The organism is Trichocoleus sp. ST-U1 (assembly GCF_039961835.1).
GTDB lineage: Bacteria > Cyanobacteriota > Cyanobacteriia > Cyanobacteriales > FACHB-T130 > FACHB-T130.
This window is the reverse complement of record NZ_JAMPJZ010000004.1, coordinates 1-115,343: the sequence shown is the minus strand read 5'-3', so window position 1 is coordinate 115,343 and position 115,343 is coordinate 1. Positions and strand designations below refer to the sequence as shown.

The following is a 115,343-nucleotide window of genomic DNA, read 5'->3' as shown; positions in this document are numbered from 1 at the left end:
CCGGTTCAGCGCCATCGAGCCAGAAGCATCGACGACGAAAACGACGAGCGCCCCGGCTTTGCGGACTAAGCGCTTAGAGCGAACATCCGCCTGCTCGACGAATACCCGCCGATCTCCTCTTTGTCCTCCCTGACCACCGCGGGATTGAGCGATCGCAGCGTCGTTTCGCTCCCGCCGAGCCTTTTGGTAGGGTGCAGCGGCTCTGAGCGTTGCATCAACGGCAATTCGCCGCACCTTGCCTTTCGGCAACATTGGCTTGACGTAGCGCCCTCGATCTTCTGAAATGATGAGACTGCGACTGCCCGACTTGCCGTGACGTTGCGCCATTTGAGCAAAGTAAAGCACGGTAGGGTCGAGGATGACACCCTCTGGATCGAAGACAAATTCTTCCGGAATACTCGACTGATCCTCCTGGGGTTCTTCCGGTTCCTCTTCATCCTTCTCATCCGGCTCATCTTGCTCTTGCTGAGATTCGTCTTGGGGCGGTGGCGGTGGGGGAGGCGGTGGAGGCGTTTCGTCTGGTGGCGTCTGCACGACTGTAGCGCGGGGCACAATCACCAATTCCACTGCACGGCGCAAGTCTTCCGCCGTCACATTAGTGCGTCCCTCTAAAGCAGCCGCAGCCTTGGCAACTCGCACTGCAAAGAGTTCGGCTCGATGTCCCTGCACTCCGCCTCGAATTGCTTCATCAACTAGATAAGCAATTTGCTCGCGGGTGATGCGAACATCCTTCAGCCATTCCCGCGCTAAGACGATCTGAGTTTTCAGGTTGTCGATGTCTTCGGTGTATTGTTCTAGAAATTTTTCTGGGGATTTAGCGTAGGCGAGAGCTTGTTCTACTGCTTGCACTCGTTCATCTAAGCCGAGTACACCATCAGCGGAAAGCGCGATCGCAATTCTATCGAGCAAATGTTCTCGCAGTGGCCCTTCTTCCGGGTTGTAAGTGGCAATAAATAAAGGCTTACAAGGATGCTGAAAGCTAATCCCTTCCCGCTCAATCTGGTTGCGTCCTTCAGATAAAACGGTCAACAGTTGGTTAGCAATTTGCTCATCAAGTAGATTAATTTCGTCTACATAGAGGACGCCCCGGTGTGCTGTCGCCAGTAACCCAGGCTGAAATATCGTGTCCCCCTGTTTAACAGATTGCTCGACATCCACAGAACCCAGCAGCCGATCCTCGGTGATTCCCAAAGGAATTTGTACAAATGGAGCCGGAATCACCTGCGCGTCAATCGGAGCATCCGGCTGGGCATTCGCTTCTGCCAATAATTTGTCATCCCACTCGCTGGGAGAATCAGGATCGCAATTGCTAATCGATCCTTTGACGACTTCTATGGGGGGCAGAAGGGAGTGCAAGGCGCGTGCCATGACCGATTTAGCAGTCCCGCGACGACCCGCGATCGCTACCCCTCCCAGTCCAGGATCAATTGCTGCTAATAGCAGCGCCATTTTTATTGCTTCTTGCCCCACAACAGCAGCGAGGGGAAAGGCGGGGTTAGCTACAGATGCAGGCATATTTTTAAAGCGATGCAAGTCCAACTTTTCAGCATAGCGCAATGTCTTACTGGCTGACTAAGAGATCGCCTTCAATTAGAACGAAGTCCTGCTCTGACCAATAAATCTGAAATGCCCTTGACACCGAAGCCTGACAATGCTAGTGTGCAAAAAGACAGCTAAAATATCCGCATTCAAAGGCGCGAAGTTTTGATTGCTGTCTCAGGTACAGGATTTTGTAGTCTTCTACTGAGCGTCTAGTCAACGAGTTGACTGAGCATTCAGTTCGATCTTTGTCAACGAGCCGACAAAGCATTTGGAAAGATGACAAAAATCTAGCAGAATGTCCGGTCAACTGGTTGATTGGACGCTTGGTAGGAGACTACAAAATCCTGCGCCTGAGACTGCCAACTCTAATCTTAGCAACAAAGAATTGCGTTCGGACTATGAGTTTGGTCATAGGGAATAATTATTTTTTATTCCTGAACCAAGCTTTGCTGACGCTAGATGCGTGATTTATCGATGCTGTCCAATCCAAAAAAAAAATTGGGCACATTAGCATGAAAAATATTGAGCTAGCATCCTGTAAACAGACAAAACAGCAGCAACAGTCGGTTTCAATTTATTGGGATTACCAAAATGTTCCAAAAGTAAAACTTGCGAACTATTTGTTGCGATTTGCTAGTTTACAAGGAGATGCTGTAGTCAACCGAAAGGCTTATAGTAATTGGTGTGGAGCAAACAAAACTAAAACAAGGCTAGAAAACCAGAAATTTGACTGTATTAATGTTCCTCGGAGATTCAAAAACGCTGTAGATATTAAATTGTGCATAGACTGTAGTAACGATAGCTCAGATATAATAATCCTTGTAACTGGGGATTGTTACGGTCAGATTTTACTCGATGAGTTACAAGGAAAGGGGAAAAAAGTCATATTCTTTGCTCAACAAGGTAGTGTAAGTAAAGAGCTTATTAAGATTGCTGATAAATTCTACTTTGTAGAGGAGTTGCTTAGTCTAGTTAGCAACAATACTTCGATTCAGACAGATGGCGTTCTGTCTTATATCAACTACGATGATGCTGTTGACTGTCTTATTGAAGCTATCAAAACTGCGGTCAATAAAGGTAAGCATACAACATATCGCATCATTGCCAGCCTGATGAGTCACAGTCAAGATTTCCCTAACTATCAAGGAGTTTCCTCTATTCGTAAACAGGACGGTACGAAATTTAGACGCTTCAAAAAATTTGTTGCTGCTGTTGAAAAAGAGGGGAAAATCAAATTGCAAAATGAAGAAATGTTGTTAGTATAGTTAAGCAGATTGCTAAAAGCTAGATAATCAAGCGATCGCTACTTATCAAAAACTCGGTTTGATATAGAAACTGGGTTTATCCAAAAACCGCTCAATAGCGGTTTTTTCGTGTTCACCTAGTTAATAGCCATCAATGACTTGTACTGATATTTCCATGCAATTAATTTACCCAAAACTAGGAGCAATCAAAATGGAATTTCCAAATTTTCAGAATGAAAAACTCTTGCTTCATGCGCTTACACACCGTTCTTATGCCAATGAAAATCCCGGAGAGTGCGAAAACAACGAACGTCTAGAATTTTTGGGTGACGCTTTGCTAACTTTCTTAAGTGGCGAATATCTCTATCGTCGTCACCCACAAATGGGAGAAGACCAAATGACTCGTAGGCGTTCCGCGCTGGTAGATGAAAAGCAGCTAGCAAAGTTCGCTACCGAGATAAATTTAAACTTCAAAATGCGGTTAGGTCAAGGTGCCATTCGTGAGGGAGGCTACTATAATCCAAATTTACTCAGCAGTACCTTTGAAGCCGTCGTCGGCGCTTATTATCTAGATAACAATTTAGATGTTGAGAAAGTCCGCGATTTTGTAGAACCACTATTTGATTCCGTTCCGGAGGATATTGTAGTGTCTCTCTCCAAGGTGGACTCGAAAAATCGGTTTCAACAATGGGTGCAAGCAAATCCTGACCTTGGCTCAACACCACCGAAATATGTCACCAAACAAGCAGGCGGAACACCCCACGCCCCAGAGTTCATCGCCACAGTGCTTGTGGGCGATAAAGCCTACGGGGAAGGTAAAGGACGCAGCAAAAAAGATGCTGAGAAAGCTGCTGCTGAAGATGCACTGTCCAAACTGAAAAAACGAGGGCTGATGTAAGCTGGAATTCTGGAGAAACTCTAACTTTCGGGTCTTTTAACTTCTTGACAAGGCGCTGCAAACTCAAAGAAGAGTGGTAGTGCAGGCTAGAAGTTAGTTATGAAGCCAAAAGATATAGTAGGACTGCTTAAAGACACATTTGCGGAGTGGCAAGAAGATAAGGCATCGCGGTTAGCGGCGGCGCTGGCGTATTACACCGTGTTTTCTTTGGCACCGCTAGTTATTATTGCGATCGCGATCGCGGCTTTGGTATTTGGACAAGAAGCCGCTGAGGGGGGAATTGTTACGCAACTTCGAGAATTGCTAGGCAAGCAGGGTGCTGAAGCTGTCCAAGAGATGATCCAAAATTCTCGCAAGGCAGAGGAAGGCACAATTGCCACTCTGATTAGCGTTGGTCTCCTCCTGTTCGGTGCCTCCGGCGTTTTTGGTCAGCTGCAAGATTCACTCAACACCATCTGGGAAGTCGCCCCCAAGCCTGGACGCGGCATCAAAGGCTTTATCAAAGACCGATTTTTGTCCTTTGCAATGGTACTGGGCATCGGCTTTTTGCTCTTAGTTTCGTTGATCTTGAGTGCCGGCTTGACATCAGTAGGCGACTATTTGGGCCACTTGATACCCGGTTTGCCCTTCCTGCAAGCCCTAAACTTTTTCATCTCCTTCGGCGTCGTGACGGTGCTGTTCGCGCTGATGTTTAGAATTTTGCCAGATGCGAAAATTGCCTGGGGTGACGTGTGGATCGGTGCCGCCATTACCTCTTTACTATTTACCATTGGTAAGTACTTACTGGGGTTGTATCTAGGCAATGGCAGTGTCGGCTCAACCTACGGCGCAGCTGGCTCATTTGTAGTGCTGCTGTTGTGGGTAAATTATTCCGCCCAGATTCTCTTTTTCGGTGCCGAATTTACTCAAGTCTACGCCAACAAGTACGGCTCTCGAATTGTCCCCTCTAAGAATGCCGTACCCCTTAGTGAAGAAGCGAGGGCAAAGCAGGGAATACCGCGCACTGACGACATCAAAGCCGCTGCCGCACAAGCTCAAAGCGATCGCTCCTCTGGAACCTCTACCAGCACCATACAACGGGTAGATCCGCCAAAGTCCAGGCACCCGATGGTAACAGTCCTCGCCTTAATGATTGGCGTTTACCAAGGCTTTGCATCTCTAGTGGGAGCCAAGGGGAAGAAAAACAAACAAAAATGATGTATTCTGAGGAACTTTGCAGAGATTTATTAGGTGAGTTTTCTTACGGCGCAGAGGCTATCAATATATGTTTTGGTTTGTTACAAGTTTCTCATAAGTATTGACTTTCTTAGGCAAGATAGCAGTAAAGGCAGAAACAACTTTAGCTTGCGCTTTGTCCACCCCTTATGGAAAGGGTAACGGAAGATGCAAAAGGCTAGCCTTCCGTTCTTTGCAATATAGATTTTTTTATACTTGTGGCAGTCCTTTTAGCCCTTGCATTTACTGACGCTGACCTTTAGGGTAAAGTCTTAATGTACGAAAAGCGAGGTTTTTGCGCTCTAGAAGACAACTCGATTTACTGGTTTGCCGCCATAAACCACTTCTTCCTTGCCTAAAAAACAAGAAGATAAGACAACAATAAGTCTCTTTGATAAAGGATTAAATTTATGAGTTCTTCGGAAGAAAATTACATCAATTATATAGAATTGGAATCCGCTCAAACAAATCCAATTCAGTCTAAAAGTGATTCCTCGCTTCCTAGTGTAAATGGGACAGAAAGTGGAAATCTCGATAAAGTCAGAGATATTCTTTTTGGGAATCAGACGCGAGAATACGAAAAAAGGTTTGCTCGTTTGGAAGAACGTTTAGTGAAAGAATCCACTAATTTACGCGATGACACGAGAAAACGTTTAGATAATATTGAAAACTACCTCCGAAAAGAACTTGAATCTATAACTGACCGATTAAAAACTGAGCAATCAGAACGAGACGAATCAGTAAAAGGGCTTTCTCAGGAATTAAAAAACTTGATTGGTTCTTTGGAAAAGAAGCTCGCGCAACTGGATGAACAAACTACAACGAAAGAGCGAGAGTTACGTCAGCAGATTCTAGAGCAATCTAAAAATTTGGACGATGAGATTAGGCAAAAATATGAAGAACTTTTGGCTGCGCTTGAACGAGAAGCCCAAGAACTTCGTAAGGATAAAACAGACCGTTCAACTCTGGCATCTCTGTTTGCAGAACTAGCAATGAGACTTAACACTCAACCGGGAATTTCTCGAAATGAATAATTTTTCTACAAAAGAGATTTTTAAGGGGGGAATCCAAAATTATCCGTCCATAGACTACTAAATCGCTCTAGCTCCCTCATCTGATGTCGGCATAATAATTTAGTTGTGAATAGGGGGATTTGAGCAATGGCTGACTCTTCTACCCATGATTTATCTAGCAATACTCCAGAAAATAATCTTTCAACGAACGAGGATCTCTCAGAACTTCGGAGTTTGCTTCTTGGTTTTGAGCAAAGCGAACTTGATAAACTGCATGAGCGACTAAAGAATCCCAATATTCATGCAGAGGATATCAGCCAACTGCTTCCAGAGGCGATTATCCTACGGACAATGCGAGATAAGCAGCTAAGCGAAGCAATCGTGCCAACGGTTGAAGAAGCGATTCATTTATCGGTCACAAAAGACCTGAATATCCTGTCAGAGGCGATTTTCCCCGTAATCGGCCCTGCCACGCGCAAAGCGATCGCTACAGCTCTGGAAACTACAGTCCAGTCCCTCAATCAAACTGTTGAACACAGCTTGTCTCCACAAGGCTTTAAGTGGAGATTGGAAGCTTTACAGACAGGAAAATCATTTGCCGAAGTTGTTCTTCTCCGCACTCTTCTCTATCGAGTTGAACAAGTTTTTTTGATTCATAAAAAAACTGGATTGTTACTTCAGCACGTAGTAGCGCCAAACGTAGCCGCTCAGGATGCAGACTTAGTTTCAGCGATGTTAACAGCGATCCGGGATTTTGTCCAAGACTCTTTTAGCGTACAAACCGGCGATTCCCTAGAAACGTTGCAGTTTGGCGAACTCACTATCTGGATTGAACCTGGTCCGCAGGCAATATTAGCAGGGATTATCCGGGGAAATGCACCCAAAGAATTTAAGTTAGTTTTCCAAGAAGTAATAGAAAAAATTCATCTCAAATACGACCAAAAATTTAATTCGTTTGAGGGAGATACTGCTCCCTTTGAAGGCAGCACGCTTTATCTTGAAGATTGCTTTCAGGCCCAGTATCAACCCAAAAAGACAAAACCTTCTCCTGTTCTATGGATTTTATTAAGCTCTATATTAATAGCTTTGGGTAGCTGGTTCTTTTTTGACTTCACAGAGAAACAGCGATGGACAGCGTATTTGGAAAAATTAAATGCCCAGCCAGGAATGACCGTAGTTACTTCCGAGAAACGTCGGGGAAAATATTTTATTTCCGGACTTCGAGATCCTTTGGCGGCAGATCCAATCAAGATCATGAAAGAATCAAATATTAATCCCAAAATAGTTATTAGCCGCTGGGAGCCTTACTTATCTTTTTATCCAAAATTTACTGAAATTAGAGCGAAAGACTTGCTTCAACCTCCGGCAACTGTATCTTTAATCGTTGATGAAAAGGGCACTCTTCGTGCTGAAGGTTCTGCTCCTTATCAATGGATTATTGAAGCCAGAAAACTGGTGCGAGCAATTCCCGGAATTAATAAATTTGACGAAAAAAACCTTATTGAGATGGAGCTTAAAGAACTTGAGCTTAGTGAAAACAAGATCGAAAAGCAGTTACTCTTTTTTACAGAGGGAAGTACACAACTTGAACCTGACCAGGAGATCATGATAGAAAACCTTATAAAAGAAGTTAAAAAACTTACAAATGCCGCGCCTTATTTAGGTAAAAATGTCCAAATTGAAATTTTAGGACACGCTAACAAAATAGGCTCAGAGCAGAGAAATATGATCCTAAGCCAAGGGCGTGCCGATGCCATCCTTTCTACTCTAGTTTCGCAAGGAATAAAGAAAACCAATCTTTCTGCGGTGGGTGTAGGCACAAAAGAAATTTTGGATAAAGAAACGACCCAACAGGATCGATCATTGAATCGCAGCGTCTCTTTCAAGGTAAAAATAACTGATACCTCCGGGAGAGAAATAACTCAGTAATGATCCAGAAAAAAATGTGTATGGTGGGTGCATTCGCCACCGGAAAAACGAGTTTAGTCTCACGTTTTGTTAAAAGTATTTACTCTGATACTTATCAAACAACTGTTGGAGTAAAAATTGATAAAAAATCACTCAATATTGGAGGGAAAGAATTAAATCTCATTCTTTGGGATCTTTATGGAGAAGACGAATTTCAAAAAGTTCGGATGTCCTACCTGCGGGGTTCGTCAGGCTATTTCCTGGTAGCTGATGGAACCCGCCGTACTACCTTAGATAAAGCTTTTACACTTCAAAAAAGAGTAGAAGATACGATTGGCACCCTTCCCTTCATTTTGGTACTCAACAAATGGGATTTGACGGAGGAATGGGATATTGATGATACGGCAATGGACGAAATAGTAGAAAGAGGTTGGCTAGTCGTTAAAAGCAGCGCAAAAACAGGTTTAGGTGTAGAAGAAGCTTTTCTAACGCTTGCGAAGAAAATGATAGAGGCATAGATGCTTGACCTCCCTTCGCCAATTCTGAATTATATTCACACTTTGGCTGTTGAAAATCGTTCTCCAGCCTATCTCCTGGTAGAAAAAGATGGTCGCTTGTCAGATTGGGGTGGGAAACTGGAAGCCTATGGAGTGAATGATTTGCAAAAAGGAGAATATATCGGGAAACAAGTCTTTTTTCTAGAAGGTCTTTTTCCCCTGAACGGTTCTCCTATCTGTATCCCTTGCATGAAAACGGAATATGGACTTTCCGCAGATGTCCATCTTGTACCTGGAGAAGAGAGAGACTGGGTATTGCTATTAGATGCAACTTTGGAAGAAAGCCAGCACCGTCTGATGCAACAACAAGGAAACGAATTGAACCTTTTGCGAGAGGAACACTGGAAAATATTAAATCAATATTTTGGAAAGGACATTACCCAATTGCCACAAGCAGTTCTAACCTTTCAAGACAGAGGAGAACGACGGGATGTTACTATTCTTTCCATCCATATTTGTGGACTCACTTCTTACAGTGAAAATAACCCTCCCGAAGTGGTTTTTAAAACATTAAATTTATGTATCCCTATTATGATACAGATACTTATTGATGAAGCTGGGATAGTCAATAAAATAACTGGAGATGTAATAACGGCTTTCTTCGGGGTTATTGCCTCAACGGGATGTCCTAAAAATCAGGCAATAAAAGCTGCACGAGACATAATTGAGGCCATTGCAGAGATAGGTGAAGCGAGGAAAGGCGAGCTTGGTTTAACTCTCGAAATCGCTATTGGTATCGCTTCGGGGCCCGTTACTTTCGGTATTTTGGGTAGCAAAGGTAGCAGAATGTTCACTGCTATTGGCTACTATGTTAATTTAGCAGCTTGCTTGGAAAGTCAGGCACGTCCCAGCGAGATTCTCATCGACGAAAATACATTTCAAGAGCTTGATGAGATGAAAAAATATTTTTTAGAAAATTTCCTTCTATTGAAAGGAATTGTTGAACCTATACGAACTTATTCTTGCCTGGTAAAATAATGAAAGAATCTATTACAAACGAGCTTTTTGCCGCCCTGAATATTGTAATTTTAGAACGCCTGGATAATGGATTTTTTACAATAGTTGGGACGATGCCGGATTGGTTTAATAATTTCTATGTAAATACTACGCAGGAACCGGATAGATTAAATTTGGGTCAGCAATTTCCTTTTCTAGACAATTTTCTCATTGATGCTGAAGATTTCTGGGCGACAAAGGGTACAGAACCTCTAAGATCGGGGCTTTGGACAGAGATAAATGTATTGGGAAACGAATGCCATCTAGAGGCATCAGCCGTTTGTCTGGAAGATAAGAAAATACTCTTGATTGAGTGTTTGGGATTTGCTTATGAAGAAAAACAGTCTCTGATCCAGAAAGCTAGACAAAATAATCTAACTTATCAACATCTTATTAAAGAAATACAAAAAAAAGAAATTTTACTTCACTGCTTTGTACACGACATAGCAGGACAACTAACGGGACTTAACTGCTGCTTTGCACTTCTTGCTTTAGACAATTTGACACCAAAAGGCAGAGAACGCCTAGAAATTGGGAGGAAGCAATGTACCAAGCAAGAGATGTTGATTCAGGAAATATTGAAGGCATTTTCTGCCGAGGTAAAATCACTAGAGGCTTTTTCACTCGATCCTGCTCACGCTCCAGATGCAATGATTTGTGCAGTGGAAGTGGTGGATGCTTTATTACCAACTTTTACATTCCATAAAATGCAGTTGCAATTGGCTGTTGACATTAATAGCTCGAAAGATTGGAAGGTAGTTGGGGAAAACTCGCGTTTGGAGAGAGTTCTTTTTAACTTAGTAGAAAATGCTCTTAGACATAGTCCATCTGGTTCTACTGTGACAGTTAATCTCCAAGAAGATGGAGAATTTATTTTGGTGAGTGTGGACGATGAGGGTTTTGGTGTACCGCCGGAGCTTTCAAAAAATTTGTTTCAAAAATTTTCTCAAGGTACAGAGAAAGCTGGCAAAGCCGGTTTAGGACTTTATTTTTGTCGGATTACGGTTGAACGCTGGGGTGGCAGTATTGGTTATTCACCCCGTAGTGAACGAGGTTCCCGATTTTGGTTTCGGCTCCCTAGACCCATTGTGCAATCATAGACTTGGATTTTAACTATCTACAAAATTTTTCGGGCGGAGAAGTTGGATGGTTCATTGCTATGAACCACGAACTATCAAAAGCCTACGTTGATTGACACGTACCTACGTAGTATTGGTTACGGTAAAAAGCGATCGCTCTTAGTTTTTTGCACTCAAAGTGATTTCAATCTGGCAGCAATATCATAAAATCTGAGTGAGCTCGTGCGGGAGAAAGCGTAAAATGGACAGTCGAGTGTACGAATTTGACCAGACGCAGAACCAGCTGATTCGGGATCTTGCTCAGAAAATGCGCTTTGTTAGCTACTTTCTGATCGCTTTAGGGGTGCTTCTGGTTATAGATGGGATTGTCAGTATCGCAAAAGGTGAAATTGGCGGCATTATCACTGGCGTTGTTCAAATCTTCATTGGTTTATGGACAAGTAAAGCAGCCTCTTCTTTCCAGCTTATTGTCGATACTCAGGGAAGCGATATGGAAAATTTGATTGGTGCCCTTGGGGAACTTAGAAAACTTTATACACTCCAATACTGGCTGATATTGATAGCGGTTTTCTTTGTTGCTGTTGCACTAATTATGACGGTGATTTTTGGGACATTCCAAGTCACTCGATGACAGACTGTTGAGCGTTATTTGGAATGGAAACGAGTTCAAGAATAGGCAATACATCGTTTCTTACACCTATTTTTGAATTTTTAATTCTTAATTCCTCGCTCCCCATAGCGCAGTAGCCTTTCCAAAGTTGCCAAACGGTTATCCCAAACTTGAACTTGGTAGGGCTGCTCTATACCTTCCTGTTTCATCCATTGATTGAACTGAAATTTAAAAGCTTGGAGTGAAATTTTCGCCTTTGCCAGATTATTCGCAGAAGGATTCGCAGCCAGCTGATTCAGTGTATTTGAGAGAGTCTCTGATTGTTTGCGCCATTCCGAGAGTGCTGGTTCCTTAATCCCAAACTGGTTAGTTTCTAAAAGAAAATCCCATTCTTTTTGGAGTGCCGCGTAACGAGTCGCAGCGGCTAGGAAAGGTTGGCGATAAGGCAATGGTTCTGTGGATGATTTTATTTCCCTCCCCTGAGTGCGGCGGAAGATTCCTTGCAGATTTTCGTTGAGATTTTCGGCGGCAAATAGAGCGTAACCGCTGGCAGGAAAATTCCGCAGCGCTTGTATTTGATCGATTGCCACAACATCTGGCAGATTCAGTAAACGAATCGAGGGCAAAACTAGAGTTGAACCCAGTAGAGCCTGAGTAAGTAAAGGCTGTGCCAAACTCTGGAGTTTGTTAGTATCTAAAGCGTAAGTCATCGGCACCAGCAAATCTACATCTCCGCGCTGCGCCCAGACTTCCCAATGTTGTTGTAGTTTTTGCAAGCGCTCAGTTTCAGGAAAAGGAAACACTGCCGCTGACACAATCAGGTTCGGTTTTAAGGCGCGTAGGCTTCTCGATGCATCTGCTACAAAACTGTTGATGGCATTGGTGCGAAATTGCGTCCACTTTTGCCATAAATTGCGGTCTTTCGGCGAAATCTTTGCCGGATCGACCCCGTGTAACTGCTGAAATTGCTGACGAGCCGCTGTACCGTAGCCAAAAGCATAACCCGCACGGGGATCTTGAAAAGGATAGCGAATGTAATCGAACTGAATGCCATCCACTTGATAGTTTGTGGCAATTTCCCCCAACATCTGTATTAAGTAGCGCCGTACCTCCGGATTCGCCGGATCGAGAAACGTTTTTCCCGAACCCAAGTGGAATAAACGCCCCCGGTTATCGTAGCCTGCCCAGGTGGGATGCAGATCGAGTACCGGGCCGGGATACTCTTTCGGAAGCTTGACTAAGGTGTTATGACGCTGGTTGCCGACGGCGAAAATCCACACCCAGGCGTGCAACTCCATGCCGCGCTCATGAGCGAGTTTGACTGCGCTAGCTAGGGGGTCCCAGCCGCGTACCAAGGGATTCTGAATCTGAGCGACGCGACTGGGATAAATGGGATATCCCGCATTGACTGTTTCAAAAAAAACCGTGTTAAACCCTGACGCTGCTAGTCGGTCGAAAATTTTTGCTAATTTTTGCTCCGAACCAGCGCTGACAATGGTACCCCGATCTAACCACATCGCCCGAATTTCTGACTGTCCTTGGGGTCGGTCGGTGGGATAGTTGTCCCAGAGAGTTCGTCGCGCCTGGAGCCATTGCTGTCGGGCAGCGCTGTAGTCTTTTTGGTCAACTAGCTGAAGAAATTGTTGCAACCCTGTCCGGGCAGTTTTGAGTGCTGATTCCTGATTAGAGCGTGAAGAAGTTTGAGCGATGAGCTTGGTTTGGGTTGAGGAATTATTTCCGTTTGCCGTTCCCACCTTATTCGTGGCGTTGGCAGTTAACATTGCACTCTCAAAGCGTCCGATGAGCGCTTCCAACTCCTGGCGCATGGCGGTTGCTTGTCCGCCTGTGATGAGCTGGGAGCTTGGTTTTACTTCGAGTCCAGGTGGAGCCACTAAACCATCGGCGTTGACGTCTGCGGCTTGGGTTGCTGGGGCAGGAGGGAAAAGGATAGGGGTTCCCGACTGGGTGCGGGAAGCGGCAGGCGTCCCACCTGCCGCAGTCCCTGGAGAAACGGAATTCGTTGAATTTGGCTGCCCGTTTGGCGGGCGTGGTGTGGCAGCCGCAGTGGTTCCGGCTGGGGAGGAACACTGCTGGGGCGCATTGGTTGGTGCATTTTTGGCTGTTCTCACTCCCCCGTAGCGATTCAGGGATGCCCGCAACCATGCACTATCCAGGTTTGGGCTAGAGGCAGTATCGACGCCCCAACGCCAGCCCAGAAAGACCGAGCGATCGGTGGTTACGACCGCCGGTGGATTCTCAACCGACTTCCAGACAGCAGCGGTTTGACTGGTCAATCCAGCGGGAATGATTACACCCCCCTGGGCGGTTCCGGCAAGTCCGTTCTGTTGCACCCAACCCTGATTTTTAGCGGGTGCGGGTGCCAAGGTGGAGGGGCTTTGTAAACCGAATCCCCAGTAAGCGCCAAAGAGCGATCGCAATTGCGATCGCACGTTCGCTTGGGAAAGGGTGCCCAAAGGCCCCGTGGCGATCGCTCGCCCGCCTTTACCCATCCATTCTTGGATTGCTTGTACCTGTACGGCACTTAGGGTTTCAACATTCGGTAAAAATAAAACCTGCGTCCCTGCTAAATCTGCCGCCTGCCGGACTTGTTGTAAATCCACCACACAGTAGGCAACACCACTTAGTCCCAGGCGGGTTGTAATCCCCTCCCATTGGTTAGCATTGTCCTGAGTTTTCACCACTCCCAGTACACCCGGTGCAGCACTGGCAGGAAAAGAACTAAAAAATAAACAGGAAAAATTTACAACTAAAAATACCCAATTCCAAGCCTGAGATTTTTCCTTTCCCTGGCATTCCCGCTTCAAACCAAAACCACTCCTCAACACAAGCTGCTCCTGAAATAGCTGTTAGCGATTAGCTTTTCATCCTTAGCCATCAGTTATCAGTCATTACCCACAAACTAACGACTCATGACGAATCACCAATGACTTCTTTTAACAGCCAAGGGCTAATCGCTCATTCTAAGCAACGACCTCAGTTAGTCGCAACAAACTAATGACGAATGGCTAAGGACAAATCACAATGACTTTTTGACAGCGAACCGCTGGTTCTAAGCAACGACTTCGTTAACTGGAAAGCGGTCAATTAGATGAATTGCCCGATAGGCATTGCGCTGTAACGAATCTGAAATGTGAGGCACATGAGGAATTTGAGATAAGAAATCCACCGTCCGTCGCAATACTCGGACGACATCCCCTTCATCTAAGCTGGTGTTAGAGCAGAGTTGATCCCATTGAACGCCCAACGCCCACTGTTCCACCAAACCTGTTAAGTCATACTCCATCCAGACTGGTAGCGCTACGCGATACCGTCGCTGTAGCTGGAAGAGGTTGCGCCGCAAGCCGCGCAAACCTCCCAAAGCTTCGTCCATCTCAGCCGGTGCATCGTAGTGCGTCCAGCTATCCGGTCGCATCGTTTCGGTCACAAAGGAGGCACAAGCAGCGGCTAAGTGGTGGGGATCTAACTCGTCGAGTTTACCCGACATCAGGGCTAAAGCCATCCACAGCTCGTTGTCACCCCGAATCGCAGCAGCGGCTTCTCCTAGGGGTGTCGGCATCACGCCCTCTAGACCGCCCATGCGTTGCAAAATTTCAATCAAGTCCATAAATTCTTCCCAGTGGCGTGCCAGGCTGTCTTGGAACAAGCTCTGAAGCTGGGAAATTTGGTCTAGTAATCCCTCTCGGCGCTGCTGGCGCTTGAGGAGGGCAGCGGGATTGCCCCATTGATGGGCAGGGTGATTTTGCAGTTGCGCTTCCACTGCGGCTACTTGCTGCTGTTGCGCGACCACTTCTGGGGCGGTATCTTCTTCGAGATCCGCGTCCGGACGACCGCAAGCGTCGTTCCGACAAGCCCAGCCAATTTGACGGGCAATGACCTCTGTGGATTCGGTGCCCTTTTTGCAATGACCGGGTTTTATCGGCATTTCCGGCGGGGGCTGTACGGATTTAACATTGGACACGCGGGGTAATTGGCTGCAAGCGACGACATCGGCAGCAGTGACTACATACCAGCGGTTATCTGCACCTAAGCAAATTAGATAGGGCGATTGACCGGAACCGCGTGTTTTGGTGACTAAGACAGCGGGTACAGGAGAAGACACCGGAATGTGTTTCCCTTTTAAACTCAACAACGTACCGGGTTCTACAGAAGCGATCGCCATCGCAATTTCTCGCGATCGCTCGGCTTCGGCTTGGGTTTGTAAAATTTTCAGTAATCGCCGTTCTTCTCTAAGACGTTCCTGAAGCTTTTCATACTGTTGCAGGCTCTTATCGTCTACTGATGCCAGATCCGCTTCGATTTTTGCCAGTTCCTCGGATAAGTCAGCGATCGCTTTCCGAGTGGGTTCGAGATGCACAGTCGCCAAATACTGCCCGAAGCTGCGTTCTACTAACTCTCTCGCTTCTTCCAGACTATGAGTTTGCAGCAAGTTCAAAACCATGCCGTAGCTGGGGGTAAACTGGCTCACCAGTGGGTCAGGCCCGTTGGTTGCCAAATAAGCCGCTTCCTTTGAGCCTTCAAAAGGCGTCTGCAAGGTCACTACATGACCCGTGGTGTCCATACCCCGACGTCCGGCGCGACCCGACATTTGCATAAATTCGCTGGGCGTCAGCAGTCGGTGTCCCCGGTCGGTACGTTTGGAAAGGCTAGAAACTACGGTTGTTCGCGCAGGCATATTAATCCCCGCAGCTAAGGTTTCGGTGGCAAATACCACTTTTACCAAGCCCTCTTGAAACAGTTCTTCGACCAAACCTTTCCATGCTGGCAAAATTCCGGCGTGGTGAGAGGAAATCCCGCGCAGCAACGGTTCAACCCCGCCGCTACGCGCTGCTTCTGGATTGTGGGCTAAAAATGCTTCAACTTTCTGTTTTAAAAGTTTTGCTTCTTGTTCGTTTACCAGCGTCACTTCCCGCAATTCATCCACCGCCTTGTCACAACCCCGGCGGCTGAAGATAAAGTAAATTGCTGGCAGCATATCCCGTTTCCAGAGATGGCTCAGGACATAAACTAAACTTGGGCTGTCTTGCTTTTTGCCTTTTTCTTTAGTTTGTGGGCGCTTGGGCTTGAGTCGCGGATTTATTTTTTTTTGCGAGTCATCAAGGAGGGGAAACAGTCCTTTGGGATTGCAGAAGTGAAACTGCAAGGGAACGGGACGAAAATCGGAGTAAATCAGCTTGGTGGGGCCATGAACCCGATTTAACCAGTCAGTGAGTTGATCGCTGTTGGCGACCGTTGCCGAAAGCGCCACCAACTGTATTTCGTGGGGACAATAAATAATGGATTCTTCCCAAACCGTGCCCCGCTGTCGGTCGTTCATGTAGTGGCATTCATCTAGCACCACGGCTTCTACACCCGTCAGGGAGGTACCGACTTCGCCGATGCGGGTGCCATAGAGCATATTCCGGAAAATTTCCGTGGTCATCACTAAGACTGGAGCATCCCGGTTGATGGACGTATCGCCGGTCAATAACCCTACCCGGTCCGCCCCAAAGCGATCGCGGAAGTCCCGTAATTTCTGGTTTGATAGCGCTTTCAGGGGTGTAGTGTAAAATACACGCTTGCCGCGACTCAGGGCGCGGTAAATGGCGTATTCCCCAATCAGCGTTTTTCCCGACCCGGTAGGGGCACACACAACGACCGAGCAATCGGCATTTAACGCAGCGATCGCTTCCTGCTGAAACCGATCCAGTTCAAAGGGAAATAAGGTCTTGAGGTCTAGCTCTGGTATGGTAGTGGGCACGGTACGGTCAAATAGTTCCATTAAAAAATTGCAAACAGAATTCAGCTAAATCTCGCCATCAACTGTCTTCTTGTGCTTCCTTTAATTCTAAAGGACTTCCCAGGAATAAATTATCTTAACAATGGCTCTAGGGACGCGGTATTCAATGGCTCCCAACGATGGCACATCGCTATTTTTTTAGGGAATTCCTTTTAGTGCAAATTAGCACCCAATCGGCGGGATGCACCAGATTACCGAATTATCGATTTCGATAATGACGCTTGCCCTGAGAATCGTGACGCTATTTGCTTTTCTAGGTGCCATTTCCCGAAGCTAGTCTCTCAAGTCACTTGAAACCGCTTTAGGAAACTTCAAGTTTATTCGTAGCGGCAGAATAATAGAGCAATTGTCACTATAATAAATAATATAGCTAAAATTCATGGAAAATCTCGATCGAAAAGCCTGAATTATCGCCAATACCTGTCTGTTTCTATTTAAATCTTTCTTCTGCTTTCTCTGGCAAATTTGACGCTTTTTAAATATTTTCTGAAAAGCCTCTCAATCGCGATCTAAGTTAGCCTTTTCCATCGTCGGCAATTCCTACATCTTCTGATGAAAAGGAACTGTAGGGTAGAGGATGTAACGAGCGATACAGTGATTGGCAGCAGAGCTACGGCTATGCGAAATTGCGATCGCTCAAAAAGATGAAATCTAAAATCATCCTTTTGGCGGATAGATAAAAGCTGCGTTTAATCCTGACCCAGGCAACTGGAATGGGAAGAAATGGGTATCCACTTCTCAAAAAAGGCAGAAGTCGGATTCAAGATGATAGGCAAGAATTTTTATCGGTACTGATTCAGCAGTCAATTTGCCGTGTTGGGTTTCGTACCTCACCCCTCCACGCCCCCCAACCGACAAAATGACACCGACAAAATGACATAGTTGAATTCGGTTCTCCTACTAACTGAATTGGTTTTCTAGTACCCAGTCCGAATGGGCGGGTTCCAAACCCCCCCAAACAGCCCTCAGTCCCTTATTTATCCTTCCTAAACGTCGGTGCCACAAGCCAACGGACACTACCCTGCCAGCATGACGGTGACGGATACCGCTCACCGAAAAATTTCCGATGGAAACCGGATCATCTATCAGCGATTGAAACAGGCGCTGAGTCTTGGTTTGCGTCGCCAAATTTTTGTGGCGGTATGCGACGACCTCACCTTGAGAAATCGTCTGGCTGCCCGATTACACGCAGAATTGGCGATTTCGGAAGACGGAAGAAGAAACAAGTCCAATCGCACTCATTCGTCTTTCCTGCCGAATCCTGGCTCCTTCCAAGGCTACCCCCGACTGGTTAGCCTGAACTTAAACTTGAGCCAGCCGCATCCCATCGCTCAGATCAATCGCTGGTTAGCCAAACACCCACCCCCTGACAACAACCCACCCGGATTTCAAATTTTGGGGGTGGAACTATTAACCAAGCAGCCAGCAACGGTACAGGGATTATTTCTGCGCTCTCTCAGGGGTATTGAGCGCAGTTTGCCGCGCTTAGAATCTAGCTTGTTGCTGTGGATGCCTCGCCCTTGGTTCCGGGCGATTCAGCAGTCGGCACCTGAGTTTTGGCGGTGTCACACCGGCTTATTTGAGTTTGAAGGGGAACCCACACCTATATCAGAAGAGACGTGGTATCCGTCTCTACAATTCTCAGCGCCCCGCGAACAAGCTGCTGAGCAAGAGACGGCTGTACCTCAAGAAAATCTGTGGCACATTCTGAACCGCGACTTCGCGAAATATAGCGAAACCCGTTCGGAAAATCCAGTTTCAGGCAATGATTCTGGTAAGGAAGAGGTACAAGCGACGCCTCCGGGAGAGGAATCTCAGCATCCGGCAACAAATCTGCCAACGAGTCCTTCTCCCCTGCAAGAATCAGAAGCAAAGAATGATGAATCAGCATTCATTCATCCTTCCCATCCTGAAGCCCCTCATCAGGCGATTAAGAATCTGCCTCAGGTGCAATCGTTGCAGGAAATTGCTCAATTACAGCAGCAATCCTGTCCGCCAGAGGCACTTGCTGAAGCGTATCTGAGGCTAGGGAATCATTACCGCGATTTGATTGAACTCGAACAATCAAATACCTCGCAAGAAAACCTGATCGTTGCCATTCAAGCTTACGAACAGGCATTGAGTTGGCTAGAGGCAGATTCGCCGCTGGTACCGGATACCCTTAATGACTTGGGCAATCTCTACTGGATGCTAGCTCGCTATCCAAGCAAAGTCGAAGAGATGCTTGTCTATCTGGAGCAAGGGATTCAGGCGTATCAAACCGCTTTAACTACCTTCAATCCCGATGAAGCGCCCCACACCTATGCCATGATTCAAAATAATTTGGGGGCGGCATACGGAGAAGTGGCTCGTTATCGAGATGCTGCTGAGAACTTGCAATACTCGATTGGCGCTTATCAAGAAGCTTTGCGCTATCGTCCTTCCCAGATGGAGCCGCTCAAATATGCGGCGACGCACAATAATTTGGGTACGGCTTACTGGCATTTAGCACAGCAGCAGCAGCCGGTGACAAACTTGCAACAAGCGATCGCATCTTATACAGAAGCGCTGTTGTATTACAATCCGGAGCAAGAGTCGCTTAGCTGGGCAATGCTGCAAAACAACATCGGCACCGCCTACTGGAATCTCGCCCAGTACGAACAACCCGCAACGTATTTAAAACTTGCTATCGATGCTTACTTGAATGGACTAAAATATCGGACGCCAGATGTAGTCCCGGCAGCTTGCGCGGCGACGCAGAATAATTTGGGTACGGCTTACTGGCATTTGGCAAGCCAGGTAGAAACGAAAGTGGAGGCGCGACAGGAATATTTGCAGTCGTGTATTACAGCCTATGAAACTGCGATCGCGCTTGTCCACCGGCTGAGCCAAAACACGCCCCCAGTGCCGGTTACGTTTGATGCCTCTGCCACCTACAATAATTTGGGGCTGGCTCACTACCAGATGGCAACGGATAAGCAGTTCGCTTTGGCTCAGGGTTCGCTGTTAGAGCATCTAGAGGCAGCGTTACACAACCATTTGCAAGCATTGCGAGGCTTTAGCGCTCAACCCGATGCCTACGAATCCACTTTGTCTTATGTTGTGCAGACAATCCGGGCATTTTTCCGCGAACGTGGCTTACAAGGTCAAAATCTCGCCCTTTCCAAGGTTCCAGGTAAGCTGTTGCCAGAATTACTGCGACGGTTGTAATTCCCATGCACTGAATCAATCTGCTTCCGGAGAAATCGCAATCCATTCGAGCTGTGAGACGTTAGCCCTTCAGATCCTCGACTTCAAGAGAAGTCGGGGATTTCTTCTTTGGAAATCATTTAGCAGTGCTAGAGCTTGGAATCTAAAGCAAAATCGCGATCTTGCTAACGAAAAATTATTTTCATTTATCTCAAGATATTGAAGAAAATGAAGCTTTCCCTGACTCCTGCTACACTATTGTGGGGAATGAAGCTATGAAATATTTTCTGGAGGCTGAATTAGTTGCTGACTTGTTAATAATGACTTTCAAAAGTTTTAATGAGTTATTAATTGCCTAAAGCTAATTGAAACCATTTTTATAAATGGTTGAAGCCAGTTTATTCTTCTTAGTGGGGGCACTGCCATGCCGTGTCCCTAGCGTTCCCTCCATCAATTTGCCGTCACCCAATATCCCTAAATCTATACCGTGCAGAACATACCTCAAGATGATTCACCGAATGTTCCTGTCCAAAGAAATTGGTATTTAGTGACATTAACTCAGGTGTCGAAGCGTGAATTATTTTGCAAGCAAATTTTACACGCGATAGAACAAGAGAAGCTACAAGATGTGATTTTAAGAGTGGAAATGCCAAAAGAATCTGTATATCAGAATTTGGTATTGCTGGAGACGACGAGTTTTAAAGCTCTACGCGATCGCTTGCGACAGCTAGACTACGATCCCAAAATTTCGCCTAAACCCTTAACTTCCGAGCAAGTTAACCGGATGTTGGGCTTATAAAAAAGCAGTAGGGGCAGGAAAACAATCCTGCCCCTACGTTTATGGATTAGCGGAGAAAATCGGTAACTTTAACGACCGGAAACGGCTAAAGCGCCAGCGATCGCGGAAACGATTCCAGACACAGTTGCCGTACCAAACAGCCACCAAGCGGCAGAGGCAGCAGCTTTGCGAGTTTCTTCTGCCTGCCGCTGCGCTTGATACTTCACTTCGTCTAAGCGGCGTTGCGCTTCCTGTTGGAGGCGATCCACCCGTTGCAGGACGCTGTTGCGTGCGCCTTCAATTTGATCGACGAGCCGGTTAGCATCTTCCTCGGAGATGTCCTCGCGGGAAGACATGATGGCAACCAGAGTATTGCGATCGAAATGGGAGAGGCGATCGCGCAACGCATCAAACCCAGCTTGCGGATCGTCAAACAACTTGCGAACATCTTTCTTGATGCTGTCATAGTTGAGTTCTGGGCGATCCAGCGAGTTGAGGTAGTTGCGAATTTGGGCAAAAATCCCGTCAATTGTCTGTTGAATTCGCCGTTGAATGCTGCGAATTTGCTCCACAAATTGATCGCGTACCGAGAGGACTTGATCCACAATTCGGGCAGCTTCTTCCTCAGAGATATCCTGCCGTTGCGACAGCAGAGAGATCATCGTGTCGCGGTCGATGTGAGATAGGCGATCGGTCAGACTCTCAACTCCGGTGCGCGGATCGTGCAGCAACAACTGCAAATCGCGCTTAATTGCTTCTGGGTTGAGTTCGTCTTTGCCAGTATTCCGCAGGTAGTCTTGCAGCGTGCTTTGGAAATCTTGGATTTGTGCCTGCGTCCGGGTGGCAAGGCGACGAGGCGCTCTGACGATGTTTTTGATCGTCCCCTGCACCTGATCGATGACCTGATTTACTTGCTCTTCGCTTAGGTCTTGCCGTTGGCTCAGTAGCTTCACTAGGGTATCGCGGTCTACTTGAGATAGCCGTTGCCGCAGTGCCGTAGCACCTTCTCTGGGGTCAGAGAGCAGCCTGGTCAAATCCCGCTGGATGCCTTCGGGATTCAGTTCGTCTTTACCAGTGTTCCGCAGATAATCTGCTAGAGCTGTGCTAGTTTTGTCTACCTGCTCTTTGGCTTTATCTACGACCATTTGCGGTGCTTGGACAACGCTGCTCCAAGAATGTTGCACCTGATCGATGATTTGATTTACCTGGTCCTCGCTCAAGTCTTGTCGCTGACTCAGTAGCTGGACTAAGGTATCGCGGTCAAAGCGAGAAGCTCTCGACCGAAGTGCCCACATTCCTGCCTGCGGGTCGTTCAGGAGAGTTTTGATATCTCGCTGGATGCCTTCAGGATTCAGTTCGTCTTTGCCAGTATTTCGCAGATAGGACTCTAAATTGACCCACACTGCCTCGGTTTCCGATTGAATTCGGTCTCGGAGGGCTTGGGATTCGATCAGCACCCGATCCCGTGATTGTTCTAAATTCGTAGCGATCGCGTCAGCTTCTGTCTCGCCGATGTCTTCGCGTCCCCGCAGCAATTGCATCAAGGCATAGCGATCGTACAAAGCAAGACGACGCTCAAGGGTGCCGTGGTCGGCATCTGCGTCTTCTAGCACCTTTTTGAAATTGTCGTTAACGCCTTCTGCGCTCAGTTCTGTCTTGGGTGCTGTTCGGATATAATCTTCAACTCGGCGGCGCAGGTCTTGCGTCCTTTCTTCTTCTTCAGCTGCCCGCACTGTCACCAAAACTTCTTGCCGGATGCCTTCCAATTGATCGGAAATGTCGTTGATTTTGTCTTGGGTAAAGACGCCCCGTTGTTGCAACAGGTTGGCAAAATATGACTTGTCTAGTTGCTCCAATTCCCGGCGAATTGTCCCCGGATCTCCTTGGGGGTCGTAGATGACTTCTTTGAATTCCCGGTTAAGTCCTGGTCGGGTAATCTGCCAGGAGTACGTGTTGAGCAGGTAGTTGTCTACATCTGCTCGAATGGTGCTGTAGGGGAGTTCTGGTTTAACTCCTGCTTGAGTCGCTAGTTTGTCGGTTTGCTCGGTTACTTTGTCTTTAGCTTTAGAGAGGGAACTTAAGATGGTTTGCACATCTAAATCTGAGAGATCCGTGCGTCCCATTGCTAATCCCATCAGGGTCGTTAAACCCTGTTGAACGCTTAGCTGAATTGGACCAGGAGCTGCGTCGTCGTCGGCTGCTTTTTGATCGGCTTTTTTAGAGTCGCGCGTCTCTGCAATCAGCTGGTCGAGTTTGGCGTTGATATCATCTGACTTCACTTGACCCGGTTGTGCAGACTTGAGATAGTTGAGCAGTTCGCCCATCCGATCGGTTTGTTGTTCTCGCGATCCCACGGCTTGCCGCCATACGCCTTCGAGTTGGTCTACGATGCGGTTAAGGTCTCGTTTCGAGAGGTCTGTGCGATCGCTCACCAAATTTACAAATGTTTGGCGGTCGATGTTGCGAAGATTATCGGTGTTAGCGATCGCTTTTAATTGCGGGTCACTCAGCAATCTTTCAAATTCACCCCGAATCTTTTGCATATCGAGTTCTGGGGGACGCAAACCGCCTAAATAATCCTCCAGCGTCTCGCGGATGCTGGCAGGATCGATTCCCGATCCCAGTTCTCGCCGCACTGCTGCTGCTGCCGCCTCTGCGGTTGACACAACTTGATTATTCACAGCTTGTGCGCCGATTGCTGCGGTTGCTGTGCCGACAATTGCTTGGAAGCCGCTGGTTGCAGTATTGACAACTGAACCCACTAACGATCCCACTGTCGTCGAACTTACCCAGAATAGCAGGCAGAAGTAGGTTGCCCAAATTACCAGACCGATAATAGCACCCAAGCCGCCACTGCTAATCAGGCTCAGTTTCACTGCCAGGAAACACGCGATCGCTAACGCAATGGTGACTGTCACCAGCGTCCAAATTCCGACTGCTGTCCCTATTTTGCGAATTGTCCCTCCCAAACTTCCAGATTCATCCCGATCGGAATCTGAATCTGATTGATGACCCAAGTAAGAGATCCCGGCGGCGACTGAGAGGTTGGTTAACAATAATTGCAACGCAAAAGCTAACACTATCCCAGAAATCAGCGCTACAAAAAATTGAGGCCCTGAAAAGACAAGTGCCGCTTCTTCTGGAGTATTCACCGTTGGATCGACTGGTGTAACTTGAGCGAGCCAAAATAGGGTTTTGTACATTCCCATGAGTATTCCCGTACTCTCAAACATGATATTTTCTTCCTCAAAGCAAATCCCGCGCAAATTATAAATTAAGGTATGTTGAGTGGTCAAAATCTGCAAAAAAGACCACACTCTGAAACACCCGTTTGTCAAAAAAACGAGTGATTATCTTTCTGGTTTCTTTGTACTCATCTACTTAAGTAGTTACTCTGTATGTATCGCCTAACTCCTCTCTGTACGCCAGAATCGTCGAATCGGTCACTACAAAGCATCCTCCTGAGGTCTGAAATGTATACCTGTGGCAGGATGGAGAGAGTAAGGGAGTAAGCCGCGAGCAATAAAACTACATTTGCAGACCTTTTCCTAAAACACGCTGCTGCTTCTTTCCCTAAGCACCATTATCTAGGCGATCTGCTCCGAAACCATGACGTACAGTTTAACTTAAGGAGTGGAGCAATAACCTTTAATGAAAGTTTATCTTCTATCCAAATTTTAGGAACTGAATCAGAAGCTAGAGATACTTAGCTCAGGGCTTAGACTGAACGAATAAAATAATATATCAGATGCTTTTATGCAAGCCCCTATCGGTGTAAAGTCGTTAAATATCTGAGAAAACACCAGGAATTCATTGTTACAGGATTGTTTCTGATTCGTGAAGTAACCGCCCATTTTCTGAGATTTTTTTGAGAGAAGGTGCAAACGGAGCTTGCAAAAGTAACAGGTATTCTCCATATCTTTAGAACTATAATGCTTGATTCATTCTTATCATAAATATCAAATTTAAATGCAATATGGTCATTAAGTAGAATTCCCTTAAAAGGTATAACTTAATTTTTAAGCTAATTATCCAATATTGCCAGCACCTATATTATCAGTTATTTCGATTTGGTAATTTTAGTAGATGTATTGAAATTCTTAATTGCATTTGTAAATAAAGATTTAACTCTTGTTAGTTTTGATGGTTATAAACGTCAAAATCAACCGATCACCTTGGAACTTAACGAACATTTTAATATCAAAGGAATAATTTTATATTCCTTGAAGTGAAAGCTGGTGAGGGGTAATACGGTTTGGTTAGAAAAAGAATGTGAAAAAGTGCTATATCTCTATATCTATAGCGTTTCTCAGATGGCTGGAACATATTGTGGTTCTCACGTTCGGTAGCAGATTTTTGATTGCCATTCCCGTGCCGATGTATCTCATACCAATTCTCTGTAAAGATGCGCTTAATAATAGAATAATAGAGCTTCAGTGGCAGGCGAGCGATCGGGTGAAGTGGAGTGAGGACTTTGTGGGAGGCATCTCGATGGCAAGCTGTTGACGAGCGCATCGGACTAGTTAGTGCTTGCCAGCCTGTTTTCAGCGTTTGCCTTTGCTCGTTTGCGATCGCTCTTGACACGCAAAACACTATCTATTTATTAAGCGCATCTTTAAAAAGAATTGGTATCACCTCTTTTTTCCTCAGCCCTTTTTTCCTCACCTCTCAGTCCTCAGTCCTCACCTCTCAGCCCTCAGTCCTCCCTCCTCCCTTCTCTTACCAAGGGTTGCCAATCAACGTGAAAGCTGCCCAGTAGAAAGGATGCTCAAGGCTTCTATTTCCCAGTCCAGCCATTGAGGGTGGCAAGGGAAAGCTGCCATTGAGGGTGCGGAGTTGACCTTCCTCTAAGCGCACTTTGCCCTTGAGCATTGCCACCTGTGCCTGACGCACCGCCTCCGCCTTGATGGGCGCTTTTTTCAATTGTTCGTAGAACTCTGTCATCAGCCCCAAAGTCCCTTCATCGCTGACGTACCAGAGACTCGCTAGAGCTGACTTAACGCCTGCCTGCACTGATAACCCGGCAAAGCCTAACTCTGCCTGTTCATCTCCCAAGGCTGTGCGACAGGCACTTAGCACCAGCAATTCTACAGGAGGGTCATTCCAACCTAACTCCCGCAGCTGATCCAATCTCAGCTTGGTGTCCCACAGCTGAATATAGGAATTGCTTGGTTCTCCTGACTTAAATTCCCCATGCGTGCCTAGGTGAACAATTCCGAAAGGTTCTTGCTGACGCTGCGCCTTAAGATTTTTCAGAGTGAAGGCATCGTTGAGGAAAGATTTACCCGACCATAGGGAAGAGGCGATAATGGACAATTCCACGGGCACGGCGGGTAAGGGGTTTTGGTTAGTAAATTTGGCTGCTCCCATTGCCAGGACTTGGGTTTTTTTAATATCCCGGTAACGAGTATCGGTTAGGCTGAGACTCGGCATGAGTCCGACGCTGTATTTTTCCACTAGGAATTGTTGACCGTCATGGAGGGCAGCAACCGGAAGACTCCGCAACCCTGTATCCATGAGGAAAACCAAATTATCGATCTTGCTAGCTTCTAAATCAGCTTTTACGGGTGCTATCAACCACTTATAGAGTTGTTGGGAAGAATTGAGGTAACGGTTTGTTTTAAGCGGCTTAGTGATTTCTGAGCGAAATTCCTGGGCGACTTTGAGAACTTGACGGCGTGTTACCCCTGTGACTCTCCTGCGAATTGGTGGCTTTTTAGCTGTCACAATGACGAGTTCGAGTTGGTCGTTATCCTGCGGTAGGGGATTGTTTGACGATTGAGCTGGAAGTTGAGCTAGCTGATTTAGGGCTAATCCCTGAGAGTTGAATTGCCAAAGAATATCTAATTGTGGCGCGGGATAAGGGAGTTGACTTTTATCTGCTGCTGTTCCTGGTGTAACTGTTGCAGGCACAAAAGCAACATAAATGAGTGCCGGTTTCACTCCAGTTGCTTTCTCAATTTCGTTAAGAATTTCACGCGCCTCATCTAAGGTTTTTAAGGGAAGATCGGGAGCGAGTCCCAAATATTGCTGGAATTGCCTTGTAAACTCTTGGTCGATTTGAGCAAGAACCGGATCGATTTCGACTGAGGCAAGGGTTCTCGTTGCCGGTATTCGTGTCAGTGGCGTCTCCTGCGGTGGTGATAATTTGCTGGAAAGTGGCGTTGGGGAAGGTGTTGGCGTGGGGATTGGCGTGGGAATTGGCGTGGGAATTGGTGTGGGGATTGGCGTAGGGATTGGAGTTGGAATTGGCGTGGGAATTGGTGTGGGGATTGGCTCAGCTACATTGATGGTGAGCTGTTGCGGGGCGGAGAAGGAAACGCGATCGCTCGCACTAATTGTAAAGGCATTGAGCAAACCAGTCGCACCCGTAGGCGGTGTGTAAACTAAAACATCGCTCAACGACAAAATGGTTCCCGGTACGATGACGGTACCATCTTGTTTGGTCAGCGTTCCCCCATTAATGGCATCAATGCGTATTGAGGTAAAATCGCTATTTGCATCGGTTATAGATGGATTTAAACTCGCAACGGTGAATGTAATCGACTGATTTTGTTGAGTAGCCGTTAGCAGAGTATTTGCGGTCAAAGTCGGTGCTTGGTTGATAAAAGTTATTTGAATACCATCAACACTAGGATTGCCCACCTCAAAGGTATTGTTATTGGGAATCAGCGTATCGATAGATGGAATGGTTTGTGCAGGAGAAATCAGCTCCCCATTCCCATTACTTCCACCCGTATCAATCGCTCCCGCCGTACCGTTGTTAGTCGCATCGCCGACGATAAATTGAAAGTTATCTTGCCCCCCATCATGCTGGATGAAAACCGAGCCTCCTTTCGTCACTCCACTGGTAAGGATGGTTGCCGAAGTACCGTCAATTATGCTCTTTCCCTTAACGACTCCTAGTGAAGATATTGCGACATTGCCACCAATGAGAGATCCATCGATCCCATCTCCTGCTTCTTGGATAGCTTGGGTATTAATCGTCTCAAAGGTAATATTGTCATCGGTTGTTAAGCTGACTAACCCACCAGTTGCGTTCAGGAGATCGCCATAAGTCGTGGGGGGATTAACAGTGGCAGAGGAATTAATGTTGCCCGTGATTATATCGTCCTTAGCTGTGAAGTTGACCGCACCCCCTGTAGCAACGATGGGATCGGTAGCAGAGGAATTAATGTCGCCGGTTTGAATACTACCTTGGGCATCTAAGGTAACTGAGCCGCCTATCGCATCGAATAAAGTGGGGCTATTTGTGATCTCAACAAAAGCAGAGGAATTAATTGCATCTGTTGTAATATTGCCTCCAGCCGTTATCTTGACGTTACCCCCTATAGCGCCTGGATTATCTCCAAGGAAAAATATGTCAGCTTCTGCAAAAGAATTAATTGTGCCTGTGGTGATATTACTCCCAGCTTCTAGAGTAACTGCGCCGCCTGTAGCTTTAAAATCAGCGGTGGATGAGGAAGTGATATTACCTGTGATGATATTAATGCCAGCTTCTAGAGTAACTGCGCCACCAGTAGATTGAAAATTAGAGGAGGAGGAATTGATATTACCATCAACTGTAATTGTGCCTGTTGTGGTTAAACTCACCAGACCTCCATTTCCATTATTTTCACCGGAAGAAGTAATATCACCTGTGATAATGTTGCCGTTGGTGGCCTTGAGGATGATACTGCCATTATTCGTGTAGATGGAAGAAGTGTCTAGATTGCCTGTAGCGATCGCACCGTTGCTGCTATTAAGTTCAATCTGACCACTATTGGTACGAATATTTCCAACTGTGAGACTCGCTCCAGAAATCTTTACTGGCTGTAAAAAAGTCTCGATAGTATCTCCTTGATTCATCGAAAAAGCTCCAACACCATCACCGTCAAAATCGGCAATCAAGGTAATCGATCCGTTAGCGTTTAGTGTGTTGTCAGCTAGGTCTTCAATGGTGATATTGTTAGTCGCCTGTAAAACGATGTCAGCATCCACATTTTCAAATTCTGACTCGAAGATGATCGTCGGCGTGGTGTCAGCGCTAACTACCTGACCTAAAATGCCAGAAGGGTTCCCAGTAAAGCTATCGTTTAAGCCGTCCGTGTCATCTCCATCCTGCGTGCCATTCTTGATAATGATATTAGTTGGGTCGAGTAGCAGAGTGCCGACTTTACCATTTGGCGCAAGCGTATCCACCGTGCCTTTGAAAGTTAGGCTTTCCTTGCCCGAAACTTCCACAAATCCGCCATCGCCAGAATTCTTGCCGCCACGGGCGTTGATATTGCCGTAAAATTCAGTTGCCTTGTCAGACCAAACGATCGCACGACCCCCATTACCGTTGTTCTTGCTATCAACATCGATCGAAGAATCTGGACTGACATAAGTTCTAGAGGCATTCGGTACTGTGCCCTTCCCTTGATAATCGCCGCCAATTAGCACCGTTCCACCGCCAAGACTGCCGGAAGCGTTGATGTTGGCACCCACCAAGCCTACTTTGTCGCCGAGAACTTGCACTTTACCGCCAGTCTGCCCGGATGCGTCCAGATTTCCAGACACAATCGCAGTCCCTGTATCGGTGGGGATGGCAACGCCAGATCCCGTGAGTACCACTTGACCTTTGTTATTAACGGTGAGTTGAGTCGCATTCCCAACTTTCCCGCCCGTCAGCAACTGCGGTACGGATTGAGGATTAGGAATGGGGGATTGGGGATTAAAATTCTGAGTCGCGACCTCCAAACTGAGTAGGTTTCCAGGTTGACTAATCCGCACGGATTTTCCGCCGGAAACCGCTGCCACAGTAATATTTCCTTCTGGTGCCAAAAGTTGCCCGGTATTAACGATAGTGCCACCGAGTAAGGTGAGATTTTTCCCCTGTCCTACTGCTAAGTTTCCAGCGTTAACGATGGCACCAGGTTGAGGAGGCGTGAAAGCAAAAGTGCTGGGATTTCCTTCTAAAGCGGCATAATTATTGTTACCGATGGCATTAAACAAATTGTTGCCAAAGCCGATACTGTTGGCGGTGGTGGCAGTGAAAGATGCAGGTACATTCAGACTAGCGTTGTTGCCAAAGACAATTCCGGCTGGATTCATCAAAAATAAGTTTGAATTGCCGCCAGTGACTTGAATTAAGCCATTAATGACGGAGACATCTCCACCCACAACTCGACCGAGAATATTCTGAATGCTGGGGGTGGATAGGAAGTTGGCAATCTCACCTTGATTGAGATCAAATTGGTTAAAGCTGTGGAAGAGATTCTCGCCTTGGCTTGATAGCTTACCGCCGGTGATGTCGAAGCGATCGCCATTGACGTTGACAAGGGTACCAGTGCCATCAGCAGCCGGAATGATGGGTTGTGCCAATGCTTTTTCTAAGCTGATGACTCCTGCTAGAGGCAAGGCTGCCATCACTAGGCTAACTTTTCTCACTAAGGGTTTCATAATTGCTCTCTCTTGCAGATATTAAGAAATATTGAACAACCAATCGCAGTTCTGCTTTGCCGAAGTCACTACGTTTTTGTTTACACGGGTTGTTCCTTTAACCAATCGCTAACTGTGATGTACTTTCTGGACAGTTATTATACTGCTGTTATAACTTATCTCAACCAGGATTGTCTTCAGGAAATAAAAACACCCAAGTCTAAGAAAAAAGTTTTTTTAGAAGAATTTGATGAGACTTATGGATGAATTTAATTTTATCGGAAAATACTGATATAAAAGCGTCTATCCCCACCTTGGTATTTTGAAAAGTGTTTTTTGCAAAAATAAAATCATAATCGTCAAAAATGATCGTGCCGCCTACTTTGACAAGCGCCCAACTTAAAACTGCATCTTCCAGAACATCGCTGGCTAGGTGGGAGCCATCAATGTAAACTAAATCATAAAAACCCAAGGGTAACGAACGCAATATTTGTTGAGATTTACCTACTATTTTTCGTACCTTTTCCGCTGCACCCGTACGATTTATATTAAAGTCAAATCGCTCTTCTATAGAGCTTAAATAGTCACGCTCATATCTTTGATGTTCCAAGCTACCTGCAAAGGTATCTATACAGGTAATTTGGCTATAACTATCTATCAAAATATTTTCTAAAAACCAGCAAGTAGATCGTCCCTCCCAACTGCCTATTTCTAAAATATTTAATCCAGGTATTTTAAATAAGGGTTTAACATGCTCATTCAAAATATCAAGGTTGCGGCTAAACCAGTCTGTAGAAAATTGATAACCTTTCAATATTGTCTCAATTTGATAACGAGCTTTTGAAAATTCAGGCTTGATTGTTAAGAGTTTACGGTAATAGCTCATTGCCTCGGCAACTCTACCCTTTTGCTGGAAAATCATGCCTAAATCGTAGTAGGCTTCAGGAAAGTCAGGTTTAACTTCCAGCGCTTTCTGATAACAAGCGATCGCTTGTTCAATCTGTTCTTGCATCCACAATCTTGCTCCCATTTTAAAATAGGCTTCAGCTAAGAGGTTTTGCGATCGCTGGTAGTTACTGACATCCCCTTGAACAGAGAAAAGTTGAGCAGATGTCTGCAAATCGGCGATCGCTTCTGGATAGTTACCCAATTTAGAATGGGCATTTCCCCGGTTATTGTAGGCGGCGGCAAAGTTAGGATTAAGCTGCAATGCCAGAGTATAATCGTCAATCGCTCCTTGACTATCTCCTAAATCGAAGCGTGCGACACCTCGATTAGTGTAAGCTTCAGGAAAATTAGGATTGATATTCAGCGCCTGAGTGTAATCCTCAATGGCTTTTTGCCCATCGCCAAGTCTGGAGCAAGTATTACCCCGATTGTAATAAGCAACAGCATCATGGAGATTGAGATGCAAGATTTGGCTATATTCCTCGAAAGCTTTTTGATGGTAAATTTGCCAAATTCTCTGTACTGTTAAATGTCTTTCCTGGTGGTGATGTCTGTAAGTTTGGGCTTCGTGCTGTCTCCAGATAATCACTTGTTCGGCAACAGAAATCCCGGTTTGACCAGAGAGGAATAAGCTTAAAAATAAAGTGCCAGTTGAGACATATTCGGTTTGCACTAGGTTGAAGATGCGGGGCAAGTCTTGTATCCAGTCTCCAATCTTGAGGCTGAAGCAGGGAGGGCAGAATTTTAAATTAGCGATCGCTTCTCGAAATAATTCATTTCCCTGCTCTTGATAAATTGGGGAAGCCACATCGTTGAACTGCCCGATAACTGCTGTATAAGGTAATGCTAAGGATGCATTGAGAAAGCTTAGTAAACTCTCTAGCGCCTCATCATCCCCATCTAGAATAAATACTTGTTTTACATTTTCTCTTTTTGCATCAGCCAGAGCCTGTATCAGCGTAGAAGCTGGCCCTTTATGCTCTAGTCGTCTAATTTGGCATCTATTTTTAACAGCAGCCAAATTAGGAAAAATATTGCTTCCATCATCGTATACAACAATATCAAAATCTCCCTGAATCGAACGGATAGCCCGTTCTAGATAGGGATAGCTAGGATCGTAATATCGAATAATGATCCGTGTCATCGCCGTCAACTTAAGAATACAGAACAGTGTTCATCCCACACCAGTCGCTCAAAATTCCCCTAGTCTGAGTCATGATGCTTTCGTTGCCACACTCCAAGTAATTTTCGTGTATCTGTCATAAGGAGTAGGGAAGCCCTGCCCTTACTGGCATCGGAAGACTCTAGAGATTGTGAAATTTAATTGTCTCCAATGATACTTTGCAACTTTTGGCAGTAATCTGGGATCTTTAGCCCAGAGTCTTTGCAGCACCTAGTGATGTTGTAGGCGATCGCGCATCAAGAGGGCGATCTGCTCACATCTGCGACTCTAATTGTTGTAACTAATTGGAAAATTCAGAAAATTCTATCAATCGCGCCATTTTCCGGCTGATAACCTTAAGCAGTAGGCTCTCTGGGGTTCTCTCTGTCTTAGGTCTTCTTGCTTATTTGTTAATATTTTGTTACAAACAAGAGAGTAAGCACTCTTATGGACGCGAAACATTATGTTAGGCGGCCTTACTGGTTTCACAAACAATACTGGCACTGATTGGGGAGAACGCCTCCTCAATACAGTCGCTAGCAAGACTATTCGCCACATGTTTACCCAGAGTGAGTCTGTGGAAGTTGCTGTTCGCTGCTATCCCTCCAGCAAGCTTTTGCAGGGCAGTATTGACAGCTTCAAAATGAGCGGTAGTGGTCTTGTGATTCGCCGCGAGTTTCGCACCGAGGAGATGTCGTTTGAGACAGACGCCGTCTCGATTGACTTCAGTTGTGTAATGCAAGGTCAGATCCGCCTTAAGCAACCCACCCAGGCAGTTGTACAGGTGACGCTAACCCAGGCAGATATTAACCAATCCTTTCAGGCAGAACTGGTGCAGAAGCGCCTGCAAGATATTTCCACACCAGCTTTGACAGATTTATCTGGCGGTCAGTCCGTTTCCTTTACCGAAGTCCAAGTACAGCTGCTGCCCGAAAACCAAGTGCAAATTTTTGCAAAGGCAGATTTGGGCGAAAAAGGATTGGTGCCACTCAGCATGAAATCAACCTTAAGCGTGGAACGGCGGCGTCGCATTCGGTTTAAAGATCCCCAATTTCAACCAGAGGCGGTTCCAGAAGAATCACGGGAAATTTCTCAGACCTTGACATCGGCGTTTGCGGAAATTTTAGATAACATGGTCGATTTAGATCGCTTTAATCTCGACGGCGTAACCATGCGAATTAACCGCTTGGAAACCCAAGGAGATAAGCTAATTTTCAGTGGCTATGCCCAAATCGAGCGCGTTCCCAATAACCCTTGATTTTAGTCAATCGTCATCGGTTAGTAGGCAATCGCAGGGTCAGAACCGCGTTAAAAGGAACAGGGATAAGGAGCGGTGGTTGAACACCCCTTTTCTATCCTTAATTCGTAAAGGTCAGCGATCGCACAACTGTGTCTTAACCTCTCAGCCTTAGGATAACAGTAGTGTTATCTGGGAGATATCTTGTGACTGCTGGAACCTCACCCCCGCAGCTTCAGAGAGAGTTAGGGGTTTTGGGTGCCACGATGATGGGTTTGGGTTCGATCGTAGGCACGGGCGTGTTTGTCAGCATCGGCATTGCCGCCGGAATCGCAGGACCGGCGGTAATTTTGGCGATCGCGATTGGAGCCGTTGTGGCAACCTGCAACGGTCTCAATAGTGCCCAGTTAGCAGCGAATCACGCCGTCAGCGGTGGCAGCTACGAATATGGCTACAAGTATCTCAATCCGAGTCTAGGTTTTACCGCAGGCTGGATGTTTCTCTTGGCAAAGACTGCTTCAGCAGCAACGGCAGCTTTGGGTTTTGCTGGCTACTTGCTGAATGCGACGGGTTTGTATGGGCGGGGATTTCTGATTCCCACGGCGCTAGCTGCGGCGATTTTGATGACTTTAATTGTTTTGAGCGGGATTCGCCGCTCTAATCGCGCCAATATTGCCATCGTCTCGGTGTCGCTGCTCTCTTTAATTTTCTTTGTCCTTATCTGTCTACCCCGCGCCACAGAGGTTGGTACAGAAAATCTCACGCCATTTTTCAAAGGTTCTCCGGCGACGGTACTCCAAGCCAGTGCGCTGATGTTTGTGGCTTACACGGGTTATGGAAGGATTGCCACGTTGGGCGAGGAAGCACGGGAACCCCGGAAGACAATTCCAATCGCGATGATTGTTAGCCTGGGGGTGACAATGCTGCTTTACATGGCAGTGGTAACGGTTGGCATTGGGGCGGTCGGGACAGAAATTTTGGGCAAAGCAACCCAGGCACAGGCAGCACCCCTCGAGGTGGCAGTTCGCAGCGTTGCCGGTTCAAGAGGTGCGGCGATTTTATCAATTGGTGCGATCGCGGCGATGCTGGGGGTACTATTAAACTTGATTTTGGGTTTGTCCCGCGTGCTGCTGGCGATGGGAAGACGCCGGGATATGCCCAGAATTTTGGCACGGCTAAATCGGCAAGGAACGACACCCGATTTAGCGGTGGTCGTGGTCGGAATTGCGATCGCCCTTTTAGTTCTGCTTGGCAATGTCAAAACGACTTGGTCATTCAGTGCCTTTAACGTCTTGATTTACTACGCAATTACTAATCTGGCAGCATTAAAAATGCCAGATTCAGAACGGCTCTATCCCAAATGGATAGCCTGGGCAGGTCTAGGATCTTGCCTGTTCCTGGCTTTCTGGGTAGAGCCGCAAATCTGGCAAATGGGTCTGGGATTAATTGTCGCTGGTCTAATCTGGCACCAAGTCAGGCAAAGAGTTAGGGAGTTATGAGTTAATAACTCATAACTCCCTAACTCAAAACTTTTCCTAGCGACCAACACCGATGTATTGGAAACCGGCGCTTTCTATTTCCTTCCGGTTGAGGAAGTTACGACCATCAATCATCACCGCGTTGTTCATCAGCTTAGACATTTTGCTATAGTCTAGGGTCTGGAACTGCTGCCAGTCTGTCACCAACACAAGGGCGTCACAGCCATCAGCCAGCCGTTCGGGATCGGTTTCCACCATCACGCCGGTTAACCCATGACGCATCCCAGTTGAAGAAACAATTGGATCGTAGGCTTTCACTTTCGCCCCCAGCCGGTTGAGTTGCTCGATGAGATTGAGCGCTGGAGCATCGCGCATATCATCGGTATCGGGTTTGAAAGTCAGACCTAGCAATCCCACCGTTTTGCCTTTGAGGATTTTTAGCGCCTGTTGCAGTTTTTCGATCGCAATCACGCGCTGGCGCTGGTTGACACTCACAGCAGATTTGAGCAGTTGAGCTTCATAGCCGTAGTCGTCCGCGGTATGAATCAAAGCCGAGACATCTTTCGGGAAGCAGGAACCACCCCAGCCAATCCCAGCTTGCAAGAACTTGTTACCAATCCGGGAATCCAAACCGATGCCCTTAGCGACTTGGGTAACATCAGCACCCACGCGATCGCAAATATTGGCAACTTCGTTGATAAAGCTGATTTTGGTTGCGAGGAAGGCATTCGCGGCGTACTTAATCATCTCAGCAGAGTTGATGTCTGTCACCACGACGGGCACTTGTGGTAAGGATTTGTCTTCTGCCACCTGGCGCTCGACAATGGGAGCATAGAGTTCCTGCATCATGGCGATCGCTTTCGGATTGGTGCTACCCAGCACAATCCGATCCGGGTTAAAGGTGTCGTAAACTGCCGAACCTTCGCGCAAAAATTCTGGATTGCTAACAACATCAAACTGAGGAGTTGTTTCTAGTGTCAGCTCCTCGGTAACAACGCCACCAGCTCCCACTAAGGACTTTTGGCGCTCCAGCACGCCATCAAGTACAATCATCCGTACCCAGTCCCCAGAACCAATTGGCACTGTGGATTTATTCACAATGACTTTGTAACCACCGTCAAGATGAGCGCCAATTCCACGGGCAACGGCTTCAACATACCTGGTATCGCTTTCACCATTTGCCAAAGCGGGCGTCCCTACTGCGATGAACAAAATTTCTCCATGAGCCACTCCAGCACCCAAATCGGTAGTGAACTCAAGATGCCCTGACTGGGAAGCCGATTGCATAATTTCTGACAGTCCTGGCTCATAAATCGGGGACTGTCCCGCTTTCATCAACTTGACTTTTTCTTCGTTATTGTCAACGCAGATGACATGATGTCCAATATGAGCAAGACTGGCACCCGTGACCAAGCCAACATATCCAGTGCCAATTACGCAAACACGCATAGGAGTAAACCTCAAAAAAATTGGAATGACAGTTCTGGGGGTACGATTCTGTTGGGTAGTCTTTTGTTAAAAGTCATTGATAATTAACTTTTGACAAAGGACTCTAATTCACGAATCGCTGTGGATGCGATTCTCCGGCAGAGAAGCTAAGCGATCGCGAAAATCTTCTATAGTCAGTTGTAACCCTTCTTGCAAGGGTATTGTTGGCTCCCAATCCAGCCAAGTCTTTGCCCGCGTGATATCCGGACGCCGTCGGCGAGGATCGTCTTCTGGCAGTGGCTCAAGCTTAATCTTCGAGTCTGGGTTCACCATCTTTTGGACAGCCTCAGCCAGCTCTAAAATCGTATATTCATCGGGATTCCCTAAATTAATCGGTCCCGTATGCTCGCCATTCATCAGCCGCATCAGCCCTTCCACTAGGTCTGAAACGTAGCAGAAACTTCGGGTTTGCGAACCATCACCATAAACGGTTAGGGCGGTACCCCGCAGAGCTTGCACTACAAAGTTGCTAACCACTCGACCGTCATTTTCTAACATTCGAGGGCCGTAGGTGTTGAAGATTCGCGCGACTCGAATTTCTACATGATTCTGGCGATAATAGTCAAACGCCAGTGTTTCTGCAATTCGCTTGCCTTCGTCATAGCAGGAGCGAATTCCTATCGTATTGACATTACCGCGATATTCTTCAGTCTGGGGGTGGATTTCAGGATCGCCGTACACTTCTGAGGTGGAAGCCAAGAGTAATCTCGCCTTCACCCGCTTTGCCAGTCCTAACATATTCAGTGTACCCAGGACATTCGTTTTCACGGTCTTTACTGGGTTGAACTGGTAGTGTACTGGAGAGGCGGGGCAAGCTAGGTGATAAATTTGCTCCACTTCCAAGCGTATCGGTTCGGTGATGTCGTGACGGATGAGTTCAAAATATGGATTATCCAGCCACTTCAGGATGTTGCGTTTGTGTCCGGTATAGAAGTTATCGAGGCAAATGACTTCATGCCCTTGCGTCATTAGCCGGTCGATCAGATGGGAACCGATAAAACCAGCACCACCTGTGACTAAAATTCTCATCTGGCAATTGAGTCTTTTAAGAGTTGGAATCCATCTTAGACTAACCTTGCCATGCGATGGTGTCCAGATGTACCTGCATTTTCAATAAATCTTTGAAGATATCGATGAAGATAATGTAAAGATTAGCGATCGCTCCTCGGCATTCATTTCTTCGCCTCAAGTTCGTTCCTTTCCCACTCTCAGCCTGGAATAGCACCCTATGTAAGACACGAAGCTACGAAAATACGCTGGATTCCTAAGCTTAGCTTAAAAATCCAGCGTAAGTCTCAATTCAGTAGTCTCAATCCAAGCGCTACTCTTGATCCAGGCGCAACACCGCCATGAAAGCTGATTGCGGTACATCAACCGTCCCAATCGACTTCATGCGCTTCTTCCCTTTAGCCTGCTTCTGCAACAACTTTTTCTTTCGAGAAATATCACCGCCGTAGCACTTGGCAAGCACATCTTTTCTCAAAGCGGGGATATGTTCGCTGGCGACAATCTTACTGCCAATCGCGGCTTGAATCGGAATTTTGAACTGATGCCTGGGAATCAGTTCCTTCAACTTTTCTGTCAAACCACGTCCTACGTTGTAAGCCTTATCCCGATGCACAATCATCGCTAAGGCATCAACGGGGTCGTTGTTGATTAAAATATCTAGCTTAACCAGGGGATTTTCCTGATAGCCAATCAAATGATATTCCATACTGGCATAGCCGCGAGTTCTGGACTTCATTTGGTCAAAAAAGTCCGTCACCACTTCCGCCAGGGGTAACTCATAAGTCAGCGTGGTTCGCCCCTGCGTTAAATACTTCATATCTTTGAAGACACCACGCCGGTTTTGACATAACTCCATCAAAGTCCCCACATAGACTTCTGGGGTAATCATGTCTACCTTGACATAAGGCTCCTCAATTTTTTCCCGCTCGTTCGGCGGCGGTAGGTGGCTGGGATTATCAATGTAGACTTCCTCTCCCTTATTGGTAATCACCCGATAGACCACCGAAGGAGCGGTGATAATCAAATCTAAATCGTATTCCCGCTCTAGACGCTCTTGGACGATCTCCATGTGCAGCAAGCCCAAGAAGCCGCAGCGGAAGCCAAACCCCATTGCGCTGGACGTTTCCGGTTCGTAGTTCAACGCCGCATCATTTAATTTCAGTTTTTCCAGGGCTTCCCGTAAGTCTGGGTATTGGTCAGCATCGGTAGGGAACAAGCCGCAAAAGACCATCGGCTTCGCTTCGGTGTAACCGGGCAATGCCTCGCTAGCAGGGGCATTCGCTAGGGTAATGGTGTCTCCTACGCGAGCATCTTCCACCGCTTTAATTGCCGCTCCTAGGTAGCCCACTTCTCCGGCGTGCAGTTCGTTCACCGGCTTCTGAGTCGGGGAAAGGATACCCAATTCGTCAATTTCATATTCTTTGCCAGTCGCCATCAGACGAACGCGATCGCCTTTTTTGACCGTACCATCCATCACCCGGAAGTATACAATTACACCCCGATAGCTGTCATAGTAACTATCAAAAATTAAAGCTCTCAGCGGTTGGGACACCGTATCTATCGGCGGCGGGACTAAGTGAACGATCGACTCCAGGATCTCGTCAATCCCAAGCCCTTCTTTTGCAGAAGCGAGAATTGCACCGCTACAATCCAGTCCGATAATTTCTTCAATTTCTCCCTTTACCCGATCTGGCTCAGCTCCAGGGAGATCGATTTTATTTAATACTGGAATAATTTCCAGATTATTTTCAAGGGCAAGATAAACATTGGCAAGCGTTTGCGCTTCCACCCCTTGAGAGGCATCCACTACCAAGAGTGCGCCTTCGCAAGCAGCCAGAGAACGCGACACCTCGTAGGAAAAATCAACGTGACCAGGTGTATCAATTAGATTTAGAACGTACTGTTGACCATCCTTGGCGGTATAGTTCATTCGGGCAGCTTGCAGCTTAATCGTAATGCCGCGCTCCCGTTCTAAATCCATATTGTCCAGGAACTGTTCCTTCATCTGCCGATCTTGCACCGTGCCCGTAAACTGCAAGAGGCGATCCGCCAGAGTGGATTTTCCGTGGTCAATGTGGGCAATGATCGAGAAATTACGAATGCGAGAAACAGGTACGTCAGTCATAGCCAAACAAAAAGGCACGAACGGCAATTGAAAAGTTCAGCGGACTTCAAATATTGTAATGTTTCCGATGCCCCGGCAGTTAGGACAGCCGCAGATATGTCCCTTCTGTCAACGTGAAACAATTCTTTAACTTTGAGTAGGACAGTTACCGCCTTCGATGACTATACAGTAGAAAATCTGCGCGGTTTACCTAAATCAGAGACAGCGATAAAAATAGATGCAGGACTGAGGACTGAGGGTTGAGGAAGGAGGACTGAGGACTGAGAGTTGAGGAGGGAGGACTGAGTAACTGTCAAACAGTCAGTAAAGCGAAGCGATAACCATTTAATTTGGCACGGGAGGGTGATGAGAACACAGCAAAAGGTATTGTGAATCTAAAGACTTAAAAAGAAATCTTGTGTATTCAAGTAGATTAGGGCACATTGGAATTAAATCCATGCAAAAACTGCTCTGATGAAAAACCTTTAAAAAAAGGGTAATTTTCTGAGGAGAGAACGACTTTTCTACCGAAAAGTGGCAACGCTTCAGGAGCAGCCGCCCTCACCACAAAATAGAGCGCTATTACCTACTAGCAGTTAGCGCCCAGAGAATGTCAGAATGCATACTAGGGATCGGAATTGCAAAATTTTGTTGCCCATTAGGATTAGGAGCTGCCCTCAACTCACTGCGTTGCTTGCATCAGCAGTTAGCATGGAAAGACGGCGCATCCTCTTCCGCATTGGATTTGCTTGGAAATGTCATCACTGCACTGATATGAACGATCGGGCCAGATATTCTCAGGGTTCAGCCGAAAAGGTGGAAATTTCTATCCACCTTGATTCTGAACTGTTAGCACAAATTAAGCACCTGACCAACGATCCGAGTAAGGTCATTGAGACGGCAATTCGGCAGTGGCTTAGAGGCGAACGAGATCGAGATGATGAACTGACTCGGAACCTAGAGAGGAATCCGCCCGTGCCTCCGAGAGGAGAATGGAACGATTAATGAAAAATAAAGAACACTCTAGATGTAGACTTTAGCCGCAGGGCAAGTCTTTTGAGGTTGTATCTATCACAGAAAACGGCTGGTAATCATTAGCTTCTTCTCCTTTTGCAGTTTACAGGTATACTCTGATGGCGGCTCCTGTTAATGTCTCACTGCCAACTTTCGAGTCAACTGTGTCAAGTCCAGATCAGTACCAAAAACTGCTGAGTCAGATTGCTAGGAATATCCGTCGCACGCTCGATCTAGATACCATTTGGCAGCAAACGGTTAGAGGACTAGGAGAAGCGCTTAACGTTAGTCGCTGCATCATCTGCAACTACGAAAGTTCTAAGCCCAAAGTGCAGGTGGTGGCGGAGTATTGCCAGGAGACGTTTCGGTCGATGCTGGGACAACAGTTACAGCTTGCCGAGCAACCCTATCTAAGGCAAGCACTGGAGACACAAGGCGAGCCAGTTGTGGTAGAACAGGCTGGGGTGAATGCGTTTGGGCAACAATCGGTATTAGTCGTTTCTACCTGCTATCAAAACCAGCCAAATGGCGTCATCGCTTTGCAACAGTGCGATCGCACTCGGCGATGGAACGATGCCGAAGTTGAGTTAGTTAGAGAACTGGCAGATCAGGTGGGAACCGCGATCGCTCACGCCACCCTGTATAAAGAATTAGAAGAAGCCCGCGAACAAGCAGAAGAAGCTTCTCGCCTCAAATCAGAGTTTCTGGCAAATACTTCCCACGAACTTCGGACACCGCTAAACGGCATGATTGGCTCCCTGAAGCTGATCCTAGATGGGACGGTAGACGAGCCAGAAGAGCAACTGGATTTTATCCAAGATGCTTACCGTTCAGCTTTACATCTCCTCAACCTGATCAATGACATTCTCGATGTCGCCAAAATTGAAGCAGGCAAAATGGAGCTGGAACTGGGACAGGTGAAGCTGGAAGAACTATTCGGGGATGTCGAGGAATTTACCCAGAATCAGGCGCAGCAGAAAAACCTGAGCTTATGCATTCAAATGCCATCTACTTACGATGAAATTATCCTGTATGGCAACTACCAGCGGCTGCTCCAGGTGATGTTAAACCTGATAGGGAATGCAATCAAATTTACCCATGAAGGCGGCGTCACGGTCAGTGCCGAGGTCAGTAAAAAGAAACTTAAGTTTGGAGGACAAGAATGTCCAGGCGTCGTGAAAGTCCAAGTCGCCGATACGGGGATTGGCGTCTCCCTTGACAAGCAAGACAAACTATTTCAATCTTTTAGCCAGGTAGATGGCTCTCGCACCAGACAGTACGGTGGTACCGGATTGGGATTGGCAATATCTCAAAGGCTGGTAGAAGCAATGGGTGGGGTCGTAAACTTCTACAGTATGGGCGAAGGGCTGGGTTCAACAGTTACGTTCACCGTGCCTCTGTATCAAGAGCCGGTAATGATTTCAACGCAACAGACAGGTTCGATGGATTGTTAATGTAGGTGCTACTTTCGGGGATTAATGAAATTGGGTTGAGTTGGCTCTACTAGTTGAAAGCACAAACAAGCTGCTTGCTGGTAGTTTCAGGCTCTACGATGAAATTTCGAGAAAGCAAGCACGCCAACATCGCCTGCGAGGTCAACAGGATTCTATGACTGAGCCAATTTCCGAACCGTACCAAAACTTTGAACCAAATTGCTAACAGGAGCGATCGCACACTCGATCTAAAAGCGATTTTCCAGCAAACGGTTGAAAGTTTGGGAAAAGCATTGGACATAAGCCGGTGCCTTAGTTTCAATTGTTCGGTAAAGTGAATGGCTCTCACACAACTCCCGGTGCGGGTACGGGACTCGGACTCACAATCTCTCAAAAGCTGCTCGAAGCAATGGCTGGCAATATTCATGTTCATCGTACGGGGAAGGACTCAGCTCAACAGTCATGGTCACTGTACCCCTGTATCAAGCTCCAGTAATGATTACTACGCCACAGACGGGTTTAATAGAGCTATTAATCTAGGTGGGTACAGCGACGCTATCGGGTTTTTCTGCTAACCCCAGTTTTCAGAGAATTGTGTCGCCAAAGCGTGTCACTACTCTGCAAAGATTTTTACACTAGGAAAGAAGTTGATTAAAGTAAGAGTCTATGACTGAGCAAGCAAATGCTCGTGACTTGTTTCGGGCTGCCTACGAAAACCGCTACACCTGGGATACTAATTTCCCCGGATATAGTGCTGATGTAGAACTCAAGCAAGGTGATGAAGTCTACAAAGGCAAAATTCGCATCAACAGCGACATGACTGTTGAAGTTACCGGCATCGAAGACGAAACGGTGCAAGAGAGCATCTATACTCAGCTCAGGGATATTGTCACCCACCGCAAGCGGGGGTCTTTTGACAAAGCTCACGGCAAGAACGAATTTAACCTGGGGGAAACGGACGCCAGCGGCGCTACGGAAATTCTGGTTAAAGGCGATGCGATGGGATCTAACTACAAAATCCGAGGCACTGAAATTTGCCAGGTGAGTCGGGTAATGGGTCGAATGGCATTTGTCATCGATACCGCTGAAAGTTTAGACACCGGAGAAGGCTACGCCGCCAGTCGCTACGATGTTATCTTCCGGAATCCTCAGACAGGTGAATTGCTCAGAGAAATGCAATTTGAGGATACCTTCGATAAAGTCGGCGATTACTACGTGATGACCAAGCAGGTAATTCACGCGAATGAGCAAGGTCAGAAAACGACTACCGAGTTCAACTACGCGAACGTCAAGTTACTGGAACCAGCAGCGGTATAGGCAGTCGGCGTTACAATACGCTCTCAGCGGTTCCCAGTGTTCTCCATTTTCGCGATGAGTTTTTATCTCTGCGTGAACTAGGATCAACATAGCTGCAATAGAAAGAAAGATTCGATAAGGTAAACTAACCATGTCACAAACACTGGCACTGACTTCAGAAAACGTCGAACAAGTTTTGGATGAACTGCGCCCTTACCTAATGTCCGATGGTGGTAACGTTGAGCTGGTAGACATCGACGGTCCAGTCGTGAAGCTACGCCTCCAAGGAGCCTGCGGATCTTGCCCTAGTTCAGCAATGACGCTGAGAATGGGAATTGAGCGCCGCCTGCGCGAATTTATCCCCGAAATTGCCGAAGTTGAGCAAGTCCTTTAAAGGCAAAAGGTAAAAGGCAAAAGGCAAAAGATTTTTTCTGATTTCTTTTGCCTTTTTAGTTTAATTGAACCAGTCTTTTCAAAGCCAAAGGCAAAAGAAATAAAACAGATATTTCTTTTGCCTTTTTAGTTTCTCCTATTTACTTTTCCTATGCCCCATCCTCTCTATATCTCTTTCATCTGGCATCAACATCAACCTCTGTACAAAAGCCGCGCAGTCAACCAGTATCGTTTACCGTGGGTGCGGCTGCATGGGACGAAAGATTACCTAGATTTAGTGCTGCTGCTGGCTCGTTATCCGAAGCTGCATCAAACGGTTAATCTCGTGCCATCTTTGATTTTGCAGTTAGAGGATTATGTTGCTGGCACGGCGATGGACCCGTACTTAGCAGCAGCTTTGACGCCGGAACAGCAACTGAGTGATGAACAAAAAAGATTTATTATTGAGCATTTTTTTGATGCCAATCACCATACTTTAATTGACCCTCATCCTCGCTACGGAGAACTGTACGGGCAACGTCAAGAAAAGGGGGAAGAATGGTGTTGGACAAATTGGAATCCGCAAGATTACAGCGATTTGCTCGCTTGGCATAATCTGGCGTGGATCGATCCTTTGTTTTGGGACGATCCAGAGATTGAGGGCTGGTTGAAGCAGGGAAGAAACTTTACTTTAAGCGATCGCCAGCGAATTTTCTCTAAACAACGAGAAATATTGAGTCGCATCATTCCGCAGCACCGGCAGATGCAAGAAGCGGGGCAACTGGAAGTATCAACAACGCCCTACACGCACCCGATTTTGCCCTTACTGAACGATACCAACTCTGGTCGGGTGGCGGTGCCCAACATGACCTTGCCGAATCAGCGCTTCCAGTGGGCTGAAGATATCCCCAGACATCTCCAAAAAGCTTGGGATATGTATAAAGATCGGTTTGGGCAAGAACCGCGTGGTTTGTGGCCTTCAGAACAATCGGTTAGCCCCGAAATTTTGCCTTATATCGCCAAGCAAGGATATAAGTGGATCTGCTCCGATGAAGCCGTCTTAGGTTGGTCTAAGAAGCAATTTTTCCATCGAGACGGTGCGGGGAATGTCTACGAACCCGAATTACTATATCAACCTTATCGGCTGCAAACCGAGTTCGGCGACTTAGCGATCGTGTTTCGGGATCACCGATTATCAGATTTAATTGGCTTTACTTATGGAGCGATGGAACCGCGCCGCGCCGCCGCCGACTTAGTCGGGCATTTGGAAGCGATCGCTCGCACCCTGAAACACCGCCAGAAAGGAGGCGGTACAGCCCTAGAACAACCGTGGCTGGTCAACATTGCCCTTGATGGCGAAAACTGTTGGGAACACTACCATCTGGATGGTAAGCCCTTCTTAGAAGCTCTTTATCAAACGCTGAGCGACCACTCAGAGCTGAAATTGGTCACGGTTTCGGAATTTCTAGACCAGTTCCCTCCCAAGACAACCATCCCCGCCGAGCAGCTGCACAGCGGCTCTTGGGTCGATGGCAGCTTTACAACTTGGATTGGCGATCCCGCCAAAAATCGCGCCTGGGATCTCTTAGAAGATGCGCGGAAAGTCTTGGCTAGCCATCCAGAAGCAACCGAGGAAAACAATCCAGAAGTTTGGGAAGCTTTGTACGCCGCAGAAGGTTCCGATTGGTTCTGGTGGTTTGGCGAAGGTCATTCCTCAAACCAAGATGCCATGTTCGACCAGCTGTTCCGGGAACACCTGTGTGCGATTTACCAAGCTTTAAATGAGCCGATCCCGTCGAACTTGCGCCAACCCGTAGAAGCTCACGAAGCGCGGGGAGACCATCGACCCCAAGGCTTTATTCATCCCACCATCGATGGACTGGGTGACGAACAGGATTGGGATCGCGCTGGTCGGATTGATGTGGGCGGATCGCGGGGTACGATGCACAAGAGCAGTGCCATTCAGCGTCTTTGGTACGGCGTGGATCACCTTAACTTCTATCTACGGCTGGACTTCCAGACCGGCATTCAACCGGGTAAAGGCTGTCCGCCAGAGTTGCATTTGCTGTGGTTCTATCCCAACCAAACAATGCACAATAGCCCCATTCCGCTGGAAAATTTACCTGACGAAGCGCCACTGAACTATCTGTTCCACCACCATTTAGGGATTAACTTACTGACTCACACGATTGAGTTTGAGGAGGCTGGGGAACATCTCAAGTGGCATCCTCGGTTTAGCCGCGCTCAAGTGGGTTTAAATAAGTGTTTGGAAGTGGCAGTTCCTTGGGCAGATTTGCAAATCGGTCCAGATTTTCCGCTGCGGATGGTAGCTATCTTAGCGGATGGCGAACGGTTTAGTAGCTATGTGCCTGAAAATGCCTTGATTCCGATTGATGTTCCTTAAGAATTCAATCGCAAAAATCAGGGATTTTACAAAAATCCCTGATTTTTCTAACTTTGATACCGCATAACTGTCCAAACATTTCCACTAATTAGGGTATCTAGTTGGAAAATGTGAAAACTTGATTTGAGAGGCTGTGAGATTTCTTGCCAAGGAACAATCGTAAAGCCAAGTTGCGAATAAAATCGTACTAATTTAGGCTTACAGACTAAATAGAGGGGGTGGGTCGCTTCTTGAACAAGACGCTTCACTAGATGGGAACCCAGGTGCTGGCTGCGCCAAACAGGTTTCACAAATAAGTAATACAGCATAGAGTGCGTACTATAGCCGTTTATTTCACCGCAAGCTACTAACCTTCCATTACATTCAATGACCCAGAACCGCGACCAATTGACAAAAGCATAGGTGAAAATTGAGAAGAAAAATAGAATAAAGGAAGCGGCCAAACAAAGAGTAACAATAAAAAGAAGTGCAAGGATAAGAAATAAAATAATTCCGAGCAAGAAATTAGAAGCAAGAATTTTGATAATTTGTATGATTGCTAGCATGAAAAAAGTCAAGGCAATCAAAATTAGGAAATTGAAAGATAAAACTCTCAGATCAAATTTTAAAGCCTCAGATTTTGTAAATTCTAATAATAATTGCTGAATTAACCATTTTTCTTCCGCACGGGCTGGTCGGAGAACACACCCTGGTGGCAATGAAGGAGGTAGGTCAGCCATTAGTCCATTTTGTTGCAGCAGTGAACATCAAAGTCTGCGGCGATGAGGGCAATATTAGCAGTATGGGAGCCGTTGTCGTGTTTAAATAAACTGGAAATTTAGGAGCGATCGCTAACTATCCCTACTCATCTATCAGGGTTGGGTGTTACCGTCACCCGACGATCGACTTCATCAATCGTTATCGATGCCAAGCCAAACTGCTCAATCACCCACGCATTGGTCGTTAGGTGGGTGCTAATCTCCGCCACTCGGTATTGACTCGTCGAGTCAGCTAAAGCCGCTGGCAATAGCAACTGATCCCCCAGGTGTACATCGACGGGTGCGCCAGTGTTATGAAAATCCAGCAACTCCTGACAAGCCATATCGGCAACTTTATCGGCTGGCAGTCCCAGACGTCCCAAAGCACCAAAGAAAGCCTTGCTATTCTCGTACTCAGCGGTGAGGAAAATCCCCGCCCCCGGTGCGATACCCCTTTCCCGTAAGGGTTGGACAGTGGCTTTGAGATCTGCCTGATGCAACACATTCTCGGCGCGGCTAGCCATCCGTTGGGGAATGTGGGAAGGAAGTTGTGTCACCACAGCAATCCCCCGCACCTGCTGAAATTCTCCAGGTTCCAGAAGGCTAATCCCTCGCAATGGTTGGATTTCCCTGTTCTTACCCCTAACGCCCCTACCGCTAACGCGAAGTTCCACTTCTCCTTGGCCTTGGGGATACCACCCCCAACTGCGTATCCTCACCTCAGCTTCCACTCCCATCTGATGTAACAGAGGCAAGTAGACTTGCTCGATGTAGGTATAAGCGGGACTATAGGCGACATGGGTGCCGCCGCGCAGCGTCACCTGCGATTCTCCCTGCGCGATCGCTAAAGGCAGCAAAATTGTCTGCAAAACCAAAGTGACAGCACCCGCCGAACCGCCTTCTTGTGCTTCGGTGACATCAAACGTGTATTTTCCCGGTTGGATTGAATCACCCGGAATAAACTCTAAAGCCGTTGAACCTAACGTATCCCCCTGCACTTTCGCTCCGCAGATGGCAGCAGCGGCACGCACAGCCGTTAAGTGTTGGGCAGCGAGTCCGGGCTTTTTGCGTCCCGCCCGAACCCGCCCGATTCGGATCGGATGGCCTGCGATCGCCGCCAGGCTGAGGGAAGTCCGTAAAACCTGTCCGCCGCCTTCTCCGTAGGAACCGTCGATGTAAATCATGAGTAAAAGGATGCTTCAAACGTATTATGAAGGAAGTGACCAGATTTTAACGGCGCGGCATGGGAACAGTTTGGGAATTAGATTTTTATTCGCGTCCAATTTTGGACGAACAACAGAAAAAGATTTGGGAATTATTGGTGTGCGAAAGTCCGTTGGATATCCGCACGAAACCTGAGTCCCTGTTTCGTTACGCCGAGTTTTGCCCCAATAGCACGGTAAATTCGATCTGGCTGCGAACGACGTTGGAAGAAGCGATCGCTAGGGCAGCTGAACCTCCTCAAAAAATCCGCTTCTTCCGCCGCCCGATGACCAAAATGATTGTGAAAGCCTGCGATGAGTTGGGCATTTCCGCTCAGCTGAGCCGCCGAACTTTTACATTGTATCGGTGGCTGCAAGAGCGGATGCAGGACGTTTATCCCCAGCAATCGGGCTACCAAGGAGTTGCCCCGAATCCCTCTGTCCAATACCAACCCCAGCCGCCCCAACCTTTACCGGATGCGCTGGTTGGGCAAAAGTGGGCATTTGTAACCTTGTCAGCGGAAGCCTTTGAGGAAATGCACGAGTGGGACATTGGCTTTCGAGAAGCTTTCCCACTCATTGGATTAGGAGATTTCGCGCCTTTGCCACAGGAGACGCAGATTCCAGGAGTGGTGATTTTCTCTCCCAGAGCAGTGCCAATGGCTGGCTGGATGTCTGGAATTGAACCGGCGTTCCTGAAATTTAATCGGAACACACCGCCTAGATTGCTTTTAGAGACGGGTGAGAGTAATAGCTGGATTTTGGCAAGTATCAAAGATTCAAAAACTTTGACGGAAGCCGAAAACTTTGAGGACGCCAAGCGAAAAGCTGGGATGTTGCATTTTTTAGCGATTCAGTCCGATCCGCAATCAGAATCCTTTGCGGGTTTTTGGCTAATGCAAGAATTGCCTCTGAGTTAAATTGATTCCAAAGTAAATCTTTCGGTTTCGCAACCAGACTGGGAGAATAGAAGACAAAGACATAAAAAAAGGCTCTCAGACAAGCATAAAAGTCGGAGTAAAAGCGCGGATGTTGAGACTGAGCGACAGAATTTCGCACTTTTGACTTTGACTTTATGAGGGCGTCTTGGCGGTTCCATCAATAAATTCCACGGTCAGAATATGGGTTTTAACGATTTACCACAAGAGACGCTAGCAGAGCAGTTATTGGAGTTAGCCACTCGTTCTGGAGCCGAGGCAGCGGAGGTTTATCAAGCGCGATCGCTTTCTCGCCCAGTTTTTTTTGAAGCCAACCGGCTCAAACAACTGGAAAGTGCCCAATCAGAAGGGACGGCGTTGCGGCTGTGGCGAGAAGGGCGTCCGGGTTTAGCCGTTGCTTATGGTCCTGTGGAACCGCAAGCACTGGTAGATCGAGCGATCGCTTTGTCGGCACTCAACGGAGTGGAAACCGTGGAATTGACTGAGGGACGGGCATCTAAGTATCCCGACTTGGGCGAGTTTATGCCCGTCGAGGAGCTGATATTAATGGGCAAAGAAGCGATCGCCCTCGTCCGAGATGCCTACCCAGAAGTCCTCTGCACCGCTCAATGGGAATGCGAGGCAGAAACGACGCGCCTTGTCAACACCAAAGGATTGGATTGTCGCTATACCGATACGACCCTCAGCTGTTATCTGGCAGCCGAATGGGTGCGGGGGGATGATTTCTTGAGCGTTGGCGATGGACAAACCCAGCGGGATAGCCTCGATCCGGTCGCCTTGGCAAACCAAATTTTGCAGCGGTTAGCGTGGGCGAAAGAAAACATTTCACCCCCCATCGGTCGCGTGCCCGTGTTATTTACCGCCAAAGCAGCGGATATGCTTTGGGGAACCCTCTCAGCTGCACTGAATGGGAAACGAACCCTTGAGGGGGCTTCGCCGTGGAGCGATCGCTTGGGCGAACCCGTGACTTCAAAAGCCCTCACCATTACCCAAAACCCGGAATCTGGGCCGTTTAGCTGTCCTTTTGATGATGAAGGCACGGTCACGCGGAATCTGGAATTTATCAAAGACGGCATTTTGCAGCTGTTTTATACCGACCGCACGACCGGACGCCAGCTGGGTAGCGGGACTACTGGAAACGGGTTTCGTCCCGGTTTAGGTAGTTACCCGACACCGGGGCTATTTAATTTGCTGATTCATCCGGGAACTGGGGATCTGCTGAGCTTAATGCAGCAGATGGGTGATGGGCTGGTAGTAGATCAGATGCTGGGAGGCGGTTCTGGGATTTCGGGGGACTTCTCGATTAACGTTGACCTGGGCTACCGGATCAAGAACGGTCAGGTGGTCGGCAGGGTAAAAGATACGATGGTGGCAGGTAACGTATACGCAGCCCTCAAGCAGCTAGTGGCATTGGGAGGCGACGCCGAGTGGAATGGTTCGGTCTATACCCCATCTCTGATTGTGGAAGGGCTGTCTGTCACCGGCAAAATGCTGAGTTAATCCGAATCGAAGACTGGCTAATTGCCCGTTAGCCGTTAGCCATTAGCCATTAGCCATGAAATGAGTTGAGGGCAAAATGTTGAATGACTTATGAATTATTTGAGAGTGTTAAGTTCTCAAGTTTTGTCTTTACACTCAAGACTCAAATTTCCCAAATCCAAGGTCAAAGCTTTCTTACAACCCAGACGGCGTTTAGCGATCGCTGAAGCTTGTCTAATTGGGTTAGTATCGGGACTCGCCGCAGTTCTGTTCAAAGTCGGCGTCGGGACCTTGGGTGCATGGCGAGTTCATGCTTCCCACTTTCTCCCTGCATGGTTCGCATTACCCGCCATTGGTTTATCCTTTGGACTCCTCTCCGGCTTCCTAGTCGAACGTCTGGCACCAGAAGCAGCGGGGAGCGGCATTCCTTTTGTTAAAGCTGCCCTTTCTCAATTCCCCATCGCCCTGAATTTACGAGTTGCCCTCGTGAAGTTAGCCAGCAGCATTATTGCTCTGGGTTCCGGACTCACCTTGGGGCGTCAAGGGCCAACCGTGCATATCGGTGCAGCCGTTGCTGCTCAATTCAGCCACTGGGTTCCTACTTCGCCCGACCATCGCCGCCAGATGATTGCCGCTGGTGCGGGTGCTGGGTTAGCGGCTGGTTTCAATGCACCGATTGCCGGTGTGCTGTTTATTGTCGAAGAACTCCTCCAAGATTTATCCGACCTCACCTTGGGCACAGCCATTCTCGCATCCTTTATCGGTGCGGTTGTGTCGCGGCTGCTGGGCGGTCGTAGCCTTGACCTCAACCTCGATATTAGCCAATCTCAGACTAGCTTTTTTGCCCAAGAGATTCCTTTTTACCTGTTGTTAGGAGCCTTGGCTGGGGTGCTGGGGGCAATGTTTGGGAAAGGAATTTTTACTTCCCTCGCCTTCTATCGCCGCCTCAAACTTTCTCTACCGCTGCGAATTGGGCTGGCTGGATTAATTTCTGGTATCGTGACCGCCCTTCTCCCCTCAACATTTCGAGACAACACCGGGCTGCGAGAGTCCCTGCTGGCAGGTGGAGTGAGCTGGGAAATGGCAGCGATCGCTTTTGTGGCTCAGTATATACTGACGCTCGTCGCCTGTGGTTCTGGTGCCCCTGGCGGGTTATTCGCGCCTTCCCTGATTCTGGGGTCTGGGCTTGGCTATCTGGTCGGGTTCGTGCAGGAGGTAACCTTGGCAGTGGGTTCACCGACCACCTACGCCCTGGCTGGCATGGGGGCATTTTTCAGTGCCGTCTCCAAAGCGCCCATCACCGCCATTGTCATCGTCTTTGAAATGACAATGGACTTCAATCTCGTTCTGCCACTGATGATTGGGTCTGTTGTTGCTTATTTAGTGTCAGAAAAGATAGTTAGGGGGTCACTCTACGATCGCCTACTGAAGTGGAATGGGATTGAACTAGAGAAAAAGCCAACTACCGATGGACTCTTATCGATGCTGAAGGCGGCAGACGTGATGCAGCGCCGAGTCGAAACCTTAACCAGCAATATGACCCTTGATGAAGCCGTGCAAGCCTTCTCTCGCTCCCATCATCGCGGCTTTCCGGTTGTGTATAAGGAGAAACTGGTTGGGATTATTACCCAAACTGACCTTGCTGGAATTGCCCAACGGGGATTACCAGGGAATGCCCCTTTGAGCAAAATCATGACGCCGAAGCCGATGGCGGTAAACCCTACCGACTCCTTGGGTGATGTTCTCTATTTACTCAATCGCTATCAACTCAGTCGGTTGCCAGTGACGGAAGGGCGCAAGCTGATTGGGATTATTACCCGTGCTGATATTATTCGGGCGCAAGCAGATAAGCTGAACGGTCAATCGGTGAATATTGGCCCGCGTCCGGAGCCTTCTTACTGTGTTTATCAAACTCGTTCTCCGGCAGTGGGAAGCGGACGAATGCTCGTTACCATCGCCAACCCGCAAACCGCACCCGCATTGTTGCAAATGGCAGCTGCAATTGCGCGCGATCGCAACTACGAAATCGAATGTCTTCAGGTTATCTCGGTTCCCCGCAACAGTGCCCCTGCTCAAACGCCCGTCAGCACTACCAAAAGTCGTCGGCTGCTCCGTCATGCCGAAAAACTGGGGCAAGATTGGCAAATTCCCGTCCACACTCAGATCCGCGTGTCTCATGATGTTGCTCCAGCGATTCTGGAAACCATTAACGAGCGTCACATTAATTTGCTGCTGATGGGCTGGAAAGGCACCAGCATCACGCCCGGTCGAGTTTTTGGCGATGTGGTAGACACGATCATCCGGCAGGCTCCCTGCGAGGTGGTGCTGGTGAAAATGGGCGAAGAGACTCCAGGTGTAGAAGAGCCGAGAAGCAGAGGCATCAGGGCGCATATCGCTGCCAATTCTCCCCGGCCGCCCCGCATCCTGGCACCCCGGCATCGCATCGGCACCCACTCACCCACCGTGTCCCTCTGCTTCAATCGCTGGCTGGTTCCGATTGCTGGTGGTCCCAACGCCCAGCAAGCTTTGCAACTCCTACCCGCTTTGATGTGTCTGAGTAAGACACCCGCAATTGAGCTAGCCCAAGTTTTCCATCCTTCCACCCTCTTGCCGGACACCGCCATGTTAGAAAAATCAGCCTTGTTCCTCAGCCGCCAACTGAGTGCAAGCGTGACGGCGATTCCCCTTCGTTCCAGTTCTGTCTCGGATGCCGTGATCGATCTAGCGCAAGCTGACGCCTGCGATGTGGTGATATTGGGTGCTAGTCGGGAAGGGCTATTGCAGCAGGTGATGAAGGGAAATATCCCCGAAGCGATCGCGCGTGGCGTGAAAAGCACCGTGATTTTGGTAAGAAGCGCCCAGTAAAAAATTAAACAGAAGAATTATTCATTTCTGGTTAATTTCTGATTTTGACTTGCCCCTCACGGATTTGCACCACAGGTCGATTCGCCATCCGCAATAAGCGTTCGTCGTGCGTTGTCACCATCACAGTCGCACCGAAGGCGTTGAGTTTCTGGAGAATTCTCAGCACCGATGCCGAGTTATCCGCATCGAGATTTCCAGTGGGTTCATCTGCCAGTAACAGCGGCGGCGTTCCGACAATGGCGCGAGCAAGACTGACGCGCTGTTGCTCTCCACCAGAGAGTTCTTCAGGAAAACAATCCGCTTTATGCTGCAACCCGACTAATTTCAGCGTTGGAGGAAGGCGGCGCTCAATTTCCTTGCGCGTGAAGCCTTGCGCCCACAGTACAAAAGCAATATTTTCCGTTACTGTCCGGCGGGGGATGAGTTTGTAGTCTTGAAAAACAACGCCGATGCGCCGCCGCAGCAAAGACAGGCGATGACCCCGCAACTGCGCCACGTTGCAGTTATCGACCATGACCTCGCCATCCGTGGGGCGTTCTTCCCCATACAACAGCTTTAAGAGTGTTGATTTACCAGAACCAGAAGGCCCGGTAACAAACAAGAAATCCCCTCGCTTAACTTCCAAATTCACATCCAATAACCCACGGCTGCCATTGGAATAAATTTTTGTCACTTCCCGCAATTTCACCATGACTGCTGAGGAGGCTGAGTAATTGGCGTCCCGTGCGTCACTCCGGCGATCTTTGCCAATGCTGGGATGAGCAGAAGCTGTGGTCATATAAAAGTTATCAGTGCGTAATGCTAAGGGCTAATAGCTAATCGCTCATCGTTCATGGCAACTTCAATGAACAATTAACAATTCAAAACTCATAACTTTTTACCACAGCTCGCAAGGCAAATTGCGGTAAAGCCATCATTCTTCGCCAGCGCCAGGGTTCTTGATACAAGCGATAAAGCCATTCCAGATGATTATCCCGCAACCAAGCGGGTGCCCTGGATTTAATTCCAGCCCAAATATCAAAGCTACCGCCGACACCAATCCAAATCGATTCGGGACACAGGTGTCGGTTTTGGGCAATCCATAATTCCTGACGGGGAACGCCTAAACCCACGAATATCAGACGGGGTTGGAGAGTTTGCAGGGTTGTCTTAAATTCTGGTTCTGCTTCGGGTAAGAGGTAGCCGTGTTGACTCCCAGCGATCGCAATTCCCGGCACTCGTTCCTCCCAAACCGCAGCTGCTGCTTGCGCAACTCCCGGTGCCCCACCATAGAAAAAAATCGGGCAAAGCTTCCCCATTTGCCCAGCTTCCTGTAAAAGTGACTCTGCCAACTCAATTCCCGGACAGCGTCTCAGGCGTCTACCCTTTAGCCGCAAATAAAGGACAACCCCAGCTCCATCCGGAATCACCAGTTCAGCCTGCTGGATGATCCCCGCAAGGCTGGGGTTGTCTTCTGCCTGAATCGCCATTTCCGCATTTAGCGTAACGACATGACCGCCTACCTTCTCATGTAGGCGCGAGATTAGCCACTTAGAATAGTCTTCTAACAGATGAACGGGCACTCCCAGGACGGGAAAATGTTCGGGTTTCTCCAATAGCATCGAATTTTGGTTAGGCTTTACACCAGCCATAGCAGCTCTGTCGTTTCAAGACTATGAACGCTAACTTATTCGCTGTATTGTAGAGTATTCCCGAACTTTGGTACAGAATCGGGAAACAGAATTTTTTTATATTTGCAGATCGTATTTTCTCTTCAGATAGCTCTCTTAAGAGAGCCATCTGCGTATAACTCCAGCGGCACCAGTTCAGTTTTTCCGTTTACATTAACCTTTGAGTAGACGATTCTCACAAAGGGAGCTTTATTTTGGTTGTAGCGATAAGACATATTAAACCTCCGCGTGAACCTTGATTTTCTGAATTTTTTAGTTTATTTTATTCCAATGTCTTCTCTTTAGACTTACTTTTTTGCTACACTAAGTCGCTTGAAAGCTCCAGAAAAGAATAGTAAGCTTTCTAATGATTATTTTGTAAAAACTTGGACTGTGTAGAACTATATTTGTATCGTCTAAAGCCATCTAAATTAAGGTTAAATCCACAGGAATTGCCTGTCATTAACCCTTGGACTTAAGTCTGTAGATACACATAAACTGAATTACTTTAAGTGAATACTTCTTGAGATAGAGATCGGTGAAAAGGGAAGTAATCTCTGTTCTCCCATGCTCATGTCAATAACTTCTGCCCAGTCGTCGCGTACCAAGCGTTGAGAAAGCCGCCGAATCATCGCAGCATCGGCGACGCCATCAATCTCTAGTAAATCCAAATGCTCAGGATGTAACCAACTCCAAAAAACGATTCCCAGGCTCTACTTTAACGATGCTAGCCAGTAAAAGAACCAAATTCCGATTAGGTTGGCAGCGAGATCAGACAAGGTGGAGGAACGAAGCGGTGAGAGGGCTTGCAGACTCTCATCAAATAAGGCAAAGATACTAATCAGAATTGGTGATAGTGGTAGGCTTATGGAACGAGACCAAATATTAATCACCCGGTTCCCTAAAGCTTTCTGACCTAAGTAACTGGCAAACCCTAATAAAATGAAATGTCCAATTGTGTCATAAAAAGGAATGGCAGAAATTTTGACTGGCACAATTCCTAAATAAGCAGAAACAAAAATTGTCAGTAAAATTACGAAATAAAGAATAAAACCTAGAACCCAACGCTGATTTGATTTCATACCCATTGCTCCCTGAGGCGCGTGTCACCCCTCAGCGTAAGTTTAGAAAATCTGTTTGCTTTCAATTAAAATAATTTCAATAAATTTAACTGGTTATATTTAATAACAAATTACACAACTATACTGCGATTTGTTTATGGAATTAAAGGAGATTCTTCTTCAAATACGTCCATTAAAACAGATTTTTTAGGGTGGTAGGCGGTCAAGTAGAGACGCGGTTAAGCGCGTCTCTAAAACCCATCCATTTTGGCTGACAAGCTAGTGCATTAAACAGCGTTAAGCGTGGCGGTTGACTTCTTGTTGGAGCCACGGATCGACCGGCTGTCCATCTTTACGGCGCAACTCAATATCAATAGCGATCGCTTCTTTGGCTCCCGGCGGCGCGGGTTGCTGATGGAAGAGAATATCATATTCGGCTGGATCGTGATTGCGCTCTCGCAGCCAATCCTGCACCTTCACTGGGGCGAAGATAGATTGCCCGTCTTGGAACATCCGGGTAATCTGCATCTGTAACGTGTAAGGATTTAAGCGACCCATAAAGTTTTGCCTTTCTAAACAGCGATATCTATAAACTTCTAGCTCACACTAGCAGTTTTTCTGTTTTTCTGCCGATGAGTAGATAAGTCATCATTTCTCCCTTTCCTTTCACCTGAATTGCACCCCGCTCTTTCCATTGATATTTGTCCTGTAAAAGCTGGTAAGTGGCGGCGGTAACTTGAATAGAACCTGTGACTCCGTGGGATTCCATGCGACTGGCGGTATTAACTGTATCTCCCCATAAATCATAGATAAACTTTTTCAAACCAATGACTCCAGCAACAACCGGACCAGTATTAATGCCAATCCGGATATTGAACTCTTCGCCATTCACTGCATTGAAGCGTTCAATTGCCTTTTGCATATCTAGTGCCATTTCGGCAATGGCTTCTGCATGATCTGTGCGAAGGATAGGTAAACCACCAACTACCATATAGGCATCCCCAATTGTCTTAATTTTTTCTAACCCATGTTGTTCTGCGAGTTGGTCAAAAGCTGAGAATATTTGATTGAGCAAGTTGACCAGTTCTACAGGGGATGTATGAGCAGCCATCTGGGTAAAACCAACGATATCTGCAAATAGAACTGTGACTTCGGCAAAGTTATCAGCAATGATAGTATGTTGTTCTTTTTGTAAACGGTCAGCGATCGCCTGGGGCAAAATGTTGTGTAGCAGTCTCTCCGCCTTCTTTTGCTCTGCTTTTAGTTCTTGTAAAGATGACTCTAAAGCTTCTAACATCCAGTTAATGGTACGAGCCAAGATCGACAATTCATCTCTGCCAGCAATTAAGACGCGCATTGACAGATCGCCTTTAGTACCAATGCTCCGAACCTCCGTACTGAGATAAGCTAGCCGAGACAGAAGCAATTTTTCTAACAGAAATAAAGTTGCCCCGGTAAACGCGATCCCCACGACCAAAGTAGATATACCCAGCGACACTACCAGATAAGTCAGAAGAAGTTGGCTTTGTTGATAAAATTCTTTGGGCATATCAACTCGCACCAGCATTACGGGTTTGCCGTCAATGTCCCGCAGTAGGGTATATCCCACCATCCCGCTATTGCTGAGCGATCGCACCAAAATCGAAGAAGAACTATCGGACATTTTTGACAAAGCCGGAAGCACCGATTTGAAGTCGTCAGGTAGTTGCGGATCGTTTGCCAAGTACGCAGTGATAGGTAAATGGGTCAACTCGCTCAAAGCCTTGATTTTTTCAGCATTCAGGTAACGTCCTAAGATCAGCGTTCCCCGACTAGGCCCTTTACCCTCGCTAGTGAGAATTGGTCTGGCTGCGATCGCCATTGGCCCTTGGGGCAACAGAACGATGCCAACATAGTGGTCAAGTCGTTCAGAGTTCTTTAGCAGGCTTGTGTTAGCTGCTAAGTATGCCTGGATTCCCTTCGGAGTGGGGATTGCTTTGCGCTGCTTCAGGTTGAAGCTTTGACTAAAAACCAGCTGACCAGAGGAATTGATAAATAGGATTAAGTCGGATCTGAGCGATCGCAAGGAAATATCATTCAGATTGCGATCGATATAGCGGCGGTTGCCATCCTTGATGAAGTTATAGGTGTCATCCCACATCGCCCATTGGTCGTTTAGAACGCTGAACTCACTCAGGTAGTTAGAGAAGGCGTCCTGAACTCGTTGAACGTTCCGGTAAGCCTCCCGTTCGTACAATTTGGCGAAGCCCTTCAGCAGGATGGTTGACGAGGTGACATACAAAACCCCTATCAAACTTACGACGGTAACGCCAATCGTCAGCAGTGTTTTCTCGCGTAGTTTCATGCCCCTGAATGAGCGGTCAGCGATGCAGGTACTGACACGCTACACCTAAAGTACCCAAAATCTGAGCAAGTATTTAAGTATTAAAGATTAAGAGTGCGTTTAAGACTCGCCCAAGGCTGATTGCAACTGGGTGCGTGCTGTTTAGAGGGCTTTGTTTAGCTTGCTGCGATCGCGATTGCCATCTAGTAATAGATTGGGTCGTCCGCCGCCGAAGGCTACATATATGCAAAGTTAAGATTTCAAAATCTCCTGAAAGCACGAATAGATTTTGAAGTCTAACCGATATTTCTCAATCATCTAACTCCGCCAAGAATTCTGATACTAAACTGAATCTTACAATTCCCTGCTTGTATTCATCCCGTACTTCTGCAATTTCTTCTACTAATTCATGGCGACGTTAAATTAGGCGTTCATGAAGAATATTTAGAAGCATTTCTTGGTCTTCTAAAGATAAAGCTTTAACTACTGCAATTGATTGTTGAAATGCAGATGGTTGTGTTGTTTCAGTCATAAATTAGAGACTATTCGGAATAGTTTCAAAAATAAAATACTAGGAAGCGATCGCATCCCTTTCAATTAAAGACGCGATCGCTTCCTTCTATTCGCCCAAACCCGACTTTAACTGAGTTCTAGCGCTTTCTAAGGCTTCTTTCAGCTTGCTGGGATCGCGTCCGCCAGCTTGCGCCAGGTTGGGGCGTCCGCCGCCGCCGCCGCCGCAGATTTTAGCGATCGCGCCAATGAATTTCCCAGCTTGCAACCCTTTTTTGTTGACTTCCGGGCTAAAATGTGCAACCAAACTTACTTTATCTGCTTCGGGAATTGATGCCAAGAATACGGCACCATTCCCCAATTTTTGCAGTAATCTTTCAGCCGCATTTTTTAGGGATTCGGCGTCAACATCGCCCAATTCGGCAACTAAAATTTTGAAATCGCCCACTGTTTCAGCAGTGCTGAGTAATTGGTCAGATTTCGCGAAGGCGAGTTCTGCCTTTAATGCTTCTAGCTGCTTTTGAGATGCCTTTAATTCGTTCTGGATGTTAGTAATTCTGTCGGGGAGTTCTTCGGGTTTGACTTTAAAGCGATCGCTCAAATCCTTAACCACTTTCTCCCGGACATTCAAGTATTCCAGAACCGCTGGCCCTGCCACTGCTTCGATCCGCCGCACCCCAGAGGCGACACCCGCCTCGGAGACTATCTTAAATAGCCCAATTTCAGCAGTATTGTGAACGTGAGTTCCGCCGCACAATTCCATCGAAACGCCAGGGACATCCAGTACCCGCACTTCATCGCCGTATTTTTCGCCAAACATCGCGATCGCGCCTTTCGCTTTGGCTTCCGCGATTGGCAGGATTTCGGTTTCGGCGGGATGCGCTTCCGCGATCCAAGTATTGATTTGCTCTTCGATTTGTTGTACTTGTTCGGATGTCACGGGACGAGGACAGTTGAAATCAAATCGCAGCCGATCGAAGGCGACCAAAGAACCCGCCTGAGTAATCGATTCATCGACAAATTTCCTCAATGCCGCTTGCAGCAGGTGCGTTGCGGTATGATGCGCTTGCACGCGACGGCGACAAGACAAGTCAATTTGGGCAGTTACAGCATCTTCTACCCGCAGCGTACCGCGTTCAATGCGACCGAAATGGACGAAGAAATCGGATTCTTTCTTAACGTCTTCAACTCGTACCAAAACGGAATCGCCGGAGATATAACCGCGATCGCCAATTTGTCCGCCCGATTCTGCGTAGAATGGCGTCTTATTCAGGACAATCTGCACTTGTGTTCCCGCTTCCGCCGCTTCGACAGATTTGCCTTCTACAAGAATCACTTCTACTTGCGATTGGCTGGAAGGTTGGGTATAACCCAGAAACTCGGTGCTATGAATGTGTTCGGCTAGCTTATCTAGGGAACCTTGGACGGTGAGATCGATGGTTTCGTGGGCGGATTGCGATCGCGTTTGCTGTTCCTCCATTGCCGCATTGAAGCCTGACTCGTCTACCGTTAGTCCTTCTTCCTCTGCAACTTCCTGAGTGAGTTCTACAGGGAAGCCGTAGGTGTCATAGAGAGTAAAGGCGTCTCGCCCGTCAATCTGAGTTTTACCTTCCTGCTTCACCCGCTGAATCATTTCTGACAACAGTTTCTCGCCTCGTTCCAGTGTCTTGAGGAAGCGAGATTCTTCTCGTTGCAGTTCCGCTTTGATTTGTGCTTCTCGCACACGGACAATCGGATAAGCGGACTCGGAAAGCGCGATTGCAGTTTCCGCTACTTGCGGCGTAAATTCCCCTTGAATGCCAATCAGTCGTCCGTGACGCACCACGCGCCGAATCAAGCGCCGCAGCACATACCCCCGCCCAATATTCGATGCGCGAATTTCATCGGCAATCATGTGGACGACGGAACGGACGTGATCCCCAATTACCTTCAGGGAAACTTTCGTCTTTTCGTCGCTGCTGGCGTAATCAATTCCGGCGATTTCAGATGCAGTTTTGACGATCGGGAAAATCAGGTCAGTTTCGTAATTGTTGGGAACCTGCTGGAGGATTTGCGCCATCCGTTCTAGTCCCATCCCCGTGTCGATGTTCTTATTTTGCAGCGGCGTTAGGTTGCCTTCTGCATCCCGGTTATATTGCATGAACACCAGGTTGTAGAACTCGATGAACCGGGTATCATCTTCTAAATCAATCTTGTCATCACCGCGTTCTGGGTGGAAATCATAGTAAATTTCCGAACAAGGACCGCAAGGACCAGTGGGACCAGATACCCAGAAGTTATCCGCTTCTCCCATGCGTTGGATTCTGGCTTCGGGAACGCCAATTTTATCTCGCCAAATCGTATAAGCTTCCTCATCTTCCCGGAAGACACTGACGACAAGGCGTTCTGGGGGTAAACCAAAAACTTGTGTTGACAGTTCCCAACCCCACGCGATCGCTTGTTCTTTGAAATAATCCCCAAAACTGAAATTACCCAGCATCTCAAAAAAGGTGTGGTGTCGGGCAGTCCGTCCTACATTCTCAATATCATTGGTGCGGATGCACTTTTGCGAAGTGGTGGCGCGGGGAAATTCAGGCGATCGCTGTCCTAAAAATATCGGCTTAAAAGGCAGCATCCCGGCGATCGTTAGCAGTACGGTGGGATCTTCTGGCACTAAGGAAGCACTCGGCAAAATTTGATGTCCTCGCTGGGCATAGAAGTCGAGGAATTTTTGCCGAATTTCGCTACCGCTAAGGAACTGGGAGGAAGAAGACATGGGAATTTACAAGGGCTTGGTATCGGTCAACTTTATCTATTTTTACATTTGTTTATGCCTTGTTGTAGCCCTTCTCGTTCAGGCAGTGCAAGGCAGGGGAATTGTTTCTCTTTACTAACGCTTATTTGCCATATTTAAAGACTTGTCAAGTTTAGTTAAATAGGGGATTTTGCCCGAAAATGGGATGCTAATTTAATAGTGGACACCAGGAAGTTAGAAAAACAAGGAGGCAGATGAAAAACGGAATGGGAAACATAGACGCGGTGTCCCCGGTCTGTTACCCAAGTGCAGCAAGAACCAACCAAGCATAGACTGTAGTGGTAAAAAGCACTGGAGGGGCAAAAAGCCAAGCTGGTGCAAAGCCAAACCAAAGTCTGGGAAGACTGGACTATGCTGGAACACTAAAGGTAAAGGTGAAGCTGCCAAACTTGTCCACCCTAGTTGTTGAAGTTCATTTTTTGAGAAAACCAATCCTTTCGATCTAACGGGCTTAGTCGCACTCGACTAAGCCCAAAAATGTTTTTAGGGGAATTTTTATCGAGGATGCGAATTGACAAGTCAGCGCTAGACTAACGCGATCGCGCCAGAATGCCGAATCTGCATTATCGCTCAGCAGGCTGATTTATCCGACACTGTGTCAACGGTAAAATAAAGCCTTCTCGAATCGCACACTTGCAAACTTAATTGACTTGAATTGAATTTATGGCACTTCAACTAAAAGTTCCCACTATTGCCTGTAATGGCTGTGCAGAAACGATTACCGACACGATCCATACGATGGAACCCGACGCCAAGGTGGACGTAGATGTAAAAGCCAAGACGGTGACAGTGGAAGCTCAAGCTTCGGAAGAAACAATCAAACAAGCAATCGTGGCGGCAGGTCATACGATTGAAGGTTATCAATAACCATACTCTGCATTACTAGGGTTAATTTTGAGCCAGTTAGGTAATAATCTAACTGGCTTTTGTCTGGTTACTGACTTCGTAGTGAATCAAGAAATCACAGATGAATCGGCTGCAAAAAGGCGCGATCGCGTAGCGTCTCCAAAGGAGAATCGCTCTGTTCTTGACAAATGGGGATGCGATCGCTCGCTTTACGCTTCCTTTCTCAAGAGTGGTAACATATACCGATTATCTGCCAGCATAAAGAAGAATCTGCTCGCAGGTTGTTCAAGCATTTGGGTAGTGTGGCAGTTTTATGAAGATTTTGTAAAATTCTCTACCGCCAACGGAATACCCATCTCTAATACTTGTAGCAAACTGAGAATGTAACAGAGTGTGTCGGTGCCAACGATCGGGTTAGAGTTTGGTAGTGCTACCCGGTTCAATGGCATAGCAGCCAGAAGCCTCGTATAGCGGCATCCGCTAGAGCGATCGCTTCTTCGCCCCACAATCTACACGCTCATCCAGTCTAGGGTCATCTATCCATTCGTCTCCTTCGTTGCTCCATAAAAACTCTAGTGGTAGAAATTCTCACGTTTCGTCAACAGGGAAAGAGCCTTGATTCTTCCGGAATACCTACGCTAATGGATGCTTTTGTTCTAGTTGTTGGAACTGATGCATTTCTGGCAACATTTTTGACGCGAATCGCTGCTTTAGTAGGTGGCGCAGTTGAAGCTGCCTCCCAGCTAGATGAAGTCATCCCGCTGCTGGAAAAGAAACTGCCCTATATCTTAATTTTGCAGGCAAGTCTGGAGGGCAGTTTGGAATTCTGTTATCAGCTCAAACAACACAACCAATTAGCGGGGATTTACTGCATCTTGATAGAAGACCGACCGGAACTTGCCCGCGAACAAACACTTTCCGATCGACACCGGAAGTGGGCACTCATGGCAGAAGCTTTGGAAAAAGGAGCAGATGCTTACTTGCAAATTGCCCCAGTCAGAAGAAGGAGTGCTGCCCTTGCACAAGAGGAGATCGGGTTGCAGGACCGCTTACTGGCAGCGCAAATTCAGATGGGATTACGCAAGGTGCAAAACTATCGTCAATTGATGCGAACCAATGATTTATTGTCAACAATGGCGCTATCTGACCCGCTGACGGAACTGAATAATCGTCGCGCCTTGGAATGGGAATTGCCCCGACAGATTCAAAATGCTCGGAGTCGCTCAATTCCGCTGAGTTTAGTAATGTTGGATGTAGACTATTTCAAGTCTATTAATGACACCTACGGGCATCTGATCGGCGATCGCGTCCTGCAACTACTCTCCGCTCGTCTGCAACACAACCTGCGATTTCAAGACACTCTCTTCCGCTACGGAGGTGAGGAATTTGTTGTAATTCTCAGCCACACAGATGTTCAAGAGGCTCCAGTGGTAGCCCACCGTCTGTGTCGCCTGATCTGCGAACAACCCTTCAGAATTAATCCCACTCTGTCACTCACAATTACGATCAGTTTGGGGACAGGCACCCTGAATGCGACGGACGATATTAAAGGAGTAAACTTGCTACAACGTGCTGACCAAAACCTTCTGCAAGCCAAATCTGATGGTCGCAATCGAGTTGTTAGTGAATAATTGCGAATTGCGGAAAAGGTAGAAATTCTCCCCCTCAATTTTTACCTGTTAAAAACAACGAGAAGTGTATTGGAAATTACTACTTATTTGGGCTGAAAAGAGTATACTTAAATAATAGAAATTCGCATAAAACTTTTATTAAAGCTTATTTCTTCCTTATCAAAGTTAGTATATCAAAAAAAGTAGGTGAAGTCTAGGATACAGAGCCAAAAACTTCCCATTAATTCTATAAATTGGTAATTGATTAATGACTACTAATTAGGAACGACTAACTTCTAACAGTATGTTGCTGAAGCACCTGATAGCACTCCTCAACTGAAGCACGTTCTTCCATCGTCGCTACCAGGGCTTCGTAGGCGGGATAGTTTTCCTCAATCAGGGTACGTGCTTGCAGCGCACTGGCACGCTCTTTCTGTTGAGCGCCGCTTTCCTGCCGTCCTAACTGTGTCAGCGCCTCTCTAATTTTTTGCCGGTCTTCTGCGCCTCCCTCGGCGCTACCGTATGCCAAAATCTCGGCGGCGATGCCTGCCATCCAGACGGTGCAGAATCGATCCAGGATGACTTGCATCTCCCAAGGGCTTGTCATTTCTTGCTGCAATTTTTGGGTATCAAATATTACTCCACCTTGCCCAGGATTTCCTTGTCTAACGGTTTCCCAGGCGCTAAGCGTGTAGCCGGTGATGGGAATTTCAAGTAAGTAGGCGACGAGGAAATGACCGGCTTCATGCCGCAATACGCGATCGCGGTATTTGGAGTCAGCACCTGCAAACAACTCCAAAAGGATTGTGCTCCCTTTGCCTTGGAAGCTGAAGGTATCTAGGGTTGCCAGTCCCAGAATGCTAATCGTTGCGATCGCGGGGATTGTCGGTGATATGTTCAACATTGGCCCCAACAAGCTAGAAAGCGTCATTGCAAAGACGCCAATGGCAATTAGATTTAGGGCAGTTTGTTGCATGATATTGAAGTCTAAGGTAGATGAATTAAAAATTAAAACTGGTGCTTTAAATTTTGCATTTTTAATTTTTAATTACTGGCTAGGGTGAAGTATTGGGGTTGGGATTGGTCGGCGACACAACAGAGCGATCGCCCGATGGCTGCGCCCCACCTCCGAATCGTTTGGCTTTATAAAATGTTTCCAGACTATCGCGATCGCCCACATAGCGCCAGTGCCACGGTTCATAACTAACGCCTTGGGGATTGTTGCGGGGAAACGATATCTCAAAGCTATAGTAAGGGGCGTTCTTCTGAAGCCACTTAAAAGCCGCAGTCTTCTCAAAGTTAGGACTGAGATTCGTTGCGGGGACTCTTCCATCACCCACGTCTATCGCGTACCCAGTATGATGTTCGCTGTGACCAGGAGGCGCACTCACTTTTGCCCGTTCGGCGGCTGACTGTCCGCGCTGCGCCTTGGTGTCAAAATATAAATGCTGCTGCTCGGTAATCGAGCGAAATCCTGAAATTGGCACAATGATAACGCCGGAAGCTCGCGCCGCTGCTACCATCGCTATATATTGTCTGGCGGCAGTTTTACGCATTTTCAAGCGACCATCCGCTGTAATCGCCTCTAGTTCGGACTGTGGTGCTTCTTGGTAGGGAAAGTGTCCAAAGAGAGTATTAACTTCTGGTGTAGCGGAAGGCGTTTGAATGCCTGGAATCTGATTTTGGACAGGCGTTGATGCATCCGATTCGGATACAGGACGGGGGACTAAGATACCGATAATCAGCGCGATCGCTCCCAATCCCAACGAACCCGCTAACAGGAGAATCGGATGCCACTTTCGGTGGTGTCGGCTGAGGTGCGGCGTATCCCGCAACGCCTCCGGAATATCGTCTATCGGCAGTGCCGACTTGGGTGGTTTTTCAGGCATACCCGCGTTTTCCAAAAGAGCCACTCCTGTTGTTTTTGTGGTTAGTTATCAATTCTTAGATATCCAACAACGGCACTGAGACTCAACACCTAACTTTACAAGTATTTTAGACTGAGCGAATCTCAACAGCCGCCGTGTATTCCCAGATGCCTCGTCATCAACCCTGATGCTTAACATGAATAGAGGCTGACATATCGTACAGGTGTCAGTCTAAACCTTCTGCTGACAACCCATGAGACGATGCCTAATATAGGAATTCAACTGCTGGAACTCTATTTCCGGCTAGGTGGTGGCATTTTGCTGGGATGGGTTTTGGGTCGCCAACTGCCCAAAGTAGTTCCCACCTATTTAGGGAAGTTTCTCTTTTGGATTGGAGTCCCGCTTGGCATTGTGGCGTTTCTGCGTCACGCTGACTTATCTGGGCCAATTTGGATTGCACCCGTCGCCGCTTGGGTGGCGATTTTCGTGGGAGCCGGATTAGCCTGGTTTTGGATGGGAAGACAAGCCTCGCAATTCCCTAAAAAAGCTTGGAGTAAATCCACTCAAGGAAGTTTTCTATTAGCCTCAATGGTCGGGAACACCGGCTACTTAGGTTATCCCGTTACCCTCGCTCTCGTCGGGCAGCAGTACTTTGGGTGGGCGCTATTTTATGACCTGATGGGCACCACGCTGGGAGCCTACGGCTTGGGCGTTGTCTTGGCGGCTCGTTTTGGGGTTGGGGCAGAGAAGGGCGTCTTCCCGTCCCTACAGGCAGTGCTGATTAATCCTGCGCTGTGGAGTTTTGGCTTTGGACTGGGTTTTCGCAACTTCCCACTGCCCGAACCCGCCGAACAATTGCTGCAAATTATTGCTTGGAGTGGAGTGGCGCTGGCTTTGGTGCTAATCGGTATGCGCCTCAGCCAGCTTTCCTCCTGGGGTAGCCTCCCTTCGGCATCTGTGAGCTTGGGGATTAAAATGCTGCTCGTTCCGCTGGTACTGGGCGTTGGGGTTGGGCTGCTGGGTGTGAGTGGCCCTCCCCATCTGGTCATTGTTTTACAGATGGCAATGCCTCCAGCGTTTGCCACCCTCATCTTGGCAGAAACCTACAATCTCGACCGAGATTTAACCGTGACGGCACTGGTTGTCGGGACGATAGGACTCCTATTGACTCTGCCGGTTTGGTTGGTGTTATTTGGTGGCTGAAACAGCAGCATAGCGTTGGGCCAACTCTGACGGATCGACCTGTTCGTATTTTTCAAAGGGTTGATGAATCCAGGGGTTTTCCGGGAGATAGTCCACATAATAGTCAGGCGCGATGACAGAGCAAGCTTTGTACCAGATGACGGCGGATCGAATCTGCTCGACATCAGCCGCATAATGATGTTTCAGCCAAGGAATGGCTTCCCGGAGGGTGATGCCAGAATCCACTAAGTCATCCACCAGGAGAATGCGGCTACCCAGATGAGGGGAAGTCATCGTGAGGTCGCGGGCAAAGGCGAGAGAACCTCGAAAGCGATCGCCTGTGCCGCCGTAAGAAGTGGCAGCTAAAATTGCCAACGGTTTGTGGTAAATTCGCGATAAAATATCACCCACCCGTAGACCGCCCCTGGCAAGGCAGACAATCTGGTTAAACTCCCAGCCGGATTGATATATGATTGCCGCCAACTGTTCGATTTTTTGGTGGTACTCTGACCATGACACGTAAAGCTCTGGCATAACAGGCACAATTGAACAGGTTTAGAGAACAGTACAAATGCTATAGAACAAATGCTATAAAATTCCCGCTCTTGGGAGACAGATGCAATACTTTTTTGAAATTTTCAATCCCCCTGCCATCAGCCAACTGCCATGAGTGATTCCTCTTCTGAGCATTCCCCCGCGACACCCGACAGCGAAAAGCTAAAGTTAAGTACGAAACTGGCTTATGGTGCCGGTGATGTAGGTGCTGCAATCACCGCAAATATTGGGGTGTTTTATACCGCCTATTTTCTGACCGATGTTGCTGGAATCGCCGCTGGACTAGCGACTTGGATTCTCCTGATTGGCAAGGTTTGGGATGCGGTGAACGATCCGGTTGTCGGGGTGCTTAGCGACAGAACAAACTCGCCACGCTGGGGGCGTCGGCTTCCCTGGATGTTATATGGGGCGATTCCGTTTGGAATCACGTTCTTTTTGCAGTGGCTAGTTCCTCGATTTAGCGCCAATGACTCTGCAAATCAATGGGGATTGTTCTGGTATTACATTGTCATTTCGATTTTGTTTAATTCGTTTTACACCGCTGTTAATTTACCCTACACTGCCCTAACTCCAGAACTGACTCAGGACTACAACGAACGCACTAATCTCAACAGCTATCGGTTTGCTTTCTCGATTGGGGGAAGTATCGTATCTGTGATTGTGTTCGGAATCATCGCCGCTTTGATTCCTAGTGACCGCATCCAGCAATATTTGGTGATGGGCGTGGTTTGTGCAATCTTGTCGGTCTTACCGATTTATTGGTGTATTTGGGGGACACGCGATCGCATTTTGGCAAGGGCGGCACAAAATCCCACCTTTGAGCAACCTGTCTCCCTCCCAATTTTGGAACAAGTACGGATTGTTTTGAGCAATCGCCCCTTTTTATATGTTGTTGGAATTTATCTGTGTTCCTGGTTAGCTGTCCAGGTCACAGCAGCTATCATTCCTTATTTTGTTCTCAGTTGGATGCGCTTAAGCGATGCAGTCGTTGCCCAAGTCATTCTAGCGGTGCAGGGAACAGCATTGTTGATGCTCTTTATCTGGAGTAAGCTTAGCCAGCGATACGGTAAAAAAGCCGTCTATTTTATGGGGATGAGCGTGTGGATTATAGCCCAGGCGGGATTGTTTTTCTTACAGCCCGGTCAAATTGCTTTCATGTACGTGTTAGGATTGATGGCAGGTTTTGGCGTTTCTACAGCTTATTTGATCCCGTGGTCGATGCTGCCAGATGTGATTGAATTAGATGAACTAAAAACCGGACAGCGGCGGGAAGGGATTTTTTACAGCTTCATGGTGTTCTTGCAAAAAGTCAGTTTAGCTGTTGCCGTGGCGTTAGTCTTGAAAAGCCTGGAGTGGAATCAATACATTCGGTCTACCCCAGAGAACTTAGCCCCGATTCAACCGGATTCTGCACTTTTAGCGATTCGCATCGCCATCGGACCTCTACCAACAATTGCCCTAATTTGTGGATTAATTCTGGCATACTTTTATCCTCTGACTCGTGAGGTTCATGCCGATATCTTACTGAAACTGAAAGAACGGAAATTAAAGGCTCAATAGCTCTTATCAATGAACTTTTCGGTTTGAATGGGTGGGTTAGAAATTCACCCATTCAAAAAAGTTTTTTTCTGAATATTATGGACTTTATTGATTTTTTTTGGTCAACTGAAATTGATAAGTAAGAACTGAATAGTAGTATCTTTTTAAGATATATTTTCATTATTTAATAATACCTTTTCAAGGCATAGCTAGTAGTTGTTTGCAATACATTTTTCAAAAAAATTGTTTTTTAAAGTTTTGAATCATTGCATAGAATACCAGCATTATTCATTTAGCTAATCGCTAATTTAAGCATAAGAATCGCTACAACACGTCCAAAATCAAGCCAATCAACCTTTTAAGAAAAAAACAAATGGGGAAAAGGTAAAATTTTATTTACCCTTTCCCCAAAGGATTTCTTACCGGCACGAACTTATTTAAGCAGTTGTAAAGTAGAAATTAACCCATCCGGGTATTTCTCAAGCGCCTTTTGTTTGGCAACCTTGTGGTCTACATCCAGAAAATACTCACCGCTATCTGCCTCAATCGCGATAAACCAGTCAGGATAATCCTTCATCAATTGGGGGCTAACTTGTTCAAAAATTGCGCGACAACGCTTAATAAAAGTGGGAATACCAGCGGGTGCTTTTCCAGTCATTGGTTGCCCGGTTCCGAAGAAAACGCGGGATTCCTTCTTAACCAAAGACTCAATTACATCGGCATCGGTTGGCAATGCTGCTGTGAGAACTTCGCTGCCTGATTGGGTGACTAGAACATCATCTTCTATGCGAATCCCGCGTACATCCTGAAACTGAGAGAGGCGATCCCAATTCACCACATCCTGATATTTTGCCCGGAAATTGGGGTCATTTAAAACTGCCGGAACTTGATAAAATCCTGGTTCAATGGTGACTAACATTCCAGCGCGTAAGGGGCGATCGAGCCGCAGGTAAGCTAAACCAAAGCGATCGCTTCGAGTTCTCCCCTCTTCATACCCCGCCAAATCCCCCAAATCTTCCATATCGTGGACATCCAAACCCACTAAATGACCGATTCCGTGAGGGAAAAACAAGGCATGAGCATCCATTTCTACCAAATCTTCCGCACTGCCTCGCAGAATGCCTAAATCCACCAACCCTTGGGCGATCGCAGTCGCTGCCAGTAGATGAATCTCCCGATACTCCACATCCGGGCGGATTTTGGCAATACAAGCATCGTGAGCCGCCAAAACCAAATTATAGATGTCTCTTTGGGTAGAAGAAAACTTCCCCGATACAGGCCAAGTGCGCGTGACATCTGCTGCCCAGCCCATCGATGTTTCAGCGCCCACATCTGCCAGCAGCAAGTCTCCCGATTGCAGGGGGTGCCAATACTGCTGATTGTGGAGCACCTCCCCGTGAACCGTAACGATACTGGGGTAAGCGCAGCTCATATTCTGTGAGATGATGACACTCTCCATTGCCGCACGCACACCTGCCTCCAACTTGGCGCTGGATGTGGCAGCCATTCCCGCTAAGTGAGCTTCCACGGTGACAGATGCAGCTTGTCGTAATTCTGCCAAAGCACCTGCATCGTGGCTGAGTCGCAAAAATATAATGGCTCGTGCTAACTCCCCATCAATTCCCTGAGATGCATTTGCGGATGCGATCGCGCGATGCATTATCTGAGCTTGTTGCTGCCTAGTTGCGGCATCCTGCACCGAGATAGTCGCAGCATCCGCTGAGCGTGACTCCAATTCTGCCATCGAAAATGCCGCATCCGCTCCAAGCGCCTGGGCAATTTCCTCACGTTTCGGCATTTCTCCATGCCAGAGGGCACTGGCAGGAGACGCATCATCCATAAACAGTTCTAGTTTCCCAGCTTCGAGGCGGATCGCCGTATTTTCCAGAGGTACCCCCGCAAAATAGAGGAAATGACTGCTGGCGCGAAATGGGAAAGTATTGGCTGGATAATTTCGGGAACTACTACGCCCAGACCAGAGAATAACTGGAAAATCAATTAACTCGGCAAGTCGTTGCCGCCGGTGAAGCAGAGTAGCGGCAAACGTGCGATTTCTCTGAAGTTGCATCATAGCGAGTAGCGGCAGTTTATGGCTTTTCCCTTTTGTATTTAAGTTTAACCTGAGCTAAAAAGCCATTACCCATTGGCTATAAACCGCCTCAAGACAATCGAGGACGTATCCCGTAATGCCGATAACGCCAATAATCATGCAGGATTTTGCCGTGATCGAAGCATAAATCCGTGGGAATTCGCCAAGATTCAAAAATTCCAACCGCCTTGGCATCATCAGCAGCTTGAGGTTCGCCCGTTGCCGTTGCGATAAACACAACGCTCATCGTGTGACTTCGCGGATCGCGGCTGGGATCGGAATATACCTGGAATTGTTCAATTAACTCCACCTGTAAGCTAATTTCTTCCTGCGCTTCACGCCGCGCCGCCGCTTCTGCTTTCTCCCCGTAATCAATAAACCCACCCGGAATTGCCCAACCATAAGGTGGATTTTGGCGTTCAATTAATACAATCGGTCGATGCGGTCGATCGATCAGTTCAATAATGATATCGACAGTCGGAGCAGGGTTTCGGTAAGTCATTCTGAATATATTGCCCCCAATGAGCGGGATCGAGGGAAAAAAGGCTGAATTTATTCTGCCGCGATCGCTGTCATTTATGACGGCTGAATTACCGAATGCAACCCGCCCTAGGAGTGAGTGTCAAACTTCTGCGTACCGTGATAATGTCAAATCGTTTGCATCCTCTCCATCAGGTTATTTATGCCGTTTCCTAGATCTAGTGGCATTTTGCTACACCCCACTTGTTTTCCTAGCCGGTTTGGCATCGGCGATCTCGGGTTAGAAGCTTATCGCTTTATTGATTTTTTGGTGGAGAGTTCCCAGCAATTTTGGCAGGTTTTGCCATTAGGACCAACCGGCTATGGCAATTCTCCCTATATGTGCTATTCAGCATTGGCGGGAAATCCCTTACTGATTAGTCCTGAGAAGCTGCGCGACGAGGGGTTACTTACCGAGGATGATTTTTCTGGATTGCCAGAATTTTCCCTAGACAGGGTGGATTTTGAGCGGGCGATCCAGACCAAAATGCCTTTGCTCGCTAAAGCCTGCGAAAACTTTAAAAACCAGGCATCAACCTTACAGCAAAAGGAATTTGCAAGTTTTTGCAAGGCGGCTCATTGGCTTGATGACTATGCCTTATTTATGGCGATCCGGGAAGCTCAGGGACACGCTAGTTGGTATAACTGGGAACCGGAAATCGCTAAACGCCAACCGGAAGCCTTAGAACAGTGGCGGCAGCGGCTGAATGATGAGATTTATTACCACAAATACTTGCAGTTTGAGTTTTTCCGGCAATGGACTCAACTGAAAAGCTATGCCAACTTGGGCAGTATTGAGATTATTGGCGATATTCCAATTTATGTGGCTCACGATAGTGCCGATGTCTGGTCGCATCCAGATATCTTTTGCTTGGACGAACAGACGGGGGAACCGGCGCTGATGGCTGGAGTTCCACCGGACTACTTCAGCGCCACAGGCCAGTTGTGGGGCAATCCAGTCTATAACTGGGAAAAGTTGCAGCAGCAAAACTTTAAGTGGTGGATACAGCGCTTTGAATCTTTGTTAGATTACATTGACATTATTCGGATTGACCACTTCCGAGGTTTCCAAGCCTACTGGGCAGTTAAGCAGGGCGAAACGACTGCTATGAATGGGGAGTGGATTGAGGCTCCTGGAGAAGCTTTCTTTAAGCTACTGAACGACAAATTAGGCAAGCTTCCTATCCTGGCAGAGGATTTGGGCGTGATTACCCCAGAGGTAGAGGCGCTGCGAGATAAGTTTGAATTTCCGGGGATGAAGATTTTACAGTTTGCCTTTGGTTCGGATTCTGGCAACGGCTTTTTGCCTTTTAACTATCCGCGCAACTGTGTGGTTTACACCGGCACCCATGATAATGACACCACGGTAGGCTGGTTCTATCAACTTTCAGACTATGAAAGGGAGAATCTCCTGCGTTATGTGGGTTGCATCAGTTCCGACGGCATCCACTGGGATGCGATCCGGCTGGCGATGGCTTCGGTGGCAAATCAGGCCATTATTCCTTTTCAGGATCTTTTGGGATTGGGGGGCGATGCCCGAATGAATTTTCCCGGCAAAGCAGAGGGAAATTGGGAGTGGCGGTATCGACCTGAAGCCGTGAACCAAGAGATCGGCTATCGTCTCAAAACTCTAACTGAAACTTTCGGTCGCGCCCCAATTAAGAATCAGGACTGAGGGGTGAGGGGTAAGCAGTGAGGACTGAGGACTGAGGACTGAGGGATCGGGGTTGAGAGGTGAGGACTGAGGGTGAGGACTTGGGCGATCGCTTGCGTCACTGGTGTATATCGCGTGTCTTTGAAGAAAAACGCGATCGCGTCTCGACCCTCACAGTTCTCAGCACTCATTAAGACCCAGGAGGATTAGCGGCAAAGGTTACTTCTCGAACTTTACCGGGGGCACCCAGTTTCTTTGCCTTTTCATCATTAAAAGCGACTAGGATACCACCCGCATTACCAGCTTTTACAATCAGTGTCTCCTCTGCAACCCAGATGCGCTGAGTGCCTTGGGGGAGCGTTCCCTCAAACTGCGTCTTGCCATCCACCACTACCCGAATCCATGATGGGGTTTTGACGGTTACGCCAACCCGTACCGGCTTACCCGTTTGACTGGTATTGCTGCTGAATACTGCTGGGGTAAACGGCCCTAGTTTTTCTTGCAAGTCTGTATTGGCTGCATTAGCTTTGGCGAGAGACTCTCTAGGCGATCGCTCTTGAGTCCCGCCCTTTCCTACTTCTAAAGCCGGACGATTCACCACGTAAGACAGACCGTTCACTGCACCAATCACCAGAAACACATAGATCAAGTAAAGGTGAATCGGTCGCAGCTGAGCTGATGGCAAATAATACCGCCAGGTCGGCTTAATAAGCTGGAAAATCGGCCCACTGGGAAAAGTGTCAGAATACTCTACCCCATCTAATCCCAGTGCATCAGCATACCGCTTGATAAAGCCTTGAATATAGACGGGTTCAGGCAAGATTTCGCGCCTACCTTCCTCAATTGCCTTGAGCAGACGAACTTGAATCCTGGTTTTGTCGCCAACTTCCTCTAGGGACAGAGATTGTTCCTCACGCACCTGGCGGAGGCGAGACCCCAGTTCTTTTAGCTTCTCAATTTGTTGCTGTTGAAGATGAAGTGGATTCTCCTTCATACACGGCGCTCCTTGATGTCTGCTGGCACTTCTATTGATGTTAGATTGACTTGGTTTTGTAGAAAACTGATTTCAAAATCTTCAAGAAAACGATAAGTACCAGGGAACATAGGCTCCCCTGTTCGTTTTAAACAAATGGGACCAATCGCGGCACGGTGTAGATGAATGACGGGATAGCCCAGTTGCTCGGCAATGCGTCGAATTTGTCGGTTTCTCCCTTCTGTAAGAATCACTTCCAAGCAGGTTTGAGAACCCCGCACATCCAAAACGCGAACTTGAGCAGGCAATGTCTTTTTCCCTGACAGTAGAATACCCTGACGCCAGGATTTTAGTACCTCTTCTGGGGGATGACCCTGAATCCAAACTTGGTAAGTTTTAGGAAGATGATATCGCGGATGGGTCAAGCGTAGCGTCATTTCACCGTCATTTGTGACCAATAACGCGCCGGTGGATTCGGCATCTAGACGTCCAACTGGATGCAATCCCTGACCTTCTCGGAGTGCAGGAGGCAGTAAATCAAGAATCGTGCGGCGCTTTTGAGGATCGCGGCACGTAGAAACTACCCCAGCAGGTTTGTAAAGCAAGATATAGAGCATTTGAGGACGATGAGCTGGGAGTACAAGTTTGCCATCAACTTCAATCCGGTCTTGTTCTGGATTTGCTGTTTGCCCCAGATGCACAACAGTACCATTGACCCGCACGCGCCCTGCTTCAATCATTTTTTCAGCTTGGCGGCGGGAGGCAATACCCCATTGGGAAAGAATTTTTTGTAGCCTTTCGGCCATAGGCGAAATCGAGCGACGAATGAATAAAGGTTAGGGCTTAGCTTGTTGAGGCAGTGCCTCGGCTAGACTATTAGGGATTTTTGATCTTAGATTTAGGATTTTGAAGGAATCGCCAGTCTAAAACCCAAAATTGACCTCTAATTAGACTATGTACAAATATTACAGGAAGAAAGCCATTGACATCTAAGCAAGGGAGCAGGATTATCAGCACAACATTATCACCAGCGTTGCGGCTGTGGTTGCGATCGCAAGTTTCACAAGTTGAAAACCTCCAGTTTAAAATTTCCGGAGGCGATCGCCAAATCCTTACAGGTTATATCCCTCAAGTTTTTATTGCCGCCAACCATGCAGTGTATCAAGGACTGCATCTGTCACGCATTCAGTTAACCGGAGAAAACATTCGCATCAACCTGGGTCAAGTTCTTAGAGGTAAACCTTTACGCCTTCTCGAACCCATCCCCGTTTCCGGTGAGCTAATACTAGAGGAGACAGACCTTAAGGCATCTCTCCAAGCACCCTTATTCGCCACTGCTTTAACTGATTTACTGGGGACACTACTCCAAGCAGTTCCAACGCACCCAGCTGACATCTTAAAAGACCAGCAAATCAGTTGGCAACAGATTACCATCGATCCGGAATGTTTGAAACTCAGCGGCACTTTAACAGACCCATCGGGTAAAGCCACACCTCTAGTGCTGCGGACAGGTCTAAAGTTAGCTAGCCCTCACGAACTGCTTCTAGAGTCCCCCTGTATCGAGACGCAAAAGGAACTGCTCCGAGGTAATTTGGATGAATTCAAGATAGATTTAGGCTCAGAAGTAGATATTCAGGAATTAACTGTGATTCTGGGTCAGTTAGTTTGTCGCGGACGGATTAATGTCATTCCAGCCGAATAAAAATAGGACTTAGGAGTTAGGACTGAGGGCTGAGGACTGAGGAGTTAGGACGGAGGGTTGGCTAGGACTGAGGTACACAAAAGAGGCAGATAAAAGAGATTTTCACCATTAAGCTTTGCTTACTAATTGCCCCAATCGTGTAGAAAGACTTTTCTAGCGGGGTAATAAAGGTAACAAGAGCGTGACGAAATAATACACCAGGGGAGCGGTAAACACGTAACTATCAGCCCGATCTAAAATGCCGCCGTGACCCGGAATCAGTTGCCCTGAGTCCTTTACCCCAGCATCTCGCTTCATCATCGACTCCGTTAAGTCTCCCAGCAAGCTCGCAATCCCAACCAGCAGCCCTAAAGCCAAGCCACTGAACTGCCAACTGGGCCAATTCAGATACCAAGCTCCAGCAATTGCCACTACCACACTGCCAAGAACCCCAAATACAGCTCCTTCGACAGTCTTTTTGGGGCTAATCTCAGAAAGGCGCGTGCGACCAAAGAATTTACCAAAGATGTAAGCACCGATATCAGCAGCCCAAATACAGAGGAAGGCCAAAAGCGTTGCCGTCAAACCTTGGGGCAAAGTGCTAAGTTCGTGCCAGGAAGCGGGCAAATAGCCATTCAATGGCTCTGCAATCGCGATCGCGGGAGCGAGTCCGACGCGCAGGCGCACCCAGTAGCTGGGCAGATAGCCGCCGTAGAACAACCCCAATATAGAGGCGGAAATATCGGCAATTGTGGCAAGCTTGGGCTGAAACAGAAGATAGAAACAAATCAACGTTCCTGCCAGGGGAAACATGGCATCTGTCAAGGCTGGTGCCAGAGACGCTGTGATTAACAGAACTTGGCTCACTACCAGAGTAGTTTTGCCAGCGGGTGCCATGCCCTTGGCTCGCGCCATCTGAAAATACTCTAACTGACCGAGATAGACGATGATGCACAGACCAACTGTAAAGAACCATCCTCCAAAAAAGAGCATAAGGAGGGCGACAGCGATCGCAACTATTCCACTAAAAATACGAGACCAAGGCATAAGATGCGCTCTTGAGACCGCAACAACGAAGTTAATCTAGTCTTAATAAGATTAAGAATTACTTTTGCACACTTTAACCGATCTAAAACAGATTTAGGCAATTGGTGCCGTTAATTTAGAATAAAGCCAACGCTTTTTTTCAGCATCCTGCTCATTTCTCCTGACACCGTTCGTCAATCCCGACAAAAAATAAATTTCTTGATGGTACGCATCTTAACGGGAATTTTTGTGTTCTCAATCGTCAAGAATGCTGCTCTAGCCTTTAGAATTAAGATTTTCAATCCAGTTTCTCGCCACTCAAGATAAAAATTGGATTGACTGCGGCAAATATCTGATGGGTGCCTCGCGTTTCCAAACGATTGACGGCAGATTGAACCACCTCGATATTTCGAGCTTGTAATTCGGCGAAGCCTTCGGAAACGGCATAGAGACTTTCTAGATTAGCCGCCGTTGCAACCACCCTACCTTGCGGTTCTAAGTATTGCCAAACGACCTTGAGAATATCCTTGATGGGTTGTCCGCCTTCGATGCAAACCCGATGGGGGGGAACGGGTAAGTCTTTTAGGCACTCTGGGGCGCTTCCTTCAACGACTTCGACATTACGAACCCCAAAGCGATCGCAGTTACGGCGAATCAAACTTGCCACTTCCTCATCGCGTTCTACGGCAATAATTCGACCTTTCGGACACAATAAGCCGGTTTCTACGGGGATCGTGCCGGTTCCCGCGCCAATATCCCACAACACAGAATCGGGTTTGAGTCTGAGTAAGGAAATCAACAGCAACCGCACCTCGCGCTTGCTGAGGGGAATACCGGGCAACCGCTCGAAGAGGTCATCTGGGATACCAGGAGTTACGTAGGGCCACATAGAAAGTTTTAAGTTTTGAGTAGTAGAGACGCGATCGCTCGCGTCTGAAGTTTTGAGTACTAGAGACGCGATCGCTCGCGTCTAAGTTTTGAGTTTAAGCCTGTCTCCAATTAGCGAACAACCTTTAACGTTTTGAGGGTCGGATCGCTACAACCCGTAATACTTCCACCCAAGGCGAGAATCTGTTGCAGGTAATCCAAGGCGGAGGGAGCGATCGCTTCCCCTGGCATCAACACGGGAATTCCAGGTGGATAGGGACAAATAAGTTCGGCGCTGATGCGTTCTACAGTCTTGTCCACCGGCAGCGTTTGGGTTTGGGCAAAAAATGCTTGGCGGGGAGAGATAGAAGGATGAAGCACGAAGGATGAAGGATGAATCTGAAGAAATTCAGCTTTCCACCGGGTGAAAACATCCAGGTATGGGGCTATTGATGTGGTGGGCGATCGCTCCTGCACTAAAATTCGGAGTGCCGATACCATCTGCACAATATCAGATGGAGTGTTTCCCAAACTGATGATAAAAGTCAAACTGTGCAGCGATGGTAACTCAGCAGTCACGCCTAGCTGTTGATGGAGAATTTCATCCGCTTCAAATCCCGTCCAACCTAAGTCAGAAACCTGAACACTCAGCCGCGTTTTGTCAAGGGCAACAAAACCCGGTGTTTTGGCAGTTTTTAACACGGATAACCCAGAAATTTGGCTAATTTGGGTAATCGCTTCCTCAGCTAACTGTAAGGTTTTCGCCATTAGCGCTTCCCCGTGCAATGCCATTTGCTGACGCGCTGCATCCAGCGAAGCCAGCAACAAATAGCTGGGGCTGGTAGATTGTACCAGTTGTAAAGCTTTGCTCAAGCGATCGCGATTGACTCGATTGCCTTGGACGTGCAGCATTGATGCCTGGGTGAGTGCCCCCAGTACCTTGTGGGTGGATTGTACCGTTAAGTCGGCTCCAGCGGCGAGGGCAGAAGTGGGCAAATCTGGATGAAAGGCAAAATGGGCACCGTGGGCTTCGTCTACGAGCAAAGGGATACCGTGCTGATGAGCAATTTGCGCGATCGCGCTTATATCCCCGCAAACGCCATAGTAAGTCGGGTAAACCATCATCACCGCCTTGGTGTCCGGATGCTGTTGCAGGGCATCTGCTACCGCCGATGGGGTGATACTGTGGGCAATATTTAGCTCTAGGTCGTATTCTGGATTCACAAAAATCGGAATCGCACCCGAAAGGATTAAGCCGTGGATTGCCGAGGAATGGATATTCCGAGGCAGAATAATTTTGTCTCCCTCACCACAGGTAGCTAAAATTGCCGCCATTAATCCACAAGTCGAACCATTGACCAAAAACCAAGTGCGTTCTGCCCCAAACGCCGCCGCTGCCAGTTCCTGGGCTTCTTGGATCACGCCTTCTGGGGCAAACAAGTTATCCAACTCCGGTAATTCTGGTAAATCTGCTGGAAACACGGCGGTTCCGAGCAAATCCGCTAACCGTTGGGAAATTCCTTGCCCCCGCTTGTGTCCGGGCGTGTAAAAGGGTGCATGATGCTTCTTGGCGCACGCTTGAAGGGCGTCCACTAATGGGGTAGTTGTTTGAGACCCTGGGATAAAATCCATGCTGGAAATTTTTCTAAAATCGGTGATATCCGGAAGCTAAGCGGGGGAGAAAATCCGAGCGCTTTTTGCCTTTGCCGGTTTAGGATAGATCGTTTCTGCCCAACAATTTCGTAGGGGCAGTTCAACTTGCATCGAAAAGCGATCGCAGACGAGTTAATGCGTTCTCAATACCTGCTACAGTAATGAGTTTGGATGCGGTTGGATGAATCTTCAAGTGTAAGTGTTACGGAATGTCGTTATTCCGGGGGATGTCATTGTTATGCGTTCTTACCTATTTTGATAGGGTTAAATTGTTCAATGCGATCGCCATGATTAATCCCAGTCCTAATCCTATCCCCCAACCAACCATCCCCAGCCCGATCCCCGGATCGGAGCCTAATCCGATTCCTGGATCGCCGCCAGAAGTACCAGAACCCTTACCGGGACCTGTACCAGAACCCATTCCCTCACCTGTGCCAGAGCCAGTGCCAGCCCCCGTTCCCCAGCCGATTCCCTCACCTGTGCCAGAGCCAGTGCCAGCGCCCATTCCCCAGCCGGTTCCAGGTCCGATTCCTCAACCGATTCCTGAACCTATCTAATTGATTTTACCCAGTTTTACCTCTTGAACTAAGATGCTTAGAGCCGGAATTGTCGGACTTCCCAACGTCGGAAAATCTACCTTATTTAACGCCTTGGTTGCCAATGCCAAGGCTGAAGCTGCCAATTTCCCTTTTTGCACCATCGAACCCAATGTTGGTGTCGTGTCGGTGCCAGATGAACGGTTAAACGCCCTGGCTAATATTTCCAGTTCGGCGCAAATTATCCCGACACGGGTTGAGTTTGTGGATATTGCTGGTTTAGTGAAAGGTGCGAGTCAAGGGGAAGGACTGGGTAATCAATTTTTGTCCCACATTCGAGAAGTTGATGCCATTGTTCATGTAGTGCGATGTTTCGAGAATGATGACATTATCCACGTTGCCGGATCTGTTGATCCAGCGCGAGATATTGACATTATTAATTTGGAGCTGGCTTTAGCAGATTTATCTCAAGTAGAGCGACGTATTGAGCGCACTCGCAAAGCTGCCCGTACCAGCAAAGAAGGACAGATTGAACTCGCTGCGCTAGAAAAATTGAGCGCTTTATTAAATGAGGGCAAACCAGCGCGGCGGGCCAACTTAAATGAAGAAGAAGCTGAAGCGCTCAAGGGATTAGGATTGCTCACAGGTAAACCAATTATTTATGCTGCCAATGTCTCTGAGGATGATTTGGCAACCGGCAATAAATATGTAGAACAAGTGCGGGAAATTGCGACCCAAGAAAATGCCCAAGTCGTCATTGTTTCTGCCCAAGTGGAAGCAGAACTAGTCGAATTGCCAGAAGAAGATAAAGCTGAATTTCTGGGTTCTCTTGGAGTGGAAGAAGGCGGATTAAAATCTCTGATTCGCGCCACTTACGAACTTTTAGGCTTGCGTACCTACTTTACAACTGGTCCTAAAGAAACTCGCGCTTGGACAATTCACGCCGGAATGACAGCACCCCAAGCAGCAGGCGTCATTCACTCTGATTTTGAGCGCGGTTTTATTCGGGCGGAGACAGTCGCTTACCAAGATTTAGTAACAACTGGTTCCATGAATGCTGCGAAGGAAAAAGGCTTAGTCCGCAGTGAAGGGAAGGAATATATTGTCAAAGAAGGCGATGTAATGCTGTTCCGTTTCAATGTGTAGGTTAGCATTATCAACTCTATTATCGATAAGTGGCTGGACGCATTTTAGCACCCTCTCTGATTTTGTGTAGAAATGTCGTTTTATCGCGTTTCTAAAAACCCGGTTTCTTATAGAAATCGGGTTTTTCAGTATTTGTACTGAAATCGCAAAAGCAGCTAGTGCGATAGACTTTGATGAAGTTTGCTGCTAGCTCAGCGGTGCAAGGATGGTGAGAAATGCTGGGATGGCTCTTTGGAGATTTTATTAAAAAATTAGAACGTGCTTCTAAAAACGTTTCGCAGGATTTCGTAAAATCGGCAGGGAAAGAAATAGGTGAATTGTTTGATGAAAAACTATATCCTTTAGCTGACAAGCTTGATTACATAGCTCAAAACCGAATCAAACAAGCAAAAAATGAAATGGAGGAATTAGAAACTAAGACGATAGGTGATATCGAATCTCTACTCAACCAGAGTGATGAAAAAGTAAAGGATGCTTTAGAAAACATTAATCAAGTGCGAGTAGCAGCGCTTAGAGATGTAAGAGAAACTATCAGAATAGCTGACAACTATTTAGAAAATCGAATCAACCAAATTTCTTTAGTAGTAATGGAAGCCTTAAAGTTAGGTAGTCAATTTACTCCCGGAGAAATTAATAACAAGTTAATCGCACCAATGTTGGCGGAAATTAATTTGCTAGAAGAAAAATTATTTAAAGATGCTAATCAGCTTGTAGATAAGATAGACGAAGCGATAGACGGGAAACTTGAACAGATTCGGAATGAGTTAAAGAAGCATTTAGCTCACGCTTTGCCGAATCCTTTTGATAAATGTAGACAGAGGCTCAAAATTGGATTGAAGCCGGGTGCTAGGCTTTCGGATATTGAACTTTATGAACTAAGCGAATGCTATGAATTGAGCAAGTTGAATGAGAAAAGTTCTATTGACGATGTACTGAAAATTTATGGGCAACTTCAACACAATGCAGCGATGATGGCTGCTTTAGTCAAGAAAGCTCCAGAGTTGAAAAGGATAGCGATTCAAGATTGGCTCAAATATGGCGTACTTTGTGAGTTTTGGCGTGAAACAATCAAGACTTATGATTCTACCGATCCTCTTGTGCTAAAACCTGAGAAGTCGCAGCGATTTTTGACAGATAAAGAGGATACATAAAATAAGAAAGAGGTTTTTTATGAGTAAAGCTGGTGCTGGTGACTGGAAAACGCCACTGGGGTACTACGAAAGAGCGATCGCAGAACTAGAACGAACACGCGAACAGTTTCAAGCAGAACTACAGATATTAAAAGAGCTGCAAGCTTCTCACGCAAATCTGAAAGAAGAACTTCAGGCTGCTCAAACAGAAATAAAAGTTTGTAAGACAGAAATTAAAACTCTAAAAGATGAGCTTCAAGCTATTAAAGCAGAGCCTCTTGTGACAAAGGCAGAACTTCAGGCTACCAATGAACGCTTGGAGAATGCAGTAAAACAAGCCGAAAAAATAGCTGAATATGCTCACAAAGAATCTAAAAATGCTCAAGACACCGTTAAGGCGGCTTTTGTGGAAATTAAATCTCTTAAAGCTGGAATTGAAAATGGTTCAATTGTTGTTCAGAAAGCCTTAATGTTACAAGGTAAAGATGACAACCATTGGATGAGATTTTGCAAACTTGATAGCATAAATCATCATTGTTTCCAGGTATGGAAAGTTGATGATAAGACATGGCATAATGATATTCGAGTCAAGGCTGCAACATTTTTACGAGCCAGAGATGACAAGCATTGGATGGGATGTCATCGAGTTGATAGTCGAAACAATGATGTTTTTGATATCTGGAAAGACCAAAGATGGCACTCCACTAGCCGAGTGCAGGTAGCGACTCGGTTGAGGTAGAGGCTGAGTCAACAGAGCGATCGCAATTAAATCCTCTTCTGAACGTCCTTAGCATTTTGGCAGTTCAAAATTTAATCTTGCTGATGAGCGAATTGATAAGCACCGGCCAAGGAAAGCGCGTCGCTTGCTCTTGCGAGTTTGCTTTGCCAGGGGTTAACATCGAAGCATTCATCCATAATCACTGAGTTAACTAGCTCTATGAAGCGCAGAAAGTTGCTTCAGTATTCGGCGTTAGGTAGTGCATCCTTTTTAGGAAATTTGATTTTACTCAGTCAAAATCAGCCAGGTATTATTGCTACAAGTATGAGCAATAAGCGACTCTACGAATGGATTTTTTTATATTGGATGCCTTATGATAACGACCTTTCAAAGTTTGGCACTCCTATTATGGATATGCTTGCCAAAAGTGTGAAAAGCGACAATATTCTTGTAGCGATACAATCTGATTTTAGCGGAGCTAAAAAAATTTCAAGAAACATCCTTACTAAAGGAAATATTTCTACTCAAAGCTTAAATACAGCAAACAGCGCCAGTGAGGAAGCTTTTTCTGAATACCTTAGTTGGGCTAAGTCGCAATTTCAAGCTAAAAAATGGGCAATTGTATTCTTAGGACATGGGGGTCGTTTAGATGAAATTAGCCCAGATGAACACCCTGAACCAGGCTTGAATTTAAAAACTCAGTGGATGAATATCCAAAAATTAAGCGGTCTGATCGCAAATTTTAATCAGCAAGTAGGCAAGCGGGTGGAGTTAGTTTTCTTTCAAAATTGCAATAAAGGAACTATTGAAGCCAACTATACTTTTAGAGATACAGCGAAATATACTCTTTCTTCCCAATTACTGCTAGGTGTTCCCAATTATTATTACGAGCAATTATTTAATTTTTTGGGGCGTCAACCAGAAATTAGTGGAGGACAGCTAGCGGAAAAGATTATGGAGTTTGAATCTAGCGATATGTACCATAGCTATACCGCTATCAATAATCGTGCTATCACGCAACTATCTGCAAAAATTAATCCGCTTATTGATGCAGTTCTGGCAGCTAATATAAAAAATATAAATTTGAGCAATCTGACAACTTATAAGTATATGGGCGAACGGTTTGTCGATGTTGTCTCATTTTTTCAAACTATCACCAATCAGTCAGGCGCAAATCAAAATAGATACAATGAATTCGTTGATTTTTTAAATAATTCAATCATTTATAAAGTAAAACGAAATGGTACATTATTTCGCCCTATTCCAGAATATGAAAATTTTTCGGGGCTTGGTATCTTTTTCCCGGAAAGCAAGCAGGAGCTGGAAAAATACCGCGATTTCCAGGCTTTGGAGGACTTGAAACTTCTGAAACTTTTCGACGCAATTATCGTTAGCTGATTAGTTCAGGAAGGTGGACAGTGCCCACCCTTCCTGAACCAATTAATCTTGTTGATGAGCAAATTGATAAGCACCAACGAAGGAAAGCGCGATCGCAATCACCGCTAAAATCGGCACCGAGTACCAGGGAAACTGCGACATTGGCAAGTAAGCTGCGGCGCGTAAGCCAATACTGGTATAAGTCAGGGGCAACAGATAGACAACTATCTTGAGGGCAGCCGGGAGAGTGGCGGGATCGAAGAATGTTGCTCCTAAAAACGACATGGGGATGATTACAAAATTATTGTAAAGACCAACCGCTTCGAGCGATCGCACGCTTAAACCGACAATCACACCCAACCCAGCAAACACCGCGCAATTCAGCACGACCAGCAGCAGAAACAAAGGGTTCAAAAAACTCCAAACCTTGCCAGTAAAGAGTACCGCCACTAAAATCACCGAACCCGCCGTCATTAATCCCCGCACCACACCAGCTAGCATTTTTCCTAAGTGCAAAGCGAGAGGATGCACTGGTACCAGCAGCATTTCTTCAAAAGTTTTTGAGAACAAGCGATCGCCACAGATGGAAAATGTCGTGCCGGTGAAACTAATCACCATCGACGATAGCGCCACCATCCCCGGCAAAATGAATTCCAGATAGTTATTGTAATTACCGCTAATCCCCACACCAGGCTTGATAGAGCTACCCAACCCCAATCCAAACGCCAGAATGTAAATCAGAGGCGATATTAGCCCAGACGCCGCCACCTGCACAATTCGGACACGTAAATCTAACCAATCCCCCCAAAAAACGGTGAGACTATCGGCAATCAGAGTTTGAAACTGGGAGCTTTTTAAGGTTTTGCCCAGATGTAGCGACGTTTGTGATTTCACAGATGCAAGCCAACAACAGAGAACTGCTTAATTTTTACTTTACATTTAATCCAGTCCCCACCTAGCTTGGGACAGAAGCCAAGCAGAGGCGAGGAGGCAATGAGATTTCGCTCCCCTGCACCTCTGTACCGCCGCACCCCTGCCCCTCCTACACTCGTCAGTCGAAGGCAAAATCAGTCACAATAAATCAACGACTACCTTCCCGTGCAATAGATGGAGGCTGGAGGCGATCGCTGTGCTGCAAAGATTTCTAATCATTCTTGTAATACTTGTACCTTTGGTCATTGCCTATCTGGTTAATGAAAAACGGAAAGCCAAGATTAAACAAATTAAAAATAATACTGTTGTTTTGGTGAAAGGTGCAGAACAGAAGTATCCCAGCTTACCTCTGAAAAACTATGGAATTCCGCTGATGGTTAGGCGTCAGAATAGAGTCCAAGTTGTCTTTCCCAGGCTGACGCCTGAAGGGGATGTTGAATATATTTATTCCTGGCATCCCCTCAATGATGTGGAGGTGATTGAGCAAAACTCTAAAACGAACGATCCAAAGCTGACTACCATCAAAGAACTAGCTCCCATCATTCACGAACACTGGCAATTAGAGCCAGAAATGTCCGTACTTGAGGAGCAATATCGTAAAATTAATGACTTAGCTGATTTAGTCTCTACCTCTGATGTGTATTCTGTCCAAGTAGCTACCTATGAGAAAGCTTTACTTGAGGTTGAAAAGCTGTTAAGGAAAGCCGAACAGTTACAAAAAATATATGTTCGTTTAATTAGAGAGGCTTTAATTGGAGTTAAGGTAGCTGAGTACAATCCCGATCGGCTTATCGTCTCACATCTGGCTTTTGAGTTGCAGTATCAACGAATGAAAGAAGAATATCAACATCTCAAAGATGTCGCCCATGCCTACTCCCAATTGTTGAATGAAAGTAGAAACTTAGCGAGCGAGGAGTAAGCACTGGGGAGGCAAAGCAGCTACAGCTGCAAGAAATCTTGTAGAGACGCGATGCATCGCTTCTGGTAGCTGGGGAAACTGTAGTTTCAAACTCTTCGATGCCTCTTTGCCCCTTTCCTTCCTCTTTCCCCTTCTCTTCCCTTCCGCCTAGCGGCACAATCTATAGCCATACTGGGAGAAAGGAGAGCAGTTTGATTACTCCCTGTCCAGTAGGCGTGAAATTACCTAAGCGACGATGAAACGTAAATCTAGATACCCTGCCGATACTCCCTATAGTGCCCCTAAATCTGCTAAATCATCCCCTTTCAATTACACTTCCATCGCTTTGATCGGCGGCGTCTTCGTTCTGGGAATCGGGGTAGGGATTGGCTTTAGCTCTACAGCGACGTTTAGCCCAGAAAACGTCGCATCGCGTGATTTCATTGACCGCGCTGCGCCGAATCCTGAGCTTTGCGTGCAGTTTGGAGCCAGCGCGATGGTGATGGATACTCGCGTCTATGTAACCCTAAATCCCTTTAACGTTTATGTTTCCCAGCCCAATATGCGACCGGGTTGTGTTTTGCGTAGTAACAACTGGTCTATTTTGGAACAAAGAAAGCTGGTAACAGCGGATCAGGTGCGGGATTGCAAGAACCGGATGAACACCTTTGGCTATACCGGCAGTTTGGACGGGCAACCAGATATCCGCTGCATCTATCAGAATGATGGTGCCCAGAATTTCTTCCTGAATCAGCCAGGAGCAGGCGCACCGCCGCCGGAAACAAATAATTTCTAAGGGGAATGGCTAATGGCTAATCGGTAATCGGGATTGGTAATCGGGATTTGTTCGTTCCAATAACCCATTACCGATCGCCTTTGTTTGCCATTAGCAACTCACTTTACCGCCAATCTTCGCTGAGCTGAACTTGCAGTATTTGATTCGGTTGAATAATAGCGGTTTGAGGAGCTGTCAGATAGGTAGTGGCAGCACCGGCGGCAGCGCCTCCCAACAAACCGACGCCTGAAAAGCCTCCTAATAGCATGACGGCTAAGGCACCAATGGCAGAATTCCGGACAACTCGGTTCTGTGAAACTTGACGGTTGCCATCTAGGGAGTCTGATTGGGCGAGGAGGGGAAAATTGCGTCCACCCAGGCTAATCGCTTGGGTAATGAAGCGACTGCCGCGCCGGTCGATCTCAAAGCGTCCGATCACCTGCGTACCGACTGGGGCGATAAGTTTACCAGTGCGATCGCGTATTTCTTCCTCTAGCAGCAACACTTCCTGGCGCGAAACACCATCTCGCAGTGTTAAAACCTTGTCGCCCGGATAACGCAGGCTCAGCGGAGTGCCAGAAGGCAGCAGAACGTCTGGATTCAGAGATGCCGTTGGCGCTTGTATCGGTGCCGATATGGAGCTGGAAGGATCGGGCACAACCGTCGCCGTCTTAGGTAGGGGCGGCACGACAACCATTGGAGAGGCGGTGGTTCTCGGTGCGGCAGTTGTCGATGTGGCAGGTATTGACATGGGCACAGACGCACCCGCTTCTAGAGAAGGTACTGGGGCTACTCTGGTTCTCCTTGCAGGCACTTGGGGGGGATTTTCCGCCATCGGCAACGGTTGACCAAATTCAACCACTCTGGTGGCAGAGGAAGACTGAGGCTGTCTCACGGGTAGTGGTGGTGCTGTAGCGATCGCACCAGAAAGAGCAGGTACGCTCACTAACACAGGATTATTCGTCGCAATTCTCCCTGAAGGAACTGTTGGCGTCGCTAAATTGGGTAACGTACTTGAGTTATTCAGAGACGGCACGCTCACGACACCCGGTGTTGGTTTCTCTGGGAAGATAGGGGGAGGCAGGGACGGAGAAACCCCGCTCCTGCTGGGAGGCACTGCTTCTGGAGCGAGAACGTCAGCAATCAGGGGACGCAATACCCAGCGATTCCCAGGTTCTACTTGCAATTGCACTTGTTGGGGGGATAAAACTACCTCTGGTGCGAGATCCAGCACTATTCGGGTAATGCCAGCCTCGAACTGAGAGACTCGAATTTGGCGGATTGGGCCAGAGTAACTTTGTTGAGTTTCCACCGTTCCCACTTGAGTATTGGGTAAATCCAGAACAATCCGAGACGGTTGAGCCAGAAGAAAATAACGCGGCGTCGTTCCCTCATCCAGAGTGATTTCTAACTGATTCAGCGCTGGGTCAAATCGCCAATTTGTTAACCGGGCAGCGATCGCTTTTAACTCCATGCCGCTCCCCATAATCGCGATCGCGCCAACCAAACTAAGCGTTTTCAATCTACTCATAAAAAGTCGAAATCCCAGTATCAATTTTTCTCCCCACATCGCAATTGACTGAAATAACGTTCCAGATACAACAATTGTCTCCGTAATTTCAGCGATCTACATCACAAATAAAATGGATTTATATCACCAAATCATCACATAAAAGATCACACTTCAAACGCGAGTGCTATCACCCAGTAATTTCTCGGATGGTTTCATACTACGAGTATTGGCTAACTAAACTCTGAGACGTCCCATGTTCCTAAGCCGTGACAATGTGCCAATTGATGCTTCTAGCTGGGTGGAGCGGTGGAAAAAAGTCCAGAGAAAGCTTGTTAAGCGAACGATGCAGTTGCAGCAAGCCAATCGAGAACTAGCGCAGCAAATCACCGAGCGTCGGCAGGTGGAAGAGGCTTTGCAGCAAGCAGAGGAAAAGTATCGGAGTATTTTTGAAAACGCTGTCGAGGGAATATTTCAGACAACCCCGGATGGGCGTTACATGAGTGTGAATCCAGCACTGGCAAGGATTTACGGCTACGCTTCACCGGAGGAACTAATTGCCCATCTAACGGACATCAAGCACCAGCTGTACGTAGATCCCAATCGGCGTGACGAATTTCTGTATTTACTGCAAGAACACGGTTCGGTGAGTGGGTTTGAGTCTCAGGTTTATCGAAAAGACGGCAGCATCATCTGGATTTCGGAAAATGTACGGGCAGTACGCCAAGAGCTGCGATCTGCAAAGCAATACGAAACGGTAAGCAGCTATAGTGTGGCATACACTAAGGACGAGCAGTGCTTCGGTCATACATTATGCGATCGCGCCGGTGCCTTACTCTACTGCGAAGGCTTCGTCACCGACATTACCGAACGAAAATCTGCTGAAGCAGCCTTAAAAGCATCGGCAGTAGAATTCAAACAACAAGCGAACCATCTGCAATTAGCCCTTTGCGAACTTCAACAAACCCAGACGCTTCTGATCCAAAGTGAAAAGATGTCTAGTCTAGGGCAGTTAGTTGCTGGGGTTGCCCACGAAATCAACAACCCAGTCAACTTTGTTTGCGGCAATCTGGTTCATGCGAATCAATATGCCCAAGATTTGCTAAACCTCCTACAGCTTTATGGCAAACATTATCCCCAACCAGTGCCTGAGATTGAAGAGGAAGCTGAGGCAATCGATCTGGATTTTTTAATTTCGGATTTCCCCAAAACCCTGTCTTCCATGCAAATCGGGGCTGACCGCATTCAGCAAATTGTTCAGTCCCTGCGAACCTTCTCGCGGATTGACGAAGCCCAGATGAAGGCAGTTGATATCCACGAAGGCATTGACAGCACTCTACTGATTCTCCACAGCCGCTTGAAATCCAGAGGAGTCAATACGGGGATTGCCATTCTCAAAGAATACGGCGATTTGCCATCCATAGAGTGTTACGCCGGACTCCTCAACCAAGTATTTATGAATCTCATTTCTAATGCGATTGACGCCCTGGAGGAGACAGAGGCGCGAAGAGGCAGCGCACAGGAGATGCTACATTCTTCCTTGCTCGGCTCTTCCCCGGCTCCCCTGCCTTGTATTCGGATTCGTACCGATGTCCTCGACAACGGAAAAGCAAGTATCCGGATTATCGACAATGGCCCCGGAATGAGCGAAGAAATATGCACTAGAATTTTTGAACCTTTCTTTACGACAAAGCCCACTGGTAAAGGCACGGGGCTGGGTTTGTCAATCAGCTATCAAATCATTGTCGAGAGACACGGCGGCGTTTTGAAGTGTAATTCAGCACCAGAGCAGGGAACCGAGTTCGTCATCGAAATTCCGATTCGGCAGTAAATTTAGGAATAAGTATCTTTTAGCAGGTTGGTACCGTCTAGTTTCGCGCCCGTCAGGTAAGCCCCCCACAAGTTTGCTCCGTCCAAGTTTGCCCCGCTCAAGTCTGCTTCTGTCAAATCTGCCATTTTCAAGTTTGCCCCGCTCAAATTGGCACCCCTGAGATTTGCCCGAAACAAATTCGCTCCACTAAGATTCGCCCCGCTCAAATTTGCTCCACTGAGATTGGCTGTGCCTAAACTTGCCTCCATTAAAGAGGTTTGGCTCAGGTTAGCTCCACTCAAGTCAGTTTCGCTGAGCGATCCCTCCTGGAAGTTCGCTAGACTCAGATTTACGCCTTTAAGATCGGTTCCAATTAAGTCTGCACCTTTAAAATCTCGTTCTCCCGCCGCATATCGCTCCAGCAGTTCATCCTTCTCAACGATCATCCACTCCTCCTTTTCTGGTTGGTTAATGTAGCTTGGCGCAACTGCTGAAATTTTTGGTAGTGGTAAATCTGTAGCGCTCGGTTGGGTTTTGAGGCAGCAAAAGAGTTTTTTGTTTCAAAACTCAGACGCGAACTGACAAGTCAGCGCTAGGCTAACGCCTCGCTTCGCTGTTTTCATGCCCAAAGGGCTGTACGCTATCGCTGCAAGTCTTTTCCAACTTAAAACTTTTTACCACTTACCCAAAAACTGTTATTCCCATATCAATTAGGATTGCTATATTAGCCCTCAGCATAATACGGTTACGTTGGAGTGCAACACTTCTTATGGCGGTAAATGACAGCACAATTAAGCTCGATCAGTTTTTAAAGTGGGTAGGGATGGCGCAGACGGGTGGGCAAGCTAAGCTTTTGATTCAACAGGGTTTTGTTCTAGTCAACGGCACCCTGGAAACCCGGCGAGGACGACAGTTAGTTTCCGGCGATCGCGTAACGGTGGGAAAACGAACTGTTGAGGTTGAGTTGAACAATGTTGAGTCCTAGCAACTTAGAAATTTGTTCCTTTTAACAGATGTCGTCGGATTGCGTTGACGTAAGCAAAGACTGGAAATTGATAATACTCAACAACAACATCTACGACAAAAGCAAGATGAGCTAAAAAGGTTAACCCAATCCAAAGAGTAGGCACCCAAGATAAGGGAGTACCGGGTATTGGGGGGAAAAAGTAGGTAGACAAGGCAACAAGAGTAGTCGGTAATAAGACTAAGGCAACTGCTGCCAACCCAACACCCCAACCCAACTCATTCCCCTTACGATGGGCACCTTGCCAAGTTCGACCATTCCAGCGCCAAGTTATTGGTGATGCGCTATCTGCCATTTTCACAGATTGTTGAATCGGATCGGCAGTGAAAATATGATTGCAAAAGTTACAAGCCCATGCCTCCATTAAGGGCATTGCTGCAATCTCACCGTGCCGACAAACTGGACAAGTGTAAACGCCGTCCAACCTAAAATTGTTGTCTGGATTTATTGAATGAAACATCCGCTTAACAAGTATGAAAATTAATCAAGGCTTTCTTTGAATTATAATAACAACCAAATATTTGCGGTTTAATCGTTGGAGTGATTTATGATTAAATCTAGACAATTTATATAAAAAAAAGACTGAAAATTTTTAATATTTATGCAGAAAAAGATTGGTGGATAGATAAAAGTTTAATCTTATCGTTGTTGCTGAAGCAGTGATTCAAGAAAGTTTGATGGGTTTACAGTGGCTGAAAATGCTGCGGTTAGTGGCTGATTTTATAGCTGGAGTGGTGACGCTGAGGTAGCGAAGCGATCGCTAGTCCTCCTCAAAAATTGCCCCTCGCTGCTTGAGATCGAGCTTCATTGCCTCAGAAAGCCCCAAAACTCCTTCAAACAAAGCATCTTCCACATTTGCACCCTTGAAATCGGCACGCTTAAGCTCAGCATCTTTGAAATTTGCGCCGCTCAAGTTAGCACCGCTTAAATCAGCATCGCTGAGATTGGCAGCCGTCAGGGAGGCATTCGTCAAATTGGCATTGGGAAGGTATGCACTGGTTAAATTTGCACCGCTAAGGTTAGCACTGGTTAAATTGGCACGGGGCATTTTAGTTCGCAAATCTGCTTGAGTAAGGTTCGCGTGCAACAGATGAGCATCTCGCAGATTCGCATTACAAAGGCAGGCATAGGAAAGGTTGGCACCGCTTAAGTTGGCACGGCTCAAGTCGGCAAAGGTGAGATCGGCATTGCTGAGATTGGTATGATTGAGGTCAGCGTTGCGGAGGTTGGCGCTGCGAAGGTTGACACCACTCAAGTCGGCTTCAGCAAAATCCTCAGATGGATTGATGCCCAGCATCTTCGCGCCGCTGATGAAGTCATCTGCCTTGGCTGCTGCCAACAGTTCCCGTATGATTGTCAGATACTGCTGCTGGTAATCGCGAGCTGCCTGCAAGTCTCCGAGGGCGGTGTAAGCAAGTCGGAGATTTTTAAGCGCCTGTCCTTCCCCTCGAACGTCTTGTAATTCTTTGGCGATCGCTTTTGACTGGTGAAAGCAGAGAATCGCTTTTATATGTTCTTCCAAAGAATGATAAGCCGCCCCTAAATTCGAGAGCGTTTGCACCTCACCTGGACGATCTTGGAGTTCCCGCACAATCGCTAACCGTTGTTGCTGGTACTCAATCGCTTGTGTATCCTCACCGAGAATGTAGTAAGCATTTCCCAGATTTCCTAGCGCATTTGCCTCGCCGCGCCTGTCTTGGATACGTTGAGCTATACTCAAGTGCTGTTGATAGAATGCGATCGCCTGAGGTAAATCTCCTAAAGCCTTATACGCAGCCCCCAAATTGCCTAAAGCCGCTCCCTCAACGATACTCGCTTCGCTGCCTCGACAGAGGCTAAGTGCCTGTTGCCAAGACTGCATTGCCTCTTGTAGAGATGTAAGAACCTTTGTTTCTACATACGTCTGATATTGCTCAATTCCTTGTTTCAGTAGTCGGTTCGCTTCGTCGATCATCACCGCAATGTACAGATGAAGTAAAGCTTTTCGAGGCTCAAACTTTTCGCTCCCCAGCATCCTCTTCACTCCCGAATCTTCGCCAACAAGGCAGGAAGATTAATTTTTTTTAGGCTGGAGAGGAGCTGGCTCCCCTTCCCCGTAGAAAACATTTATTCTGCTTCCCTCTCCTTGTAGGAGAGGGTTAGGGAGAGGTGGGAAGGGGCTGAGGGTTAGGTTTTTTTGAGTCCACTGAGAACCGCTAGCAGCAGAGATTTTCTCAGGCTTTTGAAGCCATGCGCTCCGCACAGGTTCCAGTCAAACAAGCTCGATCCAAAGTTACACCAGTCAAGTTAACACTATCTAACTCAGCGCAGAGCAAATTTGCTCCTGTCAAATTTGCTCCGGCAAGATTTGCACCCCGCAAGTCTGCTTCTTCTAGATTTGCTTCGCTAAGCAAAGCGCCACGTAAATCCGCTTGGCTTAAGTCTGCACCTTGCAGATTGGCACCGCTCAAGTTTACACCCCGCAAGTCAGCGCTTCGCAAATCCACGCCTTGCAAGTTGACACTCATTAAGTTGGCACCACTCAAGAAAGCACCAGCAAAAGACGCTTGAGTGAGCTTGGTTCCCATCAAGTTAGCGCCTCGCAAATTTGCACCGCGCAAGTCAGCACCGCATAAGTCAGCTTGCATCAAGTTAGCGCCCAGCAGGTTTGCCCGCAAGTCAGCGCCTACAAGTTGCGCTTCGATTAAATTTGCACCATCAAGACGGGCGCGTTCCAAGTTGGAGCCACTAAAATTTGTGCCGACGAGGTTGGCACCGGCGAGATTGATACCTCGCAAATCTACTCCTGAAAAATCTTCATCTTCTAAATCTGTACCTGGCAGTTGCTTGAGTTTGCCGGAGCGAATTGCTTCAATGTCCATTTGCTAATTGCTAATTGCTAATTGAAGGATTGCTAATGAGGAAAAAAGTTTTAAGTTGTAAAAGGCTTGCGGTTATCGCGTCTGAGTATGGCATTAAAAAGCTCTCTTTTCACTCAAAACTCATAACTCATCACTTTCATTACCCATTGCCCATTAATGAAGGTTGCACTGCTGTACCGGCATAGAGATTTGCATCCAAGAGCCACATTCCCGCCGTCACTTTAGTGGGCGTGACAGGTAGAGTCAAACCCTGTTGCATCCCCATGACGAGGAGTGATAGAGTTTCAACCAATTTGGGATCGAAGCGATCGCCCTGTTGTTGCCGACACTCTTCTAAAGCTTTGGATAAATTCTCTTCGCTGTCGGGATTGGCATTTCTTGCTTGCGCCAGTCGCCACTGAAAGTCTGAGACTAATTCCAAAATTCTCGATTCCAAGGGAATTTCATCACCCGCTAACCCGGCTGGCTCACCCGTCCCGTTCCACCACTCGGTTTGGTGAGTGACGATTTGGGCAACTGCCCGCAGTTGTGACATTCTTCTCAATACTTGCGCTCCTGGCACCAACGGACAAGTCAGCGCACAACTCGGTGCCTCCTCGTCGTAGCGACTCGACTTAGCCGCAGCCAATACACTTTCCGCCCCCTGCAACGGATCGATGCGGTGCAGCAACCCGGCAAGGCGCAGGCGTTTCATCTGCCAAGCGGGTAAATCGAGCATTTGCCCGATCATTTCGGAGAACGCTACCACTTCTGCTGCTGCCATTGGGTTAGTGACATCTGCCATATCCATGAGTTGCGCCATCCGCAAGAATGCCTGGATTTCGTTGGAAACTAAGTTCCGATCCAGCGCTTGTTGGCGAGATCCGGCGGGGATGTCTAGATTGGTGCCGGTTGATATATCTTCTTGCCCATGCTGGAGATACTCCACTACGGAAGACACCACTGCACCGAGATTGTGAGGGGTTCCTAAGGAGGGCTGCATGGACTCCTTGCAGGCGATGAGTTTTTTCTCTAGTTCCGGGTTGTAGCGACCAATATGGGCGATCGCTATATCCACCGTTTCTTTCACTAACTCTGGCTCAAACGTCCACAGCCCATAGAATTTGCGCTCCAAGTCAGACGCGGGTAGCCCTGCTGCACCATAATCTTCTTCCGAAAGCTCTTGACACAGCACCATCGCCGTGTATGTCGGCGAAAAGATGATTAAGTGCCACTCTTGGGCAACCGGATCGGAGGGATCTAAGGCCACTAAATCCACGTTTGGGCGTTGGCTAGTTGGGTGTTCGGTAAACCCCGAATCTGACGCCGCCATAATCGCGATCTGGCCTGCTTTCTGTGCGATGTCTCCATAGCGATCGGCTTCTTGCAGATACCATTTGCCTCTTTGAAAAGCGGCAATGGTCAAGGGAGAACTGTCCTCCGTTAAGATGTGGTCTTCTAGCGCATGGCACAGGGCAACGAGGGTGTTTTTGTAGTACACCCCAAATCGAATTGGTCTTTTACTCGATCTGTGGGCAACTTCTAGCTGTTGCAGAATGGAGCCTTCTAACATAATTTTGGTTTTATTAAATGGACCGCAAAGACGCAAAGAGCAAGCGAAGAAGAGCAATGCAGGCTAGGGTGGGCAATCGCTACTTAGCTATTTATGAAGCTAAGATACCGTAACTAGGTGTTTTTCTTTTGGCTGAATCGGTGCCGCAAGGGCTTCTTCTAAGTCGGCACAACCAAGTTTTTCCTCTAGAATTTTCATCACTTCTCGCCCGAAATCGTTGGGGTTTTGCTGCCATGCTTGCAGGCAAACTTCCCCAAAGAATGAGCCGAGGGGTTCTGGATTCCAAAGTAATTTTTTGGCTGTCCACGGCATAATGCTCATGGGATTGTATCCGGGTTTAAGGACATTCTGATCGAAGGCATATTCTTCTAAATGAGTATGAGGTTGTAAGCCAATAAAGAAGATTGCCGGTTCGACTTTATCTGCACCAAAGATCCGCTCTAGTTCCCGGTGGTAGGCAATGGTTTGGCGAATCGTTTCATGCGTTTCGTCGATTACATTAAATGAGTAATTGACGGAAACTAAATCGTTGAAACCTGCTACTTTTAAGTCGCGGCAATTTTCTAAAACGGTTCGCAGGTTATAGCCCATCCGCATCTTCCGCACAAGTTCTTGGGAACCGCTGGTAATGCCGATTTCAAAGTAGTTCATGCCGGTTTTTGCCATCAAGTCGCATAACTCAGGCGTTAAATTGTCTGCCCGAATATAAGCTGCCCAATGGATATCTTTCATCCCAGCGTCGAGGATTTTCTGCAATAGCTCAACGGCGTCATCGATAAATTTCCGAGCTGGGATAAACTGAGCATCAGTAAACCAGAAGTTACGAATCCCTCGGTTATAAAGTTGTTGCATCTCTGCGACAACTTCATCGGCTGGGTTAATCCGTACCTGCTTGCCCTCAATCACTGTATAAATGCAGTAACAACAGTTGTGGGGACAACCGCGCTTTGTCTGCACGCCGACGTAGAAATCTTCGTCTTGCAGATAATATTGAAACTCAGGCCAAATGGTTTCGATGTAGTCGTAATTGCAGGCGGTTTTTTCGATATTCGTAGGACGTTCGTGGATCATGCGATCGCGTGGCGTTGTCTCTCCCACCACATAGCATCGTTCATCCCGAAAATCCTGCCCTCGCAGCATTTTCTCCAGCAGCGCTTCGCCTTCACCCACCGAAACAACTGTCCCGGATGGCAGACTCTTACCGAGTTGTTCGTAAAATACGCTCACAGCACCACCACCGACAACGGCTTTGGCTTCTGGATGATATTTTTGAGCGCGTTTGAGTCCCCGTTTGATTAATCCCAGGTTGCGCCACAGTTCGGTGTAGTATGCCGTGGTGACGCGCAACCCTCCCAGTGCCCCGCGCAATTTCAGCAGCGGATTTTTGGCGTAGTAAAACTCAAAGGCGTGCTGGAGTGGGTTGCCACCTCTGCCGCCCACGGGCGCATAAATCTGAATATCGCGCCAGGAAAATACTAGGAGTGTAGGTTTAAACTCATCGACACATTTATCCAACGCCCCAGTGAAATCCAGAGGCGGCACGGTTCCTAAGTCAAAGATCCGCTGTTCGACTTCTGGGAATTGCTTGTGTACGTGATCGGATAAGTAAACCACTCCGATCGGGAAAATCGGGTTGCAGGGGAGACGGACGTAGAGAATTCGATTATTCATCGTGTCTTTTTGTATCTAAATTTACTACTACTGAGATGGAAAGCGACAAATGCGATCGCTTTCTCAAAAATTATTCTGGCTATGACTTGCTCTCAGGATTCGAGCCATGTTTGGTATCTTTAGCGACTAGATGTGAATCCGCCATTGACCCGCAGGCATTACTGGCGACAGCAGCACCTCTGTATCTATAAATGAAATGATTCTGAAAGGTCTTTATATAACTTTACGATAACATTGACTATCCTCAGTCTTGCCCTGATTTTGGTTCTGGAGCCAAAAAAGAAAGCCGAACACTGCAAAATCGATCTCTAGTGGCAGCCGGTTCTCAACAACAAGTCAAAATTCAGCACCAATTCATTGCTTATCCTGGAAAAACCTTGGCTTCGCTTGCATTTTCATCTGGCAATGCTGGCATGAGACGTGAGGGAGGTATTTTTACCGGGAGTCATAGTGCGAGTCGGAAGCTTAAGCACGGAAAATTGCCGTTACAATCGCCAGTAGCAAAAATTACTAAAACGGGAATTTTTTCCTCTAACTTTGGGGGGATATCTCACCAGAATATTCAGTTGGTATTCGTGTTTACAACAAGCCGGGATCGCCGAATGTTAGCTTAGTTATGGTAATCCTAGGCAGTGGCGCAAAGCTCCTCAGCAGTTATGGCTCAAATACTCGATCCCCTTCCTTCTGGTAACAGCGATCGCATTCTGTGCTGCTACGTTAATGCTACAAGCCACATTCAAATTGCTCGGATCTCTAACGTTCCGAACTGGTACTTTGAGCGCGTTGTCTTTCCAGGACAACGCTTAGTGTTTGAAGCAATGCCCGAAGCGAATCTGGAAATTCATACAGGGATGATGGCAAGTGCCATCCTCTCAGATACCATTCCCTGCGATCGCTTGTGTATCAGTGAAGGCAATGATTCTGAGTCAAACACAATCGACCTACACGATGAGGAAAAAAAGATAATAAACGATAATACCCGGAAGCTTGAAATCCAGAAAAAGAGAAATTTAGAAACCGTAGAATCTTTAACAACCGCTTATATTGGCTAGTTTTGCTGAAAAAATTCAGTAATTTCAGGGTTGTCATAAGCGACAGCTCTTTTTTATAGGATTTTTAGCGATTAGCGATTAGCTTTTAGGGAAATTAACTGGTTAATTCTCGTATACGTAGATAGACAAATTCTTTTTTCTCAGCGATCTAGCAGTCCTATTATGATTCGTAAAAGCGAGATCCTAGGGCACCTCTTCCGAAGTCGGGGAGCTGAAGGGCTGGTATCTCTCCGCTAAAAGTAGGATTGCTATTGCACCAAGCGAACAGCTTAAGATGAAAAGTAGATGCTGCTGTAGCTGAATGTAAGTAAGTAACGAGTGAATCTACCTTCTTTTCTCTGGCTCTGGAAAATTGCTGCATGGTCGATGGGCTTGTCGATATTAGCCTACCTATTGCTGGGAGTTACTGGCAGTTGGATGTTTGCGGCTCGTCAGCAAAGAAGTTCGCAACCGCGATGGTTGCGTCTTTTTCACTACGCCACTGGCGCAATTCTCGTGGCTCTCGTCTTGCTGCTGCTCGCCATTGGGATTGTCGGCACGTTAGGTCATTATGGCAGCCTCGCTCATTCGGCGCACTGGATTGCCGGGTGGGCAGTGGTTGTATTAGTGTTGCTCTCAGGGGGAAGTGCAATTCTGATTAATCCCAACCGAGCTTGGGCGCGTTCGGTTCATATTGCAACCAATCTAGTGTTATTCGTAGGATTAGCTTGGGTTTCGTTAACCGGCTGGAGCGTGGTACAAAAGTATTTACCCTAGATTTAACCTTACTAGGATGGTCACAGACTAAAGTCTATGCTGCTTAGATAACCATCTTTCTTCGCAAAGCCTGTGAGCATGGATGGGGAACCCCCGCCGCTACAGTGCTTTTTCACGGAGCAGGCTGGAAATCCGTCGGTGGGGTGAGTGGCACTAGCCGAAAATTCGTGAAAATACACAAAGTTATTTCCTTAAGCGAACAGCTTAGGGTTTTTGACTCGACTAAGATGAATTAAAGTAAGCCTTTACCGCTGAGCGATGCGCGATCAAATAATCCCAGGCGTGATTTTCGTAGTAGCTCTTGCTATTTTTTTAGGCGGTATCGTGGGCGTGCGCTTCCCCCTCGGTAGTGAGAGTGCGGGGCAAGTAGTTCCTGCGGGTAGTCAAACGACAACACCATCGCCCTCTCCTACACCGACCACTACGGTTAGCCCAGTTCCAACCGTAACCCCTACGGCAACAACCCCTCCAGTAACGCAACAGCAACAACAACAACAACAACCTGCAACCCGCAGCAATCCTTATACCCCATCGCAGGTAGACCTACCACCCGAAGAAGATCCGGTGCCAGCGTTGTGGTAATCGGCTTTTAGAAATTGCAAAGGAATACAACGTGCGATGGAGTCGCTACACGAGGTTCGTGTAAGCGATCGCATTCCTCTCGCCATAAAGTCGTATCGTCGCCTACAGTAAGACAAGCGCGAACCGACAGGTCGGCGCTTCACTATCGCCAAGGTTAATACTTATAGAAATATGGGCGGCTTTAATCTCGCGTTCTGCAAGAAAATCAGCCGCTTATGCCTGCAACTTTAATAACGACAAACCTTTTTATAAGACTTTTAAAGTTAATTTTTTATTCTACGATTAGAGTTAAATAGCTTACAACCTATTCTTAACCAAAATCTAATTTTAATTAGTTAGAATTATTTCTATTTGTTTGTTGGCAAAAATTATGCGGCGACGCCATTTTTTTTGGTATTCCCTAATATTAATCACAAGCTGTACCGCAGCAAGTAACCCTAATGATAGAGATTCGCCTTCAAATGCCAGAAATTTCCCTGAAAAGCTCCGATTTACAGTAACCGAGATTCCGAGCCTTGAAGAGTTGCAGCGTAATTATGGGGGATTGCGGACGGCACTAGAGGAGGTACTGGAAACGAAACTTGAGTTTGTTCCCGTTGAAACATACATCGCCGCCGCCGCCGCCTTACAGTCAGATCAGCTGGATCTTGTTCTCACAGGCCCCTCGGAATATGTAATCATGCGTGCTAGGACAAATGCGGTTCCTGTCATCGGCATCACTCGACCAAACTACCATGCAGCTATCTGTGTCTCTGCTAACAGCAAGATCGAGTCAGTAGCACAGTTAAAAGGTAAAAAAATTGCCATGTGGCAGTTAGGCTCAACCAGCGGTTATCTGGGTCCCACCAAGTTTTTGATTGATGCTGGATTAGATCCTAAATCTGACCTAAAAATCCTCATGTTAGGAAGTCAGGGACTACCCGCCTTGAAAAAAGGTGAGGTTGATGCTTGGGGAGGGTCTACTGTTAAGTATGAGAAATTCCTCCAAGATGAAGGCTTATCTGAGAGTGAGTTACCGCTAATCGTGAAAGGGCCGCTTCTCCCCAAGGACTTATTTGTTGCCAGTAGTAAGCTCGATCCTGAATTCGTTAAAGAGATGAGAGATCGCGCAATTAAAAATCAGGACAAACTAATTCAAAGTCTTTTATCCGTCGAGGAAGGTAAGTACAAAGGCTCTCAGATAGTTCCGGCGAATGATGCTGATTACAATATGATTCGCGAGGTCTATAAAGCTATTGGACAAGGTAGTTTTGTTCAATAGCTTTAATCGCTTGATTCGACTATTTTTGGATATTTTTCTTGTTTTTTTAAACCTCTAGACTTTCCTCAATGGATCTCAAAAGACATGGGGTTGCAGATAAGCCTAACTTAGATAACCAAGGGAACACCTTGAAATTTTCTACAAACTGGGTAAGACGCTTCATTCCGCGCTTGAGTATAGCCAAAAAAATTGGTTACGGTTATTCCTTGGCTATCGGCATAGCGGTTTTAGGAACAACGATTGGTCTAATTAGCGGAGACTATTACGAAAAGAAGGCTCAAAAGCAGCTAATAATTGCCGAGAAGCAGCAAAATCTCCTCAGTAACTTAGAAAATGCTGTTGGTGAACTGCGAGCGCACCCACAGCGGCTGGTTATTGTACTAGGAGAACCAATTTGGTTTGACTACGAAACTGCTAAGTTTTTTACAAGTGTTAGTCGGAGCCAGACAATCTTATCAGAATTCCACTCTTTTATAGACAGCTACCCCGATAATTTAGCAACAAAGCCTACAGATTTAAAGAATTTATTGAATGGTTATGAAACCAATACCGAATCCTACACTCAGTTAATTAAGTTTCTCTGGCGGCAGATTGATCCAGCTAACTTGAAAACAGAAGAAATTTCGGTAGCGCAGCAAAAGTTCTTGAATTCTATCACAAGCAAAACAGCGACTAATATCATTGTTAGTTTCGACCGATTAGCAGAGAGTTTAACTAGGCTGAAAGAGACAGCAGAATCTCAACAGATAGAAGCAAAAAACAAGCTTGGGCAAGCCGAGACACTAAGGCTGCAAATTATTGTTGGGAGTATGCTGCTGTCAGTGGCGATCGCGGTGGCGTTGGCGATTATTACGGCTCGTGCGATCGCTCGTCCCCTCGAAGCAGTCACTCAAGTTGCCAGAGCCATCACTCAAGAATCTAATTTTGACCTCCGCAGTCCAGTTACCACTGAGGATGAAGTGGGGTCATTAGCAACCTCTCTAAATTGCCTAGTGCAGTGGGTAGGAGAATATACCCACGAACTAGAGTTAGCTCGTCAGACACTAGAGGAGCGAGTAGAACAACGAACCGAGGAATTGACACAAGCGCTTCAAGAACTCCAACAAACCCAATCTCAACTCATTCAAACTGAAAAAATGTCCAGTTTGGGAGAGCTAGTTGCAGGTATCGCTCATGAAATTAATAACCCCATCAATTTCATCTACGGTAATCTGGAACACGCTAACGTTTATACGCAAGAACTGCTTAATTTAGTACATCTGTATCGGCAGCAGTACCCTCACCCTACCCCTCTTCTTCAACACGAGATTGAAGCAATTGACGTGGACTTCCTTACGGAAGATTTTACCAAAATCCTGTCTTCTATGAAGATGGGCACTGAACGTATTCGGCAAATTGTTTTGTCTTTGCGAAACTTCTCCCGGCTAGATGAATCTGAGATGAAACCAGTCGATATCCATGAAGGGATAGAAAACACGTTGTTGATTCTCAATCACCGCCTTAAGCGGGGAATTGAGGTAATCAAAGAGTATGAAGATTTGCCTCTCGTTGAGTGTTACCCAGCTCAACTCAACCAGGTATTTATGAATATTATCAGTAATGCAATTGATGCTTTGGAAGACACCAAGAGCAAAAATGAGAGACAGGAAGAAGCGGAAGCAATAAACAAGGGCTTTCCCATCCAAAATAAAAAAATAATAACCGAAAAATCGCAGATTCTGATTCACACGGAACGGTTCAACTCTAACTATATTCGGGTAAGAATTCGAGATAATGGTTTTGGAATTCCTTTGGAAATTAAAGACAAGCTGTTTAATCCCTTCTTCACAACGAAGCCGGTAGGTAAAGGCACTGGCTTAGGACTCTCCATCTGCTACCAAATCGTTGAAAAGCACAAGGGGAAAATCGAGGTAATTTCGGAGTTTGGACAAGGAACAGAGTTTGCGATCGCATTGCCGATAAAAACTCACAACTAGCGTTAGCTCTTAAAAGAACTGCTATAGCAATCCGATTTGAGTTGTGAGATGCCAGCGAAAGCGAGATCCTAGGGCAACTCTTCCGAAGTCCGGGATCTCGGTTTCGCTGTGAAGAGCGCATCCCTTTGCTAAGGCTACAAAAAAGGAGGCAGAAGTTTATCTGTTGCAGACAAACAACAAAATAGTATATCGCTTCACGCGCAAACCCCGTCCTCTCTATCGTTGCCTCGCAGATGGATGTTAAATTGTTTAAGATCCTCTGCAAAGACTTTCACAGCTTGCCCCCAAAGAGCGGCTGCTGTCTTGAAAGCAAAGTTTTTTCTAAATAACTTTAGCAGGAGTCCTACGACCCACTCTCCCCCATTGAGATAGAGCAAAGATGAATCGTGCCTTTTCACCCCTCCAACAGTTTCTAATCACTTGGCTGCTCGTTCTGACAAGCGGTTGGGTGACGATTTTGGCTCTGAGATATGTGGGTGAGTTGATTAGCATTTTGCTCACAGCCGGACTGATTGCCTTTTTTCTCAACTATGCTGTTGCCGTTTTGCAAACTTTCTTGCCCCGGAGTGTGGCAGCAATCTTAGTTTATTTAATAGCAGGCTTAACTCTGGTACTCATTGGTCTGACTGTAGTACCGCCAGTGTTTAATCAGGGGCGGCAATTGGTGACAAATCTACCTTCGCTCCTAGAGTCTGGACAACAGCAATTAGCTACCTTCCAAGCTTGGAGTGCCGAACACAATTTACCGTTTGACGTGCGAATTTTGGCTTCTGAGTTGTTGGCACGAGTACAAGCGCAAGCCCAAGCGATCGCTACCAGAGGTTTTGGCTTAGTATTAGGCACTTTTAACTGGTTTTTTGACTTAATTCTAATTCTCGTTATTTCTTTTTATATGCTCATTGATGGTGAGCGAGTTTGGCGGGGACTGACGAGTATTTTCTCATCCAAAATTAAAGATGGTTTGACAGAATCATTGCAACGAAATTTGCAGCGATTTGTGTCGGGTCAGGTGTTATTGGGTGTGTTTATGGCAACGACTCTTTCCCTCGCATTTTGGGCATTGCACGTGCCATTCTTCCTAGTATTTGCGGTTTTTATTGGGTTGATGGAAATCATTCCCTTTATCGGAGCAACTTTAGGAATTGCCACGGTTGTGATTGTGGTAGCGTTTATCAATTGGTTTCAGGCGCTGCAAGTCTTAGCCATAGCGATCGCACTTCAACAGATAAAAGATAATTTGGTCGCACCTCGAATTATGGGCAATTTGACAGGTCTATCGCCGGTAATTATCTTTGTCTCTCTCCTACTCGGAGCGAAATTGGGAGGATTGTTAGGAGTGATTCTGGCAATTCCCCTCACAGGCGTCGGGAAAAGTCTTGCAGAAATTGTCCTCGATCCCATGCTGCCACCTCAAACCGGATCGTTTTTTCACAACCCCTTTGCGAAGGAAGTCGTTATCACCACAGAGGAGCAAAGGGGAATTCCTAGCAATTAGCAATTCCTTAAATTTCCTTAACCCAAGATTGAATGCGGCTGAGCGCTGTTTCTAACGCAGATACTATCTCAGTCGCTCCTGCAAGTTGGTAGTGGGAGGCGAGTTCCTCCAACTTTTGGGCATTGCTTCGCATCCCCTCTACTCCGACGTTGGCACTCGCACCTTTTATGTGATGGGCTTCTTTTGCAAGACTATCAAAGTCATTGATAGCGATTGCTCTTTTCACCGATTCTAGATGAGCCTGAACTTCCGTGAAGAACATTTGCAACAGTTCCAACTCAAACTCCCTGCTTCCCTCAGAAAGTTGATGCAGATGTTCCCAATCCACTAAATCTTGTAAAGACGAGAATCTCGTTTCTACATCTTCCCGTGTGGCAACACCCCCACTGCTGGCATTTGCATCTTGAAAAATGACTTTCGTCCAATGGTCGATTAGCAATGCTAACTGTTCCCTTGATACTGGCTTACTCAAATAGTCATCCATCCCAGCATCAAGACAGCGTTTGCGGTCTTCTTTCATCGCGTTAGCGGTTAGAGCAATGACAGTGGTACGGCGCGAACCTTCTCCTTGTCGCCGCCGAATCTCTCGCGTTGCTTCATAACCGTCGAGAATCGGCATCTGACAGTCCATCAGAACTAAGTCATAGGGAATTTTTTCCAATAACTCTACGACTTCCTTCCCATTCGCAGCGACATCGGCTTCATAACCCAAAGTATTTAGCTGCTTGAGGGCAACTTTTTGATTAATCAGATTGTCCTCAGCTAGCAAAATTCGCAATTTGCTTTGGGGAATTGGAATTCGGGAAGGTTGAGGTGAAAAATTCTTCTCCTCTACTTCTTTGCCTACCTCTTTGCCTCTGTCCCGCTGTTCCTCTTGCTTCCCCAAGATGGAGACAATGGTATCCAATAAGCGAGATGGCTTGACTGGCTTAATCAAATGGGCAGCAAATCCTGCCTTCGTCGCCCGTTGTGCCTCCCCTCGCTGATCGGCAGAAGTGAGCATAATCAAGGGTAAATTAGCCAGCATGGGATTTCCTTTGATTTGCTCGCCCAAAGTGATGCCATCAACGTTGGGCATTTGCATATCAATCACCGCCACATCATAGGGAATTCCCCACTCCAGAGCTTCTTGCAAAACTCTCATGGCGGCGGCAGCACCATCCGCCTCATCTACTTGCATCCCCCAGTGCGCCGCCTGAGAGCGAACCACTTTGCGGTTCGTGGCATTGTCATCGACCACTAGCAGACGCCGTCCCGCTAGATTGGTAGAAGTTTGGATGGGTGGTGTTATCCGTTCCGCTTGCTTTTTGAAAGGCACTGTAAACCAAAACTTGCTTCCCTTCCCTGGTTGGCTCTCAAAGCCAATTTCTCCTCCCATTAAGGTGACGAGCTGTTTGCAGATGACCAGTCCCAAGCCGGTGCCGCTATACTGGCGCGTGGCAGAGGAGTCTACCTGGGAAAAGGGTTGAAACAATTGGCTCATATTTTCTGGGGTGATGCCAATGCCCGTATCGGTGACAGAGAAGCGAATCGTTACCACGTCCTCTGATTCGCCCTTCCCAAGAGAATTTGCGGCGGTGTCTGATTGTAGTTCTGCCCTCACCACAATTTCACCGGCGTTGGTGAACTTAATGCCATTGCCAATCAGATTGGTGAGAATTTGCCGCAGACGACCGACATCGCCTTGGAGGTGGGTGGGAACGTTGCGATAGACCAAGGCAGCAATTTCCAGATCCTTGGCATGAGCTTGGGGAGCTAATAAATCTAAGACTTCTTCTACACAAGTAGATAAGTCAAAGTCTAAAACTTCCAGATCCATCTCTCCAGCCTCTAGTTTGGATAAGTCCAAAATCTCATTAATCAGGCACAGCAGGGCATCTCCACTAATGCGAATCGTTTCAACAAAATCCTTTTGCTCTGTAGTCAAGGGCGTGTCTAAAAGCAGCCCAGTCATCCCCAAAACGGCATTCATGGGGGTACGGATTTCGTGGCTCATGTTTGCCAAAAAGGCGCTTTTGGCTTGAGAAGCTGACTCAGCTTGGTGACGGGCGATCTCTAGTTCCTGGCGCTGGAGGGTTTCTTCTTCTAGGAGTTGGGATTGAGCCAGGGCAATACCGACTTGGTCTGCGAGTTGTTGCAGCAGTTCGACTTCAAAGCTAGACCACTGTCGGGGCGAGGTGCATTGGTGGGCAATCAGCAGTCCCCAAAGTTCGTTTTTCTGCAAGATCGGGATAACTAATTTTGCCTTGACTGCCAAATGCTGCAAAAATTCCCGATGACACGGTGAAATCTCAGCATTTTCTACGTCAGCCACAATCCTGATCTTTCCGTGGCAGTAGTCCTCATGGTAAGCTTCGGGGAAGATTTCCGCACTGAAAGTTTGCCCTAATAAGGCGGGCAGACCAGAAACGACATTTTCGGTGACGATGGTACCCGTTTTATCGGCTGCCAGACGATAAATCACTACGCGATCGCACGCGAGAGATTTTCTGACTTCGGTAACGGTGGTTTGAAGAATTTCTTCGAGTTGTAAGGACTGGCGAATTTTTAGGGTAATTTCGGAAAATAATTGCGATCGCAAGTTCTGCCGCTTTAATTCCTCTTGTGCCTGTTTACGCTCGATCCACAGGGCAATCCTGTCCGCTGCAAATTCCAGCGACTGGAGAACAGATTCATTGAGGGGTTGACGAGCAAATATTGCCATCACTCCCATCACAGAGCCTTCAATAATCAGGGGATATCCAGCGAAGGCGACCATTCCTTCCCGCACCGCCCATTCTCTATCCAGAATCTGAGGATCGTCTACGACAGAATTGGTTAGGTAGGGTTGGCGAGTTTGGGCAATTTTGGCGATTTTCAGGGTGCCGATCGGAACGCGGCGATATAAACCCTCAACCTGCGCGTACATCCCAGCACTGGCTTGCAGTTCCAGCATCCTCTCTTCCCGGTTGAGCGTCCAGATCCGCCCAAATGCTGCGTCCAAATACTTCACCATTGCCTCGGTGCAGCGCTGCAAAATGCTTTGCAGGGTGTCGCTTTGAGTGAGGGCAGAATCCACCTCGGCGCGGAAGTGAGCGAGACGGGCTTGCAGCGCTAATGCTTCTTGTGTCCTTTTGTGGTTGGTAATGTCCCGCGTCACTTTGGAGAATCCGCGCAGGTTTCCAGCGTCATCATATAAGGCGGTTACGACAGCGTGCGCCCAAAACCGCGAACCATCCTTCCGCACGCGCCAGCCTTCGGCAACGCTATTCCCTTGAGCGATCGCAATTTCTAGTTCGCTTTGCGCGATCGCTTGTTGATTTTCTCCTGGCTCATAAAAACAAGAAAAATGTTGACCGATGATTTCCTCCGCTCGATATCCCTTAATCCTTTCTGCTCCCGCATTCCAGCTCACAATATATCCCTTGGGGTCGAGCATATAAATTGCATAATCTTTGACCCCTTCTACGACTAAGCGGAAGCATTCTTCGCTTTTTCGCAGATCCTCCTGCGCCTGCTTGCGACTGGTAATATCTTCAGAAATCCTTAATAAATACTGTGAGTTTCCTTGGGCATCTAAAATCGGTAATTTTTTAGTATGTAATATTCTTAAACCTTTATCTTTTGTCTGTATCCGCTCTTCTGGGATATCTAAAATTTTCCCGGTTGCCAGCACTTCTCGATCGGTGGCGGTGAAAAAATCTGCTTCTTCTTTGGTAAACAAGTCATAGTCATTCTTTCCCAGCAACTCTTCAGGGTTACGACCAATTAATTTTTGACCCGCTTTATTGAAACGCACAAAATTAAGTGCTTGAGCATCTTTGACGAAAATAATGTGGGGAATATTTTCGACAATTGAGTTCAGAAATGTCTGGGTATTCCGCATTTCTTCTTCATGACGCTTGCGCTCGGTAATGTCATGAGCGACTGCGTAGATTGCTTGCTGTTCAGACAAGGGCGTTGCTTTCCACAATAGCCATCGATAAGAGCCGTCTTTGCAGCGGTAGCGATTTTCAAAAGAAATTGTATCTATACCTGTAGAAAGTTGTTGCACTTGGGCAATCGTTGCTTCCCGGTCGTCTGGATGCACAAATTCGATAAACGGTTGGCTTTGAAGTTCCTCATTGGTGAAGCCGAGAGTCTTTGACCATGATGGATTTAGACGTTTAAAATAGCCATCCATCCCGGCAATACACAGCATATCTAGAGACAGGGTGAAGAATTGAAGCTGTTCTTCTTGTGCCTTGTCGCGCTGTTTTATCGCCTGTGCCAATTCACGATTATTCCGTCGCAACTCCAGTTGCGTCATCACCTCCCGGCTGAGTGCTTGCAGCGCCACCCGCTGTTGGGGACTCAAATCTCGCGGTACGGAGTCAATTACACACAAAGTTCCCAGTGCCAAGCCTTCTGGGGTTAACAAAGTAGCACCCGCGTAAAACCGGATATTCGGATCGGAAGTCACGAGGGGATTATTGGCAAACCGCTCGTCAGTGGATGCATCGCGGATAACAAATAGGTCGGTTTGCAGGAGAGCATGGGCACAAAAAGCAATATCACGAGGAGTTTCCTGAGCCGTGATGCCAACTTTTGATTTAAACCACTGCCGATCCGTATCAACTAAGCTGACGAGGGCAATTGGTGTACCGCAGATGTGTGCAGCCAAAAGCGTCAGATCGTCAAATGCCTGTTCTGCGGCGGTATCGAGGATTTCATACTGCTGTAGCGCTTGAATCCGTTCTGGTTCGTTTTCGGGTAAAGGTGCTTTCATCTACGTTTTTGAAGGGTAGCATTCTAATTTTTACAGGTGTATTCAAAGCAATGCATATTTGTAAAGTTATTCAAATCGAGGGCGATCGCTATATCTCCTGCCTCGTTATGGCTTCCCTAAGAGCGATCGCCCAAATTTTCTGTTAACATCCACAAAAATGCCGATTGCAAGAAACTGCTGGAACGTTCCAGATTGCCTGCTAATGTAAGTAATTATACAGACAATAAATTTCCGCTCATTTAGGCAAGAGTGAAATCATTCATCATTTCTATGACCAAGCAAGAATACCTAAAAATTCTATTAGTTGAAGATAGCCTTGTGAGTCAGACGGTTGTATTTAAACAGTTAAAGAAGTTAGGGTATGAAGCAAATGTTGCTGCTAATGGTCAAGAAGCATTATGGATGAGATCCCAAGGAAAATATGACCTAATCCTCCTCGATTGCCAGATGCCGATACTAGACGGTTATGAAACTGCACAAAGAATTCGTCAATTAGAAGGTGATGCGCGACAGACAATCTTGATTGCAATGACTGCCAACGGCATGAAAGCAAATCGGGATCGCTGTCTAAAGGTCGGCATGGATGATTATCTACTTAAGCCGGTTCGTGAGGAAGAGTTGGCAGCTAAATTAGAAAATTGGATTGAAGTTATTATTAAAAATAAGCAGGCAATCGCATCCTCATCTGCCTCCTCATCTATAGATTTAACAAGTAAAATTATTCCCGTTGACTCCAGTGCTAACCCGGACGAGTCAAGCGTCAATGACTGGGTGGATTTAAATCGCTTAGACGATATAACCTTGGGGGATCTGAAATTGCGAAACGAAATTCTACAAGCCTTTTTAGAAGATACAAAAGTAAACTTATCATCGATAAAATCAGCAACTTTTTCTAAGAATTTTGAAGCGATTGAACATAAAGCCCATCAAATTCGGGGTGCTAGTGCGAATGTTGGCGTCAACAAATTAAAAAATTTAGCCGACCGATTAGAACTTCAGAGCCAACAAAAAAACTTTAAGGAAGTGACTCAATTGGTAATTCAAATAGAAAATCATTTCCAAAAGATTCAATCTTTTTTGTTTGAGATAATTGACTGGGAGAGGGTGGAGGGTGAAACTCCAGTCCTTCTTCACGCCAATCGGTCTGGAGGGACGCAGGTTGGTTCCACGTCAAAAATTTTAATTATTGATGACGATCCTAGCGTTCGGTTAGTCGTCAAAAACTCACTCCAACTTCTAGGTCATGAAGTCATAGTAGCGGCGAATGGTGAAGAGGGATTAAAGAAAGCAAAGCAGCTACACCCTCATCTAATTATTTGTGATTGGATGATGCCAGTCATCAATGGGCTGGAAGTGTGCCGCCAGGTTAAATCCGATCCAGAATTATCTTTGGCATTTTTTATTTTGCTGACGATTCGTGGGGATGTAAAAGACCGGGTGGAGGGTTTAGATACTGGAGCTGATGAGTATCTCCCAAAACCAATTGATATGAGTGAATTACGGGCGCGGGTGGGCGCGGGATTGCGATTGCAGCGGTTAACGCAAGAATTGAGCGAAGCGAATCAGGCACTGCGACAAGCGAATCAGCAATTGACTGCCCGTAATGAATTGCTAGAATCTTTGTCGCTGACCGATCAGTTAACAGGTTTATTAAATCGGCGGGCAATGGATCAGGCATTGCCTCATATGCTGCGGCAAGTCGGCAACCGCGATGCGAATACTCGCTACCGTTATTTGTGTGTATTTCTGATTGATGTGGATCATTTTAAGCGGGTGAACGATACGTATGGTCACACAGTGGGGGATTGTGTGCTGCAAGCGATCGCCGGACGACTACAGTCCAATGCACGCCCTAGCAGTCTGTTGTATCGCTATGGCGGTGAAGAGTTTGTCTGCATCACCCTGGGACTGAATCTGCACAATGGTTTAGAGTATGGTGAAAGTTTACGCTCTTGCATCGCCGAATGCCCTTTCAAGATTTCTAACGATCTGCTGCTACCCATTACGATTAGTATCGGTGGCGCGATCGCTAGTGCTGTTAATTTAGTTGATTCTCAAGATTTATTACATCAAGCAGATCGAGCGCTTTACAGAGCTAAGCATGAAGGTAGAAATTGCCTACGAATGTTTTCCTCGTGGGAAAATATTGTTGAGATGGGTCACGCTTAAATTAGTTTGGAGTTGCTAATCCTCTCAACGATGCGATCGGAGCGTTACAGTAATGCTTGCACTTCAGTATTTATCGTTGAGCTTTATTAATAGAAAGTTTTTAATTTCAGGATAGTGAAAATAACAAATGCAACTATTTTTAAATTAAAATTATACAAATCAATGGTTATATTTTATTTGATTTAATTATCAACGTTTTTAGAAGATTTTACTTAAAATTAAAATTATAAAAATCATAAAAAAATGAAATTTAATTTCTGATTCTCGATTGCTTGTCAGTGGCTGTACAGGAAACAAAAAGTCAATAGCAGTGATTCCGAGCCTAGCAGAAGGATGCCCAAAAGTTTAGATTTGCCGCCAGTCATCAGAGTAAAATTAAGATGGTTTAAGAGCCTGACAAGAGAACTTCAGACAAGCGAGGAGTGCTAGTTGCAAGACCGCTGCGCTTACCCCGCATCCGCTTAGCGATGCTGTGAGGAGGGAGGAAATGAAAAATTTCAAACCAGGAAGCGTAGGAGCGATAACCGCAGGCCCCTTTAGTGATTTTCAGGGTGTGGTAGTTAAGTTGCAGCCTGGAGAAAAGATTGTTGTTGAAGTCGAAATATTGGGTCGCAAAGCAGAAATCACCCTAAATCAAGAGCAATTCGAGCTACTGGGTGAAGACCCCCGTCCGCGTTTCCGGGACGAGATTGAAAAAGATATCGACCAGATGCTTCAGGAGGAATTTGATAATTGGTGGCTAAAGCAGTTGGATCGACCAGAGGATGATTTAGTTGCCGAGTGGTCTGCTTTCTGTGCATTTCGTCAAGAATTTGAGGCGAAAGCTGCCGTAGAACGACAGACTTTGCTCAATGCTTTTGAAGCATCTTTTACAGCGATCGCAGAACATGGCGTTTCATGGGCAAAACAACGCTGGGAAACAGAAACAGAACGCTGGACGCCAAACGCCTATCGGCACGAAGAATTCTACAAAGCTGCGCGTCAGCAAATTAAAGAATGCCCTGATGATTCAGGTCATTGGACGGATATCTGGCGACATCTGTGGCAAGCGGCAAATGAACGTTCCTGGAAAGCGGAATACATGGCATGGCGTCAGGAAAATCTGCCGGATGCTGCCACGATCGAGCAGATGCGCCTGGATGCCCGACAAAAAGCGCAAGCGTTGGTGGAAGCCGTGCGATCGCTGGTACAACAAACCCACGGCTTGACCTTACCCGACCATGTTTTTGCATTCTGGGCTTTCTGGCTCAGCTTAACTCCGATTGAGCGGCAAGAAATGCACTGGATTGCAACACCTTGCGGTTTGTTTGATTTATTCAGTGAAGAAGGTTTGCAGCGAAAACCCATACCAGAACTTGACCATCGCTTACATTACCGCTATTACCGCGATCCGCCGGAGTTTCTCACTTTGCTGTACGGGGGCGGCGATGGTTTGCATTTTGGTCTTTGGTACGATGACCCCAGAGAACTTCCCACGGGTGTGATGTATTACTGGAACAACGATGGCATTCCCGTCTGTGATGACGGTTGTCAAACATTGCTCCAACAGGTTCGCTTCCAAATCGAAAAAGCGGTCTCTCAACTGGAATATGACCGCTATGACAACGATTCCCGGCATCGACGAGTTAGACTCTCAGCACTCCGCGACGCGGTGATGATGTTTGAAACGGCGGAACGCCCTGAAATGGGAAGTCTGTACGAGAAAGCCTACAAACAACAGCGGCTGGGTGCCAGGATTGCGACTGAGGATGGTGCAGGGGTGGCAATTCCCGGCTTCAGCGCCGAAACTTTCCCTCAGCGCGATCTTGAAGTAATTAGAATCGCTATCTTAGGGGATGCACCAATTGTCCAAGACTGGATTGTGGCAGCACTAGAAGCTTGTGCCGAGGGTCAACCGGCTGAGGCGCTGGCATTCGGTCGTGACTTGCACTGGCTTTCCGCTGGGAATCTAGAACGAGAAGCGGCTGCTGCCAAACTGCTGGATGCTGCCTACCGCGCACTCGGTCGAGATGCTTTGGCTGCGATCGCATTCGTCCATTTTCAAAAGCGATCGCTCCAGTCAGTGAATATTTATTAGCGATAAAGTTATAGCTACCAGAAATAGTCAGCGATCGCGCATTACGAAGCACGAATTTCTTGCCGTATTGGGTAAAGAACTTTTAAACAATACTCTTGCGTTGATGTCATTTAAAGCCCTTAATTTTAGCCCTCAATGACACCTGTAATCAAAGATACTGGGCGCTCATTGTGATAAAACAGGAAAATAATCATGTTGAATAAATTCAAGCTGGGTACCAAATTCACCTTACTTCTATCGCTAGTTTTTATCTTTGGGATTGTTGTTAGTGGGATTGCTTTGTCTAAGGCACTTCAGCATAGAGCCGAAAATGAAATTATCTCTAAAGGTGTAGTTCTCATGGAGACAATGAACTCACTGAGAGACTATACAAATACTCAGATTAGTCCTCTCTTAGCGCGGAGTGCAGAAGCTCAACCAGAATTTATTCCTGAAACAATTCCTAGCTTTTCTGTAAGAGAAGTTTTTGAAGGTTTACGCCAGAAAGGAGAATATAAAGATTTATTCTACAAAGATGCTACTCTGAATCCTACAAATTTGCTAGATAAAACAGATAACTTTGAAGACAAAATTGTAAACCGCTTTCGCAACGAACCAGAAACGAAAGAAATCTCAGGTTTTCGCTCTTTATTTGGCAAGCAAGTATTTTATAAAGCTTTACCGATTGCGATTGAACAAGAGAGTTGTCTCCGCTGCCATTCGACTCCAGCCGCAGCGCCGAAGAATTTGATAAAAACCTATGGCAGTAAAAACGGTTTTGGTTGGCAATTAAAGGAAATTATTGGTGCTCAAGTCATCTATGTCCCCGCCGAGCAAGTTTTTGAGAGAGCCAACCGTTCTTTTTTCCTAATTATCGGAATTTTTCTCGGCATTTTTACTTTTGCCGTGCTTATAATTAATTACTTATTAAAACGAACTGTTGTTCAGCCAGTTAAACTCATGGCTAAGCTGGCTCAAAAAATTACTGCTGGTACAACTTCCGATAAAGTTGAGGAATTCGATTTAGAAAGTTTAAAAGATGTTGCCCGTCGTGCCGATGAATTGGGACAGATGGGGCGGGTTTTCGAGAGCATGGCGCGTGAAATTTACGCCCGCGAACAACGCCTGAAACAACAGTTACAGGAACTCCGGATCGAGATTGATGAAGCCAAAGCAGCGCGTCAGGTAGCTGAAATTACAGAGTCGGACTATTTTCAGGAATTGCAGAAAAAGGCTAAACATCTAAGGAAAAGATCCAAAGAATCCGATACATAAATTTAAATTTCCTATCTTGTGTAGCAGCTTAGCATTTAGTCTTTACTCAGCTAAAATTTACACTTTTTCCACTGACTATTTACTTTTACAGTACCCGCGAAAAATATGGTTGTTTCTCTAATTTTTCGCCTCACGGCTTTGAATTAGATGGGTTTTATTGGCCTACCAGCGAACATTAGACCTCCTGCATGAATGGTCAAGTAGTGTGCCAGTTCATAATCGAGATTGCACAATAAGGGAGTAGATCAGCATCAAGAAACTG

General features: G+C 46.9%; 86 protein-coding genes and 3 pseudogenes (1 of these 89 running past the window's edge). 51 read left to right on the top strand and 38 right to left on the bottom strand.

Annotation, left to right across the window (positions count from 1 at the left end):
• A protein-coding gene (gene bchD, locus NDA06_RS03235) for a magnesium chelatase ATPase subunit D (RefSeq protein WP_190984929.1) crosses the window boundary here: on the bottom strand, positions 1–1,515 show its 5' portion. It extends 549 nt beyond the left edge of the window; 1,515 of the gene's 2,064 nt are visible here — the first part of the coding sequence; it begins with the start codon at positions 1,513–1,515; its stop codon lies beyond the left edge, outside the window.
• Between the two features lie 539 nt (positions 1,516–2,054).
• Here bchD and NDA06_RS03230 point away from each other — a divergent pair.
• The 9 genes from NDA06_RS03230 to NDA06_RS03190 all read left to right on the top strand — a co-directional run bounded on the left by NDA06_RS03230 (position 2,055) and on the right by NDA06_RS03190 (position 11,083).
• Positions 2,055–2,807: an NYN domain-containing protein gene (locus NDA06_RS03230; protein WP_190984930.1), complete on the top strand. Its 753-nt coding sequence runs from the start codon at positions 2,055–2,057 to the stop codon at positions 2,805–2,807.
• A 190-nt stretch (positions 2,808–2,997) separates the two neighbouring features.
• Positions 2,998–3,684 (top strand): ribonuclease III, encoded by a 687-nt coding sequence (gene rnc / locus NDA06_RS03225; protein ID WP_190411305.1) that lies wholly within the window; start codon positions 2,998–3,000, stop codon positions 3,682–3,684.
• Positions 3,685–3,783: 99 nt separating this feature from the next.
• Positions 3,784–4,881: a YihY/virulence factor BrkB family protein gene (locus tag NDA06_RS03220; protein WP_190984931.1), complete on the top strand. Its 1,098-nt coding sequence runs from the start codon at positions 3,784–3,786 to the stop codon at positions 4,879–4,881.
• A 428-nt stretch (positions 4,882–5,309) separates the two neighbouring features.
• On the top strand, positions 5,310–5,933 hold the full coding sequence (locus NDA06_RS03215; protein WP_190433709.1) for an OmpH family outer membrane protein: 624 nt from the start codon (positions 5,310–5,312) through the stop codon (positions 5,931–5,933).
• Between the two features lie 126 nt (positions 5,934–6,059).
• Positions 6,060–7,841 carry an OmpA family protein gene (locus tag NDA06_RS03210; protein ID WP_190984932.1) on the top strand — a complete coding sequence of 594 codons (1,782 nt, stop codon included), beginning with the start codon at positions 6,060–6,062 and terminating at the stop codon, positions 7,839–7,841.
• A complete protein-coding gene (locus tag NDA06_RS03205) occupies positions 7,841–8,338 on the top strand; it encodes a Rab family GTPase (protein ID WP_190411309.1) in 498 nt (165 codons plus the stop codon). Before NDA06_RS03210 ends, NDA06_RS03205 begins: the two co-directional genes overlap by 1 nt.
• Positions 8,339–9,355: an adenylate/guanylate cyclase domain-containing protein gene (locus NDA06_RS03200; RefSeq protein WP_190984933.1), complete on the top strand. Its 1,017-nt coding sequence runs from the start codon at positions 8,339–8,341 to the stop codon at positions 9,353–9,355.
• Complete coding sequence (locus NDA06_RS03195) at positions 9,355–10,473, top strand: HAMP domain-containing sensor histidine kinase (RefSeq protein ID WP_190984934.1); 1,119 nt, start codon at positions 9,355–9,357, stop codon at positions 10,471–10,473. The genes NDA06_RS03200 and NDA06_RS03195 overlap by 1 nt, the downstream gene beginning before the upstream one ends.
• Positions 10,474–10,693: 220 nt before the next feature.
• The gene (locus NDA06_RS03190) at positions 10,694–11,083 is read left to right on the top strand and encodes a hypothetical protein (RefSeq protein WP_190411312.1); all 390 of its coding nucleotides are present in this window, start codon (positions 10,694–10,696) and stop codon (positions 11,081–11,083) included.
• Positions 11,084–11,163: 80 nt separating this feature from the next.
• Here NDA06_RS03190 and NDA06_RS03185 read toward each other — a convergent pair whose 3' ends face one another.
• Together NDA06_RS03185 and NDA06_RS03180 are read right to left on the bottom strand one after the other, a co-directional pair.
• The gene (locus NDA06_RS03185) at positions 11,164–13,908 is read right to left on the bottom strand and encodes a family 10 glycosylhydrolase (protein ID WP_347277005.1); all 2,745 of its coding nucleotides are present in this window, start codon (positions 13,906–13,908) and stop codon (positions 11,164–11,166) included.
• 224 nt (positions 13,909–14,132) lie between these two features.
• Positions 14,133–16,841: an RNA helicase gene (locus NDA06_RS03180; protein ID WP_190435553.1), complete on the bottom strand. Its 2,709-nt coding sequence runs from the start codon at positions 16,839–16,841 to the stop codon at positions 14,133–14,135.
• A 1,014-nt stretch (positions 16,842–17,855) separates the two neighbouring features.
• On the opposite strand from NDA06_RS03180, the gene NDA06_RS03175 reads away from it, so the two are divergent.
• The 3 genes from NDA06_RS03175 to NDA06_RS03165 all read left to right on the top strand — a co-directional run bounded on the left by NDA06_RS03175 (position 17,856) and on the right by NDA06_RS03165 (position 20,826).
• Positions 17,856–20,048, top strand: a complete 2,193-nt coding sequence (locus tag NDA06_RS03175) for a tetratricopeptide repeat protein (protein WP_347277006.1) — start codon at positions 17,856–17,858, stop codon at positions 20,046–20,048.
• A 161-nt stretch (positions 20,049–20,209) separates the two neighbouring features.
• Entirely contained in the window at positions 20,210–20,386 is a 177-nt protein-coding gene (locus tag NDA06_RS03170; protein ID WP_206755340.1) for a hypothetical protein, read from the top strand.
• Between the two features lie 128 nt (positions 20,387–20,514).
• The gene (locus tag NDA06_RS03165; RefSeq protein WP_190411315.1) at positions 20,515–20,826 is read left to right on the top strand and encodes a chromosome segregation ATPase; all 312 of its coding nucleotides are present in this window, start codon (positions 20,515–20,517) and stop codon (positions 20,824–20,826) included.
• A 68-nt stretch (positions 20,827–20,894) separates the two neighbouring features.
• Here the strand turns inward: NDA06_RS03165 and NDA06_RS03160 are convergent, their stop codons facing one another.
• Positions 20,895–24,038: an MFS transporter gene (locus NDA06_RS03160; protein ID WP_190984970.1), complete on the bottom strand. Its 3,144-nt coding sequence runs from the start codon at positions 24,036–24,038 to the stop codon at positions 20,895–20,897.
• Between the two features lie 1,232 nt (positions 24,039–25,270).
• On the opposite strand from NDA06_RS03160, the gene NDA06_RS03155 reads away from it, so the two are divergent.
• Positions 25,271–25,564, top strand: a complete 294-nt coding sequence (locus NDA06_RS03155; RefSeq protein WP_190984935.1) for a hypothetical protein — start codon at positions 25,271–25,273, stop codon at positions 25,562–25,564.
• Here the strand turns inward: NDA06_RS03155 and NDA06_RS03150 are convergent.
• Positions 25,525–30,228, bottom strand: a complete 4,704-nt coding sequence (locus NDA06_RS03150; RefSeq protein WP_348251680.1) for a CHAT domain-containing protein — start codon at positions 30,226–30,228, stop codon at positions 25,525–25,527. The genes NDA06_RS03155 and NDA06_RS03150 overlap by 40 nt on opposite strands.
• A 199-nt stretch (positions 30,229–30,427) precedes the next feature.
• The gene (locus NDA06_RS03145; RefSeq protein WP_190984937.1) at positions 30,428–32,299 is read right to left on the bottom strand and encodes a tetratricopeptide repeat protein; all 1,872 of its coding nucleotides are present in this window, start codon (positions 32,297–32,299) and stop codon (positions 30,428–30,430) included.
• 481 nt (positions 32,300–32,780) lie between these two features.
• Here NDA06_RS03145 and NDA06_RS03140 point away from each other — a divergent pair, with 481 nt between their 5' ends.
• On the top strand, positions 32,781–33,575 hold the full coding sequence (locus NDA06_RS03140) for a DUF2993 domain-containing protein (protein WP_190411320.1): 795 nt from the start codon (positions 32,781–32,783) through the stop codon (positions 33,573–33,575).
• 185 nt (positions 33,576–33,760) lie between these two features.
• Positions 33,761–35,053 (top strand): amino acid permease, encoded by a 1,293-nt coding sequence (locus tag NDA06_RS03135; RefSeq protein ID WP_190411321.1) that lies wholly within the window; start codon positions 33,761–33,763, stop codon positions 35,051–35,053.
• 36 nt (positions 35,054–35,089) lie between these two features.
• Here the strand turns inward: NDA06_RS03135 and NDA06_RS03130 are convergent, their stop codons facing one another.
• From NDA06_RS03130 to lepA, 3 genes are all read right to left on the bottom strand, one after another.
• Positions 35,090–36,481, bottom strand: a complete 1,392-nt coding sequence (locus NDA06_RS03130; RefSeq protein WP_190411322.1) for a UDP-glucose/GDP-mannose dehydrogenase family protein — start codon at positions 36,479–36,481, stop codon at positions 35,090–35,092.
• Between the two features lie 108 nt (positions 36,482–36,589).
• Complete coding sequence (locus NDA06_RS03125; RefSeq protein WP_190411323.1) at positions 36,590–37,549, bottom strand: UDP-glucuronic acid decarboxylase family protein; 960 nt, start codon at positions 37,547–37,549, stop codon at positions 36,590–36,592.
• Positions 37,550–37,841: 292 nt separating this feature from the next.
• Complete coding sequence (gene lepA, locus NDA06_RS03120; RefSeq protein ID WP_190411324.1) at positions 37,842–39,653, bottom strand: translation elongation factor 4; 1,812 nt, start codon at positions 39,651–39,653, stop codon at positions 37,842–37,844.
• Between the two features lie 753 nt (positions 39,654–40,406).
• On the opposite strand from lepA, the gene NDA06_RS03115 reads away from it, so the two are divergent.
• The 6 genes and pseudogenes from NDA06_RS03115 (at position 40,407) to NDA06_RS03090 (ending at position 46,151) form a co-directional block, all read left to right on the top strand.
• Positions 40,407–40,637 (top strand): type II toxin-antitoxin system CcdA family antitoxin, encoded by a 231-nt coding sequence (locus tag NDA06_RS03115; RefSeq protein ID WP_190411356.1) that lies wholly within the window; start codon positions 40,407–40,409, stop codon positions 40,635–40,637.
• A 128-nt stretch (positions 40,638–40,765) separates the two neighbouring features.
• Complete coding sequence (locus NDA06_RS03110) at positions 40,766–42,100, top strand: GAF domain-containing protein (RefSeq protein WP_190411325.1); 1,335 nt, start codon at positions 40,766–40,768, stop codon at positions 42,098–42,100.
• Between the two features lie 295 nt (positions 42,101–42,395).
• Positions 42,396–42,619: pseudogene (locus NDA06_RS03105) on the top strand (ATP-binding protein); the annotation flags it as partial.
• A gap of 126 nt (positions 42,620–42,745) precedes the next feature.
• Positions 42,746–43,396, top strand: a complete 651-nt coding sequence (locus NDA06_RS03100; RefSeq protein ID WP_190984938.1) for a DUF3386 domain-containing protein — start codon at positions 42,746–42,748, stop codon at positions 43,394–43,396.
• 130 nt (positions 43,397–43,526) lie between these two features.
• A complete protein-coding gene (locus NDA06_RS03095) occupies positions 43,527–43,769 on the top strand; it encodes a NifU family protein (RefSeq protein WP_190411328.1) in 243 nt (80 codons plus the stop codon).
• 150 nt (positions 43,770–43,919) lie between these two features.
• Positions 43,920–46,151, top strand: a complete 2,232-nt coding sequence (locus tag NDA06_RS03090) for a glycoside hydrolase (RefSeq protein WP_190984939.1) — start codon at positions 43,920–43,922, stop codon at positions 46,149–46,151.
• 47 nt (positions 46,152–46,198) lie between these two features.
• On the opposite strand, the gene NDA06_RS03085 is transcribed toward NDA06_RS03090, so the two are convergent.
• Positions 46,199–46,870 carry a GNAT family N-acetyltransferase gene (locus NDA06_RS03085; protein WP_190411330.1) on the bottom strand — a complete coding sequence of 224 codons (672 nt, stop codon included), beginning with the start codon at positions 46,868–46,870 and terminating at the stop codon, positions 46,199–46,201.
• A gap of 125 nt (positions 46,871–46,995) precedes the next feature.
• Positions 46,996–48,072, bottom strand: coding sequence for an RNA 3'-terminal phosphate cyclase (gene rtcA, locus NDA06_RS03080; RefSeq protein ID WP_190984940.1), 1,077 nt, complete (start codon positions 48,070–48,072; stop codon positions 46,996–46,998).
• Between the two features lie 59 nt (positions 48,073–48,131).
• Here rtcA and NDA06_RS03075 point away from each other — a divergent pair, with 59 nt between their 5' ends.
• From NDA06_RS03075 to NDA06_RS03065, 3 genes are all read left to right on the top strand, one after another.
• Positions 48,132–49,010: a Tab2/Atab2 family RNA-binding protein gene (locus NDA06_RS03075; RefSeq protein WP_190411332.1), complete on the top strand. Its 879-nt coding sequence runs from the start codon at positions 48,132–48,134 to the stop codon at positions 49,008–49,010.
• Positions 49,011–49,211: 201 nt separating this feature from the next.
• Complete coding sequence (locus NDA06_RS03070) at positions 49,212–50,528, top strand: TldD/PmbA family protein (protein ID WP_190411333.1); 1,317 nt, start codon at positions 49,212–49,214, stop codon at positions 50,526–50,528.
• Positions 50,529–50,618: 90 nt separating this feature from the next.
• On the top strand, positions 50,619–53,372 hold the full coding sequence (locus NDA06_RS03065) for a chloride channel protein (protein WP_190411334.1): 2,754 nt from the start codon (positions 50,619–50,621) through the stop codon (positions 53,370–53,372).
• 31 nt (positions 53,373–53,403) lie between these two features.
• Here the strand turns inward: NDA06_RS03065 and ftsE are convergent, their stop codons facing one another.
• From ftsE to alaS, 7 genes are all read right to left on the bottom strand, one after another.
• Positions 53,404–54,063, bottom strand: a complete 660-nt coding sequence (ftsE, locus tag NDA06_RS03060; protein WP_190411357.1) for a cell division ATP-binding protein FtsE — start codon at positions 54,061–54,063, stop codon at positions 53,404–53,406.
• 169 nt (positions 54,064–54,232) lie between these two features.
• Positions 54,233–54,973, bottom strand: coding sequence for a WecB/TagA/CpsF family glycosyltransferase (locus NDA06_RS03055; protein WP_190411358.1), 741 nt, complete (start codon positions 54,971–54,973; stop codon positions 54,233–54,235).
• A gap of 551 nt (positions 54,974–55,524) precedes the next feature.
• Positions 55,525–55,692, bottom strand: a complete 168-nt coding sequence (locus NDA06_RS03050) for a hypothetical protein (RefSeq protein ID WP_190677913.1) — start codon at positions 55,690–55,692, stop codon at positions 55,525–55,527.
• A 42-nt stretch (positions 55,693–55,734) separates the two neighbouring features.
• Positions 55,735–56,103 carry a VanZ family protein gene (locus NDA06_RS03045; protein ID WP_190432312.1) on the bottom strand — a complete coding sequence of 123 codons (369 nt, stop codon included), beginning with the start codon at positions 56,101–56,103 and terminating at the stop codon, positions 55,735–55,737.
• 276 nt (positions 56,104–56,379) lie between these two features.
• Positions 56,380–56,640, bottom strand: coding sequence for a hypothetical protein (locus NDA06_RS03040; protein WP_190411337.1), 261 nt, complete (start codon positions 56,638–56,640; stop codon positions 56,380–56,382).
• A gap of 43 nt (positions 56,641–56,683) precedes the next feature.
• Positions 56,684–58,426, bottom strand: coding sequence for an adenylate/guanylate cyclase domain-containing protein (locus NDA06_RS03035; protein ID WP_190984941.1), 1,743 nt, complete (start codon positions 58,424–58,426; stop codon positions 56,684–56,686).
• A 598-nt stretch (positions 58,427–59,024) separates the two neighbouring features.
• Positions 59,025–61,670, bottom strand: coding sequence for an alanine--tRNA ligase (gene alaS, locus NDA06_RS03030; RefSeq protein ID WP_190984942.1), 2,646 nt, complete (start codon positions 61,668–61,670; stop codon positions 59,025–59,027).
• A gap of 702 nt (positions 61,671–62,372) precedes the next feature.
• On the opposite strand from alaS, the gene NDA06_RS03025 reads away from it, so the two are divergent.
• Positions 62,373–62,576, top strand: coding sequence for a heavy-metal-associated domain-containing protein (locus tag NDA06_RS03025; protein WP_190411340.1), 204 nt, complete (start codon positions 62,373–62,375; stop codon positions 62,574–62,576).
• A 620-nt stretch (positions 62,577–63,196) separates the two neighbouring features.
• Positions 63,197–64,186 (top strand): diguanylate cyclase, encoded by a 990-nt coding sequence (locus tag NDA06_RS03020; RefSeq protein WP_190984943.1) that lies wholly within the window; start codon positions 63,197–63,199, stop codon positions 64,184–64,186.
• A gap of 268 nt (positions 64,187–64,454) precedes the next feature.
• Here the strand turns inward: NDA06_RS03020 and NDA06_RS03015 are convergent, their stop codons facing one another.
• Together NDA06_RS03015 and NDA06_RS03010 are read right to left on the bottom strand one after the other, a co-directional pair.
• Positions 64,455–65,141, bottom strand: a complete 687-nt coding sequence (locus NDA06_RS03015) for an ATP-dependent Zn protease (RefSeq protein WP_190984944.1) — start codon at positions 65,139–65,141, stop codon at positions 64,455–64,457.
• A 79-nt stretch (positions 65,142–65,220) separates the two neighbouring features.
• Positions 65,221–66,054 carry a M15 family metallopeptidase gene (locus NDA06_RS03010; RefSeq protein ID WP_190984945.1) on the bottom strand — a complete coding sequence of 278 codons (834 nt, stop codon included), beginning with the start codon at positions 66,052–66,054 and terminating at the stop codon, positions 65,221–65,223.
• Positions 66,055–66,294: 240 nt separating this feature from the next.
• Between NDA06_RS03010 and NDA06_RS03005 the strand changes: the two genes are divergently transcribed.
• Positions 66,295–67,236, top strand: a complete 942-nt coding sequence (locus NDA06_RS03005; protein WP_190984946.1) for an AEC family transporter — start codon at positions 66,295–66,297, stop codon at positions 67,234–67,236.
• Here the strand turns inward: NDA06_RS03005 and NDA06_RS03000 are convergent.
• Positions 67,222–67,749, bottom strand: a complete 528-nt coding sequence (locus tag NDA06_RS03000) for a phosphoribosyltransferase (RefSeq protein ID WP_190427180.1) — start codon at positions 67,747–67,749, stop codon at positions 67,222–67,224. The two genes, NDA06_RS03005 and NDA06_RS03000, sit on opposite strands and share 15 nt — an antisense overlap.
• 132 nt (positions 67,750–67,881) lie before the next feature.
• On the opposite strand from NDA06_RS03000, the gene NDA06_RS02995 reads away from it, so the two are divergent.
• Positions 67,882–69,330 carry an MFS transporter gene (locus NDA06_RS02995; protein WP_190984947.1) on the top strand — a complete coding sequence of 483 codons (1,449 nt, stop codon included), beginning with the start codon at positions 67,882–67,884 and terminating at the stop codon, positions 69,328–69,330.
• A gap of 676 nt (positions 69,331–70,006) precedes the next feature.
• Here NDA06_RS02995 and NDA06_RS02990 read toward each other — a convergent pair.
• Positions 70,007–71,380 (bottom strand): annotated as a pseudogene (locus NDA06_RS02990) (aminopeptidase P family protein); the annotation flags it as partial.
• Positions 71,381–71,468: 88 nt separating this feature from the next.
• Complete coding sequence (locus NDA06_RS02985) at positions 71,469–71,900, bottom strand: NUDIX hydrolase (RefSeq protein ID WP_190526433.1); 432 nt, start codon at positions 71,898–71,900, stop codon at positions 71,469–71,471.
• A gap of 180 nt (positions 71,901–72,080) precedes the next feature.
• Between NDA06_RS02985 and malQ the strand changes: the two genes are divergently transcribed.
• The gene (gene malQ / locus NDA06_RS02980; RefSeq protein WP_190411758.1) at positions 72,081–73,592 is read left to right on the top strand and encodes a 4-alpha-glucanotransferase; all 1,512 of its coding nucleotides are present in this window, start codon (positions 72,081–72,083) and stop codon (positions 73,590–73,592) included.
• On the opposite strand, the gene NDA06_RS02975 is transcribed toward malQ, so the two are convergent.
• The 3 genes from NDA06_RS02975 to NDA06_RS02965 are packed head-to-tail and all read right to left on the bottom strand — an operon-like array spanning position 73,583 to position 75,350.
• Positions 73,583–73,762 carry a hypothetical protein gene (locus NDA06_RS02975; RefSeq protein ID WP_190984949.1) on the bottom strand — a complete coding sequence of 60 codons (180 nt, stop codon included), beginning with the start codon at positions 73,760–73,762 and terminating at the stop codon, positions 73,583–73,585. The two genes, malQ and NDA06_RS02975, sit on opposite strands and share 10 nt — an antisense overlap.
• Positions 73,762–74,565 (bottom strand): RodZ domain-containing protein, encoded by an 804-nt coding sequence (locus NDA06_RS02970; protein ID WP_190411760.1) that lies wholly within the window; start codon positions 74,563–74,565, stop codon positions 73,762–73,764. Before NDA06_RS02970 ends, NDA06_RS02975 begins: the two co-directional genes overlap by 1 nt.
• Positions 74,562–75,350, bottom strand: coding sequence for a pseudouridine synthase (locus NDA06_RS02965; RefSeq protein WP_190411761.1), 789 nt, complete (start codon positions 75,348–75,350; stop codon positions 74,562–74,564). Before NDA06_RS02965 ends, NDA06_RS02970 begins: the two co-directional genes overlap by 4 nt.
• A gap of 176 nt (positions 75,351–75,526) precedes the next feature.
• Between NDA06_RS02965 and NDA06_RS02960 the strand changes: the two genes are divergently transcribed.
• Positions 75,527–76,246 carry a DUF2993 domain-containing protein gene (locus NDA06_RS02960; RefSeq protein ID WP_190536935.1) on the top strand — a complete coding sequence of 240 codons (720 nt, stop codon included), beginning with the start codon at positions 75,527–75,529 and terminating at the stop codon, positions 76,244–76,246.
• A 153-nt stretch (positions 76,247–76,399) separates the two neighbouring features.
• Here NDA06_RS02960 and NDA06_RS02955 read toward each other — a convergent pair whose 3' ends face one another.
• The 3 genes from NDA06_RS02955 to NDA06_RS02945 form a co-directional block, all read right to left on the bottom strand.
• Positions 76,400–77,272: a phosphatidate cytidylyltransferase gene (locus NDA06_RS02955; RefSeq protein WP_190411763.1), complete on the bottom strand. Its 873-nt coding sequence runs from the start codon at positions 77,270–77,272 to the stop codon at positions 76,400–76,402.
• A 277-nt stretch (positions 77,273–77,549) separates the two neighbouring features.
• Positions 77,550–78,140 carry a precorrin-6Y C5,15-methyltransferase subunit CbiT gene (gene cbiT / locus NDA06_RS02950; RefSeq protein ID WP_190411764.1) on the bottom strand — a complete coding sequence of 197 codons (591 nt, stop codon included), beginning with the start codon at positions 78,138–78,140 and terminating at the stop codon, positions 77,550–77,552.
• 110 nt (positions 78,141–78,250) lie between these two features.
• Entirely contained in the window at positions 78,251–79,750 is a 1,500-nt protein-coding gene (locus NDA06_RS02945) for an aminotransferase class I/II-fold pyridoxal phosphate-dependent enzyme (RefSeq protein ID WP_190984950.1), read from the bottom strand.
• 230 nt (positions 79,751–79,980) lie between these two features.
• On the opposite strand from NDA06_RS02945, the gene NDA06_RS02940 reads away from it, so the two are divergent.
• The 5 genes from NDA06_RS02940 to NDA06_RS02920 all read left to right on the top strand — a co-directional run bounded on the left by NDA06_RS02940 (position 79,981) and on the right by NDA06_RS02920 (position 84,699).
• Positions 79,981–80,328, top strand: coding sequence for a hypothetical protein (locus NDA06_RS02940; RefSeq protein ID WP_242047373.1), 348 nt, complete (start codon positions 79,981–79,983; stop codon positions 80,326–80,328).
• 33 nt (positions 80,329–80,361) lie between these two features.
• Positions 80,362–81,453 carry a redox-regulated ATPase YchF gene (ychF, locus tag NDA06_RS02935; protein WP_190984951.1) on the top strand — a complete coding sequence of 364 codons (1,092 nt, stop codon included), beginning with the start codon at positions 80,362–80,364 and terminating at the stop codon, positions 81,451–81,453.
• A gap of 215 nt (positions 81,454–81,668) precedes the next feature.
• Positions 81,669–82,604: a hypothetical protein gene (locus tag NDA06_RS02930; RefSeq protein WP_190984952.1), complete on the top strand. Its 936-nt coding sequence runs from the start codon at positions 81,669–81,671 to the stop codon at positions 82,602–82,604.
• Positions 82,605–82,623: 19 nt separating this feature from the next.
• Positions 82,624–83,322, top strand: coding sequence for a hypothetical protein (locus NDA06_RS02925; RefSeq protein WP_190984953.1), 699 nt, complete (start codon positions 82,624–82,626; stop codon positions 83,320–83,322).
• 198 nt (positions 83,323–83,520) lie between these two features.
• Positions 83,521–84,699 carry a clostripain-related cysteine peptidase gene (locus tag NDA06_RS02920; protein WP_190984954.1) on the top strand — a complete coding sequence of 393 codons (1,179 nt, stop codon included), beginning with the start codon at positions 83,521–83,523 and terminating at the stop codon, positions 84,697–84,699.
• Between the two features lie 42 nt (positions 84,700–84,741).
• On the opposite strand, the gene NDA06_RS02915 is transcribed toward NDA06_RS02920, so the two are convergent.
• The gene (locus tag NDA06_RS02915; protein WP_190984955.1) at positions 84,742–85,572 is read right to left on the bottom strand and encodes an ABC transporter permease; all 831 of its coding nucleotides are present in this window, start codon (positions 85,570–85,572) and stop codon (positions 84,742–84,744) included.
• A 235-nt stretch (positions 85,573–85,807) separates the two neighbouring features.
• On the opposite strand from NDA06_RS02915, the gene NDA06_RS02910 reads away from it, so the two are divergent.
• Both NDA06_RS02910 and NDA06_RS02905 read left to right on the top strand, forming a co-directional pair.
• Positions 85,808–86,530 (top strand): hypothetical protein, encoded by a 723-nt coding sequence (locus NDA06_RS02910; protein WP_190434042.1) that lies wholly within the window; start codon positions 85,808–85,810, stop codon positions 86,528–86,530.
• Between the two features lie 235 nt (positions 86,531–86,765).
• Positions 86,766–87,305 carry a DUF3172 domain-containing protein gene (locus tag NDA06_RS02905; protein ID WP_190434040.1) on the top strand — a complete coding sequence of 180 codons (540 nt, stop codon included), beginning with the start codon at positions 86,766–86,768 and terminating at the stop codon, positions 87,303–87,305.
• A 103-nt stretch (positions 87,306–87,408) separates the two neighbouring features.
• Here the strand turns inward: NDA06_RS02905 and NDA06_RS02900 are convergent, their stop codons facing one another.
• Positions 87,409–88,815, bottom strand: coding sequence for an AMIN domain-containing protein (locus NDA06_RS02900; protein WP_199323992.1), 1,407 nt, complete (start codon positions 88,813–88,815; stop codon positions 87,409–87,411).
• A 235-nt stretch (positions 88,816–89,050) separates the two neighbouring features.
• On the opposite strand from NDA06_RS02900, the gene NDA06_RS02895 reads away from it, so the two are divergent.
• Positions 89,051–90,625 (top strand): ATP-binding protein, encoded by a 1,575-nt coding sequence (locus NDA06_RS02895; protein ID WP_190984957.1) that lies wholly within the window; start codon positions 89,051–89,053, stop codon positions 90,623–90,625.
• 2 nt (positions 90,626–90,627) lie between these two features.
• Here NDA06_RS02895 and NDA06_RS02890 read toward each other — a convergent pair whose 3' ends face one another.
• Complete coding sequence (locus NDA06_RS02890; RefSeq protein WP_190984958.1) at positions 90,628–91,050, bottom strand: pentapeptide repeat-containing protein; 423 nt, start codon at positions 91,048–91,050, stop codon at positions 90,628–90,630.
• Positions 91,051–91,373: 323 nt separating this feature from the next.
• Here NDA06_RS02890 and NDA06_RS02885 point away from each other — a divergent pair, with 323 nt between their 5' ends.
• On the top strand, positions 91,374–91,589 hold the full coding sequence (locus NDA06_RS02885; protein ID WP_190429907.1) for an RNA-binding S4 domain-containing protein: 216 nt from the start codon (positions 91,374–91,376) through the stop codon (positions 91,587–91,589).
• Between the two features lie 4 nt (positions 91,590–91,593).
• Here the strand turns inward: NDA06_RS02885 and NDA06_RS02880 are convergent, their stop codons facing one another.
• From NDA06_RS02880 to NDA06_RS02860, 5 genes are all read right to left on the bottom strand, one after another.
• Complete coding sequence (locus NDA06_RS02880) at positions 91,594–92,088, bottom strand: hypothetical protein (RefSeq protein WP_190411775.1); 495 nt, start codon at positions 92,086–92,088, stop codon at positions 91,594–91,596.
• Positions 92,089–92,388: 300 nt separating this feature from the next.
• On the bottom strand, positions 92,389–93,642 hold the full coding sequence (locus NDA06_RS02875; RefSeq protein ID WP_242047374.1) for a pentapeptide repeat-containing protein: 1,254 nt from the start codon (positions 93,640–93,642) through the stop codon (positions 92,389–92,391).
• A gap of 199 nt (positions 93,643–93,841) precedes the next feature.
• On the bottom strand, positions 93,842–94,489 hold the full coding sequence (locus NDA06_RS02870; protein WP_190411776.1) for a pentapeptide repeat-containing protein: 648 nt from the start codon (positions 94,487–94,489) through the stop codon (positions 93,842–93,844).
• A gap of 139 nt (positions 94,490–94,628) precedes the next feature.
• The gene (locus NDA06_RS02865) at positions 94,629–96,041 is read right to left on the bottom strand and encodes a DICT sensory domain-containing protein (protein WP_190984959.1); all 1,413 of its coding nucleotides are present in this window, start codon (positions 96,039–96,041) and stop codon (positions 94,629–94,631) included.
• Positions 96,042–96,140: 99 nt separating this feature from the next.
• Positions 96,141–97,712 carry a photosystem II high light acclimation radical SAM protein gene (locus NDA06_RS02860; protein WP_190984960.1) on the bottom strand — a complete coding sequence of 524 codons (1,572 nt, stop codon included), beginning with the start codon at positions 97,710–97,712 and terminating at the stop codon, positions 96,141–96,143.
• Positions 97,713–97,747: 35 nt separating this feature from the next.
• On the opposite strand from NDA06_RS02860, the gene NDA06_RS02855 reads away from it, so the two are divergent.
• From NDA06_RS02855 to NDA06_RS02820, 8 genes are all read left to right on the top strand, one after another.
• The gene (locus NDA06_RS02855) at positions 97,748–97,903 is read left to right on the top strand and encodes a hypothetical protein (protein ID WP_190536950.1); all 156 of its coding nucleotides are present in this window, start codon (positions 97,748–97,750) and stop codon (positions 97,901–97,903) included.
• 120 nt (positions 97,904–98,023) lie between these two features.
• Positions 98,024–98,326: a hypothetical protein gene (locus NDA06_RS02850; RefSeq protein WP_190411779.1), complete on the top strand. Its 303-nt coding sequence runs from the start codon at positions 98,024–98,026 to the stop codon at positions 98,324–98,326.
• 42 nt (positions 98,327–98,368) lie between these two features.
• Positions 98,369–98,764: a DUF1830 domain-containing protein gene (locus NDA06_RS02845; protein WP_190675535.1), complete on the top strand. Its 396-nt coding sequence runs from the start codon at positions 98,369–98,371 to the stop codon at positions 98,762–98,764.
• Positions 98,765–99,082: 318 nt separating this feature from the next.
• Complete coding sequence (locus NDA06_RS02840; protein WP_190984961.1) at positions 99,083–99,520, top strand: DUF4079 family protein; 438 nt, start codon at positions 99,083–99,085, stop codon at positions 99,518–99,520.
• 258 nt (positions 99,521–99,778) lie between these two features.
• Positions 99,779–100,102 carry a hypothetical protein gene (locus NDA06_RS02835; RefSeq protein ID WP_190526401.1) on the top strand — a complete coding sequence of 108 codons (324 nt, stop codon included), beginning with the start codon at positions 99,779–99,781 and terminating at the stop codon, positions 100,100–100,102.
• 358 nt (positions 100,103–100,460) lie between these two features.
• The gene (locus NDA06_RS02830; protein ID WP_242037445.1) at positions 100,461–101,363 is read left to right on the top strand and encodes a PhnD/SsuA/transferrin family substrate-binding protein; all 903 of its coding nucleotides are present in this window, start codon (positions 100,461–100,463) and stop codon (positions 101,361–101,363) included.
• A 68-nt stretch (positions 101,364–101,431) separates the two neighbouring features.
• Complete coding sequence (locus tag NDA06_RS02825; protein ID WP_190984962.1) at positions 101,432–103,339, top strand: ATP-binding protein; 1,908 nt, start codon at positions 101,432–101,434, stop codon at positions 103,337–103,339.
• Between the two features lie 379 nt (positions 103,340–103,718).
• Entirely contained in the window at positions 103,719–104,834 is a 1,116-nt protein-coding gene (locus NDA06_RS02820) for an AI-2E family transporter (protein ID WP_190666921.1), read from the top strand.
• A 7-nt stretch (positions 104,835–104,841) separates the two neighbouring features.
• On the opposite strand, the gene NDA06_RS02815 is transcribed toward NDA06_RS02820, so the two are convergent.
• The gene (locus NDA06_RS02815; protein WP_190984963.1) at positions 104,842–109,581 is read right to left on the bottom strand and encodes a PAS domain S-box protein; all 4,740 of its coding nucleotides are present in this window, start codon (positions 109,579–109,581) and stop codon (positions 104,842–104,844) included.
• A gap of 270 nt (positions 109,582–109,851) precedes the next feature.
• Between NDA06_RS02815 and NDA06_RS02810 the strand changes: the two genes are divergently transcribed.
• From NDA06_RS02810 to NDA06_RS02795, 4 genes and pseudogenes are all read left to right on the top strand, one after another.
• Positions 109,852–111,750 carry a response regulator gene (locus NDA06_RS02810; protein WP_190984964.1) on the top strand — a complete coding sequence of 633 codons (1,899 nt, stop codon included), beginning with the start codon at positions 109,852–109,854 and terminating at the stop codon, positions 111,748–111,750.
• Positions 111,751–112,237: 487 nt separating this feature from the next.
• Positions 112,238–113,827: an ADP-ribosylation family protein gene (locus tag NDA06_RS02805; protein ID WP_190984965.1), complete on the top strand. Its 1,590-nt coding sequence runs from the start codon at positions 112,238–112,240 to the stop codon at positions 113,825–113,827.
• 192 nt (positions 113,828–114,019) lie between these two features.
• Entirely contained in the window at positions 114,020–115,081 is a 1,062-nt protein-coding gene (locus NDA06_RS02800) for a DUF3365 domain-containing protein (RefSeq protein WP_190984966.1), read from the top strand.
• A 71-nt stretch (positions 115,082–115,152) separates the two neighbouring features.
• Positions 115,153–115,257, top strand: a pseudogene (locus tag NDA06_RS02795) (Swarming motility protein ybiA); the annotation flags it as partial.
• Positions 115,258–115,343: the final 86 nt, after the last annotated feature.

Excerpts from the sequence above, each read along its gene's own strand:
- NDA06_RS02965 (WP_190411761.1), bottom strand. The coding sequence starts at position 75,350 with ATGGCCGAAAGGCTACAAAAAATTCTTTCCCAATGGGGTATTGCCTCC.
- NDA06_RS02900 (WP_199323992.1), bottom strand. The coding sequence starts at position 88,815 with ATGAGTAGATTGAAAACGCTTAGTTTGGTTGGCGCGATCGCGATTATG.
- NDA06_RS03025 (WP_190411340.1), top strand. The coding sequence starts at position 62,373 with ATGGCACTTCAACTAAAAGTTCCCACTATTGCCTGTAATGGCTGTGCA.
- NDA06_RS02905 (WP_190434040.1), top strand. The coding sequence starts at position 86,766 with ATGAAACGTAAATCTAGATACCCTGCCGATACTCCCTATAGTGCCCCT.
- NDA06_RS02940 (WP_242047373.1), top strand. The coding sequence starts at position 79,981 with ATGTCGTTATTCCGGGGGATGTCATTGTTATGCGTTCTTACCTATTTT.
- NDA06_RS02825 (WP_190984962.1), top strand. The coding sequence starts at position 101,432 with ATGGATCTCAAAAGACATGGGGTTGCAGATAAGCCTAACTTAGATAAC.
- rtcA (WP_190984940.1), bottom strand. The coding sequence starts at position 48,072 with ATGATTTACATCGACGGTTCCTACGGAGAAGGCGGCGGACAGGTTTTA.
- NDA06_RS02885 (WP_190429907.1), top strand. The coding sequence starts at position 91,374 with ATGGCGGTAAATGACAGCACAATTAAGCTCGATCAGTTTTTAAAGTGG.
- lepA (WP_190411324.1), bottom strand. The coding sequence starts at position 39,653 with ATGACTGACGTACCTGTTTCTCGCATTCGTAATTTCTCGATCATTGCC.
- NDA06_RS03065 (WP_190411334.1), top strand. The coding sequence starts at position 50,619 with ATGAATTATTTGAGAGTGTTAAGTTCTCAAGTTTTGTCTTTACACTCA.
- NDA06_RS02820 (WP_190666921.1), top strand. The coding sequence starts at position 103,719 with ATGAATCGTGCCTTTTCACCCCTCCAACAGTTTCTAATCACTTGGCTG.
- NDA06_RS02845 (WP_190675535.1), top strand. The coding sequence starts at position 98,369 with ATGGCTCAAATACTCGATCCCCTTCCTTCTGGTAACAGCGATCGCATT.
- NDA06_RS03115 (WP_190411356.1), top strand. The coding sequence starts at position 40,407 with ATGAACGATCGGGCCAGATATTCTCAGGGTTCAGCCGAAAAGGTGGAA.
- NDA06_RS03005 (WP_190984946.1), top strand. The coding sequence starts at position 66,295 with ATGCCTAATATAGGAATTCAACTGCTGGAACTCTATTTCCGGCTAGGT.
- NDA06_RS02870 (WP_190411776.1), bottom strand. The coding sequence starts at position 94,489 with ATGGACATTGAAGCAATTCGCTCCGGCAAACTCAAGCAACTGCCAGGT.
- NDA06_RS03205 (WP_190411309.1), top strand. The coding sequence starts at position 7,841 with ATGATCCAGAAAAAAATGTGTATGGTGGGTGCATTCGCCACCGGAAAA.
- NDA06_RS02805 (WP_190984965.1), top strand. The coding sequence starts at position 112,238 with ATGAAAAATTTCAAACCAGGAAGCGTAGGAGCGATAACCGCAGGCCCC.
- NDA06_RS03215 (WP_190433709.1), top strand. The coding sequence starts at position 5,310 with ATGAGTTCTTCGGAAGAAAATTACATCAATTATATAGAATTGGAATCC.
- NDA06_RS03100 (WP_190984938.1), top strand. The coding sequence starts at position 42,746 with ATGACTGAGCAAGCAAATGCTCGTGACTTGTTTCGGGCTGCCTACGAA.
- NDA06_RS02890 (WP_190984958.1), bottom strand. The coding sequence starts at position 91,050 with ATGATCGTTGAGAAGGATGAACTGCTGGAGCGATATGCGGCGGGAGAA.
- NDA06_RS02815 (WP_190984963.1), bottom strand. The coding sequence starts at position 109,581 with ATGAAAGCACCTTTACCCGAAAACGAACCAGAACGGATTCAAGCGCTA.
- NDA06_RS03140 (WP_190411320.1), top strand. The coding sequence starts at position 32,781 with ATGTTAGGCGGCCTTACTGGTTTCACAAACAATACTGGCACTGATTGG.
- NDA06_RS02955 (WP_190411763.1), bottom strand. The coding sequence starts at position 77,272 with ATGCCTTGGTCTCGTATTTTTAGTGGAATAGTTGCGATCGCTGTCGCC.
- NDA06_RS03020 (WP_190984943.1), top strand. The coding sequence starts at position 63,197 with ATGGATGCTTTTGTTCTAGTTGTTGGAACTGATGCATTTCTGGCAACA.
- NDA06_RS02810 (WP_190984964.1), top strand. The coding sequence starts at position 109,852 with ATGACCAAGCAAGAATACCTAAAAATTCTATTAGTTGAAGATAGCCTT.
- NDA06_RS02945 (WP_190984950.1), bottom strand. The coding sequence starts at position 79,750 with ATGGATTTTATCCCAGGGTCTCAAACAACTACCCCATTAGTGGACGCC.
- NDA06_RS02895 (WP_190984957.1), top strand. The coding sequence starts at position 89,051 with ATGTTCCTAAGCCGTGACAATGTGCCAATTGATGCTTCTAGCTGGGTG.
- NDA06_RS03210 (WP_190984932.1), top strand. The coding sequence starts at position 6,060 with ATGGCTGACTCTTCTACCCATGATTTATCTAGCAATACTCCAGAAAAT.
- NDA06_RS02985 (WP_190526433.1), bottom strand. The coding sequence starts at position 71,900 with ATGACTTACCGAAACCCTGCTCCGACTGTCGATATCATTATTGAACTG.
- NDA06_RS03015 (WP_190984944.1), bottom strand. The coding sequence starts at position 65,141 with ATGCAACAAACTGCCCTAAATCTAATTGCCATTGGCGTCTTTGCAATG.
- NDA06_RS03040 (WP_190411337.1), bottom strand. The coding sequence starts at position 56,640 with ATGGGTCGCTTAAATCCTTACACGTTACAGATGCAGATTACCCGGATG.
- NDA06_RS02930 (WP_190984952.1), top strand. The coding sequence starts at position 81,669 with ATGCTGGGATGGCTCTTTGGAGATTTTATTAAAAAATTAGAACGTGCT.
- NDA06_RS03125 (WP_190411323.1), bottom strand. The coding sequence starts at position 37,549 with ATGAGAATTTTAGTCACAGGTGGTGCTGGTTTTATCGGTTCCCATCTG.
- cbiT (WP_190411764.1), bottom strand. The coding sequence starts at position 78,140 with ATGTGGCCCTACGTAACTCCTGGTATCCCAGATGACCTCTTCGAGCGG.
- NDA06_RS03200 (WP_190984933.1), top strand. The coding sequence starts at position 8,339 with ATGCTTGACCTCCCTTCGCCAATTCTGAATTATATTCACACTTTGGCT.
- NDA06_RS03070 (WP_190411333.1), top strand. The coding sequence starts at position 49,212 with ATGGGTTTTAACGATTTACCACAAGAGACGCTAGCAGAGCAGTTATTG.
- NDA06_RS03160 (WP_190984970.1), bottom strand. The coding sequence starts at position 24,038 with ATGTTTGAGAGTACGGGAATACTCATGGGAATGTACAAAACCCTATTT.
- NDA06_RS02975 (WP_190984949.1), bottom strand. The coding sequence starts at position 73,762 with ATGAGTGCTGAGAACTGTGAGGGTCGAGACGCGATCGCGTTTTTCTTC.
- NDA06_RS02995 (WP_190984947.1), top strand. The coding sequence starts at position 67,882 with ATGAGTGATTCCTCTTCTGAGCATTCCCCCGCGACACCCGACAGCGAA.
- NDA06_RS02860 (WP_190984960.1), bottom strand. The coding sequence starts at position 97,712 with ATGAATAATCGAATTCTCTACGTCCGTCTCCCCTGCAACCCGATTTTC.
- NDA06_RS02800 (WP_190984966.1), top strand. The coding sequence starts at position 114,020 with ATGTTGAATAAATTCAAGCTGGGTACCAAATTCACCTTACTTCTATCG.
- NDA06_RS03035 (WP_190984941.1), bottom strand. The coding sequence starts at position 58,426 with ATGAAACTACGCGAGAAAACACTGCTGACGATTGGCGTTACCGTCGTA.
- NDA06_RS03010 (WP_190984945.1), bottom strand. The coding sequence starts at position 66,054 with ATGCCTGAAAAACCACCCAAGTCGGCACTGCCGATAGACGATATTCCG.
- NDA06_RS03110 (WP_190411325.1), top strand. The coding sequence starts at position 40,766 with ATGGCGGCTCCTGTTAATGTCTCACTGCCAACTTTCGAGTCAACTGTG.
- NDA06_RS03195 (WP_190984934.1), top strand. The coding sequence starts at position 9,355 with ATGAAAGAATCTATTACAAACGAGCTTTTTGCCGCCCTGAATATTGTA.
- ftsE (WP_190411357.1), bottom strand. The coding sequence starts at position 54,063 with ATGGTGAAATTGCGGGAAGTGACAAAAATTTATTCCAATGGCAGCCGT.
- NDA06_RS03090 (WP_190984939.1), top strand. The coding sequence starts at position 43,920 with ATGCCCCATCCTCTCTATATCTCTTTCATCTGGCATCAACATCAACCT.
- NDA06_RS03130 (WP_190411322.1), bottom strand. The coding sequence starts at position 36,481 with ATGCGTGTTTGCGTAATTGGCACTGGATATGTTGGCTTGGTCACGGGT.
- NDA06_RS03055 (WP_190411358.1), bottom strand. The coding sequence starts at position 54,973 with ATGCTATTGGAGAAACCCGAACATTTTCCCGTCCTGGGAGTGCCCGTT.
- NDA06_RS03145 (WP_190984937.1), bottom strand. The coding sequence starts at position 32,299 with ATGACACGGATCATTATTCGATATTACGATCCTAGCTATCCCTATCTA.
- NDA06_RS03000 (WP_190427180.1), bottom strand. The coding sequence starts at position 67,749 with ATGCCAGAGCTTTACGTGTCATGGTCAGAGTACCACCAAAAAATCGAA.
- NDA06_RS03045 (WP_190432312.1), bottom strand. The coding sequence starts at position 56,103 with ATGAAATCAAATCAGCGTTGGGTTCTAGGTTTTATTCTTTATTTCGTA.
- NDA06_RS03190 (WP_190411312.1), top strand. The coding sequence starts at position 10,694 with ATGGACAGTCGAGTGTACGAATTTGACCAGACGCAGAACCAGCTGATT.
- NDA06_RS03220 (WP_190984931.1), top strand. The coding sequence starts at position 3,784 with ATGAAGCCAAAAGATATAGTAGGACTGCTTAAAGACACATTTGCGGAG.
- NDA06_RS02865 (WP_190984959.1), bottom strand. The coding sequence starts at position 96,041 with ATGTTAGAAGGCTCCATTCTGCAACAGCTAGAAGTTGCCCACAGATCG.
- NDA06_RS03085 (WP_190411330.1), bottom strand. The coding sequence starts at position 46,870 with ATGGCTGACCTACCTCCTTCATTGCCACCAGGGTGTGTTCTCCGACCA.
- NDA06_RS03150 (WP_348251680.1), bottom strand. The coding sequence starts at position 30,228 with ATGAAACCCTTAGTGAGAAAAGTTAGCCTAGTGATGGCAGCCTTGCCT.
- NDA06_RS03180 (WP_190435553.1), bottom strand. The coding sequence starts at position 16,841 with ATGGAACTATTTGACCGTACCGTGCCCACTACCATACCAGAGCTAGAC.
- NDA06_RS02925 (WP_190984953.1), top strand. The coding sequence starts at position 82,624 with ATGAGTAAAGCTGGTGCTGGTGACTGGAAAACGCCACTGGGGTACTAC.
- NDA06_RS02835 (WP_190526401.1), top strand. The coding sequence starts at position 99,779 with ATGCGCGATCAAATAATCCCAGGCGTGATTTTCGTAGTAGCTCTTGCT.
- ychF (WP_190984951.1), top strand. The coding sequence starts at position 80,362 with ATGCTTAGAGCCGGAATTGTCGGACTTCCCAACGTCGGAAAATCTACC.
- NDA06_RS03095 (WP_190411328.1), top strand. The coding sequence starts at position 43,527 with ATGTCACAAACACTGGCACTGACTTCAGAAAACGTCGAACAAGTTTTG.
- NDA06_RS02880 (WP_190411775.1), bottom strand. The coding sequence starts at position 92,088 with ATGTTTCATTCAATAAATCCAGACAACAATTTTAGGTTGGACGGCGTT.
- NDA06_RS03075 (WP_190411332.1), top strand. The coding sequence starts at position 48,132 with ATGGGAACAGTTTGGGAATTAGATTTTTATTCGCGTCCAATTTTGGAC.
- NDA06_RS02920 (WP_190984954.1), top strand. The coding sequence starts at position 83,521 with ATGAAGCGCAGAAAGTTGCTTCAGTATTCGGCGTTAGGTAGTGCATCC.
- alaS (WP_190984942.1), bottom strand. The coding sequence starts at position 61,670 with ATGTCTTCTTCCTCCCAGTTCCTTAGCGGTAGCGAAATTCGGCAAAAA.
- NDA06_RS02855 (WP_190536950.1), top strand. The coding sequence starts at position 97,748 with ATGGAAAGCGACAAATGCGATCGCTTTCTCAAAAATTATTCTGGCTAT.
- NDA06_RS02970 (WP_190411760.1), bottom strand. The coding sequence starts at position 74,565 with ATGAAGGAGAATCCACTTCATCTTCAACAGCAACAAATTGAGAAGCTA.
- NDA06_RS02875 (WP_242047374.1), bottom strand. The coding sequence starts at position 93,642 with ATGCTGGGGAGCGAAAAGTTTGAGCCTCGAAAAGCTTTACTTCATCTG.
- rnc (WP_190411305.1), top strand. The coding sequence starts at position 2,998 with ATGGAATTTCCAAATTTTCAGAATGAAAAACTCTTGCTTCATGCGCTT.
- NDA06_RS03230 (WP_190984930.1), top strand. The coding sequence starts at position 2,055 with ATGAAAAATATTGAGCTAGCATCCTGTAAACAGACAAAACAGCAGCAA.
- malQ (WP_190411758.1), top strand. The coding sequence starts at position 72,081 with ATGCCGTTTCCTAGATCTAGTGGCATTTTGCTACACCCCACTTGTTTT.